This is a genomic window from Corallococcus sp. M7, from assembly GCF_054512695.1.
The window spans coordinates 8394616-8509533 of sequence record NZ_CM137252.1; the positions used below are offsets into that span (position 1 = coordinate 8394616).

General features: G+C 70.7%; 89 protein-coding genes and 1 riboswitch (2 of these 90 cut by a window edge). Of the genes, 53 read left to right on the forward strand and 36 right to left on the reverse strand.

Annotated elements, in window-relative coordinates:
• The 5 genes from ACX114_RS33645 to ACX114_RS33665 all read right to left on the reverse strand — a co-directional run.
• Positions 1–1116, reverse strand: partial view of a condensation domain-containing protein gene (locus tag ACX114_RS33645; RefSeq protein ID WP_459291426.1) — the 5' portion only. It extends 399 nt beyond the left edge of the window; only the first 1116 of its 1515 coding nucleotides appear in the window; it begins with the start codon at positions 1114–1116; the stop codon falls past the left edge of the window.
• On the reverse strand, positions 1113–6245 hold the full coding sequence (locus ACX114_RS33650; protein WP_459291427.1) for an amino acid adenylation domain-containing protein: 5133 nt from the start codon (positions 6243–6245) through the stop codon (positions 1113–1115). Before ACX114_RS33650 ends, ACX114_RS33645 begins: the two co-directional genes overlap by 4 nt.
• Before the next feature lie 185 nt (positions 6246–6430).
• Positions 6431–6769: a putative quinol monooxygenase gene (locus ACX114_RS33655; protein ID WP_459291428.1), complete on the reverse strand. Its 339-nt coding sequence runs from the start codon at positions 6767–6769 to the stop codon at positions 6431–6433.
• A gap of 38 nt (positions 6770–6807) precedes the next feature.
• A complete protein-coding gene (locus ACX114_RS33660; protein WP_459291429.1) occupies positions 6808–7347 on the reverse strand; it encodes a DUF4833 domain-containing protein in 540 nt (179 codons plus the stop codon).
• A 278-nt stretch (positions 7348–7625) separates the two neighbouring features.
• A complete protein-coding gene (locus ACX114_RS33665; RefSeq protein WP_459300343.1) occupies positions 7626–10622 on the reverse strand; it encodes a CBM96 family carbohydrate-binding protein in 2997 nt (998 codons plus the stop codon).
• Positions 10623–11038: 416 nt separating this feature from the next.
• Here ACX114_RS33665 and ACX114_RS33670 point away from each other — a divergent pair, with 416 nt between their 5' ends.
• Together ACX114_RS33670 and ACX114_RS33675 are read left to right on the forward strand one after the other, a co-directional pair.
• Positions 11039–11749 carry an SDR family NAD(P)-dependent oxidoreductase gene (locus ACX114_RS33670; RefSeq protein WP_459291430.1) on the forward strand — a complete coding sequence of 237 codons (711 nt, stop codon included), beginning with the start codon at positions 11039–11041 and terminating at the stop codon, positions 11747–11749.
• Positions 11750–11760: 11 nt separating this feature from the next.
• Positions 11761–11997 carry a tautomerase family protein gene (locus ACX114_RS33675; RefSeq protein ID WP_120556902.1) on the forward strand — a complete coding sequence of 79 codons (237 nt, stop codon included), beginning with the start codon at positions 11761–11763 and terminating at the stop codon, positions 11995–11997.
• 82 nt (positions 11998–12079) lie between these two features.
• Here the strand turns inward: ACX114_RS33675 and ACX114_RS33680 are convergent, their stop codons facing one another.
• Complete coding sequence (locus tag ACX114_RS33680; protein WP_459291431.1) at positions 12080–13015, reverse strand: LysR family transcriptional regulator; 936 nt, start codon at positions 13013–13015, stop codon at positions 12080–12082.
• A 231-nt stretch (positions 13016–13246) separates the two neighbouring features.
• Here ACX114_RS33680 and ACX114_RS33685 point away from each other — a divergent pair, with 231 nt between their 5' ends.
• The 3 genes from ACX114_RS33685 (at position 13247) to ACX114_RS33695 (ending at position 16288) form a co-directional block, all read left to right on the forward strand.
• Positions 13247–13849, forward strand: coding sequence for a DUF4136 domain-containing protein (locus ACX114_RS33685; RefSeq protein WP_459291432.1), 603 nt, complete (start codon positions 13247–13249; stop codon positions 13847–13849).
• Between the two features lie 136 nt (positions 13850–13985).
• Positions 13986–14948: a WD40 repeat domain-containing protein gene (locus ACX114_RS33690; protein WP_459291433.1), complete on the forward strand. Its 963-nt coding sequence runs from the start codon at positions 13986–13988 to the stop codon at positions 14946–14948.
• A gap of 137 nt (positions 14949–15085) precedes the next feature.
• A complete protein-coding gene (locus tag ACX114_RS33695; protein ID WP_459291434.1) occupies positions 15086–16288 on the forward strand; it encodes a peptidase C39 family protein in 1203 nt (400 codons plus the stop codon).
• A 47-nt stretch (positions 16289–16335) separates the two neighbouring features.
• Here the strand turns inward: ACX114_RS33695 and ACX114_RS33700 are convergent, their stop codons facing one another.
• A complete protein-coding gene (locus ACX114_RS33700) occupies positions 16336–16863 on the reverse strand; it encodes a GNAT family N-acetyltransferase (protein ID WP_459291435.1) in 528 nt (175 codons plus the stop codon).
• A gap of 220 nt (positions 16864–17083) precedes the next feature.
• On the opposite strand from ACX114_RS33700, the gene ACX114_RS33705 reads away from it, so the two are divergent.
• Positions 17084–17464, forward strand: a complete 381-nt coding sequence (locus ACX114_RS33705) for a hypothetical protein (RefSeq protein ID WP_459291436.1) — start codon at positions 17084–17086, stop codon at positions 17462–17464.
• A 5-nt stretch (positions 17465–17469) separates the two neighbouring features.
• Here ACX114_RS33705 and ACX114_RS33710 read toward each other — a convergent pair whose 3' ends face one another.
• Positions 17470–18972 (reverse strand): acetyl-CoA acetyltransferase, encoded by a 1503-nt coding sequence (locus ACX114_RS33710; protein WP_459291437.1) that lies wholly within the window; start codon positions 18970–18972, stop codon positions 17470–17472.
• Positions 18973–19079: 107 nt separating this feature from the next.
• Here ACX114_RS33710 and ACX114_RS33715 point away from each other — a divergent pair, with 107 nt between their 5' ends.
• The 3 genes from ACX114_RS33715 to ACX114_RS33725 are packed head-to-tail and all read left to right on the forward strand — an operon-like array spanning position 19080 to position 21167.
• Positions 19080–19673, forward strand: coding sequence for a DUF2239 family protein (locus tag ACX114_RS33715; RefSeq protein WP_459291438.1), 594 nt, complete (start codon positions 19080–19082; stop codon positions 19671–19673).
• Complete coding sequence (locus ACX114_RS33720) at positions 19670–20692, forward strand: NADP-dependent oxidoreductase (protein WP_459291439.1); 1023 nt, start codon at positions 19670–19672, stop codon at positions 20690–20692. Before ACX114_RS33715 ends, ACX114_RS33720 begins: the two co-directional genes overlap by 4 nt.
• A 34-nt stretch (positions 20693–20726) precedes the next feature.
• Positions 20727–21167, forward strand: a complete 441-nt coding sequence (locus ACX114_RS33725) for a nuclear transport factor 2 family protein (protein WP_459291440.1) — start codon at positions 20727–20729, stop codon at positions 21165–21167.
• A 10-nt stretch (positions 21168–21177) separates the two neighbouring features.
• On the opposite strand, the gene pdxR is transcribed toward ACX114_RS33725, so the two are convergent.
• Positions 21178–22620 carry a MocR-like pyridoxine biosynthesis transcription factor PdxR gene (gene pdxR / locus ACX114_RS33730; protein ID WP_459291441.1) on the reverse strand — a complete coding sequence of 481 codons (1443 nt, stop codon included), beginning with the start codon at positions 22618–22620 and terminating at the stop codon, positions 21178–21180.
• An 83-nt stretch (positions 22621–22703) separates the two neighbouring features.
• On the opposite strand from pdxR, the gene ACX114_RS33735 reads away from it, so the two are divergent.
• The 4 genes from ACX114_RS33735 to sthA all read left to right on the forward strand — a co-directional run bounded on the left by ACX114_RS33735 (position 22704) and on the right by sthA (position 26732).
• Complete coding sequence (locus ACX114_RS33735) at positions 22704–23159, forward strand: cupin domain-containing protein (protein WP_459291442.1); 456 nt, start codon at positions 22704–22706, stop codon at positions 23157–23159.
• Between the two features lie 73 nt (positions 23160–23232).
• Positions 23233–23904 (forward strand): hypothetical protein, encoded by a 672-nt coding sequence (locus ACX114_RS33740; protein ID WP_459291443.1) that lies wholly within the window; start codon positions 23233–23235, stop codon positions 23902–23904.
• A 157-nt stretch (positions 23905–24061) separates the two neighbouring features.
• Positions 24062–25243: a PPC domain-containing protein gene (locus tag ACX114_RS33745; protein WP_459291444.1), complete on the forward strand. Its 1182-nt coding sequence runs from the start codon at positions 24062–24064 to the stop codon at positions 25241–25243.
• Positions 25244–25334: 91 nt separating this feature from the next.
• The gene (gene sthA, locus ACX114_RS33750; RefSeq protein ID WP_459291445.1) at positions 25335–26732 is read left to right on the forward strand and encodes a Si-specific NAD(P)(+) transhydrogenase; all 1398 of its coding nucleotides are present in this window, start codon (positions 25335–25337) and stop codon (positions 26730–26732) included.
• Positions 26733–26801: 69 nt separating this feature from the next.
• Here sthA and ahcY read toward each other — a convergent pair whose 3' ends face one another.
• Positions 26802–28232: an adenosylhomocysteinase gene (gene ahcY / locus ACX114_RS33755; RefSeq protein WP_459291446.1), complete on the reverse strand. Its 1431-nt coding sequence runs from the start codon at positions 28230–28232 to the stop codon at positions 26802–26804.
• Positions 28233–28324: 92 nt separating this feature from the next.
• A riboswitch (S-adenosyl-L-homocysteine riboswitch) is annotated at positions 28325–28397 on the reverse strand.
• 165 nt (positions 28398–28562) lie between these two features.
• Between ahcY and ACX114_RS33760 the strand changes: the two genes are divergently transcribed.
• Together ACX114_RS33760 and ACX114_RS33765 are read left to right on the forward strand one after the other, a co-directional pair.
• Entirely contained in the window at positions 28563–29378 is an 816-nt protein-coding gene (locus ACX114_RS33760; RefSeq protein WP_459291447.1) for an SDR family NAD(P)-dependent oxidoreductase, read from the forward strand.
• A gap of 43 nt (positions 29379–29421) precedes the next feature.
• Positions 29422–32208 (forward strand): cation-translocating P-type ATPase, encoded by a 2787-nt coding sequence (locus ACX114_RS33765; RefSeq protein ID WP_459291448.1) that lies wholly within the window; start codon positions 29422–29424, stop codon positions 32206–32208.
• A gap of 15 nt (positions 32209–32223) precedes the next feature.
• On the opposite strand, the gene ACX114_RS33770 is transcribed toward ACX114_RS33765, so the two are convergent.
• The 3 genes from ACX114_RS33770 to ACX114_RS33780 all read right to left on the reverse strand — a co-directional run bounded on the left by ACX114_RS33770 (position 32224) and on the right by ACX114_RS33780 (position 37006).
• Complete coding sequence (locus tag ACX114_RS33770) at positions 32224–33654, reverse strand: glycosyltransferase (protein WP_459291449.1); 1431 nt, start codon at positions 33652–33654, stop codon at positions 32224–32226.
• A gap of 10 nt (positions 33655–33664) precedes the next feature.
• On the reverse strand, positions 33665–35020 hold the full coding sequence (locus ACX114_RS33775) for a universal stress protein (protein ID WP_459291450.1): 1356 nt from the start codon (positions 35018–35020) through the stop codon (positions 33665–33667).
• A 123-nt stretch (positions 35021–35143) separates the two neighbouring features.
• Entirely contained in the window at positions 35144–37006 is a 1863-nt protein-coding gene (locus ACX114_RS33780) for a GNAT family N-acetyltransferase (protein ID WP_459291451.1), read from the reverse strand.
• 146 nt (positions 37007–37152) lie between these two features.
• Between ACX114_RS33780 and ppsA the strand changes: the two genes are divergently transcribed.
• The gene (ppsA, locus tag ACX114_RS33785; protein ID WP_459291452.1) at positions 37153–39501 is read left to right on the forward strand and encodes a phosphoenolpyruvate synthase; all 2349 of its coding nucleotides are present in this window, start codon (positions 37153–37155) and stop codon (positions 39499–39501) included.
• A 9-nt stretch (positions 39502–39510) separates the two neighbouring features.
• Here ppsA and ACX114_RS33790 read toward each other — a convergent pair whose 3' ends face one another.
• Positions 39511–42345 (reverse strand): sensor histidine kinase, encoded by a 2835-nt coding sequence (locus tag ACX114_RS33790; RefSeq protein WP_459291453.1) that lies wholly within the window; start codon positions 42343–42345, stop codon positions 39511–39513.
• A complete protein-coding gene (locus tag ACX114_RS33795) occupies positions 42342–44873 on the reverse strand; it encodes a cation-translocating P-type ATPase (protein WP_459291454.1) in 2532 nt (843 codons plus the stop codon). Before ACX114_RS33795 ends, ACX114_RS33790 begins: the two co-directional genes overlap by 4 nt.
• Positions 44874–45052: 179 nt before the next feature.
• Between ACX114_RS33795 and ACX114_RS33800 the strand changes: the two genes are divergently transcribed.
• The 3 genes from ACX114_RS33800 (at position 45053) to ACX114_RS33810 (ending at position 48062) form a co-directional block, all read left to right on the forward strand.
• On the forward strand, positions 45053–45589 hold the full coding sequence (locus ACX114_RS33800) for a flavodoxin domain-containing protein (protein WP_459291455.1): 537 nt from the start codon (positions 45053–45055) through the stop codon (positions 45587–45589).
• Positions 45590–45692: 103 nt separating this feature from the next.
• Entirely contained in the window at positions 45693–46988 is a 1296-nt protein-coding gene (locus tag ACX114_RS33805) for a universal stress protein (protein WP_459291456.1), read from the forward strand.
• Between the two features lie 18 nt (positions 46989–47006).
• Positions 47007–48062, forward strand: a complete 1056-nt coding sequence (locus ACX114_RS33810) for a zinc-binding dehydrogenase (RefSeq protein WP_459291457.1) — start codon at positions 47007–47009, stop codon at positions 48060–48062.
• 15 nt (positions 48063–48077) lie between these two features.
• Here ACX114_RS33810 and ACX114_RS33815 read toward each other — a convergent pair whose 3' ends face one another.
• On the reverse strand, positions 48078–49007 hold the full coding sequence (locus ACX114_RS33815; protein ID WP_459291458.1) for a hypothetical protein: 930 nt from the start codon (positions 49005–49007) through the stop codon (positions 48078–48080).
• Between the two features lie 117 nt (positions 49008–49124).
• Between ACX114_RS33815 and rraA the strand changes: the two genes are divergently transcribed.
• Positions 49125–49622: a ribonuclease E activity regulator RraA gene (gene rraA / locus ACX114_RS33820; protein WP_459291459.1), complete on the forward strand. Its 498-nt coding sequence runs from the start codon at positions 49125–49127 to the stop codon at positions 49620–49622.
• On the opposite strand, the gene ACX114_RS33825 is transcribed toward rraA, so the two are convergent.
• On the reverse strand, positions 49597–50541 hold the full coding sequence (locus tag ACX114_RS33825; protein WP_459291460.1) for a LysR substrate-binding domain-containing protein: 945 nt from the start codon (positions 50539–50541) through the stop codon (positions 49597–49599). The genes rraA and ACX114_RS33825 overlap by 26 nt on opposite strands.
• 131 nt (positions 50542–50672) lie before the next feature.
• Here ACX114_RS33825 and ACX114_RS33830 point away from each other — a divergent pair, with 131 nt between their 5' ends.
• A complete protein-coding gene (locus ACX114_RS33830) occupies positions 50673–52163 on the forward strand; it encodes a catalase (protein WP_459291461.1) in 1491 nt (496 codons plus the stop codon).
• A 9-nt stretch (positions 52164–52172) separates the two neighbouring features.
• Here ACX114_RS33830 and ACX114_RS33835 read toward each other — a convergent pair whose 3' ends face one another.
• Positions 52173–53522: a cytochrome-c peroxidase gene (locus ACX114_RS33835; protein ID WP_459291462.1), complete on the reverse strand. Its 1350-nt coding sequence runs from the start codon at positions 53520–53522 to the stop codon at positions 52173–52175.
• A 345-nt stretch (positions 53523–53867) separates the two neighbouring features.
• Here ACX114_RS33835 and ACX114_RS33840 point away from each other — a divergent pair, with 345 nt between their 5' ends.
• Positions 53868–57152, forward strand: a complete 3285-nt coding sequence (locus ACX114_RS33840) for a kelch repeat-containing protein (RefSeq protein WP_459291463.1) — start codon at positions 53868–53870, stop codon at positions 57150–57152.
• A gap of 113 nt (positions 57153–57265) precedes the next feature.
• The gene (locus ACX114_RS33845) at positions 57266–57799 is read left to right on the forward strand and encodes an ankyrin repeat domain-containing protein (protein ID WP_459291464.1); all 534 of its coding nucleotides are present in this window, start codon (positions 57266–57268) and stop codon (positions 57797–57799) included.
• Between the two features lies 1 nt (position 57800).
• Here ACX114_RS33845 and ACX114_RS33850 read toward each other — a convergent pair whose 3' ends face one another.
• A complete protein-coding gene (locus tag ACX114_RS33850; protein WP_459291465.1) occupies positions 57801–59693 on the reverse strand; it encodes a transketolase in 1893 nt (630 codons plus the stop codon).
• 194 nt (positions 59694–59887) lie between these two features.
• Here ACX114_RS33850 and tal point away from each other — a divergent pair, with 194 nt between their 5' ends.
• Both tal and ACX114_RS33860 read left to right on the forward strand, forming a co-directional pair.
• Positions 59888–61009, forward strand: coding sequence for a transaldolase (tal, locus tag ACX114_RS33855; protein WP_459291466.1), 1122 nt, complete (start codon positions 59888–59890; stop codon positions 61007–61009).
• Positions 61010–61126: 117 nt separating this feature from the next.
• Positions 61127–62605, forward strand: coding sequence for a hypothetical protein (locus ACX114_RS33860; RefSeq protein ID WP_459291467.1), 1479 nt, complete (start codon positions 61127–61129; stop codon positions 62603–62605).
• 52 nt (positions 62606–62657) lie between these two features.
• On the opposite strand, the gene ACX114_RS33865 is transcribed toward ACX114_RS33860, so the two are convergent.
• Positions 62658–64466, reverse strand: coding sequence for a fibronectin type III domain-containing protein (locus ACX114_RS33865; protein WP_459291468.1), 1809 nt, complete (start codon positions 64464–64466; stop codon positions 62658–62660).
• A 178-nt stretch (positions 64467–64644) separates the two neighbouring features.
• Between ACX114_RS33865 and ACX114_RS33870 the strand changes: the two genes are divergently transcribed.
• From ACX114_RS33870 to ACX114_RS33885, 4 genes are all read left to right on the forward strand, one after another.
• Positions 64645–65904 (forward strand): GAF domain-containing sensor histidine kinase, encoded by a 1260-nt coding sequence (locus ACX114_RS33870; RefSeq protein ID WP_459291469.1) that lies wholly within the window; start codon positions 64645–64647, stop codon positions 65902–65904.
• Positions 65905–65984: 80 nt separating this feature from the next.
• Entirely contained in the window at positions 65985–66779 is a 795-nt protein-coding gene (locus ACX114_RS33875; protein WP_459291470.1) for a HEAT repeat domain-containing protein, read from the forward strand.
• On the forward strand, positions 66776–67582 hold the full coding sequence (locus ACX114_RS33880) for a HEAT repeat domain-containing protein (RefSeq protein WP_459291471.1): 807 nt from the start codon (positions 66776–66778) through the stop codon (positions 67580–67582). Before ACX114_RS33875 ends, ACX114_RS33880 begins: the two co-directional genes overlap by 4 nt.
• A gap of 195 nt (positions 67583–67777) precedes the next feature.
• Entirely contained in the window at positions 67778–69661 is a 1884-nt protein-coding gene (locus ACX114_RS33885) for a hypothetical protein (protein WP_459291472.1), read from the forward strand.
• 7 nt (positions 69662–69668) lie between these two features.
• On the opposite strand, the gene ACX114_RS33890 is transcribed toward ACX114_RS33885, so the two are convergent.
• The gene (locus tag ACX114_RS33890) at positions 69669–70697 is read right to left on the reverse strand and encodes a serine hydrolase domain-containing protein (protein WP_459291473.1); all 1029 of its coding nucleotides are present in this window, start codon (positions 70695–70697) and stop codon (positions 69669–69671) included.
• A gap of 214 nt (positions 70698–70911) precedes the next feature.
• On the opposite strand from ACX114_RS33890, the gene ACX114_RS33895 reads away from it, so the two are divergent.
• On the forward strand, positions 70912–71784 hold the full coding sequence (locus ACX114_RS33895) for an ATP-grasp domain-containing protein (protein WP_459291474.1): 873 nt from the start codon (positions 70912–70914) through the stop codon (positions 71782–71784).
• A gap of 14 nt (positions 71785–71798) precedes the next feature.
• Positions 71799–73121 (forward strand): hypothetical protein, encoded by a 1323-nt coding sequence (locus ACX114_RS33900; protein ID WP_459291475.1) that lies wholly within the window; start codon positions 71799–71801, stop codon positions 73119–73121.
• A 13-nt stretch (positions 73122–73134) separates the two neighbouring features.
• Here the strand turns inward: ACX114_RS33900 and ACX114_RS33905 are convergent, their stop codons facing one another.
• Entirely contained in the window at positions 73135–74361 is a 1227-nt protein-coding gene (locus tag ACX114_RS33905) for a hypothetical protein (protein WP_459291476.1), read from the reverse strand.
• A gap of 45 nt (positions 74362–74406) precedes the next feature.
• The gene (locus ACX114_RS33910) at positions 74407–75252 is read right to left on the reverse strand and encodes a helix-turn-helix domain-containing protein (protein ID WP_459291477.1); all 846 of its coding nucleotides are present in this window, start codon (positions 75250–75252) and stop codon (positions 74407–74409) included.
• Between the two features lie 164 nt (positions 75253–75416).
• On the opposite strand from ACX114_RS33910, the gene ACX114_RS33915 reads away from it, so the two are divergent.
• The gene (locus ACX114_RS33915) at positions 75417–76589 is read left to right on the forward strand and encodes a zinc-dependent alcohol dehydrogenase (RefSeq protein WP_459291478.1); all 1173 of its coding nucleotides are present in this window, start codon (positions 75417–75419) and stop codon (positions 76587–76589) included.
• A 6-nt stretch (positions 76590–76595) separates the two neighbouring features.
• Here ACX114_RS33915 and ACX114_RS33920 read toward each other — a convergent pair whose 3' ends face one another.
• Both ACX114_RS33920 and ACX114_RS33925 read right to left on the reverse strand, forming a co-directional pair.
• A complete protein-coding gene (locus ACX114_RS33920) occupies positions 76596–77462 on the reverse strand; it encodes a hypothetical protein (RefSeq protein WP_459291479.1) in 867 nt (288 codons plus the stop codon).
• A gap of 30 nt (positions 77463–77492) precedes the next feature.
• Complete coding sequence (locus ACX114_RS33925; RefSeq protein ID WP_459291480.1) at positions 77493–78434, reverse strand: GNAT family N-acetyltransferase; 942 nt, start codon at positions 78432–78434, stop codon at positions 77493–77495.
• Positions 78435–78683: 249 nt separating this feature from the next.
• Here ACX114_RS33925 and ACX114_RS33930 point away from each other — a divergent pair, with 249 nt between their 5' ends.
• The 6 genes from ACX114_RS33930 to ACX114_RS33955 all read left to right on the forward strand — a co-directional run bounded on the left by ACX114_RS33930 (position 78684) and on the right by ACX114_RS33955 (position 86686).
• Positions 78684–79805 (forward strand): polysaccharide export protein, encoded by a 1122-nt coding sequence (locus ACX114_RS33930; RefSeq protein ID WP_459291481.1) that lies wholly within the window; start codon positions 78684–78686, stop codon positions 79803–79805.
• Complete coding sequence (locus ACX114_RS33935) at positions 79802–82006, forward strand: polysaccharide biosynthesis tyrosine autokinase (RefSeq protein ID WP_459291482.1); 2205 nt, start codon at positions 79802–79804, stop codon at positions 82004–82006. The genes ACX114_RS33930 and ACX114_RS33935 overlap by 4 nt, the downstream gene beginning before the upstream one ends.
• A 33-nt stretch (positions 82007–82039) precedes the next feature.
• Positions 82040–83323, forward strand: a complete 1284-nt coding sequence (locus ACX114_RS33940) for an O-antigen ligase family protein (protein WP_459291483.1) — start codon at positions 82040–82042, stop codon at positions 83321–83323.
• A gap of 1 nt (position 83324) precedes the next feature.
• Positions 83325–84548, forward strand: a complete 1224-nt coding sequence (locus ACX114_RS33945; protein ID WP_459291484.1) for a glycosyltransferase family 4 protein — start codon at positions 83325–83327, stop codon at positions 84546–84548.
• The gene (locus ACX114_RS33950) at positions 84545–85870 is read left to right on the forward strand and encodes a lipopolysaccharide biosynthesis protein (RefSeq protein ID WP_459291485.1); all 1326 of its coding nucleotides are present in this window, start codon (positions 84545–84547) and stop codon (positions 85868–85870) included. The genes ACX114_RS33945 and ACX114_RS33950 overlap by 4 nt, the downstream gene beginning before the upstream one ends.
• A gap of 69 nt (positions 85871–85939) precedes the next feature.
• Complete coding sequence (locus ACX114_RS33955; RefSeq protein ID WP_459291486.1) at positions 85940–86686, forward strand: sugar transferase; 747 nt, start codon at positions 85940–85942, stop codon at positions 86684–86686.
• On the opposite strand, the gene ACX114_RS33960 is transcribed toward ACX114_RS33955, so the two are convergent.
• The 3 genes from ACX114_RS33960 to ACX114_RS33970 all read right to left on the reverse strand — a co-directional run bounded on the left by ACX114_RS33960 (position 86607) and on the right by ACX114_RS33970 (position 91738).
• Positions 86607–87758, reverse strand: a complete 1152-nt coding sequence (locus tag ACX114_RS33960; protein ID WP_459291487.1) for a DegT/DnrJ/EryC1/StrS family aminotransferase — start codon at positions 87756–87758, stop codon at positions 86607–86609. The two genes, ACX114_RS33955 and ACX114_RS33960, sit on opposite strands and share 80 nt — an antisense overlap.
• 124 nt (positions 87759–87882) lie before the next feature.
• Entirely contained in the window at positions 87883–89253 is a 1371-nt protein-coding gene (locus tag ACX114_RS33965) for a hypothetical protein (protein WP_459291488.1), read from the reverse strand.
• A gap of 529 nt (positions 89254–89782) precedes the next feature.
• Complete coding sequence (locus ACX114_RS33970) at positions 89783–91738, reverse strand: polysaccharide biosynthesis protein (RefSeq protein WP_459291489.1); 1956 nt, start codon at positions 91736–91738, stop codon at positions 89783–89785.
• A gap of 416 nt (positions 91739–92154) precedes the next feature.
• Here ACX114_RS33970 and ACX114_RS33975 point away from each other — a divergent pair, with 416 nt between their 5' ends.
• The 5 genes from ACX114_RS33975 (at position 92155) to ACX114_RS33995 (ending at position 99703) form a co-directional block, all read left to right on the forward strand.
• Positions 92155–92784, forward strand: coding sequence for a histidine phosphatase family protein (locus ACX114_RS33975; RefSeq protein WP_459291490.1), 630 nt, complete (start codon positions 92155–92157; stop codon positions 92782–92784).
• 48 nt (positions 92785–92832) lie between these two features.
• Positions 92833–95481 carry a winged helix-turn-helix domain-containing protein gene (locus ACX114_RS33980; RefSeq protein ID WP_459291491.1) on the forward strand — a complete coding sequence of 883 codons (2649 nt, stop codon included), beginning with the start codon at positions 92833–92835 and terminating at the stop codon, positions 95479–95481.
• 142 nt (positions 95482–95623) lie between these two features.
• Entirely contained in the window at positions 95624–96781 is a 1158-nt protein-coding gene (locus tag ACX114_RS33985; protein WP_459291492.1) for a trypsin-like serine protease, read from the forward strand.
• Positions 96782–96947: 166 nt separating this feature from the next.
• Complete coding sequence (locus ACX114_RS33990; protein ID WP_459291493.1) at positions 96948–98210, forward strand: hypothetical protein; 1263 nt, start codon at positions 96948–96950, stop codon at positions 98208–98210.
• A 2-nt stretch (positions 98211–98212) separates the two neighbouring features.
• Positions 98213–99703, forward strand: coding sequence for a DUF4214 domain-containing protein (locus ACX114_RS33995; RefSeq protein ID WP_459291494.1), 1491 nt, complete (start codon positions 98213–98215; stop codon positions 99701–99703).
• Here ACX114_RS33995 and ACX114_RS34000 read toward each other — a convergent pair.
• The 3 genes from ACX114_RS34000 to ACX114_RS34010 all read right to left on the reverse strand — a co-directional run bounded on the left by ACX114_RS34000 (position 99697) and on the right by ACX114_RS34010 (position 102569).
• A complete protein-coding gene (locus ACX114_RS34000; RefSeq protein WP_459291495.1) occupies positions 99697–100767 on the reverse strand; it encodes a ferrichrome ABC transporter substrate-binding protein in 1071 nt (356 codons plus the stop codon). The two genes, ACX114_RS33995 and ACX114_RS34000, sit on opposite strands and share 7 nt — an antisense overlap.
• Before the next feature lie 84 nt (positions 100768–100851).
• Positions 100852–102045, reverse strand: coding sequence for an LLM class flavin-dependent oxidoreductase (locus ACX114_RS34005; RefSeq protein ID WP_459291496.1), 1194 nt, complete (start codon positions 102043–102045; stop codon positions 100852–100854).
• A 98-nt stretch (positions 102046–102143) separates the two neighbouring features.
• The gene (locus ACX114_RS34010; RefSeq protein WP_459291497.1) at positions 102144–102569 is read right to left on the reverse strand and encodes a hypothetical protein; all 426 of its coding nucleotides are present in this window, start codon (positions 102567–102569) and stop codon (positions 102144–102146) included.
• Positions 102570–102746: 177 nt separating this feature from the next.
• Here ACX114_RS34010 and ACX114_RS34015 point away from each other — a divergent pair, with 177 nt between their 5' ends.
• Together ACX114_RS34015 and ACX114_RS34020 are read left to right on the forward strand one after the other, a co-directional pair.
• Entirely contained in the window at positions 102747–103019 is a 273-nt protein-coding gene (locus tag ACX114_RS34015; RefSeq protein ID WP_459291498.1) for a DUF2277 domain-containing protein, read from the forward strand.
• A 34-nt stretch (positions 103020–103053) separates the two neighbouring features.
• Complete coding sequence (locus ACX114_RS34020) at positions 103054–104478, forward strand: hypothetical protein (protein ID WP_459291499.1); 1425 nt, start codon at positions 103054–103056, stop codon at positions 104476–104478.
• Between the two features lie 15 nt (positions 104479–104493).
• On the opposite strand, the gene ACX114_RS34025 is transcribed toward ACX114_RS34020, so the two are convergent.
• Entirely contained in the window at positions 104494–105012 is a 519-nt protein-coding gene (locus ACX114_RS34025; RefSeq protein ID WP_459291500.1) for an SHOCT domain-containing protein, read from the reverse strand.
• A gap of 12 nt (positions 105013–105024) precedes the next feature.
• The gene (locus tag ACX114_RS34030) at positions 105025–106614 is read right to left on the reverse strand and encodes a family 43 glycosylhydrolase (RefSeq protein WP_459291501.1); all 1590 of its coding nucleotides are present in this window, start codon (positions 106612–106614) and stop codon (positions 105025–105027) included.
• Positions 106615–106776: 162 nt separating this feature from the next.
• Between ACX114_RS34030 and ACX114_RS34035 the strand changes: the two genes are divergently transcribed.
• The 7 genes from ACX114_RS34035 (at position 106777) to ACX114_RS34065 (ending at position 112389) form a co-directional block, all read left to right on the forward strand.
• Positions 106777–107793 carry a siderophore ABC transporter substrate-binding protein gene (locus ACX114_RS34035; protein WP_459291502.1) on the forward strand — a complete coding sequence of 339 codons (1017 nt, stop codon included), beginning with the start codon at positions 106777–106779 and terminating at the stop codon, positions 107791–107793.
• Positions 107756–108850, forward strand: coding sequence for an ABC transporter permease (locus ACX114_RS34040; RefSeq protein WP_459291503.1), 1095 nt, complete (start codon positions 107756–107758; stop codon positions 108848–108850). The genes ACX114_RS34035 and ACX114_RS34040 overlap by 38 nt, the downstream gene beginning before the upstream one ends.
• A complete protein-coding gene (locus ACX114_RS34045) occupies positions 108840–109811 on the forward strand; it encodes an iron chelate uptake ABC transporter family permease subunit (protein ID WP_459291504.1) in 972 nt (323 codons plus the stop codon). The genes ACX114_RS34040 and ACX114_RS34045 overlap by 11 nt, the downstream gene beginning before the upstream one ends.
• Positions 109808–110566 (forward strand): iron ABC transporter ATP-binding protein, encoded by a 759-nt coding sequence (locus tag ACX114_RS34050; protein WP_459291505.1) that lies wholly within the window; start codon positions 109808–109810, stop codon positions 110564–110566. Before ACX114_RS34045 ends, ACX114_RS34050 begins: the two co-directional genes overlap by 4 nt.
• A gap of 108 nt (positions 110567–110674) precedes the next feature.
• Entirely contained in the window at positions 110675–111256 is a 582-nt protein-coding gene (locus tag ACX114_RS34055) for a hypothetical protein (RefSeq protein ID WP_459291506.1), read from the forward strand.
• A gap of 20 nt (positions 111257–111276) precedes the next feature.
• A complete protein-coding gene (locus ACX114_RS34060; protein ID WP_459291507.1) occupies positions 111277–111807 on the forward strand; it encodes a hypothetical protein in 531 nt (176 codons plus the stop codon).
• Between the two features lie 78 nt (positions 111808–111885).
• Entirely contained in the window at positions 111886–112389 is a 504-nt protein-coding gene (locus ACX114_RS34065) for a nuclear transport factor 2 family protein (RefSeq protein ID WP_121777397.1), read from the forward strand.
• Positions 112390–112416: 27 nt separating this feature from the next.
• Here ACX114_RS34065 and ACX114_RS34070 read toward each other — a convergent pair whose 3' ends face one another.
• A complete protein-coding gene (locus ACX114_RS34070; RefSeq protein ID WP_459291508.1) occupies positions 112417–113340 on the reverse strand; it encodes a LysR family transcriptional regulator in 924 nt (307 codons plus the stop codon).
• Between the two features lie 102 nt (positions 113341–113442).
• On the opposite strand from ACX114_RS34070, the gene ACX114_RS34075 reads away from it, so the two are divergent.
• The gene (locus tag ACX114_RS34075) at positions 113443–113886 is read left to right on the forward strand and encodes a DUF4437 domain-containing protein (protein ID WP_459291509.1); all 444 of its coding nucleotides are present in this window, start codon (positions 113443–113445) and stop codon (positions 113884–113886) included.
• A gap of 4 nt (positions 113887–113890) precedes the next feature.
• Here ACX114_RS34075 and ACX114_RS34080 read toward each other — a convergent pair whose 3' ends face one another.
• Both ACX114_RS34080 and ACX114_RS34085 read right to left on the reverse strand, forming a co-directional pair.
• Positions 113891–114061, reverse strand: coding sequence for a hypothetical protein (locus tag ACX114_RS34080; RefSeq protein ID WP_158616599.1), 171 nt, complete (start codon positions 114059–114061; stop codon positions 113891–113893).
• Positions 114062–114167: 106 nt separating this feature from the next.
• Positions 114168–114918 carry the 3' portion of an intradiol ring-cleavage dioxygenase gene (locus tag ACX114_RS34085; protein WP_459291510.1) on the reverse strand. Its footprint extends 53 nt past the window's final position, so 751 of the gene's 804 nt are visible here — the last part of the coding sequence; the start codon falls outside the window, past its right edge; it ends in the stop codon at positions 114168–114170.

Below are 114918 nucleotides of genomic sequence, written 5' to 3' on the forward strand. Positions count from 1 at the left end.
CTCGAACTTCGCGGAGGGGAGGTCCAACAGCAGCTCCGTCACCTCGCAGCCGTGCAGGGCCAGCGCTCCCGCCGTGTGGGGCGGATGGTAGGCGAAGTTCACCTGGACCACGGGAGACCGCGTGGGGTCCCTGGGAGGCGACAGGTCCGCCACGAGCTGCTCGAAGGGCAGGTCCTTGTGGGCGTACGCGTCCGCCGTGGAAGCGGCCACCCTCGTGAGCAGCTGGCGGAAGTCGGGGTCGCCGCGCAGGTCCACGTCCAGCACGACGGTGTTGACGAAGAACCCGAGCACGCGCTCGACCTCGGGCAGGTCCCGGTTGGCCACGGCCAGCCCCAGCAACACCCGCTCACGTCCCGCACGCTGACCGAGCACGAGGCCGCACGCGGCAGCCAGCACCGTGAACACCGTCTGACGTTCAGCGCTCGCCAGGGCGTGCACGGACCGGACAAGGGCGGCGGGCAGCACGCGATGCGCACGACGGCCCTGGCCCAGCGCGGGACGCGGGGCGACCAGGTCCAGGAACAAGGGAACGCCGGACAGCCGCTCGCGCCACCAGCGCGACAGGGACTCGCGCCGTGAAGCGGTGAGCTGTTCGCGCTGCCAGGCGGACCAGTCCACGTACTGCACGGGCAGCTCGGTCAGGCCCGTGGGTTCGCCCAGGACCGCCGCGCGGTACACGAGGGCCAGGTCCTCGGAGAAGACCTGAAGCGACCCGCCGTCCGCCACGAGCAGGTGCAGCGCGAAGACCAGGAAGTGCGTCCGGGGCTCCAGCCGGAGCACCGTGAGCCGCAGCAGCGGTCCGCGCTCCACGTCGAATGGACGGGCCGCCTCGGCTTGCGCATGGCGCAGGGCCTCGGCTTCGGTCGCCACGTCCACGACCTGGAGAGGTGCCTGTCCATGCGGCGCGAGGTGCTGCTGCGTCCCCAGCGGGAAGACGGTCCGCAGCGGTTCGTGCCGGGCCACCAGCACGTCCAGGGCCTCCCGCAGGGCTCGCAGGTCCAGCGGCCCCGCCACACGGTGGCAGCGGACCGTGGCGTGGGCCGCGCCGGTGGGGTCCATCCGGTGAAGGAAGCACAGCCGCTGCTGGGCGAAGGACATCGGGAACGCGGTCGTCATGCGCGCGGCAATCGCTTGATCGTGGTGGGTGCGGCCGGCGCCACGGTGAGCGCGGCGGCCAGTTGCGCGACGGTGGGTCCCATGAGGATGGTCGCGAGCCCGACCTCGCGCCCCATCATCCGCCCCAGCCGCGAGGCCAGCCGCATCGCCTGCAATGAGTGCATGCCCAGCGCGAGCAGGCTCTCGTGGACATCCACCCGGATGACACCCAGCAGCTCCGCGACCACCGCCGCGATGCGGACCTCGGTCTCGGTCCTGGGCGCCGTGAAGGGCGCTTCCGGACTCCGTGAGGTCGTGGTGGGCAGCCGGGAGCGGTCCACCTTTCCGTGCGGGGTCAACGGCCACGCCTCCAGGACCACGACCTCCGAGGGCACCAGGTGTCCCGGCAGCCTGCGCGCCAGGTCCTCGCGCACGGCCTGCGCGGCCACCGCGACTCCCGGCTCGGCCACCACATAGCCCACGAGGCGGGGCTCCTCCGCGCGCGAGTCGATGAGCGCGAGGGTGTCCGCCACGCCGGGATGTTCCGCCAGGGCCGCGCGCACCTCCGCCAGCTCCACCCGGAAGCCCCGGACCTTCACCTGCTCATCGCGGCGGCCCAGGAACTCGATGATGCCCCCCGGAAGCCACCGGCCCAGGTCTCCGCTGCGGTAGAGCCGCCCGCCCGGATGCGCCGCGAGCGGATCCGGCACGAACCGCTCCGCGGTGAGCTCCGGCCTGCCCCGGTACCCCCGCGCCAGTCCGTCCCCTCCGATGCAGATCTCCCCCACGGCGCCCGGCGGCGCCACCTGCCCTGCCGCGTCGAGCACGACGACGTGGGCATTGAGCAGCGCCCGGCCGATGGGCACGTTCGTGGCCTCGGGGTCATGCCCTTCGTCGAGCTTGTAGGCAGTGGCCATGACGGTGGCCTCCGTGGGGCCGTAGGCGTTCGTCAGCTTCGTGAAGCCCGCGCGCTGAAGCATGCGGAACGCCTCCGGGGGAAAGGCCTCCCCGCCCGCGATCACCCGGTCCAGGGCGGCGAAGGACTCGGGGGCCTCCGCCGCCAGACGCGGCAACACCACGGGGGGAATCACCGCATGCGTGATGCGCTCCTCGATGAGGCACCGGGCCAGCGTGGGCACGTCCCAGACCGGCGGCAGGAAGTGGACCGCCGCGCCGTTCAACAGCGCCCCCCAGACCTCCAGCACCGAGACATCGAAGGAGACCGACGCCATCGCCAGCATCGTCTTGCCCGGGCCCAGGTCCTCGGCCAGGGCCGTCCGGTACATGAGCGACACGACCGAGCGGTGTTCGATTTGAACGCCCTTGGGCTTGCCGGTCGAGCCGGAGGTGTAGAGGACGTAGGCCAGGTCCGACGGACTTCCCGAGGGCAGCGGCGGACCGGACTTCGCGGGAAGGTCGTCCAGCACGACGGTGGGAAGGCGGGTGAGCCGGTCCGACAGCGCCGCCGTGGTGACCAGGGCGTGGGCCCCGGCATCCCGGACGAGCGACTCCAGGTACGCCGGTGGCGCCTTCGGATCCAGCGAGAGGAAGGCAGCCCCCGCCATCAGGCTCCCCAGCTGGGCCACGACCAGCTCCGCCGAGCGGTGGATGCACACCGCCACCAGCGCCCCCTGGCCCACGCCCAGGTCTCGCAGGTGGTGCGCCAGGGTCTCCGCCCGGCGCGTCAGTGCTGCGTACGTCAGCACGGAAGCCCCCGCCTTCACCGCCGGAGCGTCGGGCGTAAGCCGGGTCCAGTGGGCCAGCAGCTCATGCACCCGGTACGTGGGAGCCTCCGTCCTGGCGCCCACGCTGACGAGCGCGCGCTGCTGTGCTTCGTTCATCAAGGCCAGCCGGGACACGCGGGTGTCCGGCGCGGCGGTGATGGAGCGCAGCAACTGCTGGTACGCGGACAGCATGCCTGTGACGAAGAAGTCGTCGAAGAGGTCGGAGTCGAACTCCCACGAGAGCAGGATGCCGCTCAGGGAGGCCCGGGGACTGGAGCGCACGGGGCCGTCGGAGCGGGGGATGCTCACCAGGTCCCCGGCGAACCGGCTGATGTGTCCCGGTTCGGCGTAGAGGGGCACCGCGACGACGGACAGCTCGAACTTGGCGGAGCCGTTGCTCAGGCCCTCGACGATGGTGACGTCGAGCGGGGACGCGTCGAGCGAGCCCACCGACGAGTCATGGAAGTTGAACATCGTCTGGATCAACGGGTTGAGCCCGCCCTGAAGCCGCGCGGGTGACTCCGCGAAGATGTGCTCGTACGGCAGCTCCTGGTGGTCGAAGACCTCCAGCGTGTTGCGCCGCACCCGCGCCAGGAACTCCGTGAAGGAGGGGTCCTCGTGCAGCCGGCCTCGCAGCACCACCGTGTTGACGAACATGCCCAGCAGGCTCTCCGTGTCCTGCCAGCGCCGGTTCGCGACCGCGGTCCCGACGAGGATGTCCCGCGAGCCGGTGTAGCGGTGCAACAGGACGAAGAACGCCGCGAGGAGCGTGTTGAAGAGGGACGTGTGGTTGCGGTCCGCCAGGTCCTGCAATCGGCGCGCGAGCTCCGCGTCCAGCTCCATCCGGGGCGCCACCCCACGGAAGCGCCGGCTCCCGGACAACGCGCGGCGCGGGAGCTGGAGCTGCGTCTCCGCGCCCTCCAGGGACTGGCGCCAGAAGCGGCGCTGCGCGTTCGCGGCCTCCGTGCCCACCCACTCCCGCTGCCAGCGCGAGTAGTCGTAGTACTGCACGGCCAGCGGAGGGCGGCGCGACTGTCCGTAGCGCACATGGTCGGAGTAGCCGTTGATCAGCTCGCGGACGAAGACGTTGAACGACCAGCCGTCATGCACGACGTGGTGCTCGACGTGCACGAGGAGGTGCTCCTCCGCGCCGACCTTCAGCAGCCGCCAGCGGAACGGCCTGCCCTCCGCCAGCACGAAGTGCGTCTGGACCGCCTCCCGAACCGCCTCGCCCACCCGGGCGTCCAGCACATCCTCGCCCACGCCGCTGAAGTCCTGGAGCGGCACCTCCACCTCCCAGGGCGGCTCCAGCTCGCAGCGCAGCTCTCCATCCACCTCCGGGAAGCGGGTGCGCATCACGTCGTGACGACGGACGATGTCCGTGAGACTCGCGTGCAGCGCGTCGAGGTCCAGGGCCCCCGCCAGCCGGAAGACGGCCTGCGTGTGGTAGGCCCGCGCGTCCGGGTTGAGCTTGTGCATCAACCACACACGCTCCTGGCCAAACGACGGAGCGATGGCGGCGCCCGCCTCGCCTCCGCGAGGCCCCAGGTCCACCCCACCCTGCCCCTGCTTCAAGCCGGCCGCAAGCTGGGCGACCGTGGGCGACTGGAGCACCGCGCTCAACTCCAACTGAGCCCCCAGGACGCGGCGCACCCGGGCGACGAGCTGGGTCGCGAACAGCGAGTGCCCGCCCAGCTCGAACAGGTCGTCATGCCGCCCCACCCGCTCCATCCCGAGCAGCGCCGCCGCGATGGCCGCCAGGGCCTCTTCCTCGGGGGACTCCGGCGGCTGGTAGCCGGTCCGCTCCCGCCGCTGGGGACGGGGCAGCCGGGCCCGGTCCACCTTGCCGCTCGTGTTCAGCGGCCACGCGTCCACCACCACCACCACGTCCGGCACCAGATAGCCGGGCAGCCGGCGGCGCAGCTCCGCGCGCACCGCGTCGCCCGACAGCACCGCGTTGGCGACCGGCATCACGTAGCCCAGCAGACGCTCCCCCGTGCCATCGACGAGCGCCACCGCGTCCCGCACGCCCGGCAGCGCGGCCAGGGCCGCCTCCACCTGGCCCAGCTCGATTCGCGCGCCGCGGATCTTCACCTGGTCGTCGCGGCGGCCCAGGAACTCCAGCGTGCCGTCCGGCAGCCACCGGCCCAGGTCTCCGCTGCGATACAGCCGTCCTCCCGGATGCGGGCCGAACGCATCCGGAATGAACCGCTCGGAGGTGAGGCCCGGCAGGCCCAGGTAACCGCGTCCGACCCCGGCGCCTCCGAAGCACAGCTCCCCCGGGGCTCCATCGGGGACGGGGCGCAGGTGCTCATCGAGCAGGACCACGTGGTAGTTCGAGATGGGGCGGCCAATGGGCACGCGCTCGCCGTCCACGGAGCGCACGGCCTGGAGCGTGCTGGCCACCGTCACCTCCGTGGGGCCATAGCCGTTGATGAAGTGGTGCTGCGTGCCCCACTGCCGGACGGTCTCCGGCAGGCACACGTCCCCAACGCTCATCAGCATCTGGAGGTCGGGGAAGCCCCCCGGCCGCAGCGTGCGCAGCACCGTCGCGGGCAGCACCGCGTGGGTGATGCGCCGGGCCACCAGCAATTGGGCCAGCGGCTCGCCGGAGAGCCGTGCCGCATCCAGGGTCTCCAGCCGCCCGCCGTTGGGCAGCGCCAGCAGGACGTCGAACAGGGACGCGTCGAACGAAGGGTGGAAGTACTGGAGCGCGCGAGTGTCCGGCCCCAACGCGCCCAGGAAGTCCCGCTGGGCGTGCAGGAGGTTGGCGACCCCGCGATGCTCGCTCATCACCAGCTTGGGCTCCCCCGTCGAACCGGACGTGCAGATGATGTACGCGAGGTCCTCCGGAACGAGCACCGCGTCGTCCTCGTGCGACGGAGCGGAGCCCGCTTCGGCCCCCGCATCCAGGAAGGGAACCCCTGGCACCGCGCTGTCCGGCGAGAAGCCGGCCACGAGCGCCGCCCCCACCCTGCGAACGATGTCCTCCCGCCAGGCCCGCGGATGCGCTGGCGACAGAGGAAGGTAGGCCGCGCCCACCCTCCAGACCGCGAGCGCGAGCTCAACGAAGGCGGGGCCCCGGTCCAACACGAGCGTGACCACGTCACCCCGTCCGATACCGCGGGCCCGCAGGTTCGAGGCCAGGGCACGGGTGCGCGCGTCCAGTCGCGCATAGGTTGTTTCCGTGGTCCCGTCAGAGAGCGCCACGCGGTCCGCGTGCAGCCGGCATTGCTCTGCGATGACATCCACCACCGAGCGCCATGGACCGTGGTCGACCCGGGAGTCCGGGACGCGCGCCAGAGCCTCCCGCGCCACCGCCGTGTTCCGGCCTGCCAGCGCCCAGGGGCTCTTGCGCCGCAGGCTCGCGAGCAGTCGTTCGTATTCGGTTCCAGTGACGCGGGAGGAAGGGGGCGTGGAGGTCATGCGAGGGCTCCTCAGGCAATGACTTTCGCCCGGACCTCTAGCACGCGAAAAACGCCGCGATGCCCTCATTCAGCGGTCGATGCGTGCGGCAGGTTCACCGCCCGCTCGCGTCCGCCCATGGGCTCGCACCATCTGGACTTCGGATCGAGCACCCAGTCTCTGAACTCACAACCCGAAGGCTGGAGTCACAACGGGACATTGATCGAGACACCGTCCCGGCCAGCGCTCCAGTCCCGCAGGTACTTGTTGAGTTCGCCGTAGAACGACACCGCGACCAGCTCGGCCACGGAAAAGAGCTCGACGAGCAGTGCTCCCACATTTCCGTTGTGTGTCTCGGCCGCGTCAGCGTCGACGTACTCCTCGAGGATCGAGTAGTGCCCCGGCCGCTGTGTGACAAACCACTGATAACGCAACGTTCCCGGCTCATCCGCGGCGGCGGTAGCCAACGCCCGGGCCAACCGGATGAACTCCGGCTCATTGTCAGACCGCAGCACCCGAAACTCACACTGCACCAGGAGAGTCATTCGCTGACGATAGGACAGGAAGCGCAGGGAGTCCTACTTCACTGGCGGATCAGCTCATGGACCGGCTTCCCATCCGGTCCCACCCCATCCAGCCGCACGAAGTCGACCGAGAAGGGCCAGGACGTCTTCACGAAGACGTGCTCCAGCCGGGCGACGTTGTTGCCCATCTTCGTCCACGCCTGGACCTGGCATTTGCCGTCGACCCGCGCGGTGGTGATGTCGATGGGGCGCGAGGGGAAGGCCCGCAGGCTCACCCGCACCCGCCCCCCCTCCTCGGTGGATTCGACCTGCTGCGAGTCCTCCAGCCCATACACGGGCTGCTCGACGCCCAGCAGCTCCTCCGTCTCCGAAGGCCCGCGCTCCAACATCCGCCAGTAAACCTGCACGGGACGCGGCCCCACGGGGCGGCAGGCCTCGTCCAGGCGCAGGGCGTAGTGGACCTGGTTCCGGTTCTCGCTGCGGGTCAGGAAGAAGGCGGACTGCCGCGAGGGTGGCGGCTCCCCGGCCGCGGAGGCCAGGGTCGCGACGGTCGTCAGCACCACGGCCGTGAAATGGCTCAGCCCGGATTCAGGAAGCATGGGGGTCCCCCTTCTCGGGATGACGAAATACCCCTGTCCCCCGAAAGTGTCACCCGCACGGCACCCTTTTTATTGGGAGCCGGGGGTGGGCTCGGTTGAGGACTTCATGCCCGTCCTACGCTCGCGCCCAGGGTGACGAGCAGCTCTTTTCTTGACCATGTGACTCGGTTTCCAGCACGCGGCTGGATGGCACGCAACGGCAGTACAAGCGCGCGCTGCCTGGGCGGTCCTCGCGCCGGGGCCCCCGCTTGGATGCGGGAGCCCCGAGGCACGGCGGCCTACTTGCGCAGCTTGAACAGCAACACGTCGGAGCGCCGGGACCGTGGCGTGTACCAGGTGCCGTCCATCTCGAGCGCCTCCTTCAGGTTGCCCGCCACCACGACGCCGTCCGGGGAGGACGCGAGGTGGAGCTCATGCACGGACGTGAGCCCCAGCACGCGGACCCACCGGGACTCCAGCCCCGGACCGAAGGCCGCCAGCGTGGGCCGGGGCAGTTCGTCCTGGCGCCAACCGACGTCGCCCAGCCCGACGAGGTCCCCCGCGCCGTCCTGGGTCGTCACGATGTTCCCGGCCCCGTCCACCACCATGTCCGTGAACCCGAAGTGCGCGAACTGCCGTAAGCCCACGTCCCCACCCGCCGCGGTGAGCACGCCCACGAGCGCATCCCGGGCACCCTCGTATTCCTCCGGCTCGCGGCTGACGTAGTCCTGGCCGGCGAACGACAGGTACCCGTTGAAGTTCCCCGTGAAGGCGATGCGCTGGTCGGGCAGCACGCCCACGGAAACCACCTCGCTGAAGCGCGCGCTCATCACCCGCGCCCAGCCGAAGTCGCCCCCCACACCATACCGGGCGACGAAGCCTCCGCGCTCCGCGACAGTGCCGCCACCGAAGTCGGTGTCGCTGCCCGCCTGGCCGCCCACGATGACGCCCTCGCTGGCGTCCACGGCGACGCTGTTCGCCCGCGTGCCCACCAGGGACGTCCCAGCCAGCACGCGCGACCAGAGGTGCGCGCCGTCCCACTGGAGCTTCAGCACGTAGGAGTTCGGGTACGTGTCGTCGTACGGGAACGGCTTGCCCGAATACAGCGGCCCGTCGCCGAAGTCCGTGTAGCCCCAGAACGTGCCGACGAGCACCGCGCTGCCGTGCGCATCCGTGGCCAGGTCGAGCACCTCCATCGGGTTGTCGTAGTAGTCCTCCGGGTCGCTCGGGTCACCGAACCAGGCCCGGAAGCCGCGCGTCCAGTCCACCGTGCCGTCAGGCGTGAGCTTCATCACCACCATGCCGGAGCCCTGGGGCAGCGGCCCCTTGCCCAGGTCCGGTGCCCCGTCGTAGCTGCCAGCGACCAGCACGTTGCCCACCGTGGTCACCACCACCTTCTCCAACCGCACCCCTGCCTGCGGGAAGGAGCGCGTCCACGCGACGGCGCCATCCGCCCGGTGCAGGGTGACGGTGTGACCCGACAGGACGGGCGGGGTCCCCGTGTCGTAGAGCCGGGTGACGACCGCGAACCCGCCATCCGGCGCGGGCGCCACGTGACGAGGAGCCTCCGCCTGCGCCCCTCCCACCTGGCGCACCCAGGCCGTGGTCCCCGACGGCTGCGTGCCCCGGTACGAGCAGAACGGGTTGCTCTCATACGTGATGACCAGCCGGGGCGCGCCCCCGATGATGTGGCGCGCTTCCGCGTCCGTGGAGACGAAGCCCACGCTGTTGGTGCTGTCCGGCAGCAGCGCGAACGCATACGTCCCGGAGGCCGTCACGGTGTTCGTCACGTCCAGCTCCACCCACGCATCCCGCGCGACGGCCCCCAGGTCCACCAGCGGCTCGCCCACGGGCGCCGGGCGGTGGTTCCAGTCCGTTGTCGCCCCGTCGAACGGAGACGCCCGATAGAGCCGGGGCCCGTTGCCCGTGCCGTCAATGGCATACAGGCGCAGCGCGACCCGCTGGATGCGCTCCTGCCGCAACTGGACATCAAAGCGGAGGAAGGCCTCCGCGCGGGGATCCGCGTCCACCCGCAGCGAGGCGTGGTGCTGGAACTTCGAGTCCGGCGCATCCGCCGCGGCGTAGGTGTCGTGCAGCGCGCTGACGGGGACCTCGACGTACTCCGAGCGGGTCAGGCACGCGTCCGCCGGGGCTGTCTTCGCCGCGCCCGTCCAGACGAGCAGCCGGGGACGCAGCGACACATCCGCGCTCTCTCGCGAGAAGAACGTCACGCCGTCACTGGAGGTCGGGTACAGCCCGAACGTCACGTCCCCGTTGCCCCGCACCAGGTCCGTCACGTCGTAGTCCACCCAGCTCCCCGTCGCGAGCCCCTGCGCGTCCTCCACCAGGCTGCCCGTGCGGGCAGGCCGCGAGCTCCACGTGACGCTGGCCTCGCTCCACGGCAGCCCCGTCAGCGCGTACACGGCCGGGCCGTCATCCGACCCCGAGCTCACGTACAGGCGCAGCACCGCGCGCTGCACGGCCTCCGTCAGCCCCTGCACCGGGAAGCGCAGGTAGGCCTCCTGCATGGGGGCGCTGTCCACCTTGAACGTCGTGGCGCTGCCCTGGGCCGTGCCCGGGCTCTCCGCGTCGGCGAACGTGTCGGCGCTCGCGGCGAAGAGCACCGGCGCGCCGGAGAGCGTGAGCGGCGCGGGCGGCGGCGGCGGGTTGTCCGCGGCGGACTCCACGGTGAGGACGAGCTGCGGCTTGTACTCGAAGGACTCGCTCGACCCGAACGTGAGGCTGTCCGTGCCCTTCGCGGAGAGGAGGAGGTCGACGCTGTAGTAGCGGCTGGGGATGTAGATGCCCGACACGTCGAGCTCCACCCAGGTCCCGCTCCTCACGGGCCCCTCGCTCGAGGTGAGCCAGGCGTCGCTCCAGTACGGCCGGGTGTTCCACGTCACGCTTTCGTCCCAGATGTGCACGCCCGGCGAGTCGTGCACGGCGACGCCCTGGGCCGCGTTGTTCATCGCGAACAGGCGCAGCCTCGCGGACGTCACCGTCCCGGGAACGGGGAGCTCGGCCCCGGAGAAGCGCAGGTACGTCAGCGCCTCGGGGGTTCGCGAGACCTTCAGGGTGGAGGAAGCGCCGAAGCTCGCGTTCGGGGACGCGGCCTCCACATGCGCGTCCTCCGTGGGCGTCAGGACGACCGTCCGCGTCGTGAGCGCCGCGCGCTCCGTGCCGACGGTCTCCGCCCCTGGCGGATGTAAATCTTCTTCCCCTGTCAGGGGTGCTCCGCACCCGCTCAGGGTCGCGAGCGCCACACCTATTCCCAAACACATCCCTGCGACTGTCATCCGTCTCACGCTGACTCTCCCTCTGGGACCACGAGGGGAGGACATGAGCAACGGGTAAGCCAGACATTGGGGCCGTGGCCGCTCCTGGCGGGACTGCAAGCAACAGGGCAGCCCGCGTCTTCCACACCGCTCCTTCAGCGCCCATCAGGTCGGCTCGGACCGTAAAGAGGTCCCCGCGACGGGCTTCCCGTCCGGCCTCGACCGGCTGCGGGTCCTCCACCTCCGACGCCCTGCGCCAGGGGTAGGCGGAGATTCGCCGCATCGGACCGCGCACCGGGATTCTTCCACGCGGCGGAAGAGTCCCTGCCGGGCGGTGGGGATTCAGTCAGCGGACGCCGCCTCATAAATCTCTCCTCGACGCCCATACCAGGGCCGACGGCGGCACTTCGGCTCGCCGTAGCAACGAGGGAAAGATCATGAACTCCCATCAGAAGGTCGCCATCATCACGGGCGCGTCGCAGGGCATCGGGGCCGGGCTCGTCGAGGCATACCGGGGTCGCGGCTACCGCGTCGTCGCGACCTCCCGCTCCATCAAGCAGGGCAGCGACCCGGAAGTGCTCGCCGTCGCGGGCGACATCGGCGATGCCTCTACCGCCGAGCGCGTGGTCAACGAGGCCATTGCGCGCTTCGGGCGCATCGACACGCTGGTCAACAACGCCGGCATCTTCATCGCGAAGCCGTTCACGGACTACACGGCTGACGACTTCACCGCGATGCTCAAGACCAACCTCGGTGGCTTCTTCCACCTCACGCAGCGCGCCCTCGTGCAGATGGTGAAGCAGGGCTCCGGCCACATCATCAGCATCACCACGCCCTTCGTGAACCAGGCCATCGCGGGCGTTCCGACGGGGCTCGCGAACCTCACCAAGGGCGGCATCAGCTCAGTGACCCGCGAGCTCGCGGTCGAGTTCGCCGGGAGGGGTATCCGCGTCAACGCAGTCGCCCCGGGCTTCATCAAGACACCCATCCACGCGCCGGAGTCCCACGCGTTCCTCGCCACCTTGAACCCCTCGAAGCGCATGGGCGAGGTCAGCGACGTCACGGATGCGGTGCTCTACCTCGAGGGTGCCAGCTACGCGACGGGAGAGATCCTCTACGTCGATGGCGGGCAGAACGCCGGTCGCTAAGGGAGCCTGCCATGCCCATTGTCACCATCCAGATCACCCGTGAGGGCTCCGGCCCCGGCCGGGACTCCGTCACGCCCGAGGAGAAGGCCCGCCTGATTGCAGGCACCAGCCAGCTCCTGCTCGACGTGCTGAACAAGCCCCTCGACTCGACCTACGTGGTCATCCAGGAGGTCGAGCTGGAGGACTGGGGCTGGGGCGGCTTGCCGGCGCTCGAGTTCCGCAAGCGGCGCGCCGCGGGCACATCGTGAAGCCGCACGGAGACCGCCAAGGCCCCGGCGGTCTCCATCCCCTGTGCACCCAAGGGGGCCCCTGCCCGGGGTGCCCTTCCCGTCAGCCCTGGAAGGCCTGGGCCTGCACGGAGAGCCTCGAGAACTCGGCGCGCAGGCGTGGCACAGCGAAGTCCATGAAGGCGCGGACCTTGGGCACCGAGATGCGCCCCTGCGGAGTGAGGAGGTGTACGGGGAGGGCTGACGGCTCGGCGTTGCGCAGGAGGACCTTCAGCGAGCCATCCTGGACGCGCTCCGCCACATGGTACGTGTAGAGCCGGGTCACGCCGTGGCCGTCCACCGCGGACGCGAGCGCGGCCCGCACGCTGTTGACCACGAGCCGCGGCTTGAAGTGCACGGAACGGGAGACGGCGCTTCCGGCGGCTGGCGGAAACACCCACGCATCGTGCCCGAAGTGCGTCGTGGTGATGATCCGGTGCTTGCCCAGGTCCGCCGGCTCGAGGATGGGCGGATGCCCGTCGAGGTAGCGCGGCGATGCCACGACGACCCGCTTCACGTCGCCCCCGACACGGACGGCGACGAGGGAGGAGTCGGGCAGCTCGGCGACGCGCAGCGCGACATCGATGCCTTCCTCGACGAGGCTGGCGTACCGGTCGAGCAGGACGAGGTTCACCGAGACCTCGGGGTAGGCCTCCAGGTAGGCGTCGAGGATGGGCCGCAGGATCTCCTCGCCGCTGATGGGTGGTGCGCTGATCGTGAGCGTCCCCCTCGGAGCGACACGCTCGCCCGCGGCGCTCAGCTCGGCCTCCTCCAAATCCGCCAGGATGCGGCGACACGCGGACGCATAGCGCTCACCTGCCTCGCTGAGCTTGAGCGTGCGGGTGGTGCGGTGCAGCAGCTCGGCGCCGATGTGTTGCTCCAGCAACGCGATGGCACGGCTCACGGCGGCCGGCGAGCGCGCGAGCCGGCGGCCAGCGCCCGCCAGGCTGCCCTCGTCGAGCGCCGCGACAAACACCTTCATCGCCTCGATGCGATCCATGTCCCCTCTTCCGCGGCGCAGGATGCCCCTCATCCGCAGGGGCCCCTGAGGCAAGCCGGGTGACGGTGTACCGCAGGTCACCCCGGCCCCTAAGCGGGTGTGACGCGGGCATATCCGGAGGCAAGCGCGGAACACGGGGGGCCGCTTCCTCCCACCGCGAGGTCTTGTCCCAGGGCGGCCATGTCCTCAGCCTCTTCCATGAAGGGCACTCAGCCCCTGGGAGACAAAGCCATGAGAACAGGACGCGGTACCCACTTCGGATTCACCCTGCTTGTCGGAATGATGCTGCTCGCCGCGGGCTGCGCCTCGACGAGCGTAGGCAAGACCTGGAAGAGCCCGGCGCTCGCCCAGCACCCCCCTCTCAAGAAGGTCGTCGTCGTGGCGATGGTGCCGAGCGAAGCCACCCGACAGCAGCTTGAGCAGGAGCTGTCGACAAAGCTGTCGCAGGAGGGCGTCCAGGCCGTCAAGAGTTCCGACGTCCTCCCTGCGGGAGCGAAGCCCGACAAGGACACGATCCGGAATGCCATCGAGGGAAAGGGGTACGACGGCATCCTGGTGGCTCGCTTCGCGGGAGTCGATCAAGACGTCAACGCCTATCCCGGCATGTCCTACTACGGCTACTTCGGCGCCTACGGTCCAATGGACTACTCCGTGACGGAGGAGGCGAAGATGCAGGTCAGCCTCTTCGACGCCCGAGGCGAGAACGGACAGCTGCTGTGGAGCACGAACACCAAGACCTACGAGTCCTCGGACATCCAGAAGGAGGTCCCGGGTCTCGCGGATGCCATCGTCAAGAGCATGGCCAAGGACGACGTGGTGGGGAGCGCGAGCTGACGCAAGGCGGCTGGGACCGGATGGATGACGGGCTTCATTCCAACTGATACCCCCAAAGCCGGGTCCAACCCCGAGGGGCGATCCGGCAGGTTGAATTTTCGGACCGGAGCTCAGGGACAGCTCCTAGACTGAAGCGATGTGGCGCCGGTACCCCCAGTGGCTCGATGCGGGTGAAACCGACGGAGATCCGCTCGGGGCGCCGATGCTGTGGCCCGACGGGCGTCACATCGCCGCGAACGGGCGCGGGCGCATCTTCCTCTGGAGTCTGGCGACCGGTGAGTGCACGCGGGTCCTGAAGACGGGCGCCATCTGTCGGAATGGAGAGCCCTGGTTCCGGCTGGCGGGTGAAGCCGAGCTGGGCCGCGTGCTCGAGGCGTACAAGATCCGCGGCCTGGCCGTCTGGGACTCCAAGGACTGGCGACGCGTGCAGACCTTCGAGGGCCACGGAGAGGAGGTCCAGGCCGCAGCGGTCGTCAGCGAGGACCGCGTCGTCTCCATCAGCGCCGACAGCAGCGCGCGGCTGTGGGACGCATGGACGGGCGAGAACCTGCGCACGCTGGAGACCGGACCGCTCTACGCGCTCGCGCATGCCCCCGCCCGGGGCCTCGTCGCCGTGGGCGGAAGCAACGGCGCCGTGCACCTGCTCGAAGCCCTTACGCTCAACGTCCGCGCCCGCTTCCACCTGCGCATGGCCGCCGCGCGCCATGAGCCCCTCGGCGCCGAGCGAAAGGAACAGCTCGGCATCGGGTGGAACCGCCCGTCGAACACCCTCCGGGCGCTGGCCTGGCACCCCGACGGAGAGCACCTCCTCTGCGGGTCCTGGGACTTCGTGGCCCGCATGTTCCACAGCAGCACCGGACGCGTCGTGCGGCAATGGCAGGGCCATGCGGACGGGGTGGACTTCGTCGCGGTGGAGCCCTCGCGCGGGCTGCTCTGCACCGGGAGTTCCGATGGCACCGTGCGCGTCTGGTCGCTCGACTCCACCGAGTGCCTCGCCGTGCACGACGTCGGCCACGCCGACCTGGGCGGCCTGCTGGTGCACGACCGGACGCTCTATGTGACGTGTCGGCGGGAGCTGTTGTCCGTGCCTCTGGACTAGCGCAGAGCCTTCCCATTGGCGGTCCAAGCAGAGTGGTTCTCGAGATGTTCAATGCCGTCCATTCGTCCAGGTCCGCAGGGGGGCATCCTCCGCGGGAGCTGCTGTCGTGGTCCGCCCTCGCATCCCCGGGAGCCTCCATGACGCAGTCCAGGACGGCCGTACTCGCGCTGCTCATCACCCTCGCCCTCGCCCCCCCAGTGGCCACGGCGGGCCAGAGCGCCTCCACCCGCTGGGCGGCGAGCCGGGGTGACTTCCTCACCTGGCAGCTCAGCGGCGTGGGCCGCGCGGCGGATGGCTCGCTCCAACTGCTTCCGGGCCAGTCCTGGTCCGGCACCGACCCCTACGGGCCGGGCGGCTACTACGGCGGCACCTATTACAACGGCGGCTCCTTCTTCCAGGGCGAGGCCACGAGCCCCATCGTCTCCAGCGCGTTCGGCTTCCGTGAGGCCATCGCCTCCTGGGAGGCCACCACGCCCACGGGCACCTGGGTGGAGACGCTCGTGCGCGTGCAGGTGGGCGGCGCCTGGACGAAGTGGTTCAGCCTGGGTGTCTGGGCTTCGGACACCTCCACGGTGCAGCGCCACTCGGCGGACTCGCAGGCGGACACCGTGGCGAGGGTCTCCATCGACACGCTCATCGTCACCGCGAAGAAGAGCGCCGCGACCGCGTGGCAGGTGAAAACGCGGCTGTTCAGCGCGAACGGCGTCGTCACGCCCGTGCTGCACGCCAGCACGCTCACCACCTCCACCTCACCGGAGACGCGGCCCACCGTGCCCGCAGGCAACCCGGCCCGCTGGAACCAGGTACTCGCGGTGCCGCCGTGCTCGCAGATGGTCTACCCGGACGGCGGCGAAGTCTGGTGCAGCCCCACGTCCACGGCGATGGTGCTCCAGTACTGGACGGCGGACATGCGGGGCTGCGAGGCGAACGTGCGTGCGGCTGTCGCGGGTGTGCATGACTGGTATTACGGCGGTCACGGCAACTGGCCCTTCAACACCGCGTACGCGGCGGGCCAGGGCTTGCAGGCGCACGTGGCGCGCTTCACGAGCTTCGCTCAGTTGGAACCGTGGCTCTCGGCGGGAGTGCCCGTCATCCTCAGCGTCGCGTGGGGCAAGGGTGAGCTGACCGGCGCGCCCATCCCCTCCACCGCTGGCCACCTCATCGTGCTCGCGGGCTTTGACGCGGTGGGCAACCCCGTGGTGAACGACCCGGCGGCCGCCAGCGACACCGCCGTGCGGCGCACCTACTACCGTTCGGAGTTGGAGCCGCTGTGGCTCTCGCGCTCCGGAGGCACCGCCTACCTCGTCTACCCCTGGGATTGGCCGGTGCCCGCGCTGTAGCGGCTCGTCACGGCCTCTCCTTGAACAGGGGCTCCCTGCCTCGAGCCTCACGCTCCGCGTCGGACCACCATCAGCAGCGCGGGCCCATCCGGGGTGTCCAGCGTCCGCACCGGCTGGAACCCCGCCTTCTCATAGGCCCGGATGGCGCGGGCGTTGTCCGGCGAGGGGTCCGTCTGAACCTTCGTCACCGCGGGGTCCAGGAACAGCTTCGCCACGAATTGCGCCACCAGTTGGGTGCCCAGCCCCCGTCCCAGGTCCTCCGGGTGCGCCAGGTACTGGTCGATGCCGCGCGCCCCCGGGTCCCGCTCCTCGCGCCACCACGCGGGATCCGCGCGCATGACGTCATAGGCCTGGATGTAGGCCACGGGCCGGCCGCCCAGCCTTGCCACGTACCGCCAGACCGCGTCCGCCTCCTGCTCCTCCTCCAATTCCTGACGCAATGCCTCCCGCGAGGGCGGCTCCCCGAACCACCGCGCCACATGCGGGCGCGACAGCCAGTCCGTCAGCATCGGCACGTCGTCGAAGGTGACGCGCTCGAACTGGAAGCACGCATCCGAGGTGGCGTCGGTCGTCATGCGCCGCATTTCTCCCATGCCCTGAGTCTGCTCATTGATTGGGGTACGCTGGCAACGCATGAGCCCGCCGGACCACCCGCCCCTCGACACCGTAGCCATCGTCGCCAGCGTCAAGACCACGACCGAAAAAGCCTGGAAGGAGTCCGTGGATACGCAGCGGGGGAATCCAGCCGACGCCGGGTTCATCAGCTGGAACACCCGCCTCAGCGACCCGCTTCCCATGACGTGGCCCCTCGTGGAGCCGACGTTTGCCTTCTACGCGTACGCCAGGGGCATGAACCCCATGCGCCTGCGGGACGGGGAGTTCGTCGGCCCCACCTGGGCCCGAGTCACCTGGTCGGCGAAGGGCCAGAAGCTGGAGCTCACCCGCCTGGACACCCGGCTTACGTCTCACGGCGTCCAGGGCGTACGGCCTCTGAAGAAGGAAGAGATCGAGACGCTGAAGGTGAAGCCGCTCGAAGTGCTTCTGGGCGCGCGGACGAAGGCAGCGGACCAGCAGCTCAAGTCCTATTACTGCCTCCAGCGCTCCGTCGGAAACATCCCCCCTGAAGCCGTCACCGCCCATGCCGCGTTCTTCGAATGGCTGGGCTGTAAGCCATAGGCTGCCTAGGCCCGGTGCCAGAGGATGTCCTCGCCGGGTCCGGCGACGGCGTGCCCTTCACTGCCGACGGGCTCCTCCTTCCCGTCGCAGAGGAAGTCGATGCCCGCGGTGTCCCGCGCGGGGACCTTCGCGAGGAAGCGCTCACCGGAGGCCCCTCGCCCGACGATGACGCCGAACCTCGGGCTGCCGTCGCGTTCGTACAGCACCGTGTACGTCTCGATACGGCCGGGGTCCGTGGCGTCCTCCACGAACGGAGGGATGGGACCGCGCGCGGCGTCGGCTTCCGCCTGATGCTCGAAGGCCTCGGGCAGTGTTCCAGCGGGCGGCGGTTCGCGCGTGAGCACGAGGCCGTGGTTGTACGTCGCGAACCCGCCGTTGCCGAAGAGCAGGCCATGGCGTCCCTCTTCGCGCAGCCGCTGCACCATGCTGACCACCGCGTGGCCCATGTAGTTGGCGATGGGCCCACCGCCGAACGTGAGTCCCCCGAACACCGTGGCGGGCTTCTCCAACGGCCAGCCCAGCACCCGGCGCGCCATCTTCGGCACGCAGGGGAAGCAACTGTAGAGCTCCACGAAGTCGAGCGCATCGACGCCCAGCCCATTCAGCTCCAGCGTGCGGCGCAGCGACACGGCCATGCTCGGTGAGCTCGCGTAGCCATCGCGAGCCATGAAGTCCTCCGGCTCATGCGCCGCCGCGCCCCGTCCCACGTACACGAGGCGGTCCTCCGGCACGCCGCGCGCGAGCGCCGCCGCCAGGCTGGTGACGAGGAACCCCGCGCCCTGGTTGACGGCGCTGTTCGCCACCATCCGCTTCCAGTACGGAAACGCGATGGGCCGGTTGGACGGTGACGGCGTGATGATGTCCTGCACGGACGCGGGCTCGCGGATCCACGCGCCCGGGTTGCCCGCCGCGACCTGCGAGAACCGCGACCAGATTTCGCCGCTCTCCCGCTGCGCCTCCGCCAGCGTCTGTCCATACGCGGCGCGGCCGGCATTCTCATACAAAGGATAGACGTCGACCGGCGAGTTGAGGCCGTAGCGCTTGCGATAGGCCGCGTGCGCCTGGACACCGATGCTGGTGGCGGCGTTGTGCGCGGAGGGTGCATCCCCCGCGGCCAGCGCCGCACGCCGGGCCGCCGTGCGCAGCGCCTCGCCGCCCACGACCGCCGCGACCTCCACCGCGCCGGAGGCAACGCGGTTGGCGGCCTCGTGGAGCAGCCGCACCGGACTGTCGCCACTGGCCTCCACCGTCTGCTCATGGAGGCGTGGCCGGGCGCCCAGGCGCTCCGCCAGGGCAAGGGGCAACGGGCCCATCTGCCGGAACGAGAGCTGATCCACCACCGCCAGCGAATCCAGCCGGGAGAGCCAGCCACCGCCCGCATCCGCGTCCGCCGCCCGCAGCGCGGCCTCCATCAAGCCCAGCGAGTCCAGGCCCCGCAGCGGATCCTCCGGACGGTCGTTGATCTGCCCCACGCCCACGATGACGGGAATCCGGTTCGCGTCCTTCATGACTCGCCTCCTGACCGACCTGCTCCCACGGTCCGCCATCCCGGTCAATGCGCCCATATGACCCGGGTAGAATTGACGCCCATTTCTACCCGGGTAATATCCCCGGCATGACTTCACCCTCCACCACCTGGACCGCCTTCGCCGGCCAGCGCCTGCTCGCCTCCGGCACGCCAGCCGAGGTCGTCACCGCCGCCAAGGGCGCACTCGACGCGGGCGAGCAGGAATCGCTGCTCCTGTTCGACGACGCCACGGGCCGGACGGTGGACTTCCACCTGCGCGGCACGCTGACGGAGGTGCTCGCCCGCCTCCAACCCGTGCCGGACCCGGCGGCCGAGTCCTCCGAGCCCCGAGGCCCCGGCCGCCCCAAGCTCGGCGTGGTGGCCCGCGAGGTGACGCTGCTGCCCCGCCACTGGGAGTGGCTGTCCGAGCAACCCGGCGGCGCGTCCGTGGCCTTGCGCAAGCTGGTGGAGGCCGCGCGCGCGAACAGCGGCGACGCCGACCGTGTCCGCCGCGCCCAGGCCGCCGCGGACCGCTTCATGACCACGATGGCCGGCAATGCACCGGGCTACGAGGAGGCCGCCCGCGCGCTCTACGCGGGCGACCGCACCCGCTTCAACAAGTGGACCCGGAGCTGGCCGGACGGCATCCGCGACTGCGCCCGAAGGCTCGCCGGCCCCGCCTTCTCCAAGGAGACGCCATGAACCACCAGTGGGTGCTGAAGTCGCGTCCCCACGACGAGGTCTCCGACACCTGCTTCGAATGGCGTCAGTCGCCGGTGCCGACGCCAGGGCCCGGAGAAGCACTGGTGCGCGTCGTCTGGCTTGCCATCGAGCCCACCCAGCGCACGTGGCTCAATCCCCACGCGACCTACATCCGGCCCGTCGAGCTCGGCGAGGTCATGCGCGGGGCAGGCGTCGGGCAGGTCATCGCGTCCCGCTCCGAGCACCTCGCCGTGGGCGACTGGGTGGCGGGCATGACGGGCTGGCAGGAGTACGCGCTGGCCGGTGACGCGGGCCTCTTCGGCTTCAACAAGGTGCCGGATGGCATCGACCCCAGGGCCATGCTGAACCTCTACGGCGCCAGCGGGCTGACCGCGTGGATTGGCATGACGGACGTGGGCCGCGCGGCCCCGGGAGAGACCGTGCTGGTCTCCGGCGCCGCGGGCAGCGTGGGCTCCATCGCCGGTCAGGTGGCGAGGCTCCGGGGCTGCCGCGTCATCGGCATCGCGGGCGGCCCACACAAGGCCGAGTGGGTCACCCGCGTCGCCCGGTTCGACGCCTGCATCGACTACAAGTCCGAGGACATCCGGACGCGCCTCCAGGCGCTGGCGCCCCAGGGCGTGGATGTCTTCTTCGACAACGTGGGCGGGCCCGTGCTGGAGGCCGCGATGGATCACCTGGCGGTGCGCGCCCGTGTGGTGCTCTGCGGCGCCGTCTCCTCTGGCTACAAAGACCGTGACTACGGCGCCACGCCCCGCAACTACATGCAGCTGGCCTTCCAGCGGGCGCGCATGGAGGGCTTCATCTTCCTGGACCACGTCCCGCGTTTCCCCGAGGCCTTCCGCGAGCTGTCCACCTGGGCCGCCCGGGGCGAGCTCGTCCTGACTGAGACCGTCGCCGAGGGACTGGAGCAGGCGCCGTCCGCCCTGCGCGGCCTGTTCGAGGGCCGCAACCTGGGTAAGCAACTGGTCCACGTCGCGGCCCCTGTCCGAGCGCGGTAGCCTGCCGGCTCCCACCTTCCGCACGGAGCCCCGGATGAATCTCCAGACCACGCTGACCGCCGTCCTCGCCCTCGCCACGGGCGCCGCGGAAGCCCGAGACCCCGCGCAGGACGAGCGCGAGCTGCTCAAGGTCGAAGCCGCGCTCTGCCGCGCCTTCGAGACCGGCGACGTCGCCACGCTGCGCAAGAGCCTGGACACGCACTTCACGCTTACCGACTCCAAGGGCACGGTGACGGACCTGGAGCAGAACCTCGCGGAGGTGGCGAAGAAGGACCCCGTCTACGAGGTCTTTCGCAACCATCATCAGAAGATCCGCCTGTACGGCGACGCCGCCGTCGTCACCGGCATCACCACCCTCAAGGGCCACTCCGGCAAGACGCAGTTCGAAGGTGACTTCCAGTTCACCGACACCTGGGTCTACCGCGATGGCCAGTGGAAGCTCGCCGCGAGCCACGCGACGAAGCTGTCGAAGTGACAGGCGTTGCTCAATCCCTTGCCAGTCCCGCCACCTTTGAAAGGCAAGCGCCCAGCCGCTTCATTCCTTCCGGAATGCGCGCGGCGGGAATGCCGCCATAGCCCAGCACCAGCCCTGGCCGGGTGCGAGCTCCCATGAAGTAGCGCGACAGGGTGATGAGCCCGACCCCCGCGGCCCGGGCCCGCGTCACCGTCTCCCGCTCCAACGCCACGCCCCCTCGCCGGAACGTCGCGCACAGGTGCAGGCCCGCCACGGAGGGCACCACCTGGAGCCAGTCGCCGCAGTGGCGTGAGAGCCCCTCCGCCACGCGCTCGTGCCGGGACTCGTAATCCCGCCGCATCTTGCGGATGTGCCGCGCCAGCAGCCCGCTGTCGATGAACCGCGCGAGCGCGGCCTGCTCCGGCACCGGACTGTGCCAGTCCATCACGCGCCGGGCCCACCGCAGCTCCCGCTGGAGCGACGGCGGCGCGACGAGGAACCCCATCCGCAGCATGGGGACCAGCACCTTCGAGAACGAGCCCACGTAGAGCACCCGCCCGGAGCGGTCCATCCCATGCAACGTCTCCAGGGGCCGGCCGCCAAAGCGGAACTCGCTGTCGTAGTCGTCTTCAATCACCACCGCGTCCCGCCGCTTCGCCCACTCCAGCAGCGCCACCCGGCGCGCGGGCGACATGGGCATGCCCAGCGGGAACTGGTGCGACGGCGTGACGTAGACGAGCCGCGCGGTGTCCGGCAGCGCCGCCACGTCCAGCCCCTCCGCGTCCACCGGTACGGGCACGACGCGCGCCCCCAGTGACTGGAACACCTGCCGCGCGGGCGGATAGCCCGGCTCCTCCATGGCGACGCAGTCCCCCGGCTCGATGAGCACCCGGCCCGCGAGGTCCAACGCCTGCTGCGCGCCATTGGTGATGAACACGTCCTCCACCTCCGCGCGCACGCCCCGCGAGACGCCCACGTGCCGGGCCACCGCCTCCCGCAGCCCCCGGTGCCCGGCGGCGTCCACGTAGCCTCCGGACACCGTGGCGGCCCGCAGCTGGCGCGCCACCAGCCGGCGCCAGGACTCGAAGGGGAAGCCCGAGACATCCGGACTGCCCACGCCAAAGTCATACGCGGCCGGGGCCAGCGGCGCGGGCAGGTCCGGCAGCGCACGCCAGAAGGCCCGCGCGCGCAGCGGCACCTGGGCCTCCCGCCCTGCCCTGCCACGCGGCCGGGAAACCTCCCCCTGGACGAAGCTCCCCGCCCGCGTGCGCCCCGCGATGAGTCCCTCCGCGGTGAGCCACTCATACGCCACGCCCACGGTGTTGCGGGCCACGTCCAGGCGCAGGGCCAGCTCGCGGGTGGGCGGCAACCGCTCACCGCGCCGCAGGCGCCCGTCCAGGATGGCCGCGCGCAGTCCCCGGTAGATCTGCCCGGCCAGGTCCCGGCGCCCCCGGAGCTCCACATGGAAGTCCATGCCGCATCCTCCCACGGATTGGCCCAATGGAATTCGTCAATCCTGGCCCTGTCACCGGGCCAGCGGCGGACCATCCTTCCGCCATGACCGATTCCACCTACGCCTCCCACCCCGTCGACTCCGAACGCATGCCGTGGATCCCCATGGGCCGGCCCGGGCTCGCGTTCAAGCCGCTGCGCTTCTTCCGCGACGGCAGCGGCTGGATGTACCTCTTCCGCCTGGAGCCCGGCACCCTCATCCCCCGGCACCGCCACGTCGGCGAGTCACACGCCTACAACATCTCCGGGCGCCGCAAGCTGCTCGACACCGGCGAGGTGATTGGCCCGGGCACGTATGTCTATGAGCCGCCCGGCAACGTCGACAGCTGGCAGGTCGTGGGCGATGAGCCCCTCGTCCTGCACATCACCGTGAAGGGCGGCATCGAATACCTGGGCGAGGACGGCCAGGTCCTCAGGAGCGTGAGCCCCGCGGAGCGGCTGGAGACATACCGCCGCTGGTGCCAGGAGCACGGCGTGGAGGCCCTCGCCACCATCGAGTGACGAATGCGGTTGCCCCGGCTTCCGCCCCCGGGCAGGAGGAGTCCTGGACCCCTCACCGGAAGGAAGCCCGCCCATGCCGCCCAGGCCCACCGCACCGCCCCAGCTCCAGTCCGCGCCCGAAGCGCTGCGCAAGTTCGTCGAGGACCTGCTCACCCTGGACCTGGAGGAGCCCTGGGCCCAGCCCGCGGAGGTGAAGGAGACGGGCGCCGCGTCCTGGCAGCCGTCCAACGCCTACACGCTGGTGATGGGGAACCTGGACGTCGAAGGCAACGTGCTGGTGGACGCCGCCGGGCATGACGAGGGCATCCTCATCGTGTTCGGCGACGTCACGTGCCGCAACCTCCTCGTCGGCGTGGGCTTCACCTTCGTCTGCACCGGCACGCTGCGCGTGAAGGAGACGCTCGTCGCGACCGCGATGGACAGCGTGACGTACGCGGCGGGAGTGGTGGAGGCGGAGCTCGTCGACTCCGGCTCCGGCGCGTGGCTCACCCTCTTTGGAGATGCGTCCGAGCTGCACGTGAAACATCTCACGCATTACGTGATGAACGGCCGCACGGTCATCAAGTCGCGGAATCCTCCCGACCTGCGCGCGCTTGTCGTTCCCGAGGTCCTGGACCTGGAGGAATGGGATTCCCTCTCCGCGGAGGAGCAGGCGGAGGAGGACCCGAAGGTCCTCATCAAGCTGGACGCGCGAGCGGCCCACCAGCGCCTGGCCCTTGGCGAGAGCCTCTTTCTCCCGCGCTGAGAAGCCCGCGCGCTCCGTGCGGGCCGCCCTCACCCGGAATGTCAGACACGCTTGGTAGCTTGCGTACTGTCCGAGGCCGGTCGGACGACAGGCTTTCGCCGCCCCCCTTGGCGAAAAGCGTTCTCACAAACCGAGGAACATCTTGAGACATCTTGGATTGAAGTCTTTGGCCGCCGTGTGGCTGACGTGTGCCCTGACGGGCTGTGGCGCGGAGATGGAGCAGGGCGCGGAGACGGAGCTGGAGAACCCGACCGAGGCCGCTGAACAGGCCCCGGTGAAGGAGAAGGGCCCGCCGCCGGAGCGGCGGCTCCAGGCGGAGGCCGTGGACTGCACCAGCACCAGCACGCTGAGCAACGGCGTGCCCTTGTCCGGCGTGGGCCAGGAGGCAGGCGCCTGGTCCTGCACGTACAAGCTCACGGTGCCCACCGGGGCCACCCGCGTGGAGTTCACCACCAGCGGAGGCACCGGCGACGGCGACCTGTACGTGCGCCGGGGAAGCACTCCCACGGAAGCGGCGAACGACTGCAAGTCGGCCGGTGGCTCCAACTCGGAGACCTGCGCCCTCACCGTGACGTCGTCCGGGACCTATTACGCCCGCATGTATGGCTACAGCACGTTCTCCGGCGCGACCATCACGGGCACCTACACCCTGACGACCGGTCAGCCGGGCTGTACCAGCACCAGCCCCATCACCAACGGCTCGACCACCTACGGCCTAAGCGCGGCGCCCGGGACCTTCTCCTGCGACTACACGCTCGAGGTCCCGTCAGGGGCCGCGAGCCTCACGTTCTACACGTACCTCGGCTCCGGTGGCATGGCCCACCTCTACGCGAAGCGAGGCAGCGCGCCCACCCTGGCGTCCTATGACTGCAAGGCCACCACGGGCGGAGGCAACAACCAGACGTGCACCGTCACCAACCCCGCGGCGGGCACCTGGCACGTGCGCCTGTACAACGCGGACTCGTACATGACGCTCACCGGCGCGGCCCTGCACGGGTCCTATGTCACCGGCGGCACGGGCAACCCGGGCACGGGCACGCTGACGAACGGCGTCGCGGTGACGGGCCTGTCGGGCGCGCAGGGGTCGTACCGCTACTGGACCATCAACGTGCCGGCCGGGAGGACCTCGCTGCTCGTGCAGACGTACTTCGGCACGGGGGACTCGGACCTCTACGTCCGCGAGGGTTCGCAGCCCTCGGAGTACGCGTACACCTGCAGCTCCGCCGGCACGGGTGCCACGGAGTCGTGCCTCATCAATGCCCCCACGGCGGGCGTCTACCACGTGATGATCAAGGGCTACTCGGACTACTCCGGACTGACGCTGAAGGCCTCCTACTGAAGCCGTCCCGCGAACCTGATGTGTGAAGCAGTGCCCGGCCCCGAGGTGATTTCTTCCCTCGGGGCCGGGGTTGGAGGAACACTCCGGACCCATGAGCGCTCGGCGGTTCGACGTGGTGGTCCTCGGCTCCGGTCCCGGCGGTGAAGGGGCCTCGATGAAGGCGGTGAAGTCCGGCCGCAAGGTGTGCACCGTGGAGCAGGGAGCCCTGGTGGGCGGCGCCTGCACCCACACCGCCACCATCCCCTCCAAGGCCCTGCGCCACGCCATCCAGCGGCTGTTGGACGTGCAGCAGGACCACCCGGAGATGCGGGCGGAGCTGGCCCGGCACACCACGCTCAAGGACATGATGCGCGCGGCGACCACCGTCGTGTCCAAGCAGGTGCAGCTGCGCACCACCTTCTACGAGCGCAACCGCGTGGAGCTGGTGACGGGCCGCGCGAGGTTCCGGGACGCGCACACGGTGGAGGTGACGGAGCCGCGCGGCTCCGTGGAGCTGCTCACCGCGGACGCCTTCGTCATCGCCACGGGCTCCAGGCCCTACCGGCCCTCGGGCGTGGACTTCCGCCACCCGCGCATCTTCGACTCGGACACCATCCTCAAGCTGCGTGAGTCCCCGCTGTCGATGATCATCTACGGCGCGGGCGTCATCGGCTGCGAGTACGCCTCCATGTTCCGGATGCTCGGCGTGAAGGTGGACCTGGTGAACACGCGCGACCGGCTCCTGTCCTTCCTGGACGACGAAATCTCAGACGCCCTCTCCTACCACCTGCGCGAACAGGGCGTGCTCATCCGACACCAGGAGGAGATGGTCTCCGTGGAGCCGCACGACGACAGCGTGGTGCTCCAGTTGAAGAGCGGCAAGCGGCTGAAGGCGGACGTCTTCCTCTGGGCCAACGGCCGCTCCGGCAACAGCCAGGACCTGGGGCTGGAGGCGCTGGGCATCGCGGTGGACTCGCGCGGGTGCATCCAGGTGAACGACGGCTACCAGACGTCCGTGCCCCACATCTACGCGGTGGGTGACGTGGTGGGCGCCCCGTCCCTGGCGAGCGCCTCCTATGACCAGGGCCGCTTCGCCGCCACGCACATCGTGGAGGGGCGGATGGAGCACAAGCTGGTGAAGGACATCCCCACGGGCATCTACACCAGCCCGGAAATCAGCAGCCTGGGCCGCACGGAGCGCGAGCTCACCCAGGCGGGCGTCCCCTACGAAGTGGGCCACGCCTTCTTCAAGAGCCTGGCGCGCGCGCAGATCACCGGCCGCACCGTGGGCATGCTGAAGCTGCTGTTCCACCGGGAGACGCGGGAGATTCTCGGCATCCACTGCTTCGGGGACAACGCCTCGGAGATCATCCACATCGGCCAGGCCATCATGGCGCAGGACTGGCCGGGCAACGGCATCGACTACTTCATCAACACGACCTTCAACTACCCCACCATGGCGGAGGCCTACCGCGTGGCGGCGCTCAACGGCCTCAACCGGCTGTTCTGAAGAAACACGAAGGGCACCGCGGGCGCTTGCAGGCCCACGGTGCCCCGGGTGTGTCACGTCAGGCGGCGGCTAGTAGCGGTAGGTGTCCTGCTTGTACGGGCCGCTCTTCTGCACGCCGATGTACTGCGCCTGCTCCGGGGTGAGCTCCGTGAGCTGGGCGTTGAGCTTCTTGAGCTGGAGCCGGGCGACCTTCTCGTCCAGGTGCTTGGGCAGCACGTACACCTTGCCCACCTGGTACTTGTCGCTGTGCGAGTACAGCTCGATCTGCGCGATGGTCTGGTTCGCGAAGGAGCTGGACATCACGTAGCTGGGGTGGCCGGTGCCGCAGCCCAGGTTCACCAGACGGCCCTTGGCCAGCAGGATGATGCGCTTGTTGTCCGGGAAGATGACGTGGTCGACCTGGGGCTTGATCTCCTCCCACTTGTACTGCTCCAGGGAGGCGACCTCGATCTCATTGTCGAAGTGGCCGATGTTGCAGACGATGGCCTGGTCCTTCATCTTGGCCATGTGCTCATGGGTGATGACGGACTTGTTGCCCGTGGCGGTGACGAAGATGTCCGCCTTGTCCGCGGCGTAATCCATGGTCACGACGCGGTAGCCCTCCATCGCGGCCTGGAGCGCGCAGATGGGGTCGATCTCCGTCACCCACACCTGGGCGGACAGCGCGCGCAGGGCCTGCGCGGAGCCCTTGCCCACGTCGCCGTAGCCCGCGACGACGGCGATCTTCCCGGCCACCATCACGTCCGTGGCGCGCTTGATGCCATCCACCAGGGACTCACGGCAGCCGTAGAGGTTGTCGAACTTGCTCTTCGTCACGCTGTCGTTGACGTTGATGGCGCGGAACAGGAGCGTGCCCTTCTGGGACATCTCCTGCAGGCGGTGCACGCCCGTGGTCGTCTCCTCGGTGACGCCCAGGATCTTGGCGCTCTTGCGGGAGTACCAGGTGGCGTCCTCGGCCAGCTTGGCCTTGATGGAGGCGTACAGCTCGCGCTCCTCCTCGCTCTGGGGGTTCGCGATGACGGACAGGTCCTTCTCCGCGCGCTTGCCCAGGTGCATGAGCAGCGTGGCGTCACCGCCGTCGTCGAGGATCATGTTCGGGCCCTCGTGGTCGCTGCCGGCGGGGCCGAACTCGAAGATGCGGTGGGTGAAGTCCCAGTACTCCTTGAGGGACTCGCCCTTGTGGGCGAACACCGGGGTGCCGGCCTCCACCAGCGCGGCGGCGGCGTGGTCCTGCGTGGAGAAGATGTTGCAGGACGCCCAGCGCACCTGCGCGCCCAGCGCCTGGAGCGTCTCCACCAGCACGGCCGTCTGGATGGTCATGTGCAGCGAGCCCGTGACGCGAGCGCCCTTGAGCGGCTGCTGCTTCGCGTACTCCTCGCGGATCGCCATGAGCGCGGGCATCTCGCTCTCGGCGATGCGGATCTCCTTGCGGCCCCAGCTGGCGAGCTTGAGGTCGGCGATGGCGTAGTCCTGATTCTGCTTCTGGGTAACCGCGGTCATGTGTGGCTCCGGATCCAGGGTGGCGCGCCTGCCGGCAAGGAAGAGGCCCGGGCCCTGGGAAGAAAGGCCGCCTCACCCTCGCAAGAAACGCGTACAGGTGAGCGCCGTTGGGTCAGTCGGCTTCGAGCCTGGGGCCGGGACGGCCTCGCAACGCTCCTCGAAGTCGCGGGGGAAACTACGAGAAGGCGCCCCGAATTTCAAAGGGAGATTGCCTTCCTCCGGGAGGGGCGCGGGTCCCATGTAGGAGTGGGCGGGAGGACACCCGCCCGCTCCCACGTCCGTCCTGCTGGGAGGTTCAGTCCCCGCGCCCACCCTGGCAGGCTCGGGGCCATGACGGACCTCATCCTCACCGGTGCCTCCCGTGGGATTGGCCATGCGCTGGCCCTGGCGTTGGCCTCGTCCCAGGACACGCGGCTCCTGCTCGTGGCGCGCGACGAGGGCCGGCTCCAGGCCCTGGTGGCGGACGTGGAGCGCCTCGGAGGCCAGGCCGTCGCGGTGCCGGGGGACCTGGGGACTTTGGCGGGGGCCCGGGAGCTGGGGGCACGCCTGACCGGGCTCATCACGCCGGGGACGACGCTCGTGCACAACGCGGGGCTGTGGCCGTCCCAGCGGGTGCTCAACGCGGACGGGCTGGAGACGGCGTTCGTCACCAACCACCTGGCGCCGCTGGTGATGCAGCGCCCGCTGCTGGAGTCCGGGCGGCTGCGGCGCATCCTGGTGGTCAGCGCCGGCCTCATCATCAAGGGCCGCTTCGACGCCGCGCGCACGCCCACGGGCGAGGACTTCTCCAGCATCCGCACCTACTGCGACACCAAGCTGTGCTTCGCGCTGGCCATGCGCGACGTGGCCACCGCGCATCCGGAGGTGGACGTGGTGGTGCTCCACCCGGGCGTGGTGCGCACGGACCTGGGCGCGCGGCCGGGGCCCGTGGGCTGGCTTTTGTCCCAGGTGAAGCGCGCCTGGGAGCGCCCGGAGGTCTGCGCGGCCCGGCTTACGCGCATCCTCGCCCGCGAGCGCTGGTCCCCTCCGGGGGATGCGCGCTGGCTGCTGGAGGAGGCCGAGCAGCCGTGGCCGGCCGTCGCACAGGATGCGGCCACACGACAGGCGTTGCGCGACACCACCGCCCAGCTGCTCGCCTCCCGCTGACGGCCGGCCCTGCCCGTGGCCAGCTTCCCCGGGGAGGCACGCCATGCAGGAGCCGTCACAGCCGAGGAAGCAGGCAGGGCTTCGCGCCCCCGACGCACCTTCCGTCCCCTGGCACGCGCTTCTTCCAGAGGCCGTGCTGGAGCGGCTCTCCAGCACGCCCCAGGGCCTGACGGAGGAGGCGGCCCGGGAGCGGCTCGCGCGCCATGGCCCCAACGTGCTGGAGCGCTCGCGGCCGGACAGCGCGTGGAAGCTCCTGTGGCGGCAGATCGACAGCCCGCTCATCTGGGTCCTCATCGCGTCCGCGGGCCTGGCCATCCTGCTGGGCAAGGTGACCGACGGGCTCGTCGTCGCCGCCGTCGTGGTGCTCAACACCGTCATCGGCTTCGTGCAGGAGTACCGCGCGGGCCGGGCCATCGAGGCCCTGAACCACATGGTGCCGGAGACCGCGCAGGTGCTGCGCGACGGGCACCTGGTGGCGAGGCCCGCGGCGGAGCTCGTCCCCGGGGACGTCGTGCAGCTTGCGTCGGGGGACCGCGTGCCCGCGGACCTGCGCCTGCTGCGCTCCCGCAACTTCCAGGTGGAGGAGGCCGCGCTCACCGGGGAGTCCGTCCCGTCCAGCAAGCACGTCGCGGCCGTGGCCGGGGACGCGCAGCTGGGGGACCGGGCGAGCCTCGCCTTCGGCGGCACGCTGGTGACGTCCGGCACCTCCACCGCCGTCGTCGTCGCCACCGGCGGCGCCACGGAGCTGGGCCGCATCTCCCATCTCATGGAGCAGGCCGCGGACCTGAGCACGCCGCTCACGCGCGAGCTGGCCCGGCTGGGCCGCGTCATCAGCCTGGGCATCGTCGTGCTGTCCGCCGTGCTGCTCGGGGTGGGCATGGTCCGGGGGTATGCCTTCAGCGACGCGGTGCTGGTGGCCATCACCCTGGCCGTGGCCGCCATCCCGGAGGGCCTGCCCGCCATCGTCACCATCGCCCTGGCCATCGGCGTGCAGCGCATGGCGCTCCGCCGCGCCGTCATCCGCAAGCTGCCCGCCGTGGAGACCCTGGGCAGCACGACCGTCATCTGCACGGACAAGACCGGCACCCTCACCCGCAACGAGATGACCGTGCAGGCGCTGTGGACCCGGCGCGGGCACTACGCGCTCACCGGCGTGGGCCACTCGCCCCTGGGTGAGCTGCTCCACGCGGGACGCGCCCTGGAGGTGCCGCCGGAGGACGTGCGCGCGCTGCTCATCGCGGGCGTGCTCTGCAACGAGGCCGACCTCCAGCCTCGCGAGGGCCGCTGGGGGATGACCGGCGACCCCACGGAGGGGGCGCTGCTGTTCGCCGCGAAGAAGGCGGACCTGGGCGTGATGGAGGTGCGCGAGCGCAACCCGCGCCTGGACGCCATCCCCTTCGAGTCCGAGCACCAGTACATGGCCACGCTCCACGCGGGTGGACCGGAGGGGCGCGAGCTCATCCTCAAGGGCGCCCCGGAGGTCGTGCTGCGCCGCTGCGGGCCGGGGCTGGACCGCGACGCCGTGCTGGTGGAGGTGGAGCGCATGGCGCGCCAGGGCCTGCGCGTGCTCGCCTTCGCGCGCAAGGGCCTGCCCGGCGCGGAGGCCGTGACGTCCGAGGACGTGGAGGCCGGCTTCACGCTGCTGGGACTGCAGGGGATGATCGACCCGCCCCGCGAGGAGGCCCTGGCCTCCGTGAAGGCCTGCCACGCCGCCGGCATCCACGTGAAGATGATGACCGGGGACCATCCGGGCACGGCGGAGGCCATTGGCCAGCAGCTGGGCCTCCACGCTCCGGGACATCCGGGCCTCACCGGCGCGCACCTGTCCTGCATGAGCGACGCGGAGCTGGCCGTGGCGGTGAAGGACACGAACGTGTTCGCGCGCCTGGCCCCCGAGCACAAGCTGCGGCTGGTGCGCGCGCTCCAGACGCAGCGGCACGTGGTGGCGATGACGGGCGACGGCGTCAACGACGCGCCCGCGCTCAAGCAGGCGGACATCGGCGTGGCCATGGGCATCACCGGCACGGCCGTGTCGCGCGAGGCCGCGGACCTGGTGCTGACGGACGACAACTTCGCCACCATCGTCGCCGCCGTCGAGGAGGGGCGCCGCGTCTACGACAACCTCGTCAAGTCGCTCGCGTTCGTGCTGCCCACCAACCTGGGGCTCGCCCTCATCCTCATGCTGGGCGTGACGTTCTTCCCCCTGCAGGAGGCCGGCGGCGTGCGCGAGCCGCTGCTGGCCATGCGCCCCACGCAACTGCTGTGGATCAACCTGGTGGCCACCGTCGCCCTGGCGCTGCCCCTGGCCTTCGAGGCGAAGGAGCGCCACGTCATGCGCCGCCCGCCCCGCGCGCCGGACACGCCCGTCCTCAGCCACTTCGTGGTGATGCGCACCGGGCTCGTCGCGCTGCTGATGGCGGCGGGCGCCATCGGCCTGTTCCTCTGGGAGTTCGCGCGTCAGGGCGGCGGCCATGAGGCCTCCAACGCCCTGGCCCTGGCCGAGGCGCGCACCATGGCCGTCAACACCGTGGTCAGCTTTCAAATCTTCTACCTATGGCTGTGCCGCACGTTGACGGGCTCCACGCGCGAGGTGGGCTTCGCGAGCAACCCCACCGTGTTCGTGGGCATCGCCGCGCTGGTGCTGCTCCAGGCCGCGTTCATGTACGTGCCCTTCTTCCAGCGCATCTTCGGCTCCGCGCCGCTGTCCCTGGGAGACATCGCCCGGTCGGTGCTGGTGGGCGCCTGCGTGCTGCCCGTCGTGGGCCTGGAGAAGTGGCTGCGCTCGCGACCGCGGCGGCGGGAGGCGGACCGGAGCGTGCGCGCCACCTGACCGCCCCGCGAAGCGTCACGCCTCCAGCCTGTGCAGCAGGGACGCGAAGTCGGAGAGGTGACGGACGGCGGTGAAGCGGGCGCGCACCTGCTCGTGGGCCTGGGTGCCCAGGCGGGCCGACAGCCGGGGTTCCTCCAGGAGCCTGCGCACCGCGGCGGCGAACTCCGGCAGGCAGGTGGGGTCGCGCACGAGCAGGCCCTCCACCTCATGGTGTACCTGGTCCTGGATGCCGCCCACCGCGCTCGCCACCACGGGCCGGGCCTTCCACATGGCCTCCGTGACGGTGAGCCCGAAGCCCTCCTTCAGGCTCTTCTGCACCACCACGCCCGCGTGCCGCTGGAGCGCGTTGACGATGGCGGCGTTCTCCTCCGGGTCCACCATGGGCAGGCAGGCCAGGTGGACGCGCTGGCGGAGGAAGTGCGGCTGCTCGCGCCACGCCGCGACCACGGATTCGAACGTGGCCGCCGCATCCGGATCATCCGCCACGGACATCACCGAAGGTCCGGCGAGGACGAGCTCCGCGCGCAGGCAGGGCGACTGCCTCAGGAGCAGCGCGAAGCCCCGCATCACGCCCACCGGATCCTTCAGCGGATCCCACCGCGACACCTGCACCACCAGCGGCACGTCCAGCGCGGGCGCGGAGCCCAACCGCACGATGTCCGCCCCGCGCGAGACGCGGGCCGGGACCCCGTCCGTCCGGGTGAAGACGGGCTCGGGCGCGTCCGGAGCCAGCCCCACGAGCCCGATATGGCCCAGGATGGCGCGCGCGACCGCCGGCGGCATGGGCTGGTTTTTCACCGCGAAGATGTCGATGGAGGGCTGGATGACGACCGCCCGGTCCGCCAGCAGCGGCGGCACGTAGGCGGCCCGGGAGAAGACCGCGAGCCGCGCGGCGGCGAGCCCCGGCGCGAGGAAGGCCCACGCCCGCTCCACCTCCTCGTTGGGCACGTCACACCCGATGTGGCAGCGCCACACCACCTGGGCCCCCGCCGCGGCGAGCGCCGGCGCCAGTCCCGCGGTCTGCGGGTCGTGCAGCAGCACCACGTCGCCCGGACGGATGAGGACGAGCAGCTCCTCCGCGTTGTCGCGAAGCACCTCCTCGTAGCAGGCGCGCTCCCCGGCTCCCAGCGCGGAGCCATCTCCCTGGGAGCCGTGCAGCGCGTGGTGCAGCCGCCGGGTGACGTGGAAGAAGCCGGGCGTGCCCTGCAGTACCATCCACCGCGTGTCCACGCCCGCACCTCGCGCATAGGCGAGCAGCCCGGGCAGCATCTCCGCCACCCCGCCGCCCCGGGCCGTGGAGTTCACGTTCCAGAACGTGCGGCCCCGCATGCCTTCGCGGGCCTGCTCCGCATGGGACTGGAGCGACGCCCACTCCTGCGCGGTGAGCCCCTTGTGGAAGCACTCCAGCGAGCTGGCCCGAACGTGGACCTCGAAGGGCTTCAGCATGGGCGCACCGTCACGGCGGCGCGGGGTGTTTGACCACCAGCACGGGCCGGCGGGAGCGGGCCACCACCTCCTGGGCCACGGAGCCGAGCATCGCGCGGCGCACGCCCGTGCGCCCATGCGAGCCGAGGCAGACGACGTCCGCCCCATACCGCTCCGCCGCCTGGCAGAGCGCCTGCGCGGCGTGGACCCCGGACAACAGCTCCACCCGGACGGTGATGCCCCGGTCAGCGGCGTCGCGGGGGACCAGCGCCTCCAGCCGGCGCCGGAGCTCGGGCTCCTCGTCCTCGTTCCCGCTCAGGGCCACCGCGGGCCAGAAGTCCGCGTAGACGACGGGGACCGGCGACTCGATGACGTACGCCAGGATGAGCTCTCCGCCCCGGGGCAGGAGCGACAGGGCGTGGGGGATGGCCCGGTTCGCCAGCGGCGAGAAGTCCGTCGGGACGAGGACGCGGTGGATGGAGGGGACATCCACGGGCGCCTCGGCCTCCCGCTCCGGGCAGGACGGGACGCAGGCGACCGCCGCCACCGGCGCGAGCTGGAGGGCGGAGAGCGACACCGAGCCGTGCCGCACGCGCCGCAGCCCCCGCCGCTGGTGGCTGCCCAGCAGGAGGAGGTCCGCCCGCGACTCCTCCGCGAGCCTGGCGAGCGGCTCCGCCACGTTCCCGTGGTCCGAGGACATCCGGACCTCCGCCCGGGACTCACCGATGCGAGACAGGCGCTCGCGCAGGTCCCGCTCGAGGATGGCCTCGATGTTCTCCGTCTCCGGGTTCACGCGGTACAGCCCGAGCCGTCCGTACTCCGTGGCCGTGTCATAGACATGGGCGACCGTCAGCTCAACGGGCCCCACCCGGCGCAGCTCCGGAAGCCAGCGCAGCGCGACCTCCGCGCTGAGGGAGAAGTCATCGCCCACGGCGACCCGCAGCGGGCGCCTGCCCTGGCACCAGTCCAGGAACGGCTCGGACAGACGGACCATCAGGAAGGGGCTACGCGACTGCTGCGCGATGCGCGCCGGGATGCCGCCCAGCCGCCAGCGCTTCTCCGACCGCCAGCCCAGGGCCGCCGTGATGATCATCCGCGCGTGGATCTTCGCGGCGTGCTCGACCAGCGCCTCGTCCGGCATGCCCAGCAGCACCTGGGGCTCCACGGACAGCCCCGGATGGCTCAGCCTGTCGGCCTCGGCGGTGAGGCGCTCCTCGAGCCCGGTGATGGTGCTGCCGTGCTCGGCCGGCCAGTCGCGCCGGAGCATGCCGGGCTCCACGGTGTGCACGAGCACCAGCGGCGTACCCGTCCGTTCCGCGATGGCCGCCGCGACGCGGACGGCCTCCCGGGCATGGTCGGAGAAATCCGTGCCGACGACGATGGCCATGACGTCCCCCCAAGGGGCCATCGCGTGCCCCGCTGCCCGCGAGGACGCGCCCCTGCGTGGAACGTTGGGACCGGCGGTGGAGGGCGCAAGAACACCAGGCAGGAGCAGTCGGCGCGCGCCCCCTCACCCGGGCGCGGGGGCCGGCGGAGCTTGCGCCTCCGGGAAGAGCATCTCCAGGTGGTACATGCCGTCCTCGCGGCGGCTGCGCACGGGCAGGCCGCTTTCGTGGAAGACGTCCAGCATGGAGGTGTTCGTCACCAGGACGTCCGCCTGGAAGCCGGGGATGCCCCGGGCCATGGCGGCCTCGCGGATGCGCCGCATCAGCACCGTCCCCACGCCCCGCCCCTGCCAGTCGTCGCGGACCACGAAGGACACGTCCGCCAGGCGCGTGGCCGGGTCCACGATGTAGTGCACCACGGCCACCACCTCCTCCGTGCCGGGCGGACATGCGACCAGGGCCATGTCGTGCTCGAAGTCCAGGTCCACCATCCGCTGGAGCTCCTCGTGCGGGTGCTCCTTCTTGAAGCCCATGAAGCGCCGGTAGCCGCTCTCGCGCGACAGGCCATACAGCAGGTCCTGCAGGGCGCGCTCGTCGGTGATGCGGGCCGCGCGGACGACCAGCGCGTCGTGCGACACCGTGTGCTCCAGCCGCTCCTCCGCCCAGGGGTAGCGCGCGCGAGGCACCACCTGGTCCGGCAGCACCCAGCGGCGTCCCTTGGCCGCGGCCATCAGCTCCGCCCGGAAGTCCGGGTGGGCGACGTTGATGAGCGCGAGCGCGCGCTCCCGGATGCTCTTTCCCCAGAGCTCCGCGACGCCGTACTCCGTGACGACGGAGTGGACGTCCCCGCGGCTCGTCACCACGCCGGTGCCGGGCTCCAGCGCCAGTTGGATGCGGCTCACCGTCCCGCCATGCGCCGTGGAGGGCAGCGCGATGAGGGCCCGGCCCCCGGGGCTGCGGCTCGCCCCCCGGATGAAGTCCACCTGCCCGCCGATGCCGGAGTAGAAGCAGCCGCCCAGCGTGTCGGCCGCCACCTGGCCGGTGAGGTCCACCGCCAGGGCGGAGTTGATGGAGACCATCCGGGCGTTGCGCGCCACCACCGCCGGGTCGTTGGTGTCGTCGCTCGGCCGCATCTCGATGGCCGGGTGGTCATGCGCCCAGGCGTAGAGCCGCTGGCTGCCCATGATGAACGACGTGACGAGCTTGCCCGCGAGCACCGTCTTCCTGCGCCCGGTGATGACGCCCGCCTCCACCAGGTGCATCACGCCGTCCGAGAGCATCTCCGTGTGGATGCCCAGGTCCTGGTGGTGCTCCAGCGCCGCCAGGACCGCGTCCGGAATCCTCCCGATGCCCGACTGCAACGTGGCGCCATCCGGGATGAGCCGGGCGACGTGCGCGCCGATGCTCCGGGACACCGCGTCGGGTGGCTCGGGGTGGACCTCCAGCAACGGGAGCGACACCGGCACCAGGTGGTGGATGCGGCGCACGTCCAGGAACGAGTCCCCGTGCGTGCGCGGCATGTTCGGGTTGACCTCCGCGATGACGAGCGAGGCCGCGTCCACCGCGGCGCGCACGATGTCCACGGAGACGCCCAGGCTGACGTAGCCGTGCGCATCCGGCGGGCTGACCTGGATGAGCGCCACGTCGATGCGGATCTTGCGGCTGCGGATGAGCTCCGGAATCTCCGAGAGGAACACCGGGATGAAGTCCGCCCGCCCCTCCTGCACGGCCTGCCGCACGTTGGGCCCGATGAAGAAGGCGACGTGGCGGAAGCGCCCGGCCTGCGCGGGCTCCACATAGGGCGCGGGCCCCAGTGTCAGCAGGTGCACCACCTCGTTGTCCGCGAGATAGGGACCCCGCTCGTCCACCAGGGCCCGCACCAGCGTCACCGGCTCGGCCGCGCCCGAACCGATGAGGATGCGCCTTCCCGGCAGGACGGCGCGCAGGGCCTCCCCGGGCGTCCGCACCCGGTCCGCATGGCGCTTCATCCAATCGTCCATACCGGTGCGGATAAGCACGGTGCGCGCCCTCCGCGCGCCGCGACGGGCAGGCTCGCGGTGTCCCTGCTCCCCTGCCGGTGTTCGTCCGTGAGGCGCCAGCCCCAGCTTCGAAGGAGCGCGAGGAGCCCGAGACCATGGAGCCGACCCTTCCCCCAGAGCCCTCTCCCCAGACGCCGCGCCCCCAACCGGCGCCGCCCCCGTCCATCCTCTGGTTCGACACCCTGTCCCGGGAGGACGTGGCCCAGGCCGGAGGCAAGGGCGCCAACCTGGGAGAGCTGACGCGCGCCGGGCTGCCCGTGCCCCCGGGCTTTGTCATCACCGCCGCCGCCTTCCATCAGGCCATGGAGCCCGTGCGCGCCCGGCTGCATGCGCTGTGGGAGCGCGTGGATCCGGATGACCCGCGTTCGCTCGACGAGGCTACGGAGTCCCTGCGCGGCCTCGTGCTCGAGGCGCCCCTGCCCGACTGGCTGGACACCGCCATCCTCGCCGCCTATCACCGGCTGAGGGAGTGCTCCGCGGTGGCGGTGCGCTCGTCCGCCACCGCGGAGGACACCGCCACCACCTCCTTCGCGGGCATGCACGAGTCGTTCACCAACGTGGTGGGCGATGACGCGCTCCTCGACCGCGTGCGCGCGTGCTGGGCGTCCGCCTTTGGCCCGCGCGTGGTGGCCTACCGCAAGGCGCAGGGGCTCACGGAGGTGCCGGAGATCGCCGTGGTGGTGCAGGCCATGGTGGACTCGACGCGCTCGGGCGTCATGTTCACCGTGGACCCCTCCACCGGGAACCGCTGGCACCTCGTCATCGAGGGGGCCTTCGGCCTGGGAGAGGTCGTGGTGGGGGGACAGGTGGAGCCCGACACCTACGTCGTGGACCGCGAGGGGCCCCGCCTGCTGGAGACGCGCGTGGGCGAGAAGGCCTTCCAGCTCGTGCGCGACGGCGTGGGCCATGAGAAGCACGAGGAGCTCCCTCCGGAGCGGGTCCGCGCGCGGGTGCTCACGGACGTGGAGGTGCTGGCGCTGGCGCGGCTGGGGCTGCGCGTGGAGCGGCACTACGGCGCGCCCCAGGACATCGAATGGGCGGAGCAGGACGGCCGGTTCTATCTGGTCCAGTCGCGACCGGTGACGACGGTGCCCGCCGCCGCACCGGAGACACCGGAGCCTGTCGCGTCCACGGGAAAGGCGCGGGTGAGCGGCCTGGGCGCGTCTCCCGGCGTGGTCTCCGGCCGCGTGCGGGTGCTGCGCGACGCGCGGGAGGGCTCGAAGCTCGCGGCCGGTGAAATCCTCGTGGCGCCCATGACGTCGCCGGACTGGGTGCCCACGCTGCGGCGCGCGGCGGCGGTCGTCACCGACAGCGGCGGCATGACGTGCCACGCGGCCATCGTCAGCCGCGAGCTGCGCAAGCCCTGCGTGGTGGGCACGCGCACCGCGACGAAGGTCCTGCGCGACGGTGAGGAGGTCACCGTGGATGGCGCCGCTGGCACCGTGCGCGAGGGCCGCGCCCCGGAAGCGCCCGCCGTGGCGGTGGTGGGGCCGCCCTCTCCCCAGGCGGGGCCCCAGCCCCGGGAGGCCACCGGGCCGGAGGCGCTGGGCACGCGGCTCTACGTGAACCTGGCCCTGCCGGGACAGGCCCGGGAGGCGGCGGCGCTCCCGGTGGATGGCGTGGGGCTGCTGCGGGCGGAGTTCATGCTCACCGAGGCCCTGGGCGGCGTGCACCCGCGCAAGCTCATCGCCGGGGGCCGGAGCGGCGAGTTCGTCGAGCGGATGTCCCAGGCGCTCCTGACCATCACCCGCGCCTTCCGGGGCCGCCCGGTGGTGTACCGGACCACGGACTTCCGCACGAACGAGTTCCGGGGCCTGGAGGGCGGCGGCGAGTTCGAGACCGTGGAGGCCAACCCGATGATCGGCTTCCGGGGCTGCTACCGCTACCTGCGCGAGCCGGAGGTGTTCCAGCTGGAGCTGGAGGTGCTCGCCCGCGTGCGGGACGAGACGCCCAACCTGCACCTGATGATTCCCTTCGTGAGGACGAAGTGGGAGCTGGAGGCGTGCCTGGAGGCCGTGGAGAGGAGCCCGCTGGGGCACCACCGCGGGCTGGAGCGCTGGGTGATGGCGGAGGTGCCCTCCGTCGTCTACCGCATCCCCGAGTACGCCCGGATGGGCATCACCGGCGTGTCCATCGGCTCCAATGACTTGACCCAGCTCATGCTGGGCGTGGACCGGGACTCGGAGCTGTGCGCGGAGCTCTTCGATGAAGCGGACGCGGCTGTGCTGGACGCCATCGTCCACATCATCCGGGCCAGCCGCGAAGCGGGCATCACGTCGTCGCTCTGCGGCCAGGCCCCTTCGAACCGGCCCGCCTTCGCGGAGCACCTGGTCCGCGCGGGCATCACCTCCATCTCCGTGGACCCGGCGGCCGTGGGCGCGACCCGGGCGGTCGTGGCGGCGGCGGAGCGGCGGCTGCTGCTGGAGTCCGCCCTGCGCCGCTGAAGGCCTCGCTCAGGCGTACGTCCCGGCGTGCGCGTGGGCGCCCTCCGCCGTGGGCAGCGTGAAGAAGAACGTGCTGCCCGCGCCGGGCGCGCTGTCCACGCCGACCTGGCCGCCGTGGGCCTCCACCAGCCCCTTCACGATGGCGAGCCCCAGCCCCGCGCCCTCCTTGCGCTTCGGTCCGGCCTGCCAGAAGCGCTCGAAGATGCGCGGCCGGTCCTCCGCCGCGATGCCGGGGCCCGTGTCGCTCACCAGGAAGCGGACCTGGCCCACCTCCGGCTGGACGCGCAGGAGCACGCGGCCTCCCTCGGGCGTGAACTTGAGCGCGTTGCCCAGGAGGTTGGAGAGGATCTGCGCCAGCCGCTCCGGATCCGCCAGGACGCGGGGCACACCCTCTGGCACGTGGGCCTGGAGGAGCAGGGCCCTGGACTCCGCGAGTCCCCGGTGCTGCTCCAGCGCCTCCTGGACGAGCGGCGCCACCTCCAGCGGCGTGCGCTCCACCGACAGGCTTCCGCCTTCCATGCGGGCCACGTCCAGCAGGTCCTGGATGAGCCGGTTCGCCCGCTGGACCGACTTCTGGAGCGTGTCCAGGCGCGTCCGGGCGCCGTCGTCCGGAGGCAGGTGCTTCTCCAGCATCCTCGCGCTGAGCTGGATGACGTTGAGCGGGGTGCGCAGGTCGTGCGCCACGATGCGCAAGACCTCCTCGCGCATGCGGATGGCCTGCTCGGCCCGTTCGTACAGGTTCGCGTTGTCGATGGCGAGCGCGGCGCGACGGGCGAGTTCCTCCGCCTGGGCCCGCTCCCGCTCTCCGTAGCGGCGCCCGTTTCCGGACGCCGCGAGCAGGATGACGCCCAGGTTGAACTCCCGGCCGTGCAGCGGCAGGAGGAGGGCCGAGTGGAGCGGCGGCGGCTCCGGGGGCCCGGCGTCCACCGCGGCCGCGCTGGACGGCGTTTGCTCCAGCAGCACCGGCCTTCCCGTGCGCCGCACGGCGGCGATGAGGGGCGCTGGAACGAAGGACTCCGGTCCGTGTGCCGCTTCCAGCGCCCGCAGCCGCTCCGCCGTGCGCGCGTCCGCGGCCGCGTGCTCCATCCGCTGGATGCAGCCGTTCGCGTCCAGGCAGGCCACCACGCACCAGTCCGCCAGCGCCGGCACGGCGAGCTGCGCCACCGTGGCCAACGTCGTCCGCGATGACAGCGACGCCGCGAGCCGCGGCCCCACGTCCGCCAGGAAGCGCCAGGCCTGCTCCAGTTCCTGGCGCTCCGTGATGTCCTGCATCTGCGAGATGAAGTGGATGGGCCCTCCCCGCGCGTCGCGGACCACCGCGCCCCACACGAGCAGGGCGATGCGCCGGCCGTCCTTGCGCACGTAGTGCTTCTCCCGTTGGAAGGAGGCCAGCTCCCCCTGGCGCATCCGCTCGGCGTTCTCCTGGTCCAGCGCCAGTTCCTCCGGTGGGGTGAGGTCCTGGAACGAACGGCTGAGCAGCTCGTCCCGCGAATAGCCCACCAGGGCGCAGAGCGCCGCGTTCACGTGGAGGAAGTGGCCATCCAGTCCCACCAGCGCCATGCCCACGGGCGCGCCCTCGAACGAGGTGCGGAAGCGCTCCTCGCTCAGGCGCAGCCGGTCCTCCGCCTTCCGCCGCGCGCTGATGTCCCGGAGGATGACGGTGAGCAACTGCGTGCCCTCCACGTCCAGCTTCATGATGCTGGCCTCCGCGGGGAACGTCTCGCCTCCCCGGCGCCGCCCGAGGATGGGCAGCCGCTCCCCCATGTTGCGGGACGTCGCCGTGCCCTGCGCGAAGCGCCGGACGTGCCCCGCATGGATGGCCTGGAGCTCTTCGGGGAGGAGGATGTCCAGCGGCTGGCCCAGGACCTCCTGCCCGGAGTAGCCGAAGATGCGCTCGGCGCTCGCGTTGAACATGACGATGCGCTGCCCGGCGTCGATGGAGATGATGGCGTCCGCGGCATGGGTGACGATGCCCCCGAAGCGCGCCTCCGACAGCCGCAGCGAATGCTCCACCCGCCGGCGGCTCGCGTCCAGGCCGGAAAGGGCATTCGCGTTCCAGAGGACCACGGCGAGGAAGGCCGCCATCGACAGGAGCACGAAGAGCGCGGTGCCCTCGGCGGTGCCGTAGAGCCCCAGCCGCTCCCCCAGGAGCCGCACCGCGCCCACCGCGGGCACGAGCAGGACCACGAGCAGCAGCCGCCGCGCCGAGTGCCCCCCGATATCCTCCCGCAGCAGCGCCCCCATCGGCCCCTGCTCGGCGTGGAACGAGAGCAGTCCCGCTGAAATCAGCAACAGCCCCAGCGACAGCGGAAGCCCCGGTGCCAGGGGCCACCCCGTCACGGTGTTCAGGGGGGCCAGCCCGAACCAGTGCCCCTGGTACAGCCCTCCGATGAGGCCCCACACCGCGAGCAGCCCGGCGCAGGCGGCCAGCCACCGCGCGGGGTACCCGCCCCGGCGCGTGCGCACGTGCACGCCCCAGAGCGACAGCCCCGCGAGCAGCAGGCCCACCCCACCCGCCGGAGCCTCCCGGGCGAGCCCCGTAATGCCCATGAGCACGCCCCCGGTCGCCAGCCCCAGCCCCACCCGGCGCCGTCCCCTTCGCGCGGTCCGGGGGTGCAGCAGCCAGAGCGCGCCGCCCAAGAAAACCAGGCCCCATCCGTCCCAGGGAAACGGACGGCCCGAGGCCGTGAAGAGCGACAGGGCCCACCCGTCCACCCGGAGCGCGCCCACCAGGACCGCGAACGCGCTCGCCACGGCGAGGAACCTCGCGAGCCCCCGCTCGAACCAGGGCGGCGCACTCCGAGCGGCATGCGCGGACGCAGTGGCGGGGGGCGGGTGCGTCATGGGGCCTCCAGGGACGGAACGCGGCGGCCGGTCCGCCAGCGGTGGCCCCGGAGCAGGCCGCCCCGCGCGTGCGGCCCCGCGACGAGCAGGGGCACCAGCGCGGCGCAGACGGCCGCGAGCACCCGGCCCCAGTCGCGAGCACCGGGCGGGTGCAGCCCCACGAGCGCGGCCAGCGAGGGCACCTGGATGAGCAGGACGGAGAGCCCCAGCGACAGGGCGCAGACCCACCGCGCGGTGCGGGTCCGCAGACGGGTGAGCACGGCCGCGAAGGTGGCGCTCGCCAGCGTGAGCGACGCCATCGCCACCGCCCGCGCGCGTTCCACGTCGTGCCCCTCCGACAGACACCGCGCGAAGGCCCAGACGAGCCCGCACGCCATCAGCGCGCCCACCCCCGTGAGCAGGGCCCACTCGCCCCGGGAGAAGACGCGCGCGGCGGGCCTCGCGCGCAGCGGTGTGAGCCGTCCGGGTCGCGCGGCCGCCTGGAAGGCCAGCATCGCGGTGGGGTGGATGATGAGTTCCAGCCACACGATGTGGATGGGCAGGAACACGAGCGGCCGTCCCCAGAGCGGCACCAGCGCCGCCGTGCCGACCAGCGGGATGTGGATGAGCAGCAGGTAGAGGAAGCAGCGCTGGAGGTTGGAGAAGAGCTGCCGGCCCTCCGCGATGGCGCGCACCAGCGTGCCGAAGTCGTCGTTCAGCAGCACGATGGAGGACGCCTCGCGAGCGCTCCGCGTCCCCCGTTCCCCCATGGCGATGCCCACGTCCGCGGCCTGGAGCGCCGGCACGTCGTTCACCCCGTCCCCCGTGGCGGCCACCACCTCGCCCTGCTCGCGGAGCGCCTTCACCAGCGCGTACTTCTGGGCGGGCAGCGCGCGCGCCACCACGTCCACGGGCGGCACCCTTCCCGTGTCGGCCAGTCGCGTCTCCAGGGCCTCTCCCGTGAGTACCACCGGGTGTTCGCCCCCCAGCCCCAGCCGCCGGGCGACCGCGAGCGCCGTGCGGGGGTGGTCTCCCGTCACCATCACCGTGCGCAGCCCCGCGTCGCGGCACTCCCGCACCGCCGCCTCCACGCCCGCGCGCACCGGGTCCTCGCACCCCACGAGCCCCACGAAGTCGAAGCCCCGGTCCGGCTCGCCGCCGTGCCAATGCGTCGCGTCCAGCGTCCTGCGCGCGCATGCGATGACCTTCTGCCCCTCGCGCGCGAGCGCGTCCACGCGAAGCGTCCACTCCCGCCGGGCGTCCCCGGACAACGCGCACAGCTCCAGCACCCGCTCGGGCGCGCCCTTCACCGCGGCGAACAACGTACCGGGCCCCTGCCGCACCACCGCCGTCTCGCGCTGGCGCTCCTCGGTGAAGGGGAAGGTGGCCTCGCGGAGGGGAGCGGGCAGCTCCGTCAGGTCCCGCGCCCCCGCCTCCCGCAGCGCCACGTCCAGCGGATCCCGCCCCTCCTCTCGCGAGGCCAGCACCGCGGTCTCCAGCAGCTCTCCCGGCGAGGTCCCGGGGGATGGCAGCAGCCGGGCCACCCGCAGGAGCCCCTCGGTCAGCGTGCCCGTCTTGTCCGAGCACACGCAGCTCACACGGCCGATGTTCTCCACCGAGACGGCCTGCCGCACCAGCGCCTGCCGCCGGGCCAGACGGTACACCCCCGCGCCCAGGAAGAACGTGAGCGCCACCGGGAACTCCTCGGGCAGCGCCGCCACGCCGAGCGTCGCCGCGCTCAAGAGCGCATCCAGCGCACCAAACCCCTGGCGCAGGCGGACGAGCGCCAGCACCGCGCAGAGCGCCGCCGCCACGCCCACCAGCACCGCCACCAGGTGCGCCACCGCGTGCTGGAGCGGCGTGCGTGCCCGGGCCTCCTGACCCGCGGAGCGGATGATGCTCCCGTAGAGGGTCTCCGCGCCGGTGAAGACGACGCGCACCCAGGCCGTCCCGGTGAGCAGCCGCGTCCCCGCGAGCCCCCAGTGCTCCCCCTCCACGGCCGGCTCCGCCCCGGGAGGCAGGCGCCCCAGTGGCCGCTTGCGCACGGGCAGTGACTCGCCGGTGAGCGAGGACTCCTCGGCCTGCACGCCCTGGCCCTGAACCACCAGGCCATCTGCGGGAAACTGGCTGCCCGCCTCCACGCGTGACAGGTCTCCCGGCACCACGTCCTCCGCCGGCACCTCCACTTCGCGGCCTTCGCGCAGCACCGTGGCGTGCTCGGCCAGGCGGCCTCGCAGGCCTTCGGCGGCGGCCTGGGTCCGGTGGTGCAGGAAGACATCCATGCCCAGCAGCGGAGCGAGGGCCAGCAGCATCACCGCGCCATCCACCCGCTCCCCCAGGGCGAAGTAGAGGGCGCTCGCGCCCACGAGGAACCAGAGCATCGGGTCGCTCGCGGCCTCGCGCAGACTCTGGAGCGTGGAGCGGGAAGGCCGGCCTCGCACGTCGTTGGAGCCGTACCGCGCGCGCCGAGCCAGCACCTCGCCTGCGTCCAGCCCACGCGTGTCTTCCCAGCCATGAGGCAGGCGATGGACCGGAACCAGGACTCGCATGATGCCCCCGGAACAAGCTGGGGCCCTGCGTGGGCATCGGCAATGCACGCTCCATCAAGTCCGTCCGGACGCGGGCGGCCTGGCGTACGCCGCGGGGGAGCCCCGCCGTCCAGGGTCGGGTTGCCAGCACCACCGGAAGGCGCCACGCATGACGGAGGATTTCGTCCAGGAGGGCGCGGATGCGGATCCTCATCACTTATGGAAGCAAACTGGGCGGGACTCGGGAGATCGCCGCCCTGCTCGCTGGCATCCTCCGGGACGCGGGCTTCGAAGCAGAGGCGCTGTCCCCGGACACGGTCGAGGATGTCCGCACCTACGACGCCGTCATCGTCGGAGGCGGGCTCTACGCCAACCGCTGGCACCGGCAGGCCCGGCGCTTCGTGCACCGGCACGCCCAGCAACTGCGTGAGCGGCCCGTGTGGTTCTTCTCCAGCGGCCCCCTCGACGACTCGGCGTCGCAGGAGCGCATTCCGCCCACCGTCCAGGTGCGGGCCCTCATGGAGCAGGTGGGCGCGCGAGGCCATGAGACCTTCGGAGGGAGGCTGGAGCGCGACGCCCGGGGATTCATCGCCCGGTCCATGGCGCGCGAGCACGCGGGGGACTGGCGGGACTCCGGACAGATCGCCCGGTGGGCGCGGCGCGTGGCCGCAGAGCTGAAGGAGGCCGCGTCGGCACGGGCCGGGTTCGAGTCCTTGGGCCAGGAGCCACCGCGATGACGACGGGGCCTGCTGACGTGCGCCGCGCCCGCTGCTCTCCGCGTGGGCCATGCCGCGCTGGCGCGGTGACTAGTTTGGAGAGGTGACTGCAAGGAGAGGGGCCATGACCATCGCCTGCGCGACCAACTTCTCGGAAGATGCCCGGCGCGCCTGTGACACGGCGGCGCTGCTCGCACGGCGGATGAACGCCCCGCTCTGCCTCGTGCACGTCCTGACCGGGAACCTGGTGCGGACCTTCGGGGACGCCATCTGCGAGACCGCCGAGTCCACGCTGCGCGACGAATGCGACCGGCTGCGCACCACCGGCATCCAGGTCGACTCCGTGCTCCTCACGGGAGAGCCCGACGAGGCGTTGCGGGACCTGACGGCGAAGCGCGGCTTCCAGTGGGTGGTGGCCGGCACGCCACGCGAGGACACGCCCTTCCACGGCCTGGGAGGCACGGTCGACCGGATGGCCCAGTTGATGGAGGTCCCCTTCCTGGTGGTCCGCGAGGGCTCGGGGCTGGAGGCCTGGGCGCGTGGCGAGCGCCCCCTGCGGCTCATGCTGGGCGTGGACCGCTCCAGGCCCTTCGAGGTCGCCCGGGAGTGGGTGAAGCAGCTCGCGAAGGTCGGGCCCGTGGAGGTCGTGGGGGGCCGCATCGTCTGGGTGGGCAGCGAGGCGGAGCGGCTGGGGCTGGTGCATCCGCACAGCTACAAGGACATCTCTCCGGAGCTGCGGGAGGCATTGGAGCGCGAGTCCGACTCGCTGTTGGAACCCCTGCGCGCCGCGGGCCTGCCGGTGCGGTCCCGGCTGGAGCCAGGGCTGGGCCGCATCGCCGACCACCTCATCGCCCTGGCCACGGAGGAGCAGGTGGACCTGCTGGTGGTGGGCACGCACCAGCGCAGGGCGCTCGCGAAGCTGTGGAGCGTGTCCCAATCCGCGCGGAGGCTGGCGCCCATGTCGGTGGTCAGCGTGCCAGTGCGCGCGGCGGAGCAGGGGCTGGAGCAGGAGCCTCCCCGGGTGCGCTCGGTGCTCGCGACCACGGACTTCGGCGAGGCCGGCGACCGCGCCATCGCCTACGCCTTCGCCATCACCCCTCCAGGCGGCACGGTGCACCTGCTGCACGTGGAACCCGCGAAGGCGACGCCCGAGGATCTCCAGGCAGCGCGGCATCAACTGGAGCTGCGCGTCCCGTCCCCGGAGCATGACGGCAGCCACAAGGTCGAGCTGTCGGTGCTCAAGGGAGACGACGTCGCGGGGGTCATCACCCAGGCCGCCGAACGCCATTGCGTGGACCTGGTGTGCATGGGCACGCACGGCCGGACAGGTGTGAGCCGGATGGTGCTGGGTTCGGTGGCGCAGCAGGTGATGGCCCGCAGCGACCGCCCCGCGGTGACGGTGCGCATGCCGCGCGCCTGAAGACAGACGAGGTGAGCCATGAAGGCAACCGTGTTCCGAGGCACCCAGAAGGTGGGCGTGGAGGAGGTGGAGCGGCCCAGGGCGGGCGCGGGCGAGGCCATCGTCCGGGTGACGCTCACCACCATCTGCGGCACCGACGTGCACATCCTGCGCGGCGAGTACCCGGTGAAACCGGGCCTCACCGTGGGCCATGAGATGGTGGGCGTCATCGACGAGTTGGGGCCGGGCGTGACGGGCTACCAGGTGGGGCAGCGCGTGCTGGTGGGCGCGATTACTCCGTGCGGCCAATGCCGCGGCTGCCTGTCCGGTCACGCGTCCCAGTGTGGCCACGGCGAGGGCATGGGGGCCATGGGTGGCTGGCGGCTGGGCAACACGATGAACGGCGTGCAGGCGGAGTACGTGCGCGTGCCCTTCGCGCAGGCGAATCTGGCGCCCATTCCGGACGAACTGAAGGACGAACAGGTGCTGCTGCTGGCGGACATCGCGTCCACGGGCTTCAGCGGCGCGGAGTCCGGCGGGGTGAGGATCGGGGACGCGGTGGTGGTGTTCGCGCAGGGGCCCATCGGCCTGTGCGCCACCGTGGGGGCGCGGCTCATGGGCGCGTCGCTGGTGATTGGCGTGGACGGGGACGAGGCGCGTCTGGCCATGGCGCGCAAGCTGGGCGCGGACGTGGTGCTCGACTTCCGGAACCAGGACGTGGTGGCGGAGGTGAAGCGGCTCACCGGCGGCGGCGTGGACGTGGCCATCGAGGCGCTGGGCACGCAGCAGACCTTCGAGAGCGCGCTGCGCACGCTCAACCCTGGCGGCACGCTGTCCAGCCTGGGCGTGTACTCCGGGAAGCTGCAGATGCCCTACGACGCGTTCGCCGCGGGGCTGGGGGACCACCGCATCGTCACCACGCTCTGCCCGGGCGGCAAGGAGCGCATGCGGCGCCTGATGGAGGTGGTGCGCGCGAAGCGCGTGGATTTGACGCTGCTCTTCACGCACCGCTTCCAGCTCAAGGACATCCGCGAAGCGTACGAGCTGTTCAGCCAGCGCAAGGACGGCGTGCTCAAGGTCGCCATCCGGCCTTGAGCACGCCAACCGTGGCTACTGCGGAGAGAACGTCCCGCTGGTGAGATTGCCGTAGATGTCCCCGGCGCCAGAGGTACTGAACTCCACGAAGCCCGCGTCAATGGCCGCGGACTGCAGCAGCGGATAGCCGTCCGCGTCCAGGCCCAGGGTCGGCATGACGGGGTCGAAGACACTGAACCAGATGCCCTGCTCCATGTTCGCCAGGGCGATGGATTCCACGAGGACCTCGGACGAGCTGGAGGCCTCCATGAAGAAGTTCATCGACTGGCCCTGGAGCGCGGCGACAAACCGCTGCTGGATGGCCGCACCCACCGAGCCGCCCATCTGGAAGGTGACGGGAGCAGTCTGGATGTTGATGCGCTTGCGGCCGTACTCCATCGACCGCGTCACCGTTGACGACTCGAAGCTGACGACGAAGGGAATGCTCTTCCCGGCCAGTTCCTCGAAGATGCCATACCAGGGTCCCGGCTCGAGTGGATCGACCTGGATGGTTCCGGAAATCCATCCGCCCGAATCCACGCCGATACCCACGTCCACGGTGCCGTCTCCCGGCACCTTGAACAGAAAGCGCACCGGGCGCGTCTCGCCCTCCCCCAGCACGAACGACATGGGGTTCGGCGACACCAGCGTGACGGGCACCGCGACGCCCGGCGCGTCCGTGCGCTCCACGTGCCAGTCACCGTTCATCTGGATGGTGTACGCACCCGCCATGAGCGGCAGGAGCACCGAATCCGCGGACGTATCCGTGATGGTGGCGTTCTGCGGCCCCGTGATGGCGAACGTCGCCCCCACCAGCTTGTAGCTGCGCCCCGCCGACGTCGACACCAGCGGCAACTCCAGCAATCCCTCACCGTCGCGAATCACCGGCGTGGACGTTTCAGACACCTCACCACACGCGACCGCCAGCAACGCGAGCGCGCCCACGAACCACTTCAGCATTTGCATGGACTTCCCCCTCAGGAAGACGCCGACGATAGGATTTCGAACATTGCACGGTCAAGACAGACGGACCCGCACGCGCAATCACAGCCATACCCGGCCGGCGCGTGCATCCTACGGAGCATGAGCGACACCCCTGACATCAAGACGGCGGATCTCTGTGACGCCCACTCGGGAACTCCGCGATTCCAGGTCGCCGAGCCGGGATTCCTGGACTACGGCGGGCGCCGGAGTTTTTCCGGACCCATCAGCACCGTGCGCGCACCGGAGGACAACTCACTCGTACGCAAGGCATTGGAGGAGCCCGGCCAGGGCCGCGTGCTGGTGGTGGATGGCGGAGGCAGCCGCCGCTGCGCGCTGGTCGGTGACGTGCTCGCGGCCCTGGGCCAGAAGAACGGCTGGGCGGGCGTGGTGGTCAACGGCTGCATCCGCGACGCGGAAGAAGTCGGCCGCACCGGCATCGGCGTGAAGGCGCTGGGCACCCACCCGCTCAAGAGCGGCAAGCGCAACGAGGGCCAGCGCGACGTGGAGGTGCGCTTCGCTGGCGTCACCTTCATTCCCGGCCATCACCTCTACGCGGACGTGGACGGCATCGTCACTTCGGAGAAGGCTTTGCGCTGAGCTTCGCCTTCCCTGCCCCGGGCCACACGGAGCGCAGCGTCCCCGCGATGGTGCGCAGCGCCTCCGCCCTCGGGTGCCCCGGGCGCCACGCCAGCGCGAGCGTCCGGCCCGGCCCCGGCGGCGCGAAGGGCCGCACCACCAGCTCCCCCCGCCGGTTCTCCATGGGCACCGCCAGCTGGGGCAACAGCGTGACGCTGCCCACCGCCATCACCATCTGCGCGAGCGTCGTCAGGCTGGTGGCGCGGTAGTCCACCTCGCGCGCCCCCACGCGCGTGCACAGCGCCAGGGTCTGACTGCGGAAGCAGTGCCCGTCCTCCAGCAACAACACGTCCTCGTCATCCAGGTCGCGCAGCTGCACGTGCTTCTTCTTCTCCAGCCGGTGCCCCGGCGGCGCCGCCACGACGAAGGGGTCCTCCGCGATGACCGCGTGCTCCACCTGCCGCCCCAGCTCCGTGTCCACCGCCAGCAGCGCCGCGTCCAGCCGGCCCTCGTCCATGTCGCGCATCAGCAGCGCCGTCTTCTCCTCGCGCAGCCGCAACTGGAGCTTCGGGTAGTGCTTCACCAGCGCGGGCACCACCTCCGGCAACACATAGGGCGCCACCGTGGGAATGGCCCCCAGGTGCAGCGGCCCCGCGAACGGATCCCCCATCCGCGCCGCCGCCTTGAGGATGTCCTCCGCGTCCGTCAGCACCCGCCGCGCCCGCGCCACCAACTCCGTGCCTTGGGGCGTGAGCATCACCCGGCGCGCATCCCGCTCGAACACCTTCACGCCGAGCACCGACTCCAACTGCTGGATCTGCGCGCTCAGGGCGGGCTGGGAGACGTGGCACCGCTCTGCCGCCCGCCGGAATCCCAGCGTGTCCGCCACCGCCACCAGGTACTCCAACTGCCGCAGGGTGATGTCGTTGAGCGAGGCCATTTTCCCTCCTGGAACCGATAGCCTGTGCCTATCACTCCCATCCAAACGATGTCTTGGCCCAATCAGAGGGAGCTCTCTACCTTTCCCCGCGTCGAAGTTCCCCGAAGGCCTCCACGCAAAGGAAAGCGTCCATGTCCCAGCGTCCCACCCTGACCACCGAAGCCGGCGCGCCGGTCTCCGACAACCAGCACTCGCAGACGGCCGGTCCCAACGGCCCGGTGCTGCTCCAGGACCACCACCTGCTGGAGAAGCTGGCCCGCTTCAACCGCGAGCGCATCCCGGAGCGCGTGGTGCACGCGGTGGGCTCCGGCGCCTACGGCACCTTCGAAGTCACCCGGGACATCACCCGCTTCACGCGCATGAAGGTCTTCAGCGCGGTGGGCAAGAAGACGGAGGCCTTCCTGCGCTTCTCCACCGTGGCGGGCTCCAAGGGCGCGCCGGACACCGCCCGCGACCCGCGCGGCTTCGCGGTGCGCTTCTACACGGAGGACGGCAACTGGGACCTGGTGGGCAACAACACGCCGGTGTTCTTCCTGCGCGACGGCATCAAGTTCCCGGACTTCATCCACTCGCAGAAGTACGACCCGTACACGAACTGCCAGGAGCCGGACAACGTCTGGGATTTCTTCTCCTACTCACCGGAGGCCACGCACCAGTTCACCTGGCTCTTCGGCGACCGGGGCATCCCGGCGACGCTGCGTCACATGGATGGCTTTGGTTCACACACCTTCCAGTGGGTGAACGCGAAGGGCGAGCGCTTCTGGGTGAAGTTCCATTTCAAGACGGACCAGGGCATCCGCACCCTCACCACGCAGGAGGCGGAAGCCCTGGGCGGCAAGGACCCGCAGCACCACCAGCGCGACCTGTACCAGGCCATCGACCGGGGCGAGTTCCCCTCGTGGACGCTCAAGGTGCAGGTGATGCCGGAGGCGGACGCCGCCCACTACCGCTTCAACCCGTTCGACCTGACCAAGGTGTGGCCCTACAAGGACTACCCGCTGATGGAGGTGGGCAGGCTCACGCTCAACCGCAACCCGCAGAACTTCTTCGCGGAGGTGGAGCAGGCGGCGCTGGACCCGGCGCACTTCGTGCCCGGCATTGGCCCGTCCCCGGACCGGATGCTCCAGGCGCGCCTCTTCGCCTACGGCGACGCGCACCGCTACCGGCTGGGCATCAACAGCACGCAACTGCCGGTGAACGCGCCCAAGGGCGTGAAGGACGGCGCGCGCAACTACGGCCGTGATGGCGCCATGCGCTTCGACGGCAACGGCGGGCGAGGCCCCAACTACGAGCCCAACAGCTTCAACGGCCCAGCGCAGACGGATGAGGCGCCTGGCACGGGCTACGCGGTGAGCGACATGACGGGCACCTTCGTCCACGGCAAGCACGCCGAGGACACCGACTTCGTCCAGGCCGGCGCCCTCTACCGGCGGATGGACGAGGCGGCGAAGGCGCGGCTGGTGGAGAACCTCTCCGGCAGCCTGGCGCAGGTGAGCCGGGAGGACATCATCACCCGCGCCATCGCCCACTTCCGCGCGGCGGACGAGGACTACGGCTCGCGCATCGCCCAGTCCGTCCAGCAGAAGCGCCGTGCCCGCCAGGAGCCGGAACCGAAGCCCTGAGCCCCCCTGTCACTGGAAGTAGCCGTCCGAGAGCGTACGCAGGAAGGCGACGAGGGCCTGTTCCTCCTGGGGGGACAGGCCCAGGTTGCCCAGCTCCTGCGTGTTGATGTTCAGCCCCACCTCCGGCATGGGCCAGCAGTCCACGCCGGGCGTTCCGGACACGCTCCCCGTGCAGACCGGCAGCACGTCACGCGTGTTGTAGAAGTGGACGATGGACTCGAGGCTCTTGAAGTAGCCGTTGTGGCCATAGGCCTTGGTGAAGCCCGGGAACGGACGCTTGTCCACGTTGCGCAGGGTGGGAACCTTGACCTTGCCCAGGTTGGCGCGCGCGGAGGGCGCGTAGTCCTGGCGCGTCTGGAGGAAGCCGCCCAGGCCCGTGTCGATCCAGAAGGGCCCCTCCGGGTTGAACTGGAGCTGCCAGTACCAGGGGTTGAGCAGGTTGCGCGGCACGCCCAGGTTGTCGAAGGTGTAGTCGGTGAAGAGCGGCGGCTCGCCATTCGGGCCGCGCTGGCTCGGGTGGCAGTTGTCGCATCTCGCCTTGCCCTCGAAGAGCCTCAGGCCCCACTGCTCCTGGGAGGAGAGCCGCGCGCGGCCGGCGAGGTAGGCGTCGTACTTCGAGGAGAAGGCGTTCACCTCGCGAGAGGCCTCGTACGCGGCGATGGACCTCGCGATGTTGTCATACGCGCGCGGCACGTCTCCGCAGATACGGGCGCCCCAGACGGACCGGAAGAGGTCGCCGTACGGGCCGCCGCAGACCTTGGCCACCACCGCGGCCTCGCTGGGGTTGTTCTGCTCCACCGGGTTGAGGAACGGGCCCTGCGCCTGATCCGCGGCGGGGTTGCCCAGCTCCTCGCCGGTGGCGCGGCCATCCCAGAAGTTGCCGCCCACGAAATCGGCCTCCCCTGGCGTCACCCGGTGGAGGATGGGAGCCTGCGTGGCATAGGCGGATGAAGGCGGCTTGCGATCGCCGAAGCGTCCCCGCACGGCGCCTTCATAGACGGAGCCGGTGAGGTTGATGAGGAGGATGGGACCTGTCCAGCCCACCTCGGGGCCATGACAGACGGCACAGGCCTGGCCCATGGGCTCGGAGAGGCGGCGGTCGAAGAAGAGCAGCTTGCCCAGCCGCTCCACGGGCTTCAGCCCGCCGGCCGCCGCCGTGGGCTCCTCGCGCAGCGTGGCCTCGAAGATGGCCAGGACCTGGAGGGACTCCGTCGTCTCCGGCGGCTTCGCGTCGCCCGTGTCCCCGCTCGCGCGGGGATTCAATGGCAATGCGCCCGGGGCCGGGACGACTTCGCACGCCAGCGTCCCGCCCAGCGCCAGCAGCAGGGACAACCTCCACCATGACCGTGAGTCGCGCATGTCCGGCACCTCGATTGAGAGCGGCAGCCAGGGTGCCGTCGCCACCGGGCCCCGGCCATGGACCGGGAGCACGGGTTGATGTCGGATTTCTGGGATTGGATTGCCCTTTGGAATTGAAAGGGCATCCCTCCGCTCACGTGAAGGCCCCTGCCGGACACCTCCGGCCCGGGGAGGCAGCATGCAACGGATTCGCCGTCGTGAACCGGGGTTTTGGTGCGAACCTCCTCATTGGGATTGTCCGCGTCCGGCAAGCGACGGCCGGCCACCTGTCCGGGTCATGGGCGGCAATGCCTTCCATCCTGGATAGTCCGCCCAATCGCTATCGTGTCCAGGAGGAGGACATTCATGAAAAGAGCAGGCATGCACCTGATGCTGGTGCTCGTGGCGGCGCTGTTCGCGGGCTGCGGTGCTTCATCCGGTGACACGGGGACGGCGCGCTTCACGGTCGCCGCACCCCAATCCCTCGCATCCGACATCACCCGCGTCGTCGTCACCTCTGGGGGCACGGGCATCCCCTCCGTGTCGGTGGAGCTCGCGCCAACGAACGGCGTGTGGGGCGGAATCATCGGCAACATTCCGGCGGGCGCCGACCGCTCATTCCTGGCACAGGCCTTCGATGCCGGGGGCACGTTGCGCTTCAAGGGCTCCGCCTCCGGCATCACCCTCCTCGCGGACCAGACGACCCTCGTCGCCATCACCCTCCAACAGCTCAATCCCCCGCCGCCCTTCGACAACGAAGCGCCCCTCATCGACTTCGTCACGGTCTCCCCAAGCTCCGTGGCGGCCGGAGGCACCGTCTCCCTGTCTGCCGCCGCGCATGACCCGAACCCGGGGGACACGCTCAGCTACGCATGGAGCGCCACCGCGGGCACGTTCGCCTCGACCACCGAGCCCTTCACCTCGTGGACGGCGCCGGCCTCCACCGGGCTTCAGACGCTCACGCTCACCGTGACGGACTCGCGGGGTCTAGCCTCCAGCGCGCTCCTGGTCGTCAATGTCCTGCCCGAAGGGGAAGGCGAGGCCGAGCTGTCCATCTCCTTCAACGCCTCCCCGTCGGTGGCCCTCGTCGGGGCCTCCCCCACGCAGCTCGTCGTGGGACAACCGACGTCCGTCTCTGTCGAGGCCTCCGACCCGGATGGCGACAGCCTCTCCTATGCCTGGAGCGCCTCCTGCGCGGGCACCTGGACCGGCGCCACCTCCAGCGTCGCCCGCTTCACTCCGTCGCTCCTCCCCGCCGCCGCCTGCAACAACTGCCGTTTGACGGTCTCCGTGTCCGACGGACGCGGGGGACACAACACGGGCACTGTCGCGCTCTGTGTCAGGACCGCGCCGCCTGTCACCCATTTCAACCCCGTCATCCTCCGCTCCTACCGCTCGTCGGACACCGCCACCCCGGGCCAGGTGCTCACGTATGAAGTGGTCGCCAGCGATCCCGAGGGCTCCGCCCTCTCCTTCTCCTGGGATGCCAGCACGGGGATTCTGGGGACACCGGACCACGGCGCCTCACGCAGCCGCATCACCTGGACGGCCCCCGCGTGTGCCAGCGCCAGCACGCCCCCGACCATCACCGCCACCGTCACCAATGCCTTTGGCCTCACGGCCACCCGGAGCTTCGCGGTGACGGGCCTTCCAGCCTGTCCGGAGCGGGGTTGGACCATGACGGGCGCCATGACGTCGTCACGCTACGCGTTCACGGCCACCCTGCTTCCCAGCGGCAAGGTGCTCGCCGCGGGGGGCTACAACGATGACGTCTTCGATTTCGTCGCGACCGCGGAGCTGTATGACCCGGCCACGGGCACCTGGTGCCAGACGGGCTCCATGGCGGAGCGGCGCAACCAGCACACGGCAACGCTCCTGTCCGACGGCAGGGTGCTCGTGGCCGGGGGATACCGTGGCGACGTCCTCGCGGCGGCGGAGGTGTACGACCCGGCCACGGGCCTGTGGAGCGCAACGGGCGCCCTGGCCGAAGCGCGCTACGGCCACACGGCGACACGCCTGCCCGATGGCAGGGTGCTCGTCACGGGGGGATTCAGTCAGGGCTTCCTCGCGACAGCGGAGGTGTATGACCCGGCCACGGGCACCTGGAGCCTCACCGCGCCCATGGCCACGCGCCGCGCCTTCCACACGGCGACGCTGCTGCCTGGCGGAAAGGTGCTCGTCGTGGGCGGGGACGACAATGAGGTCCCCCGTACGACGTCGCAGCTGTACGACCCGGCCACGGACACCTGGAGCGCTCCGAGCACCATGCTCGCCGCGTTCATCGGACACACCGCGACGCTGCTGCCCGATGGCAGGGTGCTCGTCGTGGGAGAACCGACGGCGGAGCTGTACGACCCGGCCACGGACACCTGGAGCGAGACCGGCGCCCTCGCCACGCCTCGCACCTCGCACACGGCGACGCTGCTGCCGGAGGGCAAGGTGCTCATCGCCGGAGGGCTCCAGTTCATCAACGGCGTCCCCATCTATCTCGCATCCGCGGAGGTGTACGACCCGGGCCCGGGCACCTGGACGCCCACCGAATCCATGTTCACCGCCCGCGACCTCCACGTCGCGACGCTGCTGCGGGACGGCAGGGTGCTGGTGGCGGGCGGCCTCAATGACAGCCGTGTTCACGGCGCGGCGGAGCTGTACGGCCCGACGGGGCCCTGGCACCGGACGGACTCCATGAGTTCGTCACGCTACGCGGCCCCGGCAACGCTCCTGTCCGACGGCAAGGTGATGGTCGCGGGTGGCTACAGCAGCTCCATCTTCGGGTACCTCGCGACGGCGGAGCTGTACGACCCGGCCTCGGGCACCTGGGCTCCCACCGGGACGATGGCCGAACCTCGTTCCCAGCACACGGCGACGCTGCTGAACGATGGCAGGCTGCTGGTCGCGGCGGGATTCGCTGGCGGCACACTCGCGACGGCGGAGCTGTACGACGCGGCCTCGGGCTCCTGGAGTGGGACGGGCCCCCTGAGAGAAGGTCGCTGGCTGCACACCGCGACCCTGCTGCCCGGCGGCAGGGTGCTCGTGACAGGGGGGAGTGGTGACAACGGCACCCTGGCGAGCGCGGAGGTGTATGACCCGGCCTCGGGCTCCTGGAGCCCGACCGCCCCCATGGCCACACGTCGCTCCGAGCACACGGCGACGCTCCTGCCCGACGGCAAGGTCCTCGTCGTAGGAGGGCACGACGGCACCGTCAATTTCGTGAAGGCGGAGCTATACGATCCGGCCTCGGGCTCCTGGAGCGCGACGGGGTCCACGAGCACCGCGTTCACCAACCCCACCGCGACGCTGCTGCCCAACGGCAAGGTCCTCGTCGTGGGCGGCACGGCGGCGGAACTGTACGACCCGGCCTCGGGCACCTGGAGCGCGACGGGCACCCTCGCCACGGCCCGTGTCGGCCACACCGCGACGCTGCTGCACGACGGAAAGGTCCTCGTCGCCGGGGGCATCTACACCGAGGGCATTCCCTACCGGACGTCCGAGCTGTACGACCCGGCCTCGGACACCTGGAGCGCGGCTGGCTCCATGGCGCAAGCCCGCTTCAATCACACGGCGGCGCGGCTTCCCGACGGCAGGGTGCTCATCACGGGAGGCTTCGACGATCGCACCGACCTTGCGACAGCGGAACTGTATGCGCCCTGAACAGGTCCCTCCTGGGACCCGTTGCCTCGCATTGACGGGAGGGAGGGCTGTCGATACTCCGGGGGCACCTCCCTCGGACACAGCGGGGGGCCTGTCAGGAAGGAACACCGCCCATGAGCTCCCCGAACGATCCGAAGAATGCCTCCCCGTCCGCCGAGGACGCCGCCGTGATGGACTTCGTGCGGAGCGCCTTCGCACTGGTCCGCGCGGGGGACGCCGGCAAGCTGCGCGAGATGCTCGACGCCGGGCTCCCCGTGGGGGTGCGCAACGAGCGGGGCGACTCCCTGCTGATGCTGGCCAGCTACCACGGCCACGTGGACGCCACGCGCCTGCTGCTGGAGCGCGGGGCGGACCCCGAGCAGCCCAACGACGCCGGCCAGACGCCCCTGGCCGGCGCGGCCTTCAAGGGCAACGAGGCCATCGCCACGGTGCTCCTGGACGCGGGCGCGGACGTGGATGGCACGGACCCGGACGGCCGCACGCCGCTGATGTTCGCGGCCATGTTCGACAAGCTGGAGATGATGGAGCTGCTCATCCAGCGCGGCGCGGACCACCGGGCCCGGGACGCGGACAAGCGCACCGCGCTGGACTACGCGCGCTCCATGGGCGCGCAGCGCGCGGCCGCCCGGCTGGACCCGAAGCCCTGAGCTACGCGTTCGTGTGGCCCCAGGCGCTCTCGGACGGCCTGCCCTGGGCCGTCCCCTCCTCCACCAGCGAGTTGACGGCCTCCACGATGTGCCCGGCGTCGATGCCCGCGGCGTCCAGCAACTCCGCGGGCTTGCCGGAGCCGGGCATCTTCGTCACCGCGAGCCGCACCACGGTGGGCAGCCGCTCGCGCTCACCGGTGAAGGCCTCCAGCACCGCGTCCGCCAGGCCCCCTTCCGCCCAGTGGTCCTCCACCACGATGAGCCGCCCCAGCGTCTCGCGCGCGGCCTTGCGCAGCGTCTTCGCGTCCACCGGCTTCACCGAGTAGAGGTCGATGACGCGCACCGCGATGCCGTCCTTCTTCAGCGCTTCGTAGGCCTTGAGCGCTTCGTGCAGCGTGATGCCGGCGGCCACCACCGTCGCCACGTCCTCATCGGACTGGCGCACCACCTTGCTGCCTCCAATGGGGAAGTCCTCCGTCGCCGGGTAGAGCACCGGCGTCTTCTCGCGGGTGCTGCGCAGGTAGGTGATGCCCTGGCGGTCCAGCACCTGCGCCAGCAGCTTCGCGGTCTGGTTCGCGTCGCTCGGGTAGAGCACCGTGCTGCCGCCCACCGCGCGCATCATCGCCAGGTCCTCCAGCGCCATCTGCGACGGGCCGTCCTCGCCAATGGACACGCCTGCGTGGCTGCCGCACAGGTGCACCGTGGCGTTGGAGATGGCCGCCATGCGCACCTGGTCATAGGCGCGCGACAGGAAGGCCGCGAAGGTGCTGACGAAGGCCTTCTTGCCCAGCACCGCCATGCCCACCGCGCTGGACACCATGTTCTGCTCCGCGATGAACATCTCGAAGTAGCGCTGCGGGTGCGCCTTCTGGAACTCGTTCGAGTACGTGGAGTTGGACACCTCCGCGTCCAGCGCCACCACGTCCGGCCGGGCGTTGCCCAGCGCCAGGAGCGCGTCGCCATACGCCTTGCGCGTGGCCTCCTTCTGGCCGACCTCGTACGTGGGCAACCGCAACGGCGAGGCCGGGTCCTGCACGGTGGCCTTCAGCGCCTCCGGCTTCTTCACCTGGACGCGGACGTCGCGCGCTCCGCCCAGCTCGCGGATGGCGTCCTTCGCCTTGTCCTCCGGCAGCGACTTGCCGTGCCAGCCATCGTGATTGGCGATGAGCGAGGAGCCATGCCCCTTCTCCGTCTTGCAGATGAGGCAGGTGGGCTGTCCCTTCTTCGCCTGGGCTTCGGCGAAGGCCCGGTCGATGGCGTCCAGGTCATGCCCGTCCAGCGTGAGGGCGTTCCACCCGAAGGCGCGGACGCGGGCCGCGTAGGCCTCCAGGTTCCAGCCCAGCTCCGTCTCACGGCTCTGCCCCAGGCGGTTCACGTCGATGATGGCGCACAGGTTGTCCAGCCCGTAGTGGCTGGCCTTGTCGAACGCCTCCCACACGGAGCCCTCCGCCGTCTCGCTGTCCCCCATGAGCACGTAGGTGCGGAAGGGCAGCCCATCCATCCGCGCGCCCAGCGCCATGCCCACGCCCACGGCCAGCCCCTGCCCGAGCGAGCCGGTGGCCACGTCCACGAGCGGCAGCACGTGCGGGTTCGGGTGCCCCTCCAGCCGGCTGCCGAACTTGCGCAGGGAGAGCAATTCCCGGTCGTCGATGGCGCCCGCCGCCTTGAAGGCGGAGTAGAGGACCGGGCAGGCGTGGCCCTTGGAGAGCACGAAGCGGTCGTTGTTGGGGGCCTTCGGCTGCTGGAAGTCGAAGCGCAAGTACTTCTGGAACAGCACGGCCATGATGTCCGCCGCGGACATGGAGGAGCTGGGGTGGCCCGAGCCCGCCGCCGTGGTGCAGCGGATGCTGTCGATGCGAAGCTGCGCCGCGAGGTCCGCCAAGGTGTCCGCCATCGTGTCGCTCCCGGGTTGGGGTCAGCCGGTACTGTGTTGACTGCCCTGGCCTCCGAGAAGCGTTGCCCCCCGCCGGCCCTGTTCACAGGCAGAATCCGCGAGTGCCTGCCCGCCCGGCCGGACGTGGGGGACGGGGCATGCGCAAATTGAAGGAACGCCATCCGGGGAGCCTCGTGCCCCCGCCGGGAGAATCCATGAATCCGCTGCGACAGCTCGCCGAGTTCGGCCAATCCGTCTGGGTGGACAACCTCCAGCGCAGCTACATCACGAAGGGCACGCTGAAGAAGTTCATCGACGAGGACGGCCTCAAGGGGCTCACCTCCAACCCGACCATCTTCCAGAAGGCCGTGTCGGGCAGCGACGACTACCAGGACCTCTTCGACGCGGCGAAGGGCAAGGGCGTCTCCGGCAACGACCTGTATGAGCAGCTCGCCGTGCGCGACGTGCAGGGCGCCGCGGACCTCCTCAAGCCCGTGTACGACGCGACGAAGGGCCAGGACGGCTACGCGTCGCTGGAGGTGTCCCCCCGGCTGGCGCTGGACACGAACGGCACGCTGGAGGAGGCGCGGCGGCTGTGGAAGACGCTGGCGCGGCCCAACGTGATGATCAAGGTCCCGGGCACGCAGCCGGGTCTGCCTGCCTTCGAGCAGCTCACCGCCGAGGGCATCAACGTCAACGTGACGCTGCTCTTCAGCCAGGAGCGCTACAAGCAGATCGCCGAGGCCTACGTCTCCGGCCTGGAGAAGCTCGCCGCGTCCGGCGGGGACGTGAGCCGCGTGGCGAGCGTGGCGTCGTTCTTCATCAGCCGCATCGACGCCATCGTGGACAAGGAGATTGAGAAGAAGCTGAAGGCGGGCGCCACGCCGGAGCAGCAGAAGGCGCTGGAGGGGCTGAGCGGCAAGGTGGCCATCGCCAACGCGAAGCTCGCCTACCGCACCTTCAAGGAGGTCTTCGGGAGCGCGCGCTGGAAGGCGCTCGCGGCGAAGGGCGCCAAGGTGCAGCGCGTGCTCTGGGCGAGCACCAGCACCAAGAGCCCGAAGCTGCGCGACGTGCTCTACGTGGAGGAGCTCATCGGCCGCGACACGGTGAACACCATGCCGCCCGCCACCATCGACGCGTTCCGGGACCACGGCAAGGTGCGCCCCAGCCTGGAGGAGGACCTGCCCGCGGCGGAGGCGACCATGCGCCAGTTGGAGGCGGCCGGCATCTCCATGAAGACCGTCACCGACGAGCTGGCCACCGACGGCATCCGCCTGTTCTCCGAGTCCTTCGATCAGCTCCTCTCCGCGGTGGGAGACAAGCTGAAGAAGACCTAGCGCGGAAGGCCCGGCCCTGGAGGCGGGTGGAGACACTCCCACCTCCTCCCGGGACGCATTGGAAGCCAATGCCTTGCACCCCACCCTTCCGGCCGTTTCATGCCGGAAGGAGCAAGCATGCGTGTCAGGAATTGGGACGCTCTGGTGGGGCTGGGGCTGGCGATGGCGGCTTGTGGGGGGGCCCCGGAGGAGGACGCCGCCCTTCCCGCCGCGGCCGTGGAGGACACGCGGCGGGTGGAAGCCCAGGCGTGTCCCCCTGGCGTCGCGGCGCGGGTGAAGGTCATCATTCCCCCCACCGCCGGCATCAGCAGTGAGGTGACGTCGCTGGCGGACGTGCAGGGCACGCTCTACTTCACCACCAACCTCACGGACGGCAGCGCGACGCTGTGGCGCAGCAACGGCACGGACGCGGGCACCGTCCCGGTGCGGGAGTTCCCGGCGGTGCCGCTGGGCATCCCCCGGATTTCGAACCTGGTCGCGGTGGGCGACCAGGCCTTCTTCCTGCTCAACAACCCGGACACCGGCACGGAGCTCTGGGTCAGCAACGGGACGAACGCCGGCACCCGCCTGGTGAGGGACCTCACGCCGGGCCCCACCGGCTCCGCGCTGCTCCACCTCACGGAGGTGGGCGGCCGGCTGGTGTTCTTCCGGCAGACGCAGCCGACGCCGACGGAGCCCTCGCGCACGGAGCTGTGGCGCTCGGACGGGACGTCCACGGGCACGGTGCGGGTGAGGGACTTCGGGGCGAACGCGGGGCTGAGCTTCAGCACGCTGAAGGTCGGCGGCAGGCTGCTCTTCTTCTTCGGGCAGAGCACGGGGACCACGCTGTGGCGCACCGACGGCACGGCGGGTGGCACGGTGTCCGTGAGGCGGCTGGACGCGGGCCTCACCTTCATCCTCGACGTGGGCTCCTCGGGAACCCAGGGGCTGTTCCTGCTGATGGACGGCCCGAACTACGAGGTGTGGCGGACGAATGGCACGGAAGCCGGCACCGCCCGGCTGGATTCCTTTGGCCGGTACACGCGGCTGCTGGGGGCGCTGGGCCCTTACGTCTACCTGTGGTCCACGGACTCGGTCACGCAGCGGCTGCGCATCGACCGGCTGTCATTGGCTGGCGGGGGCAAGGCGCTCGTCACCACGCTGCCCAATCCCTATTCGAATGATCCGTCCACGTCGCCCTTCGTGCAGATGTCGACCGTGTCGGCCAACGAGCTCTACTTCTCCATGGCCATCGTGGGCGAAGGGCCCGCGCCGCTGGATGTCTCGCTGTGGGTGACGAACGGCACGGCGGCGGGGACGCGCGACCTCTTCCGCCAGCTCAGCCGCGGTGACGAGTACGCCTCGCCCCTCTTCGCCACCGGAACGGGCCGGGTCCTCTTCAGCGGTGCGCTCACGCCCGGAGCCACCCAGCCCTGGTTCACCCGGGGCACCGTGGCCACGACGGGGCAACTGGCGGCGGGGGTCTTCATGCCGGATGGCTTCACCCGCTCCGGCACCCGCGTGTACTTCCACGGCATCGACGACACCGCGCGGAACCAGCTCTGGTCCGTGCCGGCGACCTTCGACTGCCCGCCCGGACCGGTCACCGCGCGGTAGCCATTCCATTTCCGCCCACCGGCGCGCTTCCGGTGGGCGGAGACCTTCCGGCCTACGGATAGGTGTCCAGGTAGGCGCGGTGGCTGTTGGAGAACTCGTAGTTGGTGAACTTGTCCCAGTTGATGGACCAGGTCATCAACCCCTTGAAGCCCGGGTAGCCGCCGGCCTGGCGCAGCACGTAGGTGCCGCCGAAGGACTGGCCCTTCATCAGGTAGTCCAGCGCCTTCTGCACGTTGGCGGGCGTGGTGTAGCCACCGCCCGCGGCCTGGGGCGAGGACGGCAGGCCGATGACGACCTGCTCCGGCCGCAGCGCGGGGAAGACGGCGCTCGCGTTGCCACCCACGGGGAAGCCCTGGAGCAGCATCTCCGCCATGGCCACGTGGAAGTCCGGCGTGCTCTGCGCGTAGGCGCGGCCGTCCAGGGCCATCACCGTGCCGGTGTTGTAGTGCTGCACGTGCAGGTACGTCAGCCGGTCGCGCAGCGCGTGGATGACGGGGAGGTAGGCGCCCCACGGGCCGCCGTAGGCCGCGTAGCCGCCCTGCACGTAGGCGGTCTCCGGCGCCATGGTGAGCAGGAAGCCCGCGCCGTTGTCGTTGAGCAACTGGCGCGTGCCGGCGATGAGGTTCTGGATGCGCGGCGTGGTGGGGTTGCGGAAGTCGGTGTCCCCGCCGTTGAGCGACAGCGACGCGCCCTCCAGGTCCAGGTCCAGGCCGTCAAAGCCATACGTGTTGATGAGCCCCTGCATGCTGGTGACGAAGGCCTGCCGCGCCGCCGCGTCGTCCAGGTGGATGGTGCCGTTGGCGCCACCCAGGGAGATGAGCACCTTGCGGCCCTGCGCCTTGAGCGTGGCGATGTCCGCTTTGAACTCGGCCACGGTGGCGTTGTACGGGGTGAAGCCCATGGTGCCCGACGGCGCGCCCGCCACCGGCTCCGCGAAGGCCACCTGGATGACGTTGAACTTCGAGGACACGTCGCGCAGCCGGATGTTGGTGGAGCCGTTGTCGAAGTTGTGCCAGTAGCCGACCAGCACCTTGCTGCCCGCCGGAGCCGTGTTGCCCGTCGTCACGGCGACGCTGTTGCTCGCGGCGGAGCGGTTGCCGGCCGCGTCGCGCGCCTTCGCGGTGAACGTATACGTGGTGTTGGCGGCGAGCCCCGTCACGGTGGCGGTCAGCGCGGTGCTGGTGGCCGCCGCGCTGGCGCCGCCGTTGACGAAGATTTCGTAGCCGGTGACGCCCACGTTGTCGCTGGACGCGTTGAACGCCAGGGACACGCTGGAGGCCGTCACGCCGGTGGAGCGCAGGGAGCCGGGCGCCGTGGGGGCCTGCGTGTCCTGCGCCGGGCGGTTGGGCGTGGTGGTGCTGAACGCGGCGCTCGCGGCGGAGCGGTTGCCGGCCGCGTCGCGCGCCTTCACGGTGAACGTATAGGTGGTGTTGGCGGCGAGCCCGGTGACGGTGGCGCTCGGGGTGGTGGAGGTGGCGGAGGCGGAGGCGCCGTTGTTGACGAAGACCTCGTAGCCGGTGACGCCCACGTTGTCGGTGGACGCGCTCCAGGTCAGCGACACGCTGTCATACGTCTTGGAGGGCGAGCCGACACCGGAGGGCGCGGTGGGGGCCTGCGTGTCCGCGGGAGGATTGCCGGTGCGCTCCAGCCACAGGGCGAGCACGTTGGGCGGCTCCCAGCCCACCAGGGACGTGTGGGCCTGCCGGCAGTCGTAGCCCTTCCCTCCATAGGACGCGATGTCGCCCACGGCGTACGCGACGCCCGGGGCCCAGGCGCCCCGGTCCGCGGCCAGGGCCAGGGTGGGCAGAAGCAACAGGAGCACGGCGAGGGCCGCGCGGGACGACGAACGAGGGGGATGCATTGGGGGAAAAGCCTCCCGGAAAGGGGTCCGGGACACAGGGAGGGCGCGACGCGGGAAAGCGGGTCAAAACCCTGAAAGATTTTCCAGAGTGGACCTGGAAGGTTGGTCAGCGAACGGAGGAGCTCACCCCGGGGCACAGGGCATCCAGCCATGGGTTTCAGGACCTAGAATCCGCCCCATGAAGTTTCTAGGTGAGCTGGACGAGGCCTCTCTCGCGCGGACGCAGCGATGCAACCGTCGCCTCTCGGATCCGAACCGTCTGCAGGCCATCCGGGACACCGGGCTGATGGATACGCCCCAGGAGGAGCCCTTTGACCGCCTTGCCCGTCTGGCGGCGCAGCTGCTCAACGTCCCGCTGACCATCATGTCGCTGGTGGATTCGAACCGGCAGTTCTTCAAGGCGGACTTCGGCCTGCCCTCGCCCTTCCGGGAGACGCGGACGCTGCCCATCGACGCGTCGCTGTGCCGCTACACGCTCGAGGGGGAGCCCATCATCTCCTCCAACGCGCCGGCGGATCCGTTCCTGAAGTTCCATCCGTCCACCGGCCCCTGGGGCATCGTCGCCCTCATCGTGCTGCCGTTGATCAACCCGGACGGGCACGTGCTGGGGACCTTCTGCTGCATCCAGCCCACGGTGCGCGAGTGGACCGAGCAGGACCACCTGATCATGAAGGAGATGACGGCCTCCATCATGACGGAGATCAACCTGCGCGATCAGATCCGCAAGCTGAAGGCCGAACAGCGGATGCGGGACACGTTCGTCGCGGCGCTCACGCACGACCTGCGCACGCCCCTGACGGCGTCGAAGCTGAGCGTGCAGTTGCTGGGCAAGCGCCACGCGGACGTGCCGGGGGTGCAGTCCTCCGTGGCCCGGGTGTCGGCGAGCCTGGACCGCGCGGAGCGGATGATCCAGAACCTGCTGGACGCCAGCCGCATGCAGGCCGGCAAGCACGTGGCGCTGGAGGTGCGGGAGTGCGACCTCCACGCGGTCGCGGCCCAGACGCTGGATGAGCTGTCGGCGCTCTACCCGGGGCGCTTCGAGCTGAAGGCGGAAGGTGATTTCGCGCTGCGGGCGGATCCGCTCGGGCTGCGCCGCATCGTGGAGAACCTGGCGTCCAACGCGGCGAAGTACGGCGCGCCGGGCACCCCGATTGAAGTCCGGCTGGAGCGGGACGAAGCCCGGGTGAGGCTCCAGGTGCGCAACCAGGGCACGCCCATCGCCGCGGATGAGTTGCAGACCATCTTCGAGCCGTTCCACCGCACACGCTCCGCCACGGAGAGCGCGGAGAAGGGCTGGGGCCTGGGGCTGCCCCTGGTGCGAGGCCTGGCCGAGGCACACGGCGGCAAGGCCACCGTGACCAGCTGCGCCGAGGAGGGGACCTGCTTCACCATCACCCTCCCGCTGGACGCGAGCTCCAGGCAGAGGCTCTCCGCGTAAAGGGAGGGGAGCGCGCCTCGCGCTATCCTTTCCCCATGGCCCCTGCTGATTCTTACGACGCCCTCTCAGTGCTGGAGCTGGTGGCCATCTCGCTCCTCGATGTGAAGGGGGATTGGACCTGGGCCGCGCTCGAGGCGCTGCGAAAGCGCGACCGGGAGGAGCTGTTCGCCGCCGCCGTGCTGTTGCTGCGCTCCCCTTCTTCGCGGGAGCGAGCACGGGGCGCGGTGCTGCTCGGCCAGGCGGCGGGGCCCGACGCGAAGGAGCACCGTGAGCGCAGGGCACGGTGCGCGGAGGCCCTCCTGGCCGCGCTGCCCACGGAACAGGTTCCCCCTGTCCTCAAGGCAATGGGCTACACCCTGGGCTACCTCGAGGACGCCCGGGCGGTGCCCGCGCTGCGGGCCTTGAAGGACCACCCGGATGCGCGGGTCCGGGAGGGAGTCGCCCGGGGCCTGATGCCGCACCACGACGACTCCGTGGCGCTCCAGACCTTGATGGAACTCTCCCGGGACGGCGACACGTCCGTGCGAGAGGAGGTGCTGTCCGGACTGGCCCTCAAGGGCGAGGACGAGGTGGACACCCCGGAGCTGCGGGACGCGTTCCTCGCGCGGCTCTCGGAGGAGGAGGACAGCGGCATCCGGGCGGAAGCGCTGGTCGGACTGGCCAGGAGGAAGGACCCTCGCGTCCTGGTGCCCCTTCGCCGTGAACTGGAGAGGCCTCCCGTCGAGATCGCGGCCATCGAGGCCGCGAGGTACCTGGAGGACGCCTCGCTCCTGCCGTTGCTCCTCGCGGTCCGAGAGGCCACCCACCCGATGGACGAAGCCTTCGAGGGCGCCATCGACTTCGCCATGGATTGCCTGCGAGAGCGCGCGCGATGAAAGACCGCTCCATCCCGGAGTTGATTGCCCTCGCGTTGCAGGGTGAGGAAGAGAATGAAACGGCCTGGGAGGCCATCCGCGAGCTGCACGACCGGGGCGGCGACGAGGTGTTCGAGGCCGCCGTCAGGTTGCTGCACTCCGCTTCTTCATGTGAGCGTGGGCGCGGCACGGACATCCTCGCGCAGCTGGGCGGGCGGAAACGCAGCGACGCACTCATGGCGAAGTGCGCGGATGAAATCCTGTCCGCGTTGGCCACGGAGCAGGACGCCAACGTCCTGGGCTCCATGGGTGCGGCCCTGGGGCACCTCTGGGATGCACGGGCGGTCCCCGCCCTTCAGCCCCTGAAGGACCACCCGGACGCGGACGTCCGGATGGGCGTGGTCATGGGGATGATGCACCACCGGGATCCGGTCGCCATCCAGACCTTGATTGAGCTCTCCCGTGACAGCGACGAGGACGTCCGCGACTGGGCCACCTTCAGCCTGGGCACCCAGGCGGAAGACGTGGACACGCCCGAGCTTCGGGACGCGTTGTTCGACCGGCTCACGGAGTCCAACCTGGAGCTTCGCGGCGAAGCCCTGGTCGGCCTGGCGCTGCGCAAGGACCCGCGAGTCCTGGAGCCGCTGCGCCGCGAGCTGGAGGGAAGCGAGGTCGTCGTCCTGGCTGTCGAAGCCGCCCAGGTGCTGGAGGACGTCTCGCTCCTGCCGCTGCTCCATCGTCTTCGGGACCAGCCTGGCAAGGCAGACAGCTACTTTTGCGGCGTCCTCGCCGAGGCCATCGCCCACCTGGAAGCACTCGTCTGAGCAATGGCTGTGCCGGACCGGTCTCCGTGAAAATCCCAGAACTTCCAGACGGGAGAGGACAGGTCCTGTCCTCTCCACAGGACAGGAAGCGTGCACGCGCCCCACGTGTGCCTTGCGGTGCGGCGGTGGGTGCACTAGCCATCGGGGGACGAGGGCCGACGGCGCCGACCGCTCGGGTCCTCCGAGGATGACTTTATGGCCCAGCGCCGCCCGACCCGACCTTCCGCCTCCTCCGATTCGTCCAAGTCCCGCAGTGCCGCTGGCAAGGCCGCCACGAAGCCCGGGGGCCGTCCCGCCGGGGGCAAGGCCCCTGCCCCGGCGAAGAAGGCCGCGGTCGCGAAGCCGGTGGCGAAGGCCCTGAAGACCGCGGCCTCGAAGCTGAAGCAGGTCGCGAAGGCGGTGAAGGGCGCGGCGGCGAAGGCACCGGCCTCCAAGGCAAAGCCTGTCGCGAAGCCCACCGCGAAGGCGGCCCAGGCACCGAAGGCCCCCGTGGCGAAGGCGGCTGCCAAGGCTTCGAAGGCGCCCGCCGCTCAGGCATCGAAGGGCTCCGCCGTGAAGTCAGCACAGGCGCCGAAGACGCCCGCAGCGAAGACCGCCGCGAAGTCCGCGACTCAGGCGCCGAAGACGCCCGTTGCAAAGCCCGCCGCGCAGACTCCTACGTCGAAGGCGCCTGTTGGCAAGACCGCCGCGCAGGCTTCAAAGGCAGCCGTCACGAAGCCCTCCCCTGCCCAGGAGAGCCCCAAGGCTCCCGCATCGAAGGCCGCCCAGGCAGCCGCAGCGAAGTCTGCTTCCACCGAGAAGGGCCCGAAGGCATCCGCAACGACGGCCGCCGGACAAGCCGCGCAGAAGCCGGGCTCGGGCGACTCCAAGGCCGGTGCATTGAAGTCCGCTGAGACAGCTGCGGCCCCAGCTTCGAGCAAGAAGGGACCGAAGGCTTCCGCGTCAAAGGCGGCTCAGGAGCCTGCACCGACCAAAGAGGGTGCCAAGGCCGACGCATCGAAGGCCCCCGAACCGGCCGCGGAGCCGGCTTCGACCAAGAAGGGCTCTAAGGCCTCCGCGTCGGAGCCTGCCGAAGCGGCTGCTGAGTCTGCGTCGAGCAAGAAGGCCTCCGCGTCGGAGCCTGCACCGACCGAGGAGAGCGCCAAGGCCGACGCGTCGAAGTCCGCCGAAGTGGCTGCGGAGCCGGCTTCGACCAAGAAGGGCTCGAAGGCCTCCGCGTCGAAGGCAGCCCAGGAGCCTGCCTCGACCGAGGAGGGCTCGAAGGCCGCTGAAGTTGTCTCGGAGCCTGTGTCGACCGAGGAGAGCCCGAAGGCCTCCGAGCCAACCGCTGCTGGCACGGAGACGGCCGAGCTGAAGGCGGACGCCAACGAGGCCCCGTCCAAGCGCGCGGGCAAGGCGCCCAAGGGCTCTTCCTCGAAGAAGACCCCGGCCGAAGAAACTCCCGCCGCCACGCCGCAGGAGGCTCCTGCGCCGTCAGAGAACTCCACGGCCGCGCCACAGGCGGAGACGGGCACCACCGACACCGTGGAAGGAACGCCTCCCGCTACGGAGACCACGACCGCCGAGGAAGCCCCCTCGCGCAAGGGTTCGGGCCGCGCCTCGAAGCGGAAGACCTCCGAAGCCGAGGCCGCTCCCGCCGAAGCGCCTGAAGAAGCGTCCGCCCCCACGGCCTCCAGCGAGGAGCCCGCATCGAAGTCGAAGCGCGGCGCCAAGGGCGCGGCACGCCCCACCGAGGAGCCCGCCGCCCCTGCCCCCTCCGCCCCGACGAAGCCCGCCCGCACCGCCGACCCTCAGTACCTCATCCTGACCGGCGGCTCGCCCTTCCTGCGCGCCATCGGCTCCGTGCGCCGCCCGGACGGAGAGACCCTGCCGGGCTTCGCCAACCTGGCCGTGACCAAGATGTCCGCCGCCCCGCTGCCCACCGAACCGGGCCCGTACGAGTTCCGCTTCCAGGCCAGCAACGGCACCGGCGACTTCAAGCTCGCGCAGCGCAGCGAGACCGGCGCCCCCCGCAACGTGCGCGACTTCGAGATGGCGTCGTCAGGCGGCTTCCAGATCTACCGCTTCACCATCCCCTGAAGCCCCCTCACGGTGGCAGGAACCGCGACATCAGCGCGAGCCCCGGTGCCTCCAGGGGCACGCGCCCCCGCAGCGCGGAGAACAACGACCAGCCGTGGTCCGCGAGGATGACCACGGCCGCGTCCGCCGCGACGCTGAGCCCCATGAAGCCCACGTAGCCCCCCATCACCGACGAGCGCCACACCACGTCCTTGCCGCGCACCTGGGACACGTTCCATCCCAGGCCGCGCTGGAAGGACCCGGCCTTCACCCGGGGCGCCTGCATCCGGTACAGGGCCTTGGTGAAGGACGTCTCGCCCCGCCCCAGGTTCGTCTCCAGGAAGCGCATCACGTCCCCCACCGTGGAGTGCATCGCGCCACCGCCCGGGAGCGCCGGGAAGGTCCACGGCGGCACGGGCTTGCCTCGCGCGGTGTGGCCCTGCAACAAGCGCGGAGCCAGCTCCTCCGTGACGCGCGCCGTGGTGTCCACGAGCCCCATGGGCTTGCAGAGCAGGTCCCGCATCAGGTGCCCGTAGTTCAGCGCCATGCGCCGGGACAGCGCGTGGCCAAGCACGCCCATGCCCAGGAAGGACTCGGAGGACGGGTGCGGCGGCGGCTGGCGGGGGTGGTAGTTGCGCAGGAACTCGCCGAACAGGCTCGCGGAGTAGTGTCCGAACGGGTCATCCGGATTCGCGGGCGCCGCGCCCAGGTTCGGCGGCAGGTGCGGCAGTCCGGAGGTGTGCGTCGCCAACTGCTCCAGCGTGATGCTCCGCGCGACCTCGTCGCTCAGCAGCGACGCGGGAATCATGTTCCCGAGGGGCTCGTCCAGCCGCACATCCCCCCGCTCCGCCATCACCGACAGGAGCGCCGCCGTGAAGACCTCCGTGAGCGCCCCCAGGGAGAACAGGGCGTCCGTGGCCGGAGGCGTCCCCTTGCCCCGGAGGCCCTCGACGTGCAGCGCGCCCCGCCAGGTCATCGCCGCGCACACGGAGGCCGTGGGGTAGCCGCGCAGGTAGGGCCGCAGCTCCGCGTGGAGGAGTTCGGAAGGGTTCGACATGGAGTGGGGCTTTACGGGCCCGCCGCCCGGTGAGGCAAGCCTTCCCGAAAGGGTTCTGTCAGGCATCACCGTGCGAGGCCGTCCGCCTCCTGGAAGACCCCTTTCGTCCCGGCATGCCGCCCGCGTCCGCGCCCTCCAGCGCCCGCCGTGGCCGTGTCAGGCCCCGCGTGTGCTCGCGTCCACGTGGGCCCTTCCCCTGACGAAAGGCCCCCGGATGCCCGCATCCCCCGCCGTGAAGGCGATCCTCTTCGGTCGCAACCCGCACCAGCCGGATCCGTTCGACGTGGAGGCCGACGCGGCCGAAGCGCTGGGCGTGGACACGTATCAAGCGGACCTCTCCGCCCTCCTGTCGGGCGACGCGGCGAGGGCGCTCACGGGGGTGCCGGAGCGCGGCCACCTCCGGCTCTTGTACCGGGGCTGGATGCTCACGGAGGAGGAGTACACGGAGCTCGACGAGGCCGTGCGGGCCCTGGGGCACCGGCTGGTGACGTCGCCGGAGCAGTACGCCGCCGCGCACTACCTGCCCAACTGGTACCCGAGGCTGGCCGGCTACACCGCGCGCTCGGTCTGGACGGAGGGGCCGGACGCGGCGGAGGCGTGGCGGGCGGCGCGGAAGCTGGGGCCTCCGCCGTACATCCTCAAGGACCACGTGAAGTCCGCGAAGGAGCGCTGGGCGGAGGCGTGCTTCGTGCCGGCCGACGCCACGCGCGAGGACTTCGAGCGCATCTGCCAGAACCTGCTCGACGAGCGCGGCGACCGCTTCGAGCGCGGCTTCGTGGTGCGCCGCTACCTGCCGCTCAAGGTCTACGGACGGACGCCCGCGGGCCCCGCGCACCTGGAGTTCCGGCTGTTCTTCGGCGGAGGCCGCTTGATTGCCGCGGAGCCGTACCACGAGTTCGACGTGGAGGTGCCCGACTTCACCGCCTTCGAATCGCTGGGCCGCCGCATCCCCTCGCCGTTCTTCACCCTGGACGTGGCGATGCTGGAGGACGGCGGCTGGGCGGTGGTGGAGGTGAATGACGGCGGCGTCTCCGGCCTGCCGCCCGGGTTGGATCCGCGCGACCTCTTCGCCGCGCTGCTTGGATGATAGCGTGCGCGGACATGAAGGACTCCGTCCGCGCTCACCGGGGGCTGCGCCACCGCATCACCGCCCTCCTCCTCGTGGGGCTCACCGCGTGCGGCGGCTGTCAGAAGACAGACGCCGAGCGCGCCGCGAAGGAGCGCGCTGAAATCGATCAACGCCTCCGGGACTCCGTCGCGCTCCTGCCCTACCGCGCCCTCAAGCTCTCCGTGCGCGCGGGCGATGACCCCAGGGCGCCGGAGGAGGTGGCCCTGCTCTGGAAGGCCGTGGCCGAAACGCGCGCCCTGCCGGACAAGCCGGTCACCGACGAAGCGACGCGCGCGGCGGCCCGCACGTACCTGGACCTGGGCATCGCCTTCTACAAGGCGCGCAAGACGCTCCAGACGCGCGACGAGGACGAGTTCCCCCTGCTGTGGACCCGGTGGGCCTCCGGCGAGGCCCTGCCCCTGCCGTCCTACGACGCGGGCCAGGAGCACGCCTTCCTCGCCGCCGTCCTGCTGGCGCTGGACGCCGCGGAGAAGTCCGACCGCATCCCCGCCACGGAGCTCGTCTTCTACGAGCTGTCGCGCGCCACGCCCACCCCTGAATGGCCCGCCCTCCTGCGCGCCGCGGTGCGGGCGAGCCGGGGCGCCGCCTTCTGCCAGGCGGGCTACCACTACGCCGCCGAGGAGGAGCTGACCGGCTTCCTCACCGAGACGGAAGCCCTGCCGCCGGAGGCCTTCCCCGCCATCCAGCAGGGCACGCCCGCGCAGTCGCGGGAGGCGGTGCTCGCGGCCGGGCACTTCCTGCGCGCCTGGAACCGCATGGGCCTCAAGCGCGAGCGCGCCGCCGAGGACGACATCGAGCAGGGGCTGCGCTCGCTCCAGACGCTGGGCGTGGAGAACGAGCTGACGTGGTGGGGCTGGGCCTTCATCCACACGCGGCGCGGGCGCTACGAGGAGGCGGCAGCGTCGCTCGACAAGCTCGCGGCCAGCCCCTACCTGGAGGACACGGAGCGGCGCGAGGTGCACGACAACGCGGAGGCCCTGCGCAAGCACGGGGACAGCCTGCCCTTGTTCCAGCAGACCCGCGCGACGCTGCTCCTGGGCCGGACGCTGCTGGCGCGAGCCGGAGGCCTGGAGCACGTGCTCACCGTGCTGCTGGGGCCGGCGCGGGCGAAAGAGCTCTACGCCCCGCTCGTCTGGATGGACCGGGTGCGCCAGCGCACGGCGGCGCTCTCCCCGGAGCAGGTGGCCCAGGGCGCGGGCGAGACGCTCGACCGCGCGCGTGAAGTGGGCAACCGCGGCTGGAAGGCCCTCCAGGAGCGCCTGGACAAGACCACCGCCCAGGACACCCCGCCGTGAAGCCTCGGAGCCGTCACGGAGCCGCCACTTCGCCCAGCGCCTTCACGGGGTAGTGCCCCGGGGAGGCGCGGAAGCGGCGCTCCAAGCCTCCAGGTTCGAGCACGCCCCGCTCGAACAGGCGCAGCAGGAAGGCCTCGTACGTCCCGCCCCGTGAAGGGCCCGCGCGCTTGAGCTCCTCGTAGAGCACGAAGGCCAGGACGTGCATGCCGTCGTCGTGGTCGCGGAAGAACTCCGCCCCCGTGAGCGGCCGGCCCTCGCGGTTCTTCAGCAGGCCCTCCCGCTCGCTGACGTAGACGTCGATGGCCTCCGCGCAGTCCTCCTCCGTCAGGCCGCGCGCCGAGGTGTAGCCGAACGCGGGGTCATGCTCGCGCACCAGCCGCTGGAAGTAGGGGTCCGCCTCCAGCGCGGACAGCTTCGCGTCCAATTCACCCTCGCGCGCGAACGGCGGATGCAGCAACTCATGCACCGCCGTCTTCACGGTGACGGCCGCCGGATAGGTCGCGTCCGTGAGGAAGTTCCACCCCGTCACCCGGATGCCGTGGGGCTTCGCGAACTTCAGGACGTGCGCGTTCAGCGCCGGCACCTGGAGCTCCCGGCCCAGCACCGCCTCGTTCCAGCCCACCACGTCGTGCGGCGCCACCTTCGCCGCCAGCCCCGCGATGGCCTGCTCCACCTGCGGCAGGTACTCCGCCCGCCAGACGCGGGGGAACTCCACGCGCGTGAGGAACGCCAGCAGGACGCCCAGGTCCTCGCGCACGTCCTCCATCTCCGCGAAGCCGCCCTCCCGCCCGTATGACGTGGCCAGGAAGTCCGCGCGCATCCGGCTCCACGCGGCATCGTCCGCCACCGTCGCCGCCAGGTCCTCCACCGTGGCGGCCCCCGTGACGGAGAAGACCAGCGTCAGGTGCGGCCCCACCATCTTGCCGCCCTGCTTCGCCATCCGCTCGGTGAGGTGCGCGAGCGCGGCCTGCTCCCGCGTCCCCAACAGCGCGGAGAAGCGCTGGAACTCCGCCGGGTAGAAGCGCGTGTAGAACGCGTCGCCCCGCAGCAGGTTCAGCAGGCACAGCGCGTCGTATGCCTCCGACGGCCGCAGCACCCACGGCGTGCGTCCGGAGTCCACGCGGCGCACGGCCGGCTCCGGTGCCACCAGGGCGGGCCGGGAGCCTGAGCAGGCGGTCCACATCAGCGCCGCGCACAGGAGCGCCACGGCGGGGCGGAAGGAAGGCGATTCCAGGGTCATGGCCGGGAGATAGGACCGCCCGCCTGGCGCCGTCTTGGACGAAACCTACCGCGTGGAACCGGATGTACGTCCCGCCAGCCGCCGGTACTCCGCCGGGGTGAGGTGCAGGTTGCGGCGGAACTCGCGCGTCAGGTGGCTCTGGTCGCAATAGCCCGCGTCGAGCGCGACGTCGCTCAAGGGCCGCCCCGTCTCGCGCAGCGCCCGGCCCGCGCGCTCCAGCCGGGACCGGCGCAGGTACTCCGCCGGGCTGCACCGGTACGCCTGACGGAAGGCCCGCCCCAACCGCTGCGGGCTCACCCCCGCCTCCCGAGCCAGCGCCGCGAGCGTGGGCGGAGGCCCGCGCACCGCGTCCAGCAACTCCCGGACGCGTCCCAGCCACGCCGGAGGTCCTCCCGCATCCCGTCCCGGCGTCGAAGCGCGCACCGCCTCCGCCAGCATCTCCAGCGTCAGCCCCTCAATGGCCAGCGCCGCCACGTCATCCGCGCGCCGGAACTCCTGGTACACGCGCGCCCCCAGCGTGGCCAGCCGCACCGAGCCCAGCTCCACCCGCGGCTCCAACCGCCCGGCGAGCGCGCTCCGCGACCGCCAGGACGCCTCCGAGAAGTCGATGTTGAAGGTCCGCGTGCGCACGTCCCGGATGCGCTGCGCGTGCTCCAGCCCGGGTGCCTGGAAGGCGACCGAGCGGGCCGGACACTCCCGCGCGCGGCCCTCCACCACGTCCGTGAAGCCCCCCTCCAGCGTGAGCCGGAAGCCCGCGTGCCGGTGCCCGTGGGAGGGCAACCGGGCGCCCGGCGCGTACGTGCTCTCCGTGAGCACGAGCCCCGCCACCTCCACGCGCTGGAGGGGCGTGCCCAGGTAACGGCCGAAGTCGAGGACGGGTGAGGAGGTCACCTTCCCCTTTTGCATCGGCCGGGGGTCCCATTGCATCCCCGGACCTGAATTCCGCCCTTCCGAGCGCCAGCCGGCCAGGCGGCAACTCCCCGCGAACGTTGGCCGTGCACGTTCCAAATCCCCAGCTTTGCTCCAAAGCCTTTCTCTCCAAGGAGCCGCATCCGATGAAAGCCATCTGCTGGCATGGCCACGGCGACGTCCGTTACGAGTCCGCCCCCGACCCGAAGATTGAGGACCCTCGCGACGCCATCATCCGCGTCACCCGCACCGCCATCTGCGGCTCCGACCTGCACCTGCTGGACGGCTACATGCCGACCATGAAGAGCGGGGACGTCCTGGGCCACGAGTTCATGGGCGAGGTGATGGAGATTGGCTCCAGCGTCACGAAGCTCAAGAAGGGCGACCGGGTCATCGTCCCCTTCAACATCGCGTGCGGCGAGTGCTTCTTCTGCCAGAAGACCCTCTTCTCCCTCTGTGACCGCTCCAACCGCAACGCGGAGATGGCCGCCAAGGTGATGGGCTATTCGCCCTCCGGCCTCTTCGGCTACTCGCACATGCTGGGCGCCTACTCCGGCGGTCAGGCGGAGTACGTGCGCGTGCCGTACGCGGACGTCGGTCCCCTGAAGATTCCGGACGGCCTCACCGAGGACCAGGTCCTCTTCCTCACCGACATCTTCCCCACCGGCTACATGGCGGCGGAGAACTGCCAGATGGAGAAGGGCGACACCGTGGCCGTGTGGGGCTGCGGCCCCGTGGGCCAGTTCGCCATCCAGAGCGCGTGGATGTTCGGCGCGGGCCGGGTCATCGCCATCGACCACGTGCCGGAGCGGCTGGCGCTCGCGAAGTCCTGGGGCAAGGCGGAGACCATCGACTTCACGAAGCAGGACGTCTACGAGACCCTCAAGGAGATGACCCGCGGCCTGGGCCCGGACCGCTGCATCGACTCCGTGGGCGCCGAGGCGCACGGCACCGGCAGCCTGGACGCCGTCATCGACAAGGCGAAGGCGGCCGTGAAGCTGGCCACGGACCGCCCGCACGCGCTGCGACAGGCCATCTACTGCTGCCGCAAGGGCGGCAGCATCTCCGTGCCCGGCGTCTACGTGGGCTTCCTGGACAAGGTCCCCATGGGCGCCTTCGTCAACAAGGGCCTGACCATGAAGACGGGCCAGACGCACACGCACCGCTACACCCGGCCGCTCCTGGAGAAGATCCAGGCGGGCGCCATCGACCCGACGCGCCTCATCACCCACCGCGCCCGGCTGGCGGACGCCCCCGCCCTCTACAAGAAGTTCCGCGACAAGGAAGACGGCTGCATCAAGGTCGTGATGACGCCGTAGTCGCCGTCAGGCCTGGCCCGTCAGCCGGTAGTACGCGTGCGGACGGCGCCAGCGGATGAAGGCGCGCGCCAGGGGGTTCATGCCCCACTGGATGGGCACCGGATCCACGACGAAGCCCAGCTCGTCCTTGAACTGTTCGAGCTGGGTCGCCTCGCGGGCATGCAGCCCGCCCACCAGCGTCCGGGCCCCCAGCCGGCGGCAGACCTGCGCGAACTCGTAGATGAGGCCGGTGGAGATGTTCGTCGGCAGCGCCCACGTCGCGTAGTAGGCGCTGAAGCCATACGCGACGCCGTCCACGATGTAGCCATCCAGGTAGCCGCCCAGCTTGTCGTCCACCATGCCCGCCAGCACGCACCAGTGGTCGGACGCGAAGTACTGCCGCAGGCCCTTGAGATACTCGTCCAGCGTGGGGATCTTCTTGTGCTGCGTGCGCGTCAGCGCGTCCCGCACCACGGGATAGCCCTGCTCCAGGAGCAGCGACGGCCCCGTGAGCTGGACGATGCGCACCGTGCGCTGGCACTTGCGCAGCTTGCTGCGCCGGTTCGAGTTCAACCGGCTCATGTCATACGTCTCCAGGTCCTTCAGCCGCACCACCGGCACCTTGCCGGTGGCGACGTTCGCCGTCTCCGGCGTCAGCGCGGCGCGGTAGCCCCAGGCCAGCGGCGTGGGCGGCGTGGCCTCCTCCGGCGTCAGCCGCGCCAGCAGGTGCACCGGCTGGAAGAAGCCGGGCGCGCCCGACTGCTCCCAGTAGTGCCCCCGGTGGGAGATGACGCGAACGCCCTCTTCTCGCCGGCGCTCGGCGAGCTCCCGCTCCGTGAGACACGTGAAGCGGGCCTCCGCGACATCGCGGAGCTGGGGAAGTGACAGGACCATGGGAACCTCTCCACCAACGACACGGAAACGTCAGGAACGGGGCGCCCGGTAGGCGGGGAAGAAGTCCCCGCCCGCGTGCCCCTGCGACAGCCGCGCGTACGCCTCCGGATCGCAGATGAGGTCGTGCGTGTAGAACCGGGACATCGCGTTGGCGAAGCCGCGCTTGAACTGCTCGATGCCATCCCCCGGCCTCACGCCGCCGCCCAGGTGGACGGAGGCATCCAGCTTCTCCGCCAGCTCCACCATCACCGGGAACGCGTTCTTCGCGGGCGCATGCATCAGGTACGCGTCCGCCGTGCCGCCAATGAAGTCGTGCAGGAGCCCGTCGCTCAGCACCACCAGCGAGGCGGAGGCCACCACCCCGTCCGGCGCGCGCGTCGTCACCAGCCACGCGAAGGGACAGGTGAAGACCTCCTCGAACCAGGCGTCGGAGAAGGGGTACCGCTCCCCGGCCAGGCTCCGCCGGTGGAGGGACTTGAGCGCTTCGCGCTGCTCCTGCGTGGAGTCCTTCACGGGAACGGCGGAGCTGACATAGCCGCGCCGCGCGTTGCGGCGGATGTCCGCGCCGTGGTCGCCGCGGAACCGCACCGGCAGCTTCGGGTCGATGAGGCACACCTCCGTGCGCAGCCGGCCGCCCGCGAAACAGTACGGCCCGCCAATGCGGTCCCGCAGGAAGATGCTGACCAGCTCCGTGCCCCGCCAATCAATGGCGTCCACCGGAACCTCGGAGAGCCCGTTCAGCTCCGCCCCGGGAAACCCATACGGAGAAACCGCGTCCCGGTGGTGCGTCCCTTCAATGGGCCGCACGATGAGCGGCACCCGGAGGGCCCGCCCCGCTCCATCCTCCACGATGAGGCTGTGCGTCACGCCTTCCGCGCGCAGGTGCTGCTCGGAACGGAAATAGTCAGACGAAATGGCGCGCTGGCCTCCGTCAGGGACGAGGACGGCTCTCCACGGTGCCACTGGACGCATGGTGTTCCCCCCGGGCGCGAACGAGCGGGCCCGACAGCGCCCGAAACAGCCAGAGGGTATGTGAATGGAACCCGGGTCCGTCACCGCCCCCCGGGGTGCTGCGCGGATGTCCTGATTCCAGCGCTTCGCACCCCGCCAGCCCCCCAGGGCAGGGCATGTGTCACATCGCCAGCGGGGCATAGCGGCTTCCAGACATTTGGCATTGTTCGGGCTTACGCTTGCACGCTTCCTCCTGAAGATTGCCCGTCCATGAAACACGTCCTGTTACTGGCCGCGGTGTCGTGCCTGAGCGCATGCGCCTGGGGCCCGGGAATGCAGATGGACGAGGATGCCTTCCGGGAGCGCTACGCGGGAAAGGCAGACGGCGGCGCGGATGGCGCCTACGAGATCGTTCCCATCGACGCGTCCCTCATCAGCCACCAGTTGGAGGAGCGCAGGAAGGCGCGGCCCTCGCCCCTGGTGGATCCGCTGGCGCAGGTGGCCACGGACTATGACTACCGGGTGACGCCGCATGACGTGCTGAGCGTCATCGTCTGGGACCACCCGGAGCTCACCATCCCCGCCGGCGAGTTCCGCTCCGCGGAGGCCACCGGCCACCCCGTGGCGGCGGACGGGACCATGTACTACCCCCACGTGGGCAACATCCCCGTGGCGGGCAAGACGCTGCGGGAGATCCGCGAGCTGCTCACGCAGCGGCTGGCGAGCGTCATCGAGAAGCCCCAACTGGACGTGCGCGTGGTGGGCTTCCGGGGCCAGAAGGTCCAGGTGACGGGCGAGGTGGTGGCCCCCGGCACCCTGCCCGTCACGGACGTACCCCTGCGCGTGCAGGACGCCATCGCCCAGGCGAAGGGCTTCGGCCCGGAGGCGGACCTGCGCACCGTCACCTTGAGCCGGGGCGGCACCGTCTTCACGCTCGATTTGCAGGCCCTCTACGAACAGGGGGACGTGAGCCAGAACTGGCTGCTCCAGGACGGCGACATCGTCAACGTGGCGGACCGCAGCCGCAACAAGGTGTTCGTGCTGGGGGAGGTCCGCAAACCGTCCTCGCGCGTGATGGTGAAGGGACGGATGACGCTGGCGGAAGCCATTGGCGACACCGAAGGCTTCGACCCGCTCACGTCCAACCCGGGCAAGGTCTATGTCATCCGCGGCAGCTTCGAGCGGCCCTACATCTTCAAGCTGGACGCGAAGTCACCGGACGCGCTGCTGCTCGCGACACAGTTCCAATTACAACCTCGCGACGTCGTTTTCGTCTCCGCCCACGACCTGACCCGTTGGAATCGCATCATCCAGCAAATCCAGCCAACAGTTCAGCTGCTCTGGCAGGCAGTGGATATCGGAGACAGAACCATCATCATCGACAACCCATGACGAGCACCCCCGAACGCGTGACGCCGCCCCGCCCAGGTCCCGGCACGCAGGATGATGAGCTGGGATTGGGCAGATATCTGGCCATCCTGGGGGAGCGCCGCGGCACCATCGCGGCGTCCATCGCCGTGGCCCTGGTCCTGGGCGGGCTGTATCTGCTCACCACGGCGCCGGTGTACCGGGCCAATGCCATCCTGCGCATCGAGCAGAAGGGCAACAGCCTGGGCCAGCTGGACGCGCTGATTCCAGACGCGCCCAGCCAGGCCGCCCCGGAGATGGAGGTCCTGGGCTCCCGGGCCCTGCTGGGGCGCGTGGCGGACGCGCTGCATCTGGGCGTCAGCGTGGAGCCCCGCTACTTCCCGGTGGTGGGCGCGGCCCGGGCCCGGGCGCACGAGGGGCCGGAGCTGGCACCCGTGCCGTGGTGGGGTGGGGCCTCGTACGCCTGGGGCGGGGAGAAGCTCCAGGTGGAGCGGCTGAACGTGCCCACGCAGTGGGAAGACCTGCCGCTCACGCTCGTGGCGGAGGCGGACGGCGCGTACACGCTCTGGGGCCCCGAGGGGCGCGTCGTGCTCCACGGCACCGTGGGCACCGGCGCCCAGACGGAAGCGGGCGCGGCGCACGAGGTGGAGCTGTTCGTCACGGAGTTGCACGCCCGGCCGGGGACGCGCTTCCAGGTGATGCGCCGCTCGAAGCTGGAGGTGGTGGAGGACCTGCAGCGCGCGCTGCGCATGGGGGAGAAGGGCGCCGGCACGGGCGTGCTCAACCTGACCCTGGACGGGCCGGACCCGGTGCTGGCCACCACCACGCTCCAGGCCATCGCGGACACGTACGTGCGCTCCAACGTGGAGCGCCGCAGCGAGGAGGCGGGCCGCACGCTGTCGTTCCTGGACAGCCAGCTGCCCGGCCTTCGCCAGGGCCTGGATCAGGCCGAGGCCGCGCTGCGTGACTACCGCGCCGGCAAGGGCGGCGTGGACCTGGGGCTGGAGGCGCAGGCCGTCCTCAACCGGAGCGTGGATCTGGACAAGGACCTCTCCACGCTCGCGCTGGAGCGCTCGGAGCTGCGCCAGCGCTTCACCGAGCACCACCCGCTGATCCTGGCCACGGAGCGCAAGATGGCGCGCCTGCGCATGGAGAAGGGCGCGCTGGACACCCGGCTCAAGGGCCTCCCGGACGCGGAGCGGGTGTCCGCCCAGCTCACGCGCGACGTGAAGGTGGCCAACGAGCTGTACCTCCAGCTGAACAACAAGGCCCAGGAGTACCGGGTGCTCAAGTCGAGCACCATCACCAACGCACGCCTCATCGACGCGCCCGTGGTGACGCGCCTGCCCGTGCGCCCCCTGAAGCCGGACGTGTTCGCGGTCAGCGTGGTGCTGGGGCTGGTGTCCGGCGTCGCGCTGGCCTTCGCGCGCAAGTCGCTGCACCCGGGCGTCACCGACCCCGCGGCCCTGGAGTCCGCGCTCGCGGTGCCCGTGCTCGCCAGTGTCCCCACCGGCCCCCGCCGCGCCCTGTCCCCCCGCGGCCCGTCCATCATCCTGGCGCGCAGCGTCCCCCGGGACGTCACCATCGAATGCGTGCGCGGCCTGAGGACCCGGCTCCAGCGGACCCTGAAGGAGACGGGCAGCCACGTCGTCTCCGTCACCGGGACGAGCCCCGGCGCGGGAACCTCCTTCGTCGCCCTCAACCTGGCGTGGGTGCTGGCGGAGACGGGCCAGCGCGTGCTGCTGGTGGACGCGAACCTGCGCGGCGGCTGGCTGCACCGGTGCTTCCGCGAGGCGCACCTCCCCGGCCTCCATGAGGTGCTGCGCGGCACCGCGACGCTGGAGCAGGCCCTGCTCCCGGAGGCCGCGCCCGGCCTGTCGTTCCTGGGCGCGGGAGCGCTGCCGCCGGACCCCGCGGAGCTGCTGGCCGGCGCGTCGTTCGACACGTTCGTGGCGCGCGTGGCGGCCGAGTACGACGTCGTCCTCTTCGACACGCCCTGCATCCTCGCGGTGACGGACGCGGCGCTCGTGGGCCGGCACGCGGGCGTGCGGCTCGCCGTGGTGCGCGCGGCCACCCAGTCCCTGCGCGAGGTGGCCACCGCGCTGCACCAGTTGGAGCAGAGCGGCGTCCCGGCCCGGGGCGTGGTCCTCAACGGCGTGCCGCGCTCCCGGACGGGCCGCGCGGTGAGCGGCGTCTACCAATACGAATACCCGTCCGCGAGCTGAAGCCCCACACCGGGAGATTTCATCGTGAGCTGGATGAGCTGCACAGGACTGGGCTTCATCGCGGCGCTCTACGTGCTCGCGGGCCGCTGGGGCTTCCACCGGCTGGGGCTCGCGGTCAACGAGGAGGTGGACACGAACCTGGTTCAGGAGCTGCGGCTGTGGGTCGTCCTGTGCGGGGTGTTGCTTGGCAGCGTGGGGCTGCTGCACCGCGCCCGGCGCGACGCGCGCCCCGGCGAGGCGAGATTCGACCCGCCGCTCATCGCGGCCCTGCTGGGCTTCCTGGGCTACATGTGCGCCAGCACCGCCTGGACGCCCGACCCGCTCTTCTCCCTGACCAAGGTCGCGGACCTGCTGCTGGTGGGATTGATGTGCGTGGGCTTCGCGCTGGCCTGCTTGCGCCAGCCCGCGCCCCGGGTGCTGGACGCGTTCTGGGCCGCCGTCGTCCTGGCCACGGGGCTGCTCGCGCTCACCGCCGTCAAGCAACTGCTGGGGGGCGGCGGCAGCGCGCGGCTGGCGGTGATGGGCGGCGGGCCCAACATCCTCGCGCGGCTCATGGGGCTGCTCGCCATCGGGGCGCTCTACTTCTGGTACTGGCGGGGCCAAGCGTGGCTGTGGATTCCGGTGGCCGCCACCGGCGTCGTGCTGGCGCTGCTCACGGGCTCGCGCGGCGGGTCCGCCGCCATCGTCGCGGGCATCACCACCACCCTCGTGGTGGGGCGCGTGCCGCTGCGCCGGCTGCTCATCCTGCTGCTCCTGGCGACCGTCGCCATCACCGCGGTGGCCATGTTCTCCCCGCTGGGGGAGGCGCTGAGCAACTCCGTGCAGGAGCGCTTCCTGCGCCTCACCCTCAACTACGAGTCGGGGGCGGGCGGCGCCAGCGGCAAGGACAACAAGGTGTACCTGTCCGGGCGGGAGATCCTCTACGAGCGGGCCCTCCAGCTGGGGAAGGACTTCCCGGTGGCGGGGGCCGGCCTCGCGGCGTTCCCCGCGCTGCGCCTGGGCGTCTACCCGCACAACCTCTTCCTGGAGGTCTTCTGCGAGGGCGGCGTCGTGGGGCTGCTCCTGCTCGCGACCGTCCTGGGCACCTTCGTGCGCTCGGCGCTCCTGCGGCGCCAGGGCCTGGACGGCGCCACCGTGGGCGCGGCGGTGCTGGTGCTCCTGGGCGCCCAGTCCAGCGGCGACCTCTACGACAGCCGGTCCCTCTTCCTCTTGATGGTGATGGCCTCCGCGACCGCGGTCCCCGGGCGGAAGACCGCGCAGTCGGGCCCGCCCCTTCCCCACCCCCTTTCCCAACCCTCGTTCACAGGAGCCGCCTGACATGCGCATCGTCTATCTGCATCAGTACTTCAACACCCCCACCATGCACGGCGGCACGCGCTCCTATGAGCTCGCGCGGCGCCTGGTCTCCATGGGCCACGAGGTCCACATGGTGACCTCCGACACCCGCACGGACGCCGGCACGGGCAAGGGCTGGCGCGAGTCCAACGAGAGCGGCATCCAGGTGCACTGGCTGCCGGTGCCCTACAGCAACGCCATGAGCTACCCGGACCGCATCCGGGCCTTCAGCCACTTCGCGGTCAACTCCACGCGCCGCGCCGCGCAGCTGCCCGCGGACGTCTTCTTCGCCACCAGCACGCCGCTCACCATCGCGGTGCCGGGCATCGCCGCGTCGCGGTGGAACAAGCGGCCCATGGTCTTCGAGGTGCGGGATTTGTGGCCCGCCATCCCCATCGCGGTGGGCGCGCTCAAGAGCCGCTCCGCCATCATGGCCGCGCAGCTCTTGGAGAAGGCCGCGTACGCGGGCGCGGAGCACATCGTCGCGCTGTCGCCGGGCATGAAGGCGGGCGTGGAGGCGGCGGGCGTCCCGTCGGAGAAGATCACCATCATCCCCAACCTCTGCGACCCGGAGCGCTTCCAGGTGCCTGCCTCCGCGGGCCAGGAGTTCCGGCAGAAGTACGCGTGGCTGGGGGACCGGCCCATGGTGCTGTACGCGGGCACGCTGGGGCTGGTGAACGGCGTGGAGTACCTGGTGCGGGTGGCCGCGGAGATGCGCAAGCTGGACCCGGAGGTCCGCTTCGTCATCATGGGCAAGGGCCGCGAGGAGGCCATGCTGCACGCGCTGGCGGAGCGGCTGGGCGTGAAGGGGCAGAACCTCTTCTTCCTGCCCAGCGTGCCCAAGGAGCAGGTGCCCGCGGTGCTGAGCGCGGCCACCATCGCCACGTCGCTGTTCACGGACGTGCCGGGCATGCAGGACAACTCCGCCAACAAGTTCTTCGACGCGCTCGCCGCGGGCCGCCCGCTGGCGCTCAACTACGGCGGCTGGCAGGCGGAGCTGCTGGACCGCGAGGCCTTTGGCCTGAGGCTTCCGCCCAAGGACATCCCCGCCGCGGCGGCCATGCTGGCCCGGCGGCTGCGGGACCCGCGCTGGCTCGCGGAGGCCGGCGCGCTGGCCGGGAAGCTGGGCCGGGAGCGCTACTCCGCGGACATCGCGGCGAAGCGCCTGTCGGAGGTGCTGCAGCGCGCTGCGGCGGCGCGGTCATGACCGCGCGCTCGGTGGGGGGCAACTTCATCTGGTCGCTCTCCGCCGGGCTCGTCTACGCCCTCGCGCAGTGGGGCGTCCTGGTGGCCTTCGCGCGGCTGGCCACCATGGAGGAGGTGGGCCAGTTCGCGCTGGCCCTGGCCATCACCGCCCCGGTGCTGCTGATGGCGCGCATGCAATTGCGCACGCTCCAGGCCACGGACGCGAAGAGCGCCTTCGGCTTCGAGCACTACCTGGGCCTGATGGTGCTCAACGTCGTGGCGGGCGTGGCGGTGTGCTGCGCCATCGCCACGGGGATGGCGGACTCCCTCCACGCGGGCTGGGTCATCGCGCTGGTGGCGCTGGCCAAGGGCTTCGAGGCGGTGAGCGAGGTGTTCTATGGCGCGCTCCAGAAGAGGGAGCGGCTGGAGCTCATCGCCCGGTCCACCATCGCCAAGAGCGCGCTGTCCGTGGTGCTGGTGCCGCTGGCGCTGTGGCTCACGCACAGCCCCATCGCCGGCGCGGCGGCCATGGCCTTCGCGTGGGCCATCGTCCTCTTCGTCTTCGACGCGCGGGCGCTCCAGCGCGAGTTCCCCGGCGTGCGCCCCTGGAGCACCCTCTGGCGCACGCCGTGGCGGCAGGAGGGAGCACGGCTCAAGGCGCTCTTCCTCCTGTGCTGGGTGCTGGGCCTCACCGCGCTGATGGGCGCGCTGCGGCCCAACATCCCCCGCTACCTCCTGGAGGCGCACGCGGGCCAGGCGGAGCTGGGCATGTACGCCGCGCTCGCGTACTTCGCGGCGCTGGGCGGCCGGGTGGTGCACTCGCTGGGGCAGGCGGTGAGCCCCCGGCTGGGGCGCTACCACGCGGCGGGGGACGCGCGCCGCTACGGCAGGGCGCTGGCGGGCTTCACGGCGGCGTCCGCGGGGGTGGGCCTGTGCGCCATCGCCGGCGCCGCGCTGCTCGGCCGGTGGGCGCTGACGCTCTTCTACGGGGCCGCCTATGCCGGAAACCTCGAGCTGTTCGTCTGGCTGATGGGGGCGGCGGCGCTGGAGTACGTCTGCTTGAGCCTCGCGGTGGGGCTCACCGCGGCGCGCGAGCTCAAGGGCCAGGTGGTGCTGCTCGTCGTCTCCGTGGCCGTGGTCGCGCTGGGCAGCGCGGTGTGGGTGCCGCGCGTGGGGCCGGTGGGCGCCGCATGGGCCCTGGGGCTGGGGTGGGTGTCGGAGCTCGCGTGCAGCATCTGGCTGACCTTGCGCGTCTGGCGGCGGCTGACGGCGCCGGAGCCCGCGCAAGCGCTCCCATCCGTCCCACCGGGTGCCGTGGATGCACGGGAGCCGACAGCAGGCTGAGTCCCAGGGGTCGTGGTGGCGGGCCGAAAGGATTTCTAGCCTTTCCGGCTTCCAAGGAGCGGCGTCCCCATGCAAAGACAGGCAGGAACCGGGTTGTTCCTCAAGCGGTGCATCGACGTGGTGGCGGCGGGAGTGGGATTGATATGCCTTTCCCCGGTGATGGCCGCCACGGGGCTGTTCGTCCGTCTGACCCTGGGGGGCCCCGTCCTCTTCCGGCAGCGGCGCCCGGGGAAGAGGGGCCAGCTGTTCACCGTCCTCAAGTTCCGCACCATGCTGGACGCGACGGACGCCAACGGCGAGCCGCTGCCGGACGAGCAGCGCCTCACCTGGGCCGGGCGGCTCCTGCGCTCCACCAGCCTCGATGAGCTGCCGCAGCTGTGGAACGTGCTCCGGGGCGACATGAGCCTCGTCGGGCCCCGCCCGCTGCTCGTGGAGTACCTGCCGCGCTACTCCGCGGAGCAGGCGCGGCGCCACGACGTGCTGCCCGGCATCACCGGCTGGGCGCAGATCAACGGCCGCAACGCGCTCTCCTGGGAGGAGCGCTTCCGCCAGGACCTCTGGTACGTGGAAAACTGGAGCCTGGCGTTGGACCTCAAGATATTGGCGCTGACGGTGGTGCGCGTGCTGCAGCGCCAGGGCATCTCCTTCGCGAGCGAGGCCACCATGCACAAGTTCATGGGCACCCCGCAGCCGGAGGCCAGGGTCGTGGCCCTCCGGCAGCAGGAGCCGGCCTCCGTCAGCCCGCCGTCCGCAGCCCCTGTCTCCGGGGAACGGCTCGGACCACCGCCACCACCCGCTCGAGCTCCTGGCGCGTGAGGTTGGAGCCGGACGGCAGGCACAGTCCGTGGCGGAACAGGTCCTCCGCCACGCTGCCCCGCCGCCGCTCGAAGCTCGCGAAGACGGGCTGAAGGTGCATGGGCTTCCACACCGGCCGCGCCTCGATATTCTCCCGCTCCAGCGCGACCCTCACCGCCTCCCGGTCCGCGCCGAACGCCTCCGGGTCGATGGTGAGGGTCGTCAGCCAGCGCGTGTGCCGGCCCCACGGGGCCTCCGGCATGAACTCGAGGCCGGGCAAGTCCCGGAAGGCCTCCGCGTAGAAGGCGTGGTTCGCGCGGCGCGCGGCCACCCGCTCCTCCAGCACGTGCAGCTGCCCCCGCCCGATGGCGGCCAGCACGTTGCTCATCCGGTAGTTGTAGCCAATCTCCGAGTGCTGGTAGTGCGGCGCCGTGTCCCGCGCCTGCGTGGCCAGCTTGAGGGCGTGCTGCACCAGCTCGCCGTCCGCGGACACCAGCATCCCGCCGCCGGACGTGGTGAGGATTTTATTGCCATTGAATGAGTAGATGCCCACGCGGCCCACCGTGCCGGGGGTTCGTCCCTTGTACGTGCTGCCCAGGGCCTCCGCCGCGTCCTCCACCACGGGCACGCCGTAGCGGTCGCAGGCGGCCATGAGCGGATCCAGGTCCGCGCTCTGGCCATACAGGTGCACCACCACCACGGCGCGAGGCAGCCGGCCCAGGCGGGCCCGCATCGCCAGCTCCTCCTCCAGCAGCGCGGGGTCCATGTTCCAGGACGTGCGCTCGCTGTCGATGAAGACCGGGGAGGCGCCCAGGTAGCGGATGGGATTCACCGACGCGGAGAAGGTGAGCGTGCTCACCAGCACGTCGTCGCCGGGCCCCACCCCCACCAACTGGAGCGCCAGGTGGAGCGCGGCCGTCCCGGAGCTCAGCGCCAGCGCGTGCGGGGTGCCCACGCACCGGGCGAACTCCTCCTGGAAGGCATCGACGTGGGGGCCCAGGGGGGCAATCCAATTGCTTGCGAACGCGTCGTCGACATAGCCGCGCTCGAGCGTGCCCATGTGGGGCGAAGACAGGTAGATGCGGGAGGACATGCGAAAAGCTCCAGGCAAGACCGGGCGTTCGGACCCCGGAATTGCCTGGAGCGTTCGCACACTCCCTCCTCCCGCGCGCTCGGGCGGGAGGAGGGGGTGTTTGTTTCACATCGTGGAATCCGGACTAGAGCGCCGAACCCTGGGACAGCAGCTTCGCGTTGAGCGCGCCGTTGCCGTAGTACTGGGTGTTGTTGCCCACGGTGTGCGTCTCCAGGCGCTGCTGGAGGGCGGCGTTGTAGCGGCCCAGCTTCACCAGGCCGTCATTGAACCAGCCCGTGCCGGTGCCCGTGCCGTCCACATAGTTGCCGTAGCGCTTCGCGGACGGCCAGATGACGTTGTTCAGGGTGACGACGAACTTGCGCATGTCCGCGTCCGTCCACTCCATGCCCGCGTCGTGGGCTTCCACGAGGTAGGCCATCACGCCGTTGCCGTGCGCCACGTCCTGGCCCGGACGCTTCTTGGAGCCCCACTCGGCGGCCCAGAAGTACGCGTTGGCGTTCACCGGGCTGGCCATCAACTGGCCGCGCAGCGACGAGGTGTTGTTGGGCATGTCACGGTTGATGTTGTTGAAGACGGTCATGTACTGCGACCGCTTCGTGGCGTCCGTCGTCATCTTCGACAGGTCCATGGCGATGTACGCCCAGTGCGACGCCATATGCGTATTGACGCGGTAGATGTAGCTGTTCGCGCCGCGCTTGAGCCACTTCTCGAACATGTTCCGTTCGGTGAACGCCAGCAGCCGGTCGTACTGCGCCTTGTACGTGCTGTTGCCGTAGAGCGCGGGCGTCTCACGGATGGTGCGCAGCATGCGCGTCACGTAGCGCCAGCAGTAGCTCTCGAACAGGGGGACCTCCTGCCCCAGCGTGTCCGAGCGGGCCGAGGCCCAGCCCATGTAGCTGTCCTTGAACTGGCTGCGGGGCAGCGAAGAGGAGACCTTCGCGTTGTTCACCACGTTGTTCACATACAGCAGCGCCCGGTCCATGTACTGCGTCTTGCCGGTGGCGCGGTACATCGCGGTGTTGCCGTCGATGCCGTAGGCCAGGTTGTAGAACTGCCAGCTGTCGAGCGACCTGCTCATGGGCAGGAAGCTGGAGGTGTGCTCCGAGTTCCAGCGGTTCAGGAACAGCGTCTCCCAGGCCGCGACCGTGCGCAGGCTGGTGGCGGCCTGGGCCGTGGTGCCAAGGCCCTCCTCCTCGGTGGAGGTGGCAGGCGACTCCGCGGCGGCAGGGGCGTCCGCCTCCGGAGTGGTGGGAGCAGCCTCGGTCTCCGGCTCGGAGGGGCCGACCGCGATTTCCTCTTCGGGGGAAGAGGGAGCGAGCGCGTCCGCGTCCGGGGGGGAGGCTTCGGTGCTGCCCGGGGTGTTCTCTCCGTTGGGGCTGGCCGTGCTGGCCGCGTCCTGCTCGGGCTGGGGGCCGCAAGCACCACCCAACAGCAGGCTCAGCGACAACAGGGACGACAGGGCGCGACCAGAGTTGCGACGACGGGATTCCAACATCAGGGGGGTCCTGTGGGGTAGCTCCCGTCAACCGCCCGGTAGGCTACCCTGTTGTGGGAACGCCGGAGTGCGTTCACAGGACGCCAAAAGCCTTTGACGGCTTATGTAATTCCTTTGTGATGAGACAAAAAAATCACTGAGACTGCCCGTGGGTCGTCAGTGCAGGGCCCCATGGGCCTGCCCGCCCGGGCTCGCGGACTCGGAGTGGAGAGAGGACACGCCGCGCCTCAAAGCCATACAGCCGGGACGGCGTGAATCCCACCCATCGTGCGAACCATTGACGGGGCGGCGTACCGCGACGCCATCCGCGCGTATGGGTTTCCAGGCGGCGTGCCGGATGGTTGGGGCAGCCTGCCAGCACCCGCGGTGGATGGGCGGAGCACGGAGCTTGTCAGCATCTCCGTGAGGGAGCGGGTTCAGGGACCGCCCTGTTTCGCGGCACCTTCCATGACGAAAAGCCCCGGCCTCCCGCCCTGGAAAGGGCAAGGGAGACCGGGGCTCCTCGCGGACGGCCAGGGCCGCGTGGGGTTCAGGCGCTGACGTTCTGCTCCGCCGCGGACGGCTTCGCGGGGGCGAAGGCGGGCAGCACCTTCGCCACCGTCCCCGTCATCTTCGACGGGGTGTACGCGGGGATGAGGTCCTGGAGGGCGCGCTTCACGTCGTGGGCGTCACCGGCGCGGGCCGCGCGGTCCAGGCGCCTGAGCTGCAACTGGAAGTCCGCGGGCGGCGCGGGGCTGCGGGCCACCTTGATGCGGTTGCGCACCTGCTGGGTGAGCTCCTCCTCCTCGGACATGAGCACCTCCTCCAGCTTCTCTCCCGGACGCAGGCCCGTGTAGACGATGTTGATGTCCTTGTCCGGCACCAGGCCCGTCATGGTGATCATGTTCGCGGCCAGCTCCGCGATGCGGACCGGCTCGCCCATGTCCAGGATGCACAGCTCGCCGTAGCCACCCAGGCCGGCCAGCACCACCAGGCCCACCGCCTCCGGGATGATCATGAAGTAGCGGGTGCAGTCCGGATGGGTGACGGTGACGGGCCCGCCCGCTTGGATCTGCTGCTTGAAGAGCGGCACCACGCTGCCCGCGGACCCCAGCACGTTGCCGAAGCGCACGGCGCAGAAGGTGGTGCGCGACGTCACGGCGATGTCGCGGATGACCATCTCCGCCAGGCGCTTGGAGGCGCCCATCACCGACGAGGGCTTCACCGCCTTGTCGGTGGAGATGAGGATGAAGCGCTCCGCCCCGCAGGCGTCCGCCATGCGCGCCACGTTCTGCGTGCCGAAGACGTTGTTCTTGATGGCCTCCTCCGGCGCGTCCTCCATGAGCGGCACGTGCTTGTGCGCCGCCGCGTGGAAGACGTACTGCGGCGAGAACTCCTGGCCAATGCGCAGCATGCGGTCCAGGTCGCGGATGTCCGCCACCACGGAGTGCACCGGCACGTGCGGGTAGCGCGACTGGAGCTGGCGCACCAGCAGGTAGAGTTCGTTCTCGTTGATGTCCACCACCACCAGCGACGCGGGCGAGTGCCCCGCGACCTGCCGGACGATTTCACTGCCGATGGAGCCCGCGCCGCCGGTGACGAGGATGCGGCGGCCCGTCACCAGCCGGTGCACCTCCTCATGGTCGAACGAGATGGCGTCCCGGGGCAGCAGGTGCTCCGGGGACAGGTCGTGCAGCATGGCGGCGGTGATCTTCTGGTCCAGGTAGGCGAACGAGGCCGGGATGATCTTGAAGCTGACACTCTGGTGCCGGCACAGGCTCAAGAGGTGCCGGGTGCGCTCCGGGGACAGCCGGGGGATGGCGATGAGCACCTGCGTCACCCGGTGCTTCTTCATCAGCTCCGGCAGCGCGTCCAGCACGCCCAGCACCGGCTTGCCGTTGAGGAACGTGCCCTGCTTGCCCGGGTCGTCATCCACCAGACCGATGACGTGCCACGGGCTCTCGCGGTCCCTCAAGAGGTCGCGCAGGAGCAGGTCGCCGGCGCTGCCCGCGCCCACGATGAGGGTGCGCTGGGAACCCTTCGCCTTCGCGCGCTGCCGGTCCAGGTACCACTGCCGGACCATGCGCGGGGCGAAGCGGTGGAAGCCCAGCAGCGTGGTGGTGACGAAGAACTCCAGCGCGACCACCTGCCCCGGCAGCGACTCCATGAAGAAGATGGTGCGCAGCAACTCGAACACGATGGTGCCCGCCAGGCTCGCCAGCTCCAGCCGGACCGCCTCGTGGATGCCGGAGCGGTCGAAGGACCAGCGGTGCAGGCCCAGCCAGACGAGCGTCACCAGGCGCACCGCGACCAGCAGCGCCACGGCCCGGGGCAGGGCCTCCCTGCAGACCGGGGACAGCCCATCCGCGAAGTGCAGCATCGTGGCGGCGACCAGCGAGCCGGCGATGAGGACCGCGTCCACGCCCAGCATCCGCAGCCAGCCGAAACGGTGAGCCCTTCGCGGTGCCTGCTCCGGGGTCTCCCGCGGCCCTGCGTCCAGGCTCATCGCTTCCAGATTCTGACCGTCTTTCATTGATGTCTCCCCCTCCGGCCCGGCGTCCACGGAAAATCCGCCGTCCTCCCACCCGCGTAATCAGGAAGACACGCCCTAGCTCGGAATCGCGGAAAGGTGGACGCGCGTCCAGTGGTGTCAAAGCCGTCCAGGAGTGCTGTCCGACCTGTTTCCCGTGAACGTGCGTGCCAGCGGGCAGGCCCCCTGCCCCACGGGGCCGGAACACAGACATCGCCGCGGTCTCCGGGGGCCAGGAGCCCACGGGCAACGGCCTGCCGCGGCGGTGTTTCAGCGATGTGACACGCCTCCGGGAGCAAGGGGCGGGCGCGGCCGTGGCGCGATGGCGGCGCCAGCGGGCTGACACTTCGCGCGGCTTGCTCCGCCGGAGCCCTCCCGCCACGCTTCGGGCCATGACGACCGAATTCATCCTGCTCCGGCACGGGGAGACGGAGTGGAACGCCCTGGGGCGCCTGCAGGGGCACCTGAACAGCATGCTCAGCCGTGAGGGACGGCGGCAGGCGGAGGCGCTCGCGGCGCGGCTGGCCACCCTTCCCTTCCAGGCCCTCTACAGCAGCGACCTGGACCGCGCGGTGCAGACGGCCGCCACCATCGCGGCGAGGACGGGCCACGACGTCCAGCGGGACGCGCGCCTGCGGGAGCGCGGGCTGGGCGTGCTCGAAGGGCTGACGCGCGCGGAGGCCGGCCAGCGCCACCCGGCCGTCTTCGCCGCGTACACGGAGGGCCATGCGGACTACGTGGTGCCCGAAGGGGAGAGCGCGTCCCAGCGCCTGCGGCTGGCGCTGCAATGCCTGGAGGAGCTGGGCGCGCGCCATCCGGGGGCCCGCGTCGTGGTGGTCACCCACGGAGGACTGCTCAGCGCCCTCTTGCGCCACTGCCTGGGCATCCCCGCCGCCGCGCCGCGCGCCTTCTCCGTCCTCAACGCGGGTTGGAACCAGTTCGACCTCCATGAGGGGTCCTTGCGGATGGTGACCTGGGGGGATGTCAGCCACCTTCGCGCGCTCAGCCTGGACGACACCTGAGGCGGCCGTGACGGACTGTCCCTGGATGGACGTACACTGGCGCGCGCCATGCGCACGCCAACCGCTTCGGGGCTGGGACCGCCGGCTGTCTTCGTGGGCCGAGCCCATGAGGTACGGCGGCTGGGGGACATGCTGAGGCGCGTGCGCACGGGGGTCGTCTACGGACTTCCCGGCGCGGGCAAGTCCGCGCTGGTGGCGGCGGTGGCCGCGAAGCACCGGGGCCCCGTCGTGCACCGGCGCGTGCGCCCTGGAGACACGCTGGACACGGTGGTGGACGACGTGCGCCGCCTCTTGAGCGAAGCGCCCGTGGCACAGGCCCTGTCGGACGCGTCCCGGCTGGAGGCGCTGGCGGATGAGCTGGAGGCGCGCCGCGCCCTGTGCGTGCTGGACGACCTGCACGTGCTCGGGCCGCCGGAGCGCGCGGCGCTGGTGGAGGACCTGGGAGGGCGGCTGAGGCAGGGCACGCTCCTGGCCACCTCGCGCGAATCGGTCCCCCGGCACGCCGCGAGCCCGGACCGGGTGGAGCTGCGGCTGGAGGGCCTGTCCCGGGAGGCCGCGCTGGAGCTGTGGCGGGAGCTGGACGCGCTCTACGGCGAGCGCGACGGCTTCGACGCGGCGTGGGGCCGCTCGCGGGGCCTGCCCTTCCTCCTGCGCCGGGCCCACGCGGGCGACACGGGCGGGGATGAACCGGTGCGGGCTGCGCTCGCGGCGCTGCCCCCGGACGAACGGAGGCTCTGCGCGATGCTGGCCTTGAGCCAGCTGCCGCTCACCGCGAGCACGCTGCGGCCGGTGCTCCATGGCGACGCGGCGGACACGGCGCTGCGCCAGCTGGGCGCGAAGCTGTTGATGGAGACGGACTCGCGGGGCCGGCACGGCGTGCACGACCTGGTGCGCGAGGCGATGGTGTCCCTGCTGTCGCCGGAGGAGGCGCGCGCGGCCCACGAAGCGCTGCTGGAGGCCCTGGAGCGGGAGCCCCTGCCCGCCGTGGTCCGGGTGCGCGCGGTGTGCCGCCACCTCCAGGCGCTCGGCCGGCACGACGCGCGCGCGGCCTTCATCGTCGCGCAGGCGGAGGCCCTGGTGCGCCATGGCGCCGCGGACGAGCTCCTGGGCCTGCTGGACTCGCTGCCCACGGAGCTGCGCACGCCCCAGGTGAAGCTGGCCCATGCGCGCGCGCGGGTGCGGCTGCTCGACCTGCGCCGCGCCTATCCGGAGCTGCTGGCCCTGCGCGCCTCGCTGGAGGCCTCCGCCGGCGCGCCGGAGCCGGAGTCGAACGAGGCCCTGCGCGAGGGCGTGGGCGCCGTGCTGGTGCGGGTGGCCCTCTTCGCGCTGGAGCCGGAGGCCTGCGAACGCACGCTGGAGGCCATGCCCGTGCCGAGCAGCGCGGAGGTCTTCCTCCAGCAACTGCTGGCATGGACCGCGCTGCGCTTCTTCCAGGGACGGCTGGATGAGTCCCTGGCCATGCTGGACAACGCCGCCGCCGCGACCGGGGACCGGCGCGTGCTGGGCTGGTGCGCCTACGCCCGCGCGCTGATGCTCTGGATTGAAGGCCGAGACAGCGAGCTGGCGGAGCCCCTGGCCCAATGCGTGTCATTGCTGGAGGACGCGCCGCTCGACTCGCGAGGCCCCCTGGTGGCGGCCATGTCCGCGGGCATCCTCAGCCGGCTGGGCCGCTTCACGGAGGCGGACGCCGCGCTCGCCAGCGCCCGGGAGCGCCTGGGCCAGCTGGGCGCGCCCCGCCTCGCGCTGGAGCTGGACTGCATCGCGGCGTGGGTGCGCGGCGAGCTGGGACAGCGAAGGGCGGCGCTCGCGGCGCTGAGGGAGACGGAGGGCCGCGCGGAGAAGGCGGGCTACCTCTTCGTCCGGCTGCTGTGCCGCGTGGGCGCGGGCCGCATGCTGCTGGAACTGGGACGGCGCGCGGAGGGCCACGCGCAGCTGGATGCCGTGGAGGAGGAGGTCCGGGCGCGCGGCGTGGTGGGGCTGATGCGGGCCGCCCGGGTGGCGCGCACGCTGGACGTGCCGGGGCCGGACGCACCGCCCATCACCGTGGAGCCCCGCGAGGTGCGCCCCGGCATCGCCGCCCGCCAGCGCGCCCTCGCGGCCCTGTCCGCCGCCCGGAGCGCGGACGTCCCGCGCGCCACGGCGCTGCTCACCGCGCTGGAGCCCCTGGCCCGCGGTGACGACTTCGCGCTGGAGCGCACGCTGGGGCACCTGGCCCGCGCCACGCTCCACCGGCACGCGGGCCGCGCTCAAGAGGTGGCCCAGGCCCTGGAGGCCGCCACGCGCGAGGGGACCGAAGGCGGCGTGGACCCCGAGCTGATGGCGGAGCTGACCCGGCCATTCACCTCCACCGCGCAGGCCGCCGCCCCGGAAGCGCCGGAGGCGGTGGTGCTGGATGCCCGCCGTCACGAACTGCGAGCCCCGGGGAAGACCGTCTCCCTGGAGCGCAGGGCCCTGCCGCGAAGGCTGCTCTACGCGCTGGCCCGCCAGCCGGGCCGCATCCTGTCGAAGGAGGACTGCGTGCGCGCCATGTGGAACGCGGACTACGACCCGCGCCTGCATGACAACGCCTTGCGCGTCCACGTGAGCCACGTGCGAGACATGCTGGAGGGCACCGGCACCCGCGTGGTCTTCGAGGACCCCGGCTACCGCCTGGAGGTGTCTCCAGGCTTCACCTTCGTCCCATGTGACACGGTGTAGCAGTCACGCCAACCCCATCACAGTAGTTATCCAGTTACGATAAATCGTCACCCGGGGTGTTTACAAAGAGTCCAGGACTCCTCCAGAATCCCCGCGCCTCATAATTCTCATTAAAAACGGGGTTCACATGATTTCGGCTCAGATGGTGCGTCGCTGGACCGCCGCCAGCGCGGTGTCGCTGCTGGTCGTCGGTTGCGGTCCCCAGACCACGGAAGAGAAGCAGACCCAGCCGGAGACGCCGGCTCCCGCCGCCACCACCCAGGAGATCGTCGGTGGCTCGGCGACCACCATCGGCGCGAACCCCTGGCAGGTGTCGCTGCAGAGCAGCGGCGGCAGCCACTTCTGCGGCGGCTCCATCATCAACGAGAACTGGATCCTCACCGCGCAGCACTGCGTGAACTCCGGTGGCTCCATCTCCAAGCCGGGCCGCATCGTCGCGGGCGTCACCAACCGCACCACCACCACCGGCGGCCAGGTCCGCACCGTGTCCCAGGTGGTCGTGTACCCGGGCTACGTGGACGCCAACTACGGCAAGGACGCGGCGCTCCTCAAGCTGTCCTCGCCGCTGGACCTGAGCGGCGCGAACGTGAAGGCCATCCCCTACGTCACCGCGGCGGACGCGGCGGCGGGCGTGGCCGGCGTGGGCGCCGTGGCGCGCGTCACGGGCTGGGGCACGCTGTCCAGCGGCTCCTCCTCGCTGCCGACCACGCTCCAGACGGTGGACGTGAACATCATCAGCAACGCGGACGCGCAGGCCGACTACCAGGGCCAGGAGACCATCACCGCGGACCAGCTGGGCGCGACGGCTCCGGGCAAGGACTCCTGCCAGGGTGACAGCGGCGGTCCCCTCACCGTCCTCAAGGGCAGCACCCGCGTGCTCGCGGGCATCGTGAGCTGGGGCTACGGCTGCGCCGACCCGGCGTACGCGGGCATGTACGGCCGCGTGTCGTCCTTCGCCAGCTGGATCGACAGCACCATCAACGCGGTCCAGCAGCCGACGCAGACGCTGCTGAGCCAGACCAACCTCTCCGGCTCCGCCAGCACCTGGAAGCACTACGCCATCACCGTCCCCGCGGGCTCTACGACCCTGACGGTCGAGCAGTCCGGCGGCACGGGCGACGCGGACCTCTACGTGCGCCAGGGCTCGCAGCCCACGACGACCGCGTACAACTGCCGCCCGTACCTCAGCGGCAACGCGGAGACCTGCACCATCACCGCCCCCGCGTCCGGCACCTGGTACGTCTCCGTGCGCGGCTACTCCTCGTACTCGGGCGTCGCCGTGAAGGCCACGGTGCCGTAGTCGCCGTCTGACTCCGGGATGAGCGCAAGGCCCTCTTCCTCCCTTCGCGGAGGGAGGGGGCTTTCGTGTTTCAGCGACCTTGGGTGCGCACAGTGTTACACCCGGTGTCATGGCCCGGCCCAGAGCTTCGCGCTGTCCCCACTGCAACGCCCCCTTCACACCCCAGGTGGCCAAGACGCACTACGACTGCGGCTACTGCGGCCACGCCTTCGACCTGGAGGGCCCGCTTCCGGTGCGGCCCGGCCCGCGCCCGCCGCCGCCCGCCCAGGCGAACAACAAGCAGGTCCCCATCATGCTCGCGGGCATCGTGGTGATGGTCCTGATGGGGGTCATGGGCACGGTGTTCGCCCTCGCTGGAGCCCCGGACACGTACGAGCCCCCTCCCGCCCCGCCTCCCGCGGCCGTCGTCCCCGTCGCCCCTCCGGTCGTCCCCGGGCCTCCGCCCGAGCCGCCCAGGGCCGAACCCGAGCGCCTCCAGTGGTTGGAGCGGGGCGCGCCCGCGTTCGTGGACGTCAACGGCGATGGGACGGAGGACATCGTCGGCCACGTGGCCCGGCACGATGGAGGCACCGGCCTCCAGCACTTCGTCGCCGCGTTCGACGGCCGGACGTTCCAGAAGCTCTGGGAGTCAGCGCCTTCGGAGGGGCCGGACGCGTCCCGCCATACGAAGGTCATCGCCCAGAACGGCCGGCTGGTGATGAGCGAGCAGCGCACGGTGAACCTGCTGGAGCTGGAGACCGGCAAGCGGCTGGGGCGCGTGCCCCTGACGGACTCGCCGCGCCGGCTGTGCATTCCTCCGGGGGACACGACCTCCGTCTGGGTGGAGCTGGTGGACCACCAGCACCTGCTCTTCGACACGCGCACGGCCACCGCGAAGCCCGCGCCCCGCGCGCCGAAGGGCTGCGCCACGCCGCCCTTGAGCCCGCAGACGTGCAACATGAGCCGGCCGGCGGAGCACCCCACCACCTGCGAGCGCTCCAGCTACCCGCCCTCCGACATCCGCGGCTTCTCCACGAAGTACCTCTTCCGCACGGGCGGCTACACGCTGGCGCTGGGCACGCGATGGCCGGGGACGCAGGTGCCCCTGGTGGCGCTGTACGCGCCGGGCAACCGCAAGCCGCTGTGGCACGACACCGTATCGGACAAGGATCCGCTCCTCCTGCGGGACACCGCGCCGGAGGTGGGGGAAATCACCCAGGACGCCGTGTACGTCGTCTACGACCTGGAGAAGGGAGGCCAGCAGCTCGTCCGGCGTGACCTGCGCACCGGCGCCATCGCCTGGGACGTGGCCCTGCCCGAGACCACCTTCAGCTCCATGCTGACGGCCCTCTGGGTCCGGGACGGCCGTGTCTACGCCCCCCTGTGGGGCAACCTGCTTGTGTTGGATGCCGCGACGGGCGACCGCCTCGGCGAGATTGGAGTGAGATGAACATGCATCGGCTTCTCGGCGGCCTCCTCGTCCTGGCGTTGGGGCTCGCGTCCCCGGCCCGGGCCTTCGATTACGGCGTGAACCTGCACCCACCGCACGTCAGCACGGTGGACAAGGCGCGGCAGACGGCGCTGGTGCTGGCCCAGCGCAAGGTGCGCACGGTGCGGCTGGACGTGGCGCCCAACTCGAACCTCACCTGGCTCACGCAGGTGGTGACGGCGTTCCGGGACCAGGGCATCACCGTGGAGGCCATGCTCTACGACCCCAAGGTGAACACGTACACCTGCGGGACGCAGGCCACCGAGCAGGAGGCCTATACCGCCACCTACGCCATCGTGAACGCGATGAAGGGGCTCATCACCGACTGGGAGCTGCAGAACGAGCGGCAGCTGAAGATCGCCCCCAGCTCCTCCGCGATGGACATGACGCCGTACCAGAACGACTGCGGCTACCGCGAGGCGGCGGTGACGCGGGGCATGTCGCGCGCCATCCGCGACGTGCGCACGAACAGCGGCGTGCCCCTGCGCATCATCCTGGGCTTCGTGGGGCGCGGGTACGGCTTCCTCGACTTCATGCTCGCGCAGGGCGTGCAGTTCGACGTGGTGGGCTACCACATCTATCCGTGGCTCCAGCACCCCAGCCTGGACACGGACCCGTGGTTCGGCACGGGCGGCCTCTTCGCGAACATGGCCCGCTTCAACCGCCCGGTGCGCATCAACGAGTTCAACTGCGCGGAGGTCTACTCCGGCGACCCGAACACCCCCTACGGCGCCCAGGCGGACTATGAGAACCAGCCGGGCCGCCCCGTCACGGAGGCCTGCTACGCCAGCATCAACAAGCACCTGCGCGTCATCCTGGCGCAGACGAAGGTGCGCGTGGAGGGCGTGACCTTCTACGAGCTGTTGGATCAGCCGGAGCTCCTGCCGCACTCGGAGGCGGAGAGCCGCTTCGGCCTGATGTACGACCTCGACACGCCCAAGGTGCAGCTGATGCTGGTGTCCGCCTTCGCGGGCGGAAGCCTCACGGCGGCGGAGCGCACGCAGGTGACCAGCCGCGGCCTGCTGACGGACGCGGAGATCACCGCCAATCAGCAGGCGGCGGGCTCGCTGGCGCAGTCCATGACGCATGCCGAGTACATCGCGTACCTCTACCGCTTCGTCCTGGGCCGCGACGCGGACGCCGGGGGCCAGCAGGCCTGGACGCAGCAACTGGTGAGCGGCACCAGCACCCGCGTGGGCGTGCAGATCGCGTTCCTGAACTCCAGCGAGTACGCGTACCGCCGCACGAACAACCTGTACGCGCCCGCGCCGTCCACCCAAGTGCTGTCGAACACGGCGTTCGTCACGCACGCGTACGTGGTGCTGCTGGGGCGGGACCCGGACACGGGCGGCCTGAACAGCTACGTCAACGCGCTGAACACGGGCACCTCGCGCGCCACGGTGATCCGGTCGCTGATGACCAGCACGGAGTACCGCAACCGCCACGGTCAGTAGATGGAGATGAGGTGGACCCGCACGCGGGGGTTGCCGAGGTACTCCTCCAACCGCCAGCGGGTCCGCATCCCGTCCTCGCGGATGCCCACGCCACCGTCCGTGGGGGGCTCCGCGCTGGCGAGCGCCTCCCGCAGGTGGGACACCGCCCAGCGGTCGAACTTCGGGTCCCCGGAGCCCTCCAGCACCTGGAGGTCGATGAGGCTGCCGTCGCGCGCCTGCCGCACCTCCACGATGGCGACGAGCGCCAGGATGGGGGTGGTGACATCCATCATGTAGACGTTCGCCGCGCGCCCGGCCTCCACCGCCGCGCGCAGCCGGTCGGACGTCTCCCGGCGGACGTCGCGCGCCTGGGGCGCGAAGGGAGTGCCCGTCTTGCCGAACCGCTCGATGGCCTCCAACTGCTCGCGCTTCAGCCGGCGGGCGAGCACATCCAGGTCGGGAGGCGGCGGGTCCACCAGCTTCTCGGAGAAGCCCTGGCGCAGCTTCGCGAAGTAGGGAGGCGTCGCGCCCGTGGCCCGCGCGGACGCGGTCGCGTCGTGGGCCCAGCCATCCACCTTCTGGCGCGCCTCCTCCGCCTCACGGGCCGCCAGGGCCTTGGGGTCCGGCTCCGAGCCGGGGACGTTGCGAATCGTCCGCCCCGTCGACGGCGGCCCCTTGAGGAGCCCACCGCCCAGCAGCCCGGGCGGTTCCAGTTGGAGCGGGACGTCCCGGACCGGAGGTGACGCGCGCTCGTCGGGTGCCTTCGCGAGGGGCTCCGAAGCAGCATTCCCGGGAGTGGCGGGAGCCTCGTCCTTCTTCCGCTCGCGCTCCGCCAGCGGCTTCGGCGCCACGTCCTTCTCCCGCTCGCGCTCCGCCGGGCGCGGAGGCCGAGGCGCTGCTTCGGGCGCGGGGGACGCGGGCGGCGTGGGGCGTGCGTCCCGGGTGACGATCTCCAGCTCGACGGCCTGCGACGGCTCACGACGCCGGACGTCGGCGGACGGGCTCCGCCACAGCGCGAAGAGGAGCGCCGCGTGCAGGAGCCCGGAGACGACGAGCAGCAGAAGCAGCTGTGAGCGGCGGGACACGCGACTCAGCTTGCTCCCTCCCGCCGCGCGGGAGAAGTGGCGCGGAGCGTGGGTGTTGGACCCTCACGCTCCCCTGCCCTCCTCCTATGGCGCCGCCGGTGTCCGGAATTCCGGGATGAGCTCGCCCGTGAGCCGGATGCTCTTCAGGACCTTGTCGTGCGCCAGCGCGCCCACCTGGTGGAAGGACATGAGCGCGTCGATGCCCAGCGCCTGGTAGCGCTTGAGCCCCGCGCGCACCTGGTCCTGGGTCCCGACGATGAGCGAGTCCTGCGCGCTCAGCACCTCCCAGACCTGCTCGTCCGGGACCTGCTCCCCGCCCATGATGCGGCCCAGCAGGCGCTGCGCCTGGGACTGCGGCGCGTTCGGGTCCTTCTTGCGCAGGTACTGGCCCGTCAGTCCGCCGCCCGCCGGGTCCTTCGCCAGCGCCTCCAGCTCCGCGGCTGTCTTCACGAAGGCGTCCTTCGCCTCGAAGAAGGTGAACGACCCGCTGGTGTACCAGGCGGCGGCCTTCGCGGCGCCGTTCTCCATCGCCTCGCGCTCGCTGTCCGCGCAGTGCACGAAGGTGAAGAAGGCGACCTGGTCGTTGACGAACGCGCCCACCGGCTCGCAGCGCGTGCGCAGGGCCTCGCGGTAGATGTGGATCATCTCCGCCACCTCCTCCGGAGAGGCCCACAGCGTCACGCCCAGCGCGCCCACGCCGTTGCGCCCCGCCTGTTCGAAGGACGCGGGGCTGGAGCACGCCTGCCACAGCGGCGGATGAGGCTTGCGGTACGGTTTGGGGATGACGCTGACGTCCTTGAGCTTGAGGTCCGGCCCGTCCCAGGACACCTTGTCCTGCGTCCACAGCTTCGGGATCAGCTCGAAGGCCTGCTGCATCTGCCCGCGCGTGGAGTCCGGCTCGATGTTGAAGGTGCGCCACTCCGGGATGGTGCTGCGCGCCAGTCCCAGCTGGAAGCGGCCCCCGCTCAGGTGGTCGATGAAGGCCGCGCGCTCCGCGACCCGGATGGGATGGTTGAAGCGCGTGGGCGCCAGCACCGACGAGTGTCCGACGTGCAGGTTCTTCGTGCTCCGCGCGATGGCGGTGAGCATGATCTCCGGCGCGGAGCTGTAGCTGAACTCCACGGCGGTGTGGTGCTCCACCTGCCACCAGACGCCGTAGCCCATCTCGTCCGCCAGCCGCGCCTGCTCCAGCGTCTCCTGGATGAGCTGGTGCTCGTGGTCCGGACCGCTCCAGCGCTCCTTCGGGTGCTGCATCTCCGAAAAGATGTCGAGCCGCATGATGTCCCCCTGAAACCGGTTTCACGTCTCCAGCAACCCCAAGCACAACTCCCGCGCCGTCCGGAAGCAAGCCGCTCCGGACGGCGTGGGTCGGACCGTCACTCCACCCAGTGGACCTTGCCCAGGCCGGCGGGGATGAGGTCGCAGACGTAGAAGATGTCGTCGTACGGGTAGTTGTCGTACACGCCGCGCGCGGCGATGCAGCGCGCCTGGTTCGGGTAGGGCGCGTTGAACTCCGCGGCCAGCTGCTGGCAGTAGGCGTTGTCGCCAGGGCCACCGCACTCCTCGGTGCACTGGTCCGCGCCGATCCACTGCGGGTTGTAGAGCGGGTACGAGTCCGACTCCGTCCAACACAGGCCCGTCGTGCACTGGGTGTCCGCCGAACAGCCCTGGCCCACGGCGTTGAGGCCCTGCTCCTGCTGCGTGGGGGCGGGGGTCTGCTGCTCCGGGGCCGGGCTGGCGCCACAGGCGAGCATCGCGAACGAGAAGAGGGTCACGGGGACAGCGAAGAGCTTCCGCATCATTGGAAAACCTTTCCAGGGGAAGGGGGAACCCGGAGGGAACCACTTCGGTCCCAGCGGGCAAAGTCACGTTCTCACGGCAATGCAGTTTATCCCCACAAGATTTGGTCCGATAGGGTTCACGGCGGGGGCCGGAGGCGTGGGGTACGCTGGCGGCACTTCAAGCAGAGGGCCCCGTCCATGTGCCGAAGCATCAAGACGCTGTTCAACTTCGAGCCCCCCGCGTCCGACGCGGAGGTGCGGGCGGCGGCCCTACAGTTCGTGCGGAAGCTGAGCGGCACCAGCGCTCCGTCGAAGGCGAACGAGGAGGCCTTCCACCGCGCCGTCGAGGACATCACCGAGACCGCGCGACGGCTGATGGACTCGCTGGTGACCACGGCCCCGCCACGCAACCGCGACATGGAGGCCATGAAGGCCAGGCTGCGGTCCGCGAAGCGCTTCGCGCCGCGTTGAGCTGGACAGACCCGCCGTCCCTGGAGTGCTCCTGATGTTCCTTGCCTCGCTGCTGTCCATCTTCGCTGGCGCCTGGATGTTCGCGGCGGCGCCGTTCACCGTCACGATGAAGTCCGCGGGCTACTCCGCCCGCTCGGATGGCGAGACGGTCACCGTCACCCAGGTGGAGCCCAGGAGCGTCGCCGCCGAGGCGGGGCTCCAGGAGGGCATGCAGGTGAAGCGCATCGACATGCCGGCCCGGGCCTTCATCAAGGTCCCCCTGGCCCAGTTGGACGCGACGGACCTGCAGGACGCGCTGACGCCCCAGCCCGGCGAGTCACTCTGGCTCAAGGTGGATCCGCACCCCAAGGGAACCACCCAGGTCGTGCTCAAGAGCCGCGAGCCGCTCTCCGCCAACGTGTTCCCCAACACCCCGCTGACCCAGGCCCAGCAGGAACGCCTCACGCCGATGCAGTTCGCGATGTATCACGCGCGGATCCAGCAGGCCTTCCTGGAGGAGCAGGAACGGCCCCGGTTCGACGCCAGGCAGGGCACCACCGTCTACGTGATGAAGGGCAAGCTCGTGGGGGTGGAGGGTGGCGGCGCCACGCCGCTGTGGCTCCACCCGAACATCGACCTGCAGGTCAGCTGTCTCACCGGCGTGGAGTCGGTGGAGCTGGTGAGCACCGCGAAGGGAGTGCGCCGCACCCTGGGGCCCGAGGACTCCCGCTACCCGGGCACGAAGACCTTCGATCTGACCCCGGCGCTCTGGCCGGTCCCGCGGGTGCTCCAGCAATGCAAGGGCGCTCCCAAGCCCCTCGAGCAGTCCCTGCGCATCAAGCTGACCTGCAAGGGCAAGCCACCGCTGGAGCGGGATGTCGCCATGAAGCTGGACGTGCAATGCGACGTCCCCGCTCCCGGGAGGCGGCAGCCCCTGGACCTGCGGGAGCCGTGGGACTTCATGGTGGGAGACAAGACGCCGCTCCAGGTGGACGTGTCCGCGCATCACCTCATCCCCCGCCCCACCGAGGCGACGCTGGTGGAGGTGGACGCCCAAGGCAGGGTGACCCGGCGCCTGAGGCCACTCCCCATCGGGAGGAACGCCCACGAGTCGAGCCTCCAGGTCGAGGTCCCCCTGGACACGACGGTGGCCCGCACCGCGAGGCTGGCGCTGGAGGCGCGCTATTCCGACGGGAGCACCTGGATCAGCGAGCCGCAGACGCGGGAGATCCGCTCCCAGGCGCAGCGGGAGGCGGATGAGCGCGAGGTCATGGTGGCCCACGCGAAGCTGGAGGCCTTCCAGAAGCGCCTCGCCGCGCAGTTCAAGGACCCCTGCGCGGACCTGCCCGCCACGATGAAGTGGATGGATGCCCAGTCCGACCTCGAATACGCCTCGGCCGAGGAGGACGGCCACTCCTTCTCCTACAAGGTGAAGGGCGCGCTCGCGCCCCTCATCTTCATCTGCCACGGCCATCGCTAGCGGCCTCGCGGGACACTACAGGCGGCCGAGGATCTCCGCCTTCTTCTCCTCGTACTCGCGCTCGGTGATGAGGCCGCCGTCGGCCATGCGCTTCAGGTCCTCCATCGCCCGGACCGGATCCACCGGAGGCGATGGCGGGCTGGCCGGGGCGGTCATCGCGAAGCCGGTGATGACGACGCGCTGGGGCTGCATCGGGTCCACCATCACCTGGACCCGAAGCCCCGGCCACCAGGTGGCCGGGCTCGAATAGGGTGGCAGCCGCTTGCTCGCCCGCGCCTGATAGGGAGCACGGCCGGGGATGTGAACCTCCAGGAGCAGCTGGAGGACCGGACTCTTGTTGATGCGGACGGCGGTGTCCCGCACCTCCAGCACCGTGGCCTCGCCGGCCGTGCCGTTCTTCAACTCCGTGCGAGCCAGCCCGGCGCCCAACAGTCCCAGCAGCCCCATCTTCGGTCCGAACGCCAAGGCCAGCCCCCCCACGACGACGAGGAGGAGCACGAGGAGCGGCGGGTCGGAGGTGATGGCGTCGAACATGGAGCTTCCAGCCTAGGGGATGTTGATGCGCGAGTGCAGGGCCCGCCCGTCATACGCGGCGGCGCCGCAGCGCGCATGGGCCCAGTCGCCGTTCACCGCGGAGCAGACGCGGAAGGCCTGGATGTTGGAGAACGGCACGTTGATGCCCGGCGTGTCGCAGCGCCCCTGGTAGGTCCAGGCCAGGCTCTTGTTCACGGCGCCCACGCCGATGCACGGGCCAATCCACGCGCCCGTGTCCCGCCGCTGCACGTCGATGGAGTACTGCGCCAGCGTCTCCTCCTCGCTCCACTCCAGATCCACGAAGGGCGTGACGCCGCCGGGCAGCTCCAGGGTCACGTCGTCGGAGATGCCGTCATAGGCCTTCTCCACGAAGGGCCCCCAGACGTTGTTGTTGGAATAGAAGATGCGGAACGCGGCAATCTCCCCCTTCGTCACCACCCGGTCCCCGGCGCTGCGGCACACGCCGTCGAACACCGTCTTGTTGGACTGCCCCAGCAGCACCACGGACGTGCACGGCCCCACCACCGAGCCATTCTTCAGCACGACGTCCAGCGAGTAGCTGTACCCCGCGAGCCGGTTCCAGCGCACGCTCACCTGGTTGAGCGACGTCATCGCCCCGTCCGGCTTGAACGCGACGCGCTGCTTGTACGTGCTGCGCGAGGTGAGGTTGCCCGCGCTGTCGAAGGCGCCCTGGTGGAAGATGTTGAAGTACTCGCCCCGCCGCTCGACGATGACGTTGTGGCCGTGGGACTGCACCAGCCGGCCCGCGGAGTTCTTCGACGGCAGGGACAGCCGCCGCACCGCCCGCGCCCGCGTGAGCTCCGGGAGGGTGTCTGCCATCACGTAGTACATGGCGTACTGGCTGTTGTACCAACCGCCGCTGAAGACCATGTAGTAGCGCCCGTCGCGCTTGAAGAGCTCCGGCGCCTCGTTGATGCCCTCCTCGTAGGCCGGCGTCGCGAACACCGCCGGGCCCGCGTGGTTGTAGACGGTGCCGGGCGCGGCCAGCTTGAACGAGGAGATGTTGTTGCCGTTCTGGAACCACACATAGAAGAGCCACCGGTCCGCGCCGTCGTTGAACGTCGCGGAGTCGATGCGGATGTTCCGGTTGCACCCCTGCGGCAGGCACGCCGTGCCGGTGGTGGTGCGCGGCCAGGTGGTGTTGGCGTTGATGGGCTGGGGCGCGCCGAAGACCAGGTTCAGGTCCGGCGCCGTGGCCACGAAGGTCGTCACCTCCTGCCCCGCCGGAGGACACGCCGCGCCGTTGGGCACGCGGTGGCCAGAGAAGTGGAGCTGGTAGACGCTGCCCACCTTGCTCAGGTCCGGCGCCCACAGGAAGCAGTAGTCGTAGGTCGGATCCGCCGCGGACGGGTTGTAGTCGCGCTTGAAGCGGAACGCCGTCAGGTCGTTGGACTCATACAGCGGCAGCACCACCCCGTTGCCCGTGCCGGTGAGGAAGAACAGGTCGTCGTTCTCCTTGTAGACGTCCGGATCCGCCAGCCACTGCATCAGCAGCGTGCGCGAGTTGTCCTGCGCGAGGGCACTCCCGGCGAAGGTCGTGGTGAGGACGGACAACAGCAGGACGGCTCGGACGGGCTTCATGAGGCCTCTCCATGGAAGTCTTGAAATTCAAGCTTCCAGGGAAGGCCCGGGCCGCGCAAGGCCGATGGGTTTTGACCGTCCGGCGGCGATCCGCTATATCCGCAACTTCGATAATGAATATCAATATCATTTGATATCACCTTTCTCTGGATTGCCTCTCCCGTGAGCACCCCTTCCCGGCGGTTCCCTCCCCTCCTCGCGGCCCTCATCGGGGTCGCGGTCATCGCTCTCGCGGTCTTCTTCATGCGGGGCCCGCCAGCTCCGGCCCCGGCGGCGCCCGTGCCGTCGGAGGGCGCGGCGGCGGCCCCGGCTCCGGGAGTGGGCCGGACCATCGCCCACGCGCAGGGCAGCACCGTGGTGACGGGGCACCCGAAGCAGGTCGTGGTGTTCGACCTGGCGGCGCTGGACACGCTGGACGCGCTGGGGGTGGACGTGCACGGCGTGGCGGGTGAGTACTTCCCCGGCCAGTTGGCGAAGTACGCGGACGCGAAGAAGTACCCGCGCTACGGGACGCTCTTCGAGCCCGACTACGAGGCCCTGCACGCCGCCCGGCCCGACCTGGTCATCACCGGGGGCCGCTCCAGCGCCCGGTACACGAAGCTCGCCGCCATGGTGCCCACCATCGACCAGACCACGGACGACGCGCACTTCCTGGACACCGTGGTGGGCAACACGCAGCGGCTGGCGACCATCTTCGGCAAGGAGGAGCAGGCGCGCGCGCTGGTGGAGGCGCTGAACCAGTCCATCGCGACGCTGAAGGGCACCACCGCCAGCCGGGGCAAGGGGCTCATCGTGCTGACGTCCGGAGGGCGGATGAGCGCGTATGGCCCGGGCTCGCGCTTCGGCGTGCTGCACGACACCTTCGGCATCCCGCCCGCGGCCCCGGGCCTCAAGGCGTCCCTGCACGGAGAGGCCGTGGGCTCGGAGTTCATCCTGGAGACCAACCCGGACTGGCTGTTCGTCATCGACCGGGACGCGGCCATTGGCGAGGGCGGCGGCGCGCAGCGGCTCCTGGACAACGAGCTGGTGCACCAGACGACGGCCTGGAAGCAGGGCCAGGTCGTGTACCTGGAGCCGGCGAACACCTACCTCATCGGCGGCGGCATCCAGTCCCTGCGGCGCCTGATGGAGCAGATCTCCGATGTCTACGCGAAGCCCCGACAGCCCCCCGCTCCCTGAGCCGGGCTTCGCGCCGCGCGCTCCGTCCGTGGCCTCCCGCGACGTCAGCGCGCGCGCCGTGCCGCTGCCCGCGAACGGCACGAAGGGCGCTTCCCTGCCCCTGCTCGGCGTGGCCGTGCTCGGGGTGCTGGTGCTCGCGGGCATCAGCCTGCTGATTGGCGTGAGCCACGTGTCGTGGGAAGCGCTCCTCTCTCCGGCGGAGCACCAGCGCGCGGTGCAGGTGCTGGTCATCAGCCGCGTGCCGCGCACGCTGGCCCTGGTGCTTGCGGGCATGTCCCTGGCCGTCGCGGGCCTCATCATGCAGATGCTCGCGCGCAACCGCTTCGTGGAGCCCTTCACGGCGGGCACGGCGGAGTCCGCGAGCCTGGGCCTGCTCGCCGTCACGCTGCTCGCCCCCGGCCTCCCCATCCTCGCCAGGACGGCGGTCGCCGCCGGCTTCGCCATGGCGGGCACCGCGCTGTTCCTGTTCATCCTCCGGCGGATTCCACTGCGCTCGGCGCTCATCGTGCCCGTGGTGGGCCTGGTGCTGGGCGCCATCTTCGACGCGGCGACGACGTTCTTCGCCTACCGCTTCTCCCTGCTGCAGTCGCTGATGGCCTGGACCACCGGCGACTTCTCCAGCGTGCTACGCGGCCGGTACGAATTGCTCTGGGGCGCGTTCGTGCTGACCGTCATCGCCTATATCGTCGCGGACCGCTTCACCGTCGCCGGCATGGGCGAGGCCTTCACCACCAACCTGGGCCTGAGCCACCCGCGCATCATGGCGCTGGGGCTGGCCATCGTCGCCATGGTCACCGCGGTGGTGGTGGCCACCGTGGGGATGATTCCCTTCATCGGGCTCGTGGTGCCCAACGTCGTCAGCCTCATCGTGGGCGACAACGCTCGCCGCTCCATCCCGTGGGTGGCGGCGATGGGCGCGGGCTTCGTGCTCCTGTGCGACATCGTGGGGCGGGTGGTGCGCCAGCCCTATGAGATTCCCGTGGGCACCGTCGCGGGCGTGGTGGGCAGCCTGCTCTTCCTCCACCTGCTCTTGAGGAGGGACGACCGTGTCGGCTAGCGCGCTGAGGCTGGAAGGCCACGAGCGGCGGCTGCTCCTTCTGGGAGGCCTGGCCACCTTCTGCGTGGTGGTGTTCATGACCGTGGACGCGGGCGGCAGGTGGGACTTCGTGCTGCCGTTCCGCGCGCGCAAGGTCGCCACGGTGCTGCTGGTGGGCTACGCCATCGCCGTCTCCACGGTGCTGTTCCAGACCGTGGTGGAGAACCGCGTCCTGACGCCCGCCATCATGGGCTTCGACACGCTCTACCTGCTCCTGCAGTCGAGCCTGCTCTTCTTCCTGGGCTCGCGCACCATGGCCAGCCTGGACACGCGGCTGCTCTTCACGGTGGAGGTGGCCATCATGGTCGCCTTCTCCGCGGTGCTGCACCGCTGGCTGTTCGAGGGCGGCCGGCGCAGCGTGCACCTGCTCCTGCTCACGGGCGTGGTGCTGGGCGTGCTCTTCCGCAGCCTCTCCAGCTTCCTCCAGCGCCTCATCGCGCCGGGCGAGTTCGACTTCCTGCAGGACCGCTTCTTCGCCAGCTTCAACAACCCGGACCCGGACCTGCTCATCGTCTCCGCGCTGATGACGGTGGGCGCGTCCATCCTGGGCTTCCGCCTGCTGCGCACGTGCGACGTGCTGAACCTGGGACGCGACGTGGCCATCAACCTGGGCGTGGACCACCGGCGCACGGTGTCGCGGCTGCTGGCGGTGGTGGCGGTGCTGGTGTCGGTGTCCACGGCGCTGGTGGGGCCGGTGACCTTCTTCGGGCTGCTGGTGGCGAACCTGGCGCACGGCCTGGTGCGCTCGCACCGGCACGTCCACGTGCTGCCGGCCGCCGTGTTCCTGGCGGTGATTGGCCTGCTGGGCGGTCAGCTCGTGCTGGAGCGCGTCTTCTCCTTTGGCGCCAACCTGCGCGTCATCATCGAGTTCCTGGGCGGCCTGATGTTCATCACCCTGCTCATGCGAGGCGTGCTGCGATGATCGAAGCCCGGAACGTGTCCCGCCGCTACGGAGACACCGTGGTGGTGGACGACGTCACGCTCCAGTTCCCGGAGAAGGGCGTGACGTCCATCATCGGGCCCAACGGCGCCGGCAAGTCCACCCTGCTGTCCATGGTCAGCCGCCTGTTGCCGCTGTCCTCCGGCACGGTGCTGGTGGACGGCATGGACGTGGTCCGCACGCCCGGCGACGCGCTGGCGCGCAGGCTGGCCATCCTGCGGCAGGACAACGCCGTCACCTCGCGGCTCACCGTGCGCGACCTGGTGACCTTCGGGCGCTACCCGCACTCCAAGGGCCGCCCCACGGTGGAGGACCGCGCCTTCGTGGAAGGGGCGCTCCACCACCTGGGCCTGGAGCCGCTCGCGCACCGCTTCCTGGACGAGCTGTCCGGCGGCCAGCGCCAGCGCGCCTTCGTGGCCATGGTGCTGTGCCAGGACACGCACTACGTGCTCCTGGACGAGCCCCTCAACAGCCTGGACATGAAACACGCCGTGGCCATGATGAAGGAGCTGCGGCGCGCGGCGGACACGCTGGGCAAGTGCGTGGTGCTGGTGCTGCACGACCTCAACTACGCCTCCTGCTACTCCGACCACGTCATCGCCATGCGCGCCGGGAAGGTCGCCTTCCAGGGGACGCCGGAGGAGCTGATGCGCCCCGCCGTCCTCCGCGACATCTATGACATGGACATCGACATCCACCTCCTCGACGGGAAGCGCATCGCGGTCCACTACCGCTGACCCGAGGATGTGACACGCGTGTCGTGGCTGGCATTGACGGACGGTGCGTGCCGGGAGTGTTTCCCTCTGTGAAGTCATGGCATCCGGATTGCTCAGGGGCCGGGCACCATGTCCCTCTCCCGCGAAGCCTCTCCGAAACCCGGTCTGCGTCATTGGGCCACCCGGCTGATTCTGTGGGTCGCCTGCGCCAGCGTGGTGGCTACGTCCGGAGTCACGTCTGGAGACGTCGTCTCCGAGTCCTACACGGGCGCGCCCCTGACCCTCACGACGGAGGCGCCCAAGCTCACGCGCCCCGTCACCGTGAAGGTCAAGGTGCCAAAGTCACCCGCGAGGACCGCCGAGGCGGAGCTGACGGTGGAGGTGATGGCGCGGTGGACGCCGGCGGACCCCACGCAGACGACGCAGCCCTGGTTGCGCGTCTCGCTGTCCAGGGCCGGAGAGTCCTTCGCCTGGCCCGCGCACTCCGTCGTGCTGGAGACTGGAAGGGAGGTGGTGGCGCGGACCGTCGCGTATCTGGATCCGAGCTGCGAGCTGGGAACGGAGTGTGAGTGGGCAACGGAGCTGACCGTCGAGCTTCAGCCGGACGCCGCCGGTACGGTCGAGCTGGAGTGGACCGGAGTCGCCCGGGCACGCGTGCTCGACACGTCCGACATTCCCATGAGCATGACCGTGAGCGTTTCGGAGCCGTGAGCCCTGCCATGGAGCCCCGCATGCGTCCCGCCCTGCTGTTGCTTTTGACGATGACGGTCTCCGCCTGTGTCCCCGAGAGGGATTGGGTGATGGAGGAAGGTCCGGCCGAATCCGCCACGTTGACTGCCTCATCCCCCAGCGCCCACCCCCGGCTGCGCGTGCAGGCCGCCGGCCGCAAGGGCTCCGGCGTGGAGGTGTCCCTTGTCGACGTCGCCTTCGTGGTGGAGCCGCGCTGGGAGCTGCCCGGCGAAACCAGCACGGGGGCTCAGCCCTGGCACCGCGTCCGCATCGTGGATGAGCGCGATGACACGGTCCTGGCCGAGCACGTCTTCGTGCTCAAGCAGCCGAACATGACCGGCATCATGAAGCTGGGCATCCCCGTGCGGATGGAGGACTCCGCCTCCCAGCTCGACGTCACCTACCGCATCGAGCTCGACTGGCAGGGAGCGCCCGCCGAGGGCGCCATCCAGGTCGGCTGGAAGCCCCAGGTGACCGTGGAGACCGACAAGCAAGACAAGGACGACGTCGCGTTCACCTTCACGTCGCTCTGAGCGGCACGTCCTCCGGTTGATCTCCCGCCACGGAGAGTGAAAGCCTGTGCATCTCCTCTTTTAGAAAGGCAGTCGGAGATGCGCGAGAAGAACCTGGAGTACATGCTGGATTGGATTGCCGTGCAGGAGCTGGTAGCCGAGTACGGGCAGGCCATCGACCATGGCAAGGACACGGGTGACTGGAGCCGGTGGGAGCGGGTCTTCGCCCCGGAGGTGACGTCGGACTACTCCCGCTTCATGGGCGTGCCGCCCTCCACCGCGCCGCGCGCCGTGCTGGCGCAGTTCGGCAACAAGGCGCTGGAGTGTTTCACCCGCGTGCAGCACTCCACGGCCAACACGGTTCGCACGGAGTTCACCAGCCCCACCCACGCGACGGTGCATGCCTACGCGGAGGTGTCCCACTTCTTCACCATGGACGGCTTTCCCCAGGAGTGGACCCTGGTGGGGCGCTATACGCATGAGGTGGTGAAGACGGCCGCGGAGGGCTGGCGCATCCAGAAGGTCACGCTGGATCCCATCCACCACCGGGGCAACCTGCTGGGCCTGGAGTTCGCCCGCGGCAAGCGGCTCGGCACGCCGTGACTCCGGGCGCGCGGTGACGCCGCCCTGTCACCGCGCGCGCTTCTTCCGGGCCCTGGCCGGAGGCTTCGCGAGCGCCTCCGCCTGCTTCCCGATGGTCTCCGCCAGGAAGTCCACCACCGCGCGCACCCGGACGTTGTGGGCCAGGTCCTCGTGGAACACCAGCCACACCGTCCGCTCCAGCTCCGGCAGGGCGTCTCGCAGGGGCACCAGCTCCGGGTGCAGGTGGCCGAAGAACGCCGGCAGCAGCGCCACGCCCAGGCCCTCGCGCGCGGCCTGGAGCAGCCCCAGGATGGACGTCAGCCGCAGCGCCACGGAGGCCTTCGCCGCGTGCACGTCCAGCCACTTCGACTCCGGCCAGCGCCGTGAGTCCTGCGCGTAGCCCACCACCGAGTGCCCCTGGAGCCCCGTGTCGAAGCGCACCGGCCCCCGGCGGGAGAGATACGCCTTCGACGCGAAGGGCACGACGCCAATGGCAGCCACCTTCCGGGCCCGCAGCGACGCCTCTTGCGGCCGGACCAGCCGGATGGCCACGTCCGCCTCGCGCCGCACCAGCGAGAGCGCTTCGTAGCCGGAGAGCAGCTGCAACTCGATCTCCGGATGGCGCTCCTGGAACGCGGCCAGCCACGGCATCACGTTGTGGACCAGAAAGGAGTCCGTCGCGGTGACCGTCACCGGCCCGGAGGGGCGCAGGTCCTCACCGCTGGCGAGCCGCTCCACCCGCAGCGCCTCCGCCTCCACCGCCTCCGCGGCCGGACGGATGCGCAGCGCCACCGCCGTGGGCTTGAGGCCCGTGGGCGTCCGGTCGAAGAGCCGCGCCCCCAGCTCCTTCTCCAGCACGGCCAGGCGCCGGCCCACCGTGGTCTGGTCCACCTTCAACCGCCGCGCCGCCGCGGAGAGGTTCCCCTCCCTCGCGATGGCCAGGAAGTGCCGCAGGTCGCTCCATTCTGGCATGGTCCGCACTTTCGCAGAGGTGCCCTGCGGAATCGGGCATTTTCGCAGGCCCGTCCCAAAGCCATCCTCCCCGGCGTTTCCTTCCACCGAGGAGTGCCTCCCGTGAAGACCCTGCCCAAGCTCGTCGCCGCCGTCGCCGTCGTCTCCGCGTTCACCTTCGCCGCCGCCAGGGGCAAGGAGTCCGCCGCGTTCCAGCAGACCGCCTACGACAAGCTCGCCTGGACGGAGATGACGCCCGGCGGCCCGTCCGTGCACGTGCTCTGGGGCGACATGAAGAAGGGCCCGTACGCCCTGCTGATGAAGTTCCCCGCCGGGTTCGACTCCGGGCCGCACACCCACTCCGCCAGCTACCACGGCGTGCTGGTGAAGGGCCGCATGACGAACACCAGCGAGGGCGCCGCCGAAGCGGGCGCCGTGGAGGCCGGCAGCACCTGGGACCAGCCCGGCAAGGTGGTGCACCGCAACCAGTGCTCGCCGGACGCCGAGTGCGTGATGCTCATCGCCCAGGACAAGCCCTTCGACTTCGCGCCCGCCAAGGCGAAGTGACGCTTCAGCGCGAGTCGCGGCGCTTCTGCTGCCGGGCGAACTCCGCCCGCAGCGCACCGCCGATGCGCTTGCCCGTCACCTGGGTGGGCTTGCGGATCTTCTGGAAGTCCTTCGTCTGCTGGATGTAGCCACCCCGGTGCTTCTTCGAGGTGGTCTCCTTCGGAGGCTGGAACATCGGCGGGCTCCTTGTCCGGATGGGGCTGACGGCTGTCCAACGAAGATGCAGCACCTCCCGGAGGGTTGCCATCCCTCCAGGACGGAGCGCGGGCGGGCAGGCGGGCTCAGACCCGGATGGGCACCACCAGGGAGGCCGCGTAGCCCTCCGTGGTGCTGCCCGTCACGGCTGCCAGCTGCGTGGACGCGCCGTCGCTGAAGACGTTGTCGCTGGAGAGCGAAATCTGGCTGAGGTTGCGCACGCTCTGCGAATAGCCGGACGTCGCGTAGACGGTGTCGCAGACGTCCTCCGGCAGGGCCAGCTGGGACGTGGCCACCTTGTTGCGCGAGGAGGAGGTCGCGTCCACCGAGGGGTAGATTTCGAAGTGGATGTGCGGCCAGCGGCCGCTGTAGCAGGCCGGGAAGATGCTGGTGAAGGTCACCCTGCCCTCCTCATCCGTCACCTGCACCCCGCGCAGGTAGTTCTCGTTGGTGACGCCCGACGAGTACATGGAGTACCGCCCCGCCTGGTCGCAGTGCCACAGGTAGATGGCGTAGCCTCGCAGCGGCGTGCAGCTGTCGTTGCTGGCGACCAGCGTGAGGGTGATGGTGAGCGGGATGCCCGCCGCCACGCCGCTCGCGCCCGCGATGCTGGAGCGGATGTCGCTCCGGACGATGCCCGACAGCACCAGCGCGTTGGCGCCGTTGGAGCCGTCACCGGGATAGGGGCCGGCCGTCTCCTCCGGAATCCGCGCACAGCCAGACGCGTCGTCGTCGCCGCCGCCGCTGGAGTCCGGCCCTCCGCAACCGATGATGGGAATGAGGCTGGTGAAGGCCATCCAGCGCAGCAGCTCCCGCCGGTCCGTGCGCTTCGCCAGG

Excerpts from the sequence above, each read along its gene's own strand:
- ACX114_RS33650 (WP_459291427.1), bottom strand. The coding sequence starts at position 6,245 with ATGACCTCCACGCCCCCTTCCTCCCGCGTCACTGGAACCGAATACGAA.
- ACX114_RS33655 (WP_459291428.1), bottom strand. The coding sequence starts at position 6,769 with ATGACTCTCCTGGTGCAGTGTGAGTTTCGGGTGCTGCGGTCTGACAAT.
- ACX114_RS33660 (WP_459291429.1), bottom strand. The coding sequence starts at position 7,347 with ATGCTTCCTGAATCCGGGCTGAGCCATTTCACGGCCGTGGTGCTGACG.
- ACX114_RS33665 (WP_459300343.1), bottom strand. The coding sequence starts at position 10,622 with ATGACAGTCGCAGGGATGTGTTTGGGAATAGGTGTGGCGCTCGCGACC.
- ACX114_RS33670 (WP_459291430.1), top strand. The coding sequence starts at position 11,039 with ATGAACTCCCATCAGAAGGTCGCCATCATCACGGGCGCGTCGCAGGGC.
- ACX114_RS33675 (WP_120556902.1), top strand. The coding sequence starts at position 11,761 with ATGCCCATTGTCACCATCCAGATCACCCGTGAGGGCTCCGGCCCCGGC.
- ACX114_RS33680 (WP_459291431.1), bottom strand. The coding sequence starts at position 13,015 with ATGGATCGCATCGAGGCGATGAAGGTGTTTGTCGCGGCGCTCGACGAG.
- ACX114_RS33685 (WP_459291432.1), top strand. The coding sequence starts at position 13,247 with ATGAGAACAGGACGCGGTACCCACTTCGGATTCACCCTGCTTGTCGGA.
- ACX114_RS33690 (WP_459291433.1), top strand. The coding sequence starts at position 13,986 with ATGTGGCGCCGGTACCCCCAGTGGCTCGATGCGGGTGAAACCGACGGA.
- ACX114_RS33695 (WP_459291434.1), top strand. The coding sequence starts at position 15,086 with ATGACGCAGTCCAGGACGGCCGTACTCGCGCTGCTCATCACCCTCGCC.
- ACX114_RS33700 (WP_459291435.1), bottom strand. The coding sequence starts at position 16,863 with ATGACGACCGACGCCACCTCGGATGCGTGCTTCCAGTTCGAGCGCGTC.
- ACX114_RS33705 (WP_459291436.1), top strand. The coding sequence starts at position 17,084 with ATGACGTGGCCCCTCGTGGAGCCGACGTTTGCCTTCTACGCGTACGCC.
- ACX114_RS33710 (WP_459291437.1), bottom strand. The coding sequence starts at position 18,972 with ATGAAGGACGCGAACCGGATTCCCGTCATCGTGGGCGTGGGGCAGATC.
- ACX114_RS33715 (WP_459291438.1), top strand. The coding sequence starts at position 19,080 with ATGACTTCACCCTCCACCACCTGGACCGCCTTCGCCGGCCAGCGCCTG.
- ACX114_RS33720 (WP_459291439.1), top strand. The coding sequence starts at position 19,670 with ATGAACCACCAGTGGGTGCTGAAGTCGCGTCCCCACGACGAGGTCTCC.
- ACX114_RS33725 (WP_459291440.1), top strand. The coding sequence starts at position 20,727 with ATGAATCTCCAGACCACGCTGACCGCCGTCCTCGCCCTCGCCACGGGC.
- pdxR (WP_459291441.1), bottom strand. The coding sequence starts at position 22,620 with ATGGACTTCCATGTGGAGCTCCGGGGGCGCCGGGACCTGGCCGGGCAG.
- ACX114_RS33735 (WP_459291442.1), top strand. The coding sequence starts at position 22,704 with ATGACCGATTCCACCTACGCCTCCCACCCCGTCGACTCCGAACGCATG.
- ACX114_RS33740 (WP_459291443.1), top strand. The coding sequence starts at position 23,233 with ATGCCGCCCAGGCCCACCGCACCGCCCCAGCTCCAGTCCGCGCCCGAA.
- sthA (WP_459291445.1), top strand. The coding sequence starts at position 25,335 with ATGAGCGCTCGGCGGTTCGACGTGGTGGTCCTCGGCTCCGGTCCCGGC.
- ahcY (WP_459291446.1), bottom strand. The coding sequence starts at position 28,232 with ATGACCGCGGTTACCCAGAAGCAGAATCAGGACTACGCCATCGCCGAC.
- ACX114_RS33760 (WP_459291447.1), top strand. The coding sequence starts at position 28,563 with ATGACGGACCTCATCCTCACCGGTGCCTCCCGTGGGATTGGCCATGCG.
- ACX114_RS33765 (WP_459291448.1), top strand. The coding sequence starts at position 29,422 with ATGCAGGAGCCGTCACAGCCGAGGAAGCAGGCAGGGCTTCGCGCCCCC.
- ACX114_RS33770 (WP_459291449.1), bottom strand. The coding sequence starts at position 33,654 with ATGCTGAAGCCCTTCGAGGTCCACGTTCGGGCCAGCTCGCTGGAGTGC.
- ACX114_RS33775 (WP_459291450.1), bottom strand. The coding sequence starts at position 35,020 with ATGGCCATCGTCGTCGGCACGGATTTCTCCGACCATGCCCGGGAGGCC.
- ACX114_RS33780 (WP_459291451.1), bottom strand. The coding sequence starts at position 37,006 with ATGAAGCGCCATGCGGACCGGGTGCGGACGCCCGGGGAGGCCCTGCGC.
- ppsA (WP_459291452.1), top strand. The coding sequence starts at position 37,153 with ATGGAGCCGACCCTTCCCCCAGAGCCCTCTCCCCAGACGCCGCGCCCC.
- ACX114_RS33790 (WP_459291453.1), bottom strand. The coding sequence starts at position 42,345 with ATGACGCACCCGCCCCCCGCCACTGCGTCCGCGCATGCCGCTCGGAGT.
- ACX114_RS33795 (WP_459291454.1), bottom strand. The coding sequence starts at position 44,873 with ATGCGAGTCCTGGTTCCGGTCCATCGCCTGCCTCATGGCTGGGAAGAC.
- ACX114_RS33800 (WP_459291455.1), top strand. The coding sequence starts at position 45,053 with ATGCGGATCCTCATCACTTATGGAAGCAAACTGGGCGGGACTCGGGAG.
- ACX114_RS33805 (WP_459291456.1), top strand. The coding sequence starts at position 45,693 with ATGACCATCGCCTGCGCGACCAACTTCTCGGAAGATGCCCGGCGCGCC.
- ACX114_RS33810 (WP_459291457.1), top strand. The coding sequence starts at position 47,007 with ATGAAGGCAACCGTGTTCCGAGGCACCCAGAAGGTGGGCGTGGAGGAG.
- ACX114_RS33815 (WP_459291458.1), bottom strand. The coding sequence starts at position 49,007 with ATGCAAATGCTGAAGTGGTTCGTGGGCGCGCTCGCGTTGCTGGCGGTC.
- rraA (WP_459291459.1), top strand. The coding sequence starts at position 49,125 with ATGAGCGACACCCCTGACATCAAGACGGCGGATCTCTGTGACGCCCAC.
- ACX114_RS33825 (WP_459291460.1), bottom strand. The coding sequence starts at position 50,541 with ATGGCCTCGCTCAACGACATCACCCTGCGGCAGTTGGAGTACCTGGTG.
- ACX114_RS33830 (WP_459291461.1), top strand. The coding sequence starts at position 50,673 with ATGTCCCAGCGTCCCACCCTGACCACCGAAGCCGGCGCGCCGGTCTCC.
- ACX114_RS33835 (WP_459291462.1), bottom strand. The coding sequence starts at position 53,522 with ATGCGCGACTCACGGTCATGGTGGAGGTTGTCCCTGCTGCTGGCGCTG.
- ACX114_RS33840 (WP_459291463.1), top strand. The coding sequence starts at position 53,868 with ATGAAAAGAGCAGGCATGCACCTGATGCTGGTGCTCGTGGCGGCGCTG.
- ACX114_RS33845 (WP_459291464.1), top strand. The coding sequence starts at position 57,266 with ATGAGCTCCCCGAACGATCCGAAGAATGCCTCCCCGTCCGCCGAGGAC.
- ACX114_RS33850 (WP_459291465.1), bottom strand. The coding sequence starts at position 59,693 with ATGGCGGACACCTTGGCGGACCTCGCGGCGCAGCTTCGCATCGACAGC.
- tal (WP_459291466.1), top strand. The coding sequence starts at position 59,888 with ATGAATCCGCTGCGACAGCTCGCCGAGTTCGGCCAATCCGTCTGGGTG.
- ACX114_RS33860 (WP_459291467.1), top strand. The coding sequence starts at position 61,127 with ATGCGTGTCAGGAATTGGGACGCTCTGGTGGGGCTGGGGCTGGCGATG.
- ACX114_RS33865 (WP_459291468.1), bottom strand. The coding sequence starts at position 64,466 with ATGCATCCCCCTCGTTCGTCGTCCCGCGCGGCCCTCGCCGTGCTCCTG.
- ACX114_RS33870 (WP_459291469.1), top strand. The coding sequence starts at position 64,645 with ATGAAGTTTCTAGGTGAGCTGGACGAGGCCTCTCTCGCGCGGACGCAG.
- ACX114_RS33880 (WP_459291471.1), top strand. The coding sequence starts at position 66,776 with ATGAAAGACCGCTCCATCCCGGAGTTGATTGCCCTCGCGTTGCAGGGT.
- ACX114_RS33885 (WP_459291472.1), top strand. The coding sequence starts at position 67,778 with ATGGCCCAGCGCCGCCCGACCCGACCTTCCGCCTCCTCCGATTCGTCC.
- ACX114_RS33890 (WP_459291473.1), bottom strand. The coding sequence starts at position 70,697 with ATGTCGAACCCTTCCGAACTCCTCCACGCGGAGCTGCGGCCCTACCTG.
- ACX114_RS33895 (WP_459291474.1), top strand. The coding sequence starts at position 70,912 with ATGCCCGCATCCCCCGCCGTGAAGGCGATCCTCTTCGGTCGCAACCCG.
- ACX114_RS33900 (WP_459291475.1), top strand. The coding sequence starts at position 71,799 with ATGAAGGACTCCGTCCGCGCTCACCGGGGGCTGCGCCACCGCATCACC.
- ACX114_RS33905 (WP_459291476.1), bottom strand. The coding sequence starts at position 74,361 with ATGACCCTGGAATCGCCTTCCTTCCGCCCCGCCGTGGCGCTCCTGTGC.
- ACX114_RS33915 (WP_459291478.1), top strand. The coding sequence starts at position 75,417 with ATGAAAGCCATCTGCTGGCATGGCCACGGCGACGTCCGTTACGAGTCC.
- ACX114_RS33920 (WP_459291479.1), bottom strand. The coding sequence starts at position 77,462 with ATGGTCCTGTCACTTCCCCAGCTCCGCGATGTCGCGGAGGCCCGCTTC.
- ACX114_RS33925 (WP_459291480.1), bottom strand. The coding sequence starts at position 78,434 with ATGCGTCCAGTGGCACCGTGGAGAGCCGTCCTCGTCCCTGACGGAGGC.
- ACX114_RS33930 (WP_459291481.1), top strand. The coding sequence starts at position 78,684 with ATGAAACACGTCCTGTTACTGGCCGCGGTGTCGTGCCTGAGCGCATGC.
- ACX114_RS33935 (WP_459291482.1), top strand. The coding sequence starts at position 79,802 with ATGACGAGCACCCCCGAACGCGTGACGCCGCCCCGCCCAGGTCCCGGC.
- ACX114_RS33940 (WP_459291483.1), top strand. The coding sequence starts at position 82,040 with ATGAGCTGCACAGGACTGGGCTTCATCGCGGCGCTCTACGTGCTCGCG.
- ACX114_RS33945 (WP_459291484.1), top strand. The coding sequence starts at position 83,325 with ATGCGCATCGTCTATCTGCATCAGTACTTCAACACCCCCACCATGCAC.
- ACX114_RS33950 (WP_459291485.1), top strand. The coding sequence starts at position 84,545 with ATGACCGCGCGCTCGGTGGGGGGCAACTTCATCTGGTCGCTCTCCGCC.
- ACX114_RS33955 (WP_459291486.1), top strand. The coding sequence starts at position 85,940 with ATGCAAAGACAGGCAGGAACCGGGTTGTTCCTCAAGCGGTGCATCGAC.
- ACX114_RS33960 (WP_459291487.1), bottom strand. The coding sequence starts at position 87,758 with ATGTCCTCCCGCATCTACCTGTCTTCGCCCCACATGGGCACGCTCGAG.
- ACX114_RS33965 (WP_459291488.1), bottom strand. The coding sequence starts at position 89,253 with ATGTTGGAATCCCGTCGTCGCAACTCTGGTCGCGCCCTGTCGTCCCTG.
- ACX114_RS33970 (WP_459291489.1), bottom strand. The coding sequence starts at position 91,738 with ATGAGCCTGGACGCAGGGCCGCGGGAGACCCCGGAGCAGGCACCGCGA.
- ACX114_RS33975 (WP_459291490.1), top strand. The coding sequence starts at position 92,155 with ATGACGACCGAATTCATCCTGCTCCGGCACGGGGAGACGGAGTGGAAC.
- ACX114_RS33980 (WP_459291491.1), top strand. The coding sequence starts at position 92,833 with ATGCGCACGCCAACCGCTTCGGGGCTGGGACCGCCGGCTGTCTTCGTG.
- ACX114_RS33985 (WP_459291492.1), top strand. The coding sequence starts at position 95,624 with ATGGTGCGTCGCTGGACCGCCGCCAGCGCGGTGTCGCTGCTGGTCGTC.
- ACX114_RS33995 (WP_459291494.1), top strand. The coding sequence starts at position 98,213 with ATGCATCGGCTTCTCGGCGGCCTCCTCGTCCTGGCGTTGGGGCTCGCG.
- ACX114_RS34005 (WP_459291496.1), bottom strand. The coding sequence starts at position 102,045 with ATGCGGCTCGACATCTTTTCGGAGATGCAGCACCCGAAGGAGCGCTGG.
- ACX114_RS34010 (WP_459291497.1), bottom strand. The coding sequence starts at position 102,569 with ATGATGCGGAAGCTCTTCGCTGTCCCCGTGACCCTCTTCTCGTTCGCG.
- ACX114_RS34015 (WP_459291498.1), top strand. The coding sequence starts at position 102,747 with ATGTGCCGAAGCATCAAGACGCTGTTCAACTTCGAGCCCCCCGCGTCC.
- ACX114_RS34020 (WP_459291499.1), top strand. The coding sequence starts at position 103,054 with ATGTTCCTTGCCTCGCTGCTGTCCATCTTCGCTGGCGCCTGGATGTTC.
- ACX114_RS34025 (WP_459291500.1), bottom strand. The coding sequence starts at position 105,012 with ATGTTCGACGCCATCACCTCCGACCCGCCGCTCCTCGTGCTCCTCCTC.
- ACX114_RS34030 (WP_459291501.1), bottom strand. The coding sequence starts at position 106,614 with ATGAAGCCCGTCCGAGCCGTCCTGCTGTTGTCCGTCCTCACCACGACC.
- ACX114_RS34040 (WP_459291503.1), top strand. The coding sequence starts at position 107,756 with ATGTCTACGCGAAGCCCCGACAGCCCCCCGCTCCCTGAGCCGGGCTTC.
- ACX114_RS34050 (WP_459291505.1), top strand. The coding sequence starts at position 109,808 with ATGATCGAAGCCCGGAACGTGTCCCGCCGCTACGGAGACACCGTGGTG.
- ACX114_RS34055 (WP_459291506.1), top strand. The coding sequence starts at position 110,675 with ATGTCCCTCTCCCGCGAAGCCTCTCCGAAACCCGGTCTGCGTCATTGG.
- ACX114_RS34060 (WP_459291507.1), top strand. The coding sequence starts at position 111,277 with ATGCGTCCCGCCCTGCTGTTGCTTTTGACGATGACGGTCTCCGCCTGT.
- ACX114_RS34065 (WP_121777397.1), top strand. The coding sequence starts at position 111,886 with ATGCGCGAGAAGAACCTGGAGTACATGCTGGATTGGATTGCCGTGCAG.
- ACX114_RS34070 (WP_459291508.1), bottom strand. The coding sequence starts at position 113,340 with ATGCCAGAATGGAGCGACCTGCGGCACTTCCTGGCCATCGCGAGGGAG.
- ACX114_RS34080 (WP_158616599.1), bottom strand. The coding sequence starts at position 114,061 with ATGTTCCAGCCTCCGAAGGAGACCACCTCGAAGAAGCACCGGGGTGGC.